This window comes from Arthrobacter sp. C152 (assembly GCF_054890965.1).
In genome coordinates, this window is record NZ_JBTZSU010000001.1 from 171189 (window position 1) to 286531 (window position 115343).

General features: G+C 68.3%; 91 protein-coding genes, 3 tRNA genes, 1 pseudogene and 2 riboswitches (2 of these 97 cut by a window edge). Of the genes and pseudogenes, 62 read left to right on the forward strand and 33 right to left on the reverse strand.

Features of this window, described 5'->3' with window-relative positions; all coding sequences use genetic code 11:
• The 4 genes from ACYSM9_RS00740 to ACYSM9_RS00755 form a co-directional block, all read right to left on the reverse strand.
• A protein-coding gene (locus ACYSM9_RS00740) for an acetyl/propionyl/methylcrotonyl-CoA carboxylase subunit alpha (RefSeq protein WP_461855065.1) crosses the window boundary here: on the reverse strand, positions 1 to 218 show its start. 1591 nt of this gene lie to the left of the window's left edge; only the first 218 of its 1809 coding nucleotides appear in the window; its start codon is at positions 216 to 218; its stop codon lies beyond the left edge, outside the window.
• Positions 219 to 348: 130 nt separating this feature from the next.
• Positions 349 to 996 (reverse strand): Maf family protein, encoded by a 648-nt coding sequence (locus tag ACYSM9_RS00745; protein WP_461855066.1) that lies wholly within the window; start codon positions 994 to 996, stop codon positions 349 to 351.
• 9 nt (positions 997 to 1005) lie between these two features.
• Positions 1006 to 3528, reverse strand: a complete 2523-nt coding sequence (locus ACYSM9_RS00750) for an MMPL family transporter (RefSeq protein WP_461855067.1) — start codon at positions 3526 to 3528, stop codon at positions 1006 to 1008.
• Between the two features lie 17 nt (positions 3529 to 3545).
• Positions 3546 to 4223, reverse strand: a complete 678-nt coding sequence (locus ACYSM9_RS00755; RefSeq protein WP_461855068.1) for a TetR/AcrR family transcriptional regulator — start codon at positions 4221 to 4223, stop codon at positions 3546 to 3548.
• 165 nt (positions 4224 to 4388) lie between these two features.
• Here ACYSM9_RS00755 and ACYSM9_RS00760 point away from each other — a divergent pair, with 165 nt between their 5' ends.
• The gene (locus ACYSM9_RS00760) at positions 4389 to 4952 is read left to right on the forward strand and encodes a hypothetical protein (protein WP_461855069.1); all 564 of its coding nucleotides are present in this window, start codon (positions 4389 to 4391) and stop codon (positions 4950 to 4952) included.
• Between the two features lie 73 nt (positions 4953 to 5025).
• On the opposite strand, the gene ACYSM9_RS00765 is transcribed toward ACYSM9_RS00760, so the two are convergent.
• From ACYSM9_RS00765 to ACYSM9_RS00780, 4 genes are all read right to left on the reverse strand, one after another.
• Positions 5026 to 6459: a dicarboxylate/amino acid:cation symporter gene (locus ACYSM9_RS00765; RefSeq protein WP_461855070.1), complete on the reverse strand. Its 1434-nt coding sequence runs from the start codon at positions 6457 to 6459 to the stop codon at positions 5026 to 5028.
• A gap of 190 nt (positions 6460 to 6649) precedes the next feature.
• The gene (locus ACYSM9_RS00770) at positions 6650 to 8335 is read right to left on the reverse strand and encodes a DUF885 domain-containing protein (RefSeq protein ID WP_461855071.1); all 1686 of its coding nucleotides are present in this window, start codon (positions 8333 to 8335) and stop codon (positions 6650 to 6652) included.
• A 37-nt stretch (positions 8336 to 8372) separates the two neighbouring features.
• Positions 8373 to 8594, reverse strand: coding sequence for an acyl-CoA carboxylase subunit epsilon (locus ACYSM9_RS00775; protein WP_461855072.1), 222 nt, complete (start codon positions 8592 to 8594; stop codon positions 8373 to 8375).
• Positions 8595 to 8611: 17 nt separating this feature from the next.
• Complete coding sequence (locus tag ACYSM9_RS00780) at positions 8612 to 10195, reverse strand: acyl-CoA carboxylase subunit beta (protein ID WP_461855073.1); 1584 nt, start codon at positions 10193 to 10195, stop codon at positions 8612 to 8614.
• A 214-nt stretch (positions 10196 to 10409) separates the two neighbouring features.
• Here ACYSM9_RS00780 and ACYSM9_RS00785 point away from each other — a divergent pair, with 214 nt between their 5' ends.
• The 20 genes from ACYSM9_RS00785 (at position 10410) to ACYSM9_RS00880 (ending at position 48022) form a co-directional block, all read left to right on the forward strand.
• The gene (locus ACYSM9_RS00785; RefSeq protein ID WP_461855074.1) at positions 10410 to 11297 is read left to right on the forward strand and encodes an SDR family oxidoreductase; all 888 of its coding nucleotides are present in this window, start codon (positions 10410 to 10412) and stop codon (positions 11295 to 11297) included.
• 53 nt (positions 11298 to 11350) lie between these two features.
• Positions 11351 to 12259: a biotin--[acetyl-CoA-carboxylase] ligase gene (locus ACYSM9_RS00790; protein ID WP_461855075.1), complete on the forward strand. Its 909-nt coding sequence runs from the start codon at positions 11351 to 11353 to the stop codon at positions 12257 to 12259.
• Positions 12252 to 12851 carry a PH domain-containing protein gene (locus tag ACYSM9_RS00795; protein WP_461855076.1) on the forward strand — a complete coding sequence of 200 codons (600 nt, stop codon included), beginning with the start codon at positions 12252 to 12254 and terminating at the stop codon, positions 12849 to 12851. Before ACYSM9_RS00790 ends, ACYSM9_RS00795 begins: the two co-directional genes overlap by 8 nt.
• Complete coding sequence (locus tag ACYSM9_RS00800) at positions 12841 to 14031, forward strand: adenylate/guanylate cyclase domain-containing protein (protein ID WP_461855077.1); 1191 nt, start codon at positions 12841 to 12843, stop codon at positions 14029 to 14031. The genes ACYSM9_RS00795 and ACYSM9_RS00800 overlap by 11 nt, the downstream gene beginning before the upstream one ends.
• A gap of 196 nt (positions 14032 to 14227) precedes the next feature.
• Positions 14228 to 20356, forward strand: a complete 6129-nt coding sequence (locus tag ACYSM9_RS00805; RefSeq protein ID WP_461855202.1) for an Ig-like domain-containing protein — start codon at positions 14228 to 14230, stop codon at positions 20354 to 20356.
• 156 nt (positions 20357 to 20512) lie between these two features.
• Positions 20513 to 26623, forward strand: a complete 6111-nt coding sequence (locus ACYSM9_RS00810; RefSeq protein WP_461855078.1) for an Ig-like domain-containing protein — start codon at positions 20513 to 20515, stop codon at positions 26621 to 26623.
• 75 nt (positions 26624 to 26698) lie between these two features.
• Entirely contained in the window at positions 26699 to 27670 is a 972-nt protein-coding gene (locus ACYSM9_RS00815) for an AAA family ATPase (RefSeq protein ID WP_461855079.1), read from the forward strand.
• 58 nt (positions 27671 to 27728) lie between these two features.
• A complete protein-coding gene (locus ACYSM9_RS00820) occupies positions 27729 to 29072 on the forward strand; it encodes a DUF58 domain-containing protein (RefSeq protein WP_461855080.1) in 1344 nt (447 codons plus the stop codon).
• Complete coding sequence (locus ACYSM9_RS00825) at positions 29069 to 31675, forward strand: transglutaminase-like domain-containing protein (RefSeq protein ID WP_461855081.1); 2607 nt, start codon at positions 29069 to 29071, stop codon at positions 31673 to 31675. Before ACYSM9_RS00820 ends, ACYSM9_RS00825 begins: the two co-directional genes overlap by 4 nt.
• Complete coding sequence (locus ACYSM9_RS00830; RefSeq protein WP_461855082.1) at positions 31672 to 33282, forward strand: RDD family protein; 1611 nt, start codon at positions 31672 to 31674, stop codon at positions 33280 to 33282. The genes ACYSM9_RS00825 and ACYSM9_RS00830 overlap by 4 nt, the downstream gene beginning before the upstream one ends.
• The gene (locus ACYSM9_RS00835; RefSeq protein ID WP_461855083.1) at positions 33279 to 34211 is read left to right on the forward strand and encodes a PP2C family protein-serine/threonine phosphatase; all 933 of its coding nucleotides are present in this window, start codon (positions 33279 to 33281) and stop codon (positions 34209 to 34211) included. Before ACYSM9_RS00830 ends, ACYSM9_RS00835 begins: the two co-directional genes overlap by 4 nt.
• Positions 34198 to 36150, forward strand: a complete 1953-nt coding sequence (locus tag ACYSM9_RS00840) for an FHA domain-containing protein (RefSeq protein WP_461855084.1) — start codon at positions 34198 to 34200, stop codon at positions 36148 to 36150. The genes ACYSM9_RS00835 and ACYSM9_RS00840 overlap by 14 nt, the downstream gene beginning before the upstream one ends.
• A complete protein-coding gene (locus ACYSM9_RS00845; RefSeq protein WP_461855085.1) occupies positions 36147 to 37850 on the forward strand; it encodes a serine/threonine-protein kinase in 1704 nt (567 codons plus the stop codon). The genes ACYSM9_RS00840 and ACYSM9_RS00845 overlap by 4 nt, the downstream gene beginning before the upstream one ends.
• A gap of 70 nt (positions 37851 to 37920) precedes the next feature.
• The gene (locus ACYSM9_RS00850; protein WP_461855086.1) at positions 37921 to 38625 is read left to right on the forward strand and encodes a hypothetical protein; all 705 of its coding nucleotides are present in this window, start codon (positions 37921 to 37923) and stop codon (positions 38623 to 38625) included.
• Positions 38622 to 43067 (forward strand): FtsK/SpoIIIE domain-containing protein, encoded by a 4446-nt coding sequence (locus ACYSM9_RS00855; protein ID WP_461855087.1) that lies wholly within the window; start codon positions 38622 to 38624, stop codon positions 43065 to 43067. The genes ACYSM9_RS00850 and ACYSM9_RS00855 overlap by 4 nt, the downstream gene beginning before the upstream one ends.
• A 119-nt stretch (positions 43068 to 43186) precedes the next feature.
• On the forward strand, positions 43187 to 43789 hold the full coding sequence (locus ACYSM9_RS00860) for a hypothetical protein (RefSeq protein ID WP_461855088.1): 603 nt from the start codon (positions 43187 to 43189) through the stop codon (positions 43787 to 43789).
• 104 nt (positions 43790 to 43893) lie between these two features.
• A complete protein-coding gene (ligA, locus tag ACYSM9_RS00865; RefSeq protein ID WP_461855203.1) occupies positions 43894 to 46152 on the forward strand; it encodes an NAD-dependent DNA ligase LigA in 2259 nt (752 codons plus the stop codon).
• On the forward strand, positions 46149 to 46958 hold the full coding sequence (locus ACYSM9_RS00870; protein ID WP_461855089.1) for an inositol monophosphatase family protein: 810 nt from the start codon (positions 46149 to 46151) through the stop codon (positions 46956 to 46958). The genes ligA and ACYSM9_RS00870 overlap by 4 nt, the downstream gene beginning before the upstream one ends.
• A 132-nt stretch (positions 46959 to 47090) precedes the next feature.
• Positions 47091 to 47594, forward strand: coding sequence for a GNAT family N-acetyltransferase (locus tag ACYSM9_RS00875; protein ID WP_461855090.1), 504 nt, complete (start codon positions 47091 to 47093; stop codon positions 47592 to 47594).
• Positions 47595 to 47641: 47 nt separating this feature from the next.
• The gene (locus ACYSM9_RS00880) at positions 47642 to 48022 is read left to right on the forward strand and encodes a RidA family protein (protein WP_461855091.1); all 381 of its coding nucleotides are present in this window, start codon (positions 47642 to 47644) and stop codon (positions 48020 to 48022) included.
• A 13-nt stretch (positions 48023 to 48035) separates the two neighbouring features.
• On the opposite strand, the gene ACYSM9_RS00885 is transcribed toward ACYSM9_RS00880, so the two are convergent.
• Both ACYSM9_RS00885 and ACYSM9_RS00890 read right to left on the reverse strand, forming a co-directional pair.
• On the reverse strand, positions 48036 to 48698 hold the full coding sequence (locus tag ACYSM9_RS00885) for a response regulator (RefSeq protein ID WP_461855092.1): 663 nt from the start codon (positions 48696 to 48698) through the stop codon (positions 48036 to 48038).
• Positions 48691 to 50427 carry a sensor histidine kinase gene (locus ACYSM9_RS00890; protein ID WP_461855093.1) on the reverse strand — a complete coding sequence of 579 codons (1737 nt, stop codon included), beginning with the start codon at positions 50425 to 50427 and terminating at the stop codon, positions 48691 to 48693. Before ACYSM9_RS00890 ends, ACYSM9_RS00885 begins: the two co-directional genes overlap by 8 nt.
• 226 nt (positions 50428 to 50653) lie before the next feature.
• Between ACYSM9_RS00890 and ACYSM9_RS00895 the strand changes: the two genes are divergently transcribed.
• The 5 genes from ACYSM9_RS00895 (at position 50654) to ACYSM9_RS00915 (ending at position 56416) form a co-directional block, all read left to right on the forward strand.
• Positions 50654 to 52123 carry a CitMHS family transporter gene (locus ACYSM9_RS00895; RefSeq protein WP_461855094.1) on the forward strand — a complete coding sequence of 490 codons (1470 nt, stop codon included), beginning with the start codon at positions 50654 to 50656 and terminating at the stop codon, positions 52121 to 52123.
• Between the two features lie 146 nt (positions 52124 to 52269).
• On the forward strand, positions 52270 to 52566 hold the full coding sequence (gene gatC, locus ACYSM9_RS00900; RefSeq protein WP_108598482.1) for an Asp-tRNA(Asn)/Glu-tRNA(Gln) amidotransferase subunit GatC: 297 nt from the start codon (positions 52270 to 52272) through the stop codon (positions 52564 to 52566).
• A 2-nt stretch (positions 52567 to 52568) separates the two neighbouring features.
• Positions 52569 to 54164, forward strand: coding sequence for an Asp-tRNA(Asn)/Glu-tRNA(Gln) amidotransferase subunit GatA (gene gatA, locus ACYSM9_RS00905; protein ID WP_461855095.1), 1596 nt, complete (start codon positions 52569 to 52571; stop codon positions 54162 to 54164).
• Positions 54164 to 55672, forward strand: coding sequence for an Asp-tRNA(Asn)/Glu-tRNA(Gln) amidotransferase subunit GatB (gene gatB / locus ACYSM9_RS00910; protein WP_461855096.1), 1509 nt, complete (start codon positions 54164 to 54166; stop codon positions 55670 to 55672). Before gatA ends, gatB begins: the two co-directional genes overlap by 1 nt.
• Before the next feature lie 162 nt (positions 55673 to 55834).
• Positions 55835 to 56416, forward strand: a complete 582-nt coding sequence (locus ACYSM9_RS00915; RefSeq protein ID WP_461855097.1) for a hypothetical protein — start codon at positions 55835 to 55837, stop codon at positions 56414 to 56416.
• Between the two features lie 26 nt (positions 56417 to 56442).
• Here the strand turns inward: ACYSM9_RS00915 and ACYSM9_RS00920 are convergent, their stop codons facing one another.
• Positions 56443 to 57354: a LysR family transcriptional regulator gene (locus ACYSM9_RS00920; RefSeq protein ID WP_461855098.1), complete on the reverse strand. Its 912-nt coding sequence runs from the start codon at positions 57352 to 57354 to the stop codon at positions 56443 to 56445.
• 154 nt (positions 57355 to 57508) lie between these two features.
• Between ACYSM9_RS00920 and tdh the strand changes: the two genes are divergently transcribed.
• The 6 genes from tdh (at position 57509) to ACYSM9_RS00950 (ending at position 63883) form a co-directional block, all read left to right on the forward strand.
• Positions 57509 to 58555: an L-threonine 3-dehydrogenase gene (gene tdh / locus ACYSM9_RS00925; RefSeq protein ID WP_461855099.1), complete on the forward strand. Its 1047-nt coding sequence runs from the start codon at positions 57509 to 57511 to the stop codon at positions 58553 to 58555.
• 8 nt (positions 58556 to 58563) lie between these two features.
• The gene (locus tag ACYSM9_RS00930) at positions 58564 to 59760 is read left to right on the forward strand and encodes a glycine C-acetyltransferase (RefSeq protein WP_461855100.1); all 1197 of its coding nucleotides are present in this window, start codon (positions 58564 to 58566) and stop codon (positions 59758 to 59760) included.
• Between the two features lie 84 nt (positions 59761 to 59844).
• The gene (locus tag ACYSM9_RS00935) at positions 59845 to 60948 is read left to right on the forward strand and encodes an NAD(P)/FAD-dependent oxidoreductase (protein WP_461855101.1); all 1104 of its coding nucleotides are present in this window, start codon (positions 59845 to 59847) and stop codon (positions 60946 to 60948) included.
• Between the two features lie 11 nt (positions 60949 to 60959).
• Positions 60960 to 62171 (forward strand): imidazolonepropionase, encoded by a 1212-nt coding sequence (gene hutI, locus ACYSM9_RS00940; RefSeq protein ID WP_461855102.1) that lies wholly within the window; start codon positions 60960 to 60962, stop codon positions 62169 to 62171.
• A 100-nt stretch (positions 62172 to 62271) separates the two neighbouring features.
• Positions 62272 to 63060: a DeoR/GlpR family DNA-binding transcription regulator gene (locus ACYSM9_RS00945; RefSeq protein WP_461855103.1), complete on the forward strand. Its 789-nt coding sequence runs from the start codon at positions 62272 to 62274 to the stop codon at positions 63058 to 63060.
• A 43-nt stretch (positions 63061 to 63103) separates the two neighbouring features.
• Positions 63104 to 63883 carry a CPBP family intramembrane glutamic endopeptidase gene (locus ACYSM9_RS00950; protein WP_461855104.1) on the forward strand — a complete coding sequence of 260 codons (780 nt, stop codon included), beginning with the start codon at positions 63104 to 63106 and terminating at the stop codon, positions 63881 to 63883.
• 31 nt (positions 63884 to 63914) lie between these two features.
• Here ACYSM9_RS00950 and ACYSM9_RS00955 read toward each other — a convergent pair whose 3' ends face one another.
• The 3 genes from ACYSM9_RS00955 to ACYSM9_RS00965 all read right to left on the reverse strand — a co-directional run bounded on the left by ACYSM9_RS00955 (position 63915) and on the right by ACYSM9_RS00965 (position 68632).
• On the reverse strand, positions 63915 to 65588 hold the full coding sequence (locus ACYSM9_RS00955; RefSeq protein ID WP_461855105.1) for an HNH endonuclease signature motif containing protein: 1674 nt from the start codon (positions 65586 to 65588) through the stop codon (positions 63915 to 63917).
• Positions 65589 to 65874: 286 nt separating this feature from the next.
• Positions 65875 to 66513, reverse strand: a complete 639-nt coding sequence (locus ACYSM9_RS00960) for a VOC family protein (protein ID WP_461855106.1) — start codon at positions 66511 to 66513, stop codon at positions 65875 to 65877.
• Positions 66514 to 66625: 112 nt separating this feature from the next.
• Positions 66626 to 68632, reverse strand: coding sequence for a S8 family serine peptidase (locus ACYSM9_RS00965; protein WP_461855107.1), 2007 nt, complete (start codon positions 68630 to 68632; stop codon positions 66626 to 66628).
• A gap of 232 nt (positions 68633 to 68864) precedes the next feature.
• Positions 68865 to 68980, forward strand: a riboswitch (SAM riboswitch).
• A gap of 43 nt (positions 68981 to 69023) precedes the next feature.
• Here ACYSM9_RS00965 and ACYSM9_RS00970 point away from each other — a divergent pair.
• The 4 genes from ACYSM9_RS00970 (at position 69024) to ACYSM9_RS00985 (ending at position 74388) form a co-directional block, all read left to right on the forward strand.
• Positions 69024 to 70349, forward strand: coding sequence for a bifunctional o-acetylhomoserine/o-acetylserine sulfhydrylase (locus tag ACYSM9_RS00970; RefSeq protein WP_461855108.1), 1326 nt, complete (start codon positions 69024 to 69026; stop codon positions 70347 to 70349).
• 84 nt (positions 70350 to 70433) lie between these two features.
• Positions 70434 to 70549, forward strand: a riboswitch (SAM riboswitch).
• A 12-nt stretch (positions 70550 to 70561) separates the two neighbouring features.
• Positions 70562 to 71677: a homoserine O-acetyltransferase MetX gene (gene metX, locus ACYSM9_RS00975; RefSeq protein ID WP_461855109.1), complete on the forward strand. Its 1116-nt coding sequence runs from the start codon at positions 70562 to 70564 to the stop codon at positions 71675 to 71677.
• A 178-nt stretch (positions 71678 to 71855) separates the two neighbouring features.
• Positions 71856 to 73238: an MFS transporter gene (locus tag ACYSM9_RS00980; protein ID WP_461855110.1), complete on the forward strand. Its 1383-nt coding sequence runs from the start codon at positions 71856 to 71858 to the stop codon at positions 73236 to 73238.
• 10 nt (positions 73239 to 73248) lie between these two features.
• A complete protein-coding gene (locus tag ACYSM9_RS00985) occupies positions 73249 to 74388 on the forward strand; it encodes a zinc-binding dehydrogenase (RefSeq protein WP_461855111.1) in 1140 nt (379 codons plus the stop codon).
• Positions 74389 to 74408: 20 nt separating this feature from the next.
• Here ACYSM9_RS00985 and ACYSM9_RS00990 read toward each other — a convergent pair whose 3' ends face one another.
• Complete coding sequence (locus tag ACYSM9_RS00990) at positions 74409 to 75341, reverse strand: LysR family transcriptional regulator (protein WP_461855112.1); 933 nt, start codon at positions 75339 to 75341, stop codon at positions 74409 to 74411.
• A gap of 111 nt (positions 75342 to 75452) precedes the next feature.
• Here ACYSM9_RS00990 and mmsB point away from each other — a divergent pair, with 111 nt between their 5' ends.
• Entirely contained in the window at positions 75453 to 76373 is a 921-nt protein-coding gene (gene mmsB, locus ACYSM9_RS00995) for a 3-hydroxyisobutyrate dehydrogenase (RefSeq protein WP_461855113.1), read from the forward strand.
• Between the two features lie 45 nt (positions 76374 to 76418).
• Positions 76419 to 77903: a CoA-acylating methylmalonate-semialdehyde dehydrogenase gene (locus ACYSM9_RS01000; RefSeq protein WP_461855114.1), complete on the forward strand. Its 1485-nt coding sequence runs from the start codon at positions 76419 to 76421 to the stop codon at positions 77901 to 77903.
• A gap of 82 nt (positions 77904 to 77985) precedes the next feature.
• Here ACYSM9_RS01000 and ACYSM9_RS01005 read toward each other — a convergent pair whose 3' ends face one another.
• On the reverse strand, positions 77986 to 78576 hold the full coding sequence (locus ACYSM9_RS01005) for a hypothetical protein (protein WP_461855115.1): 591 nt from the start codon (positions 78574 to 78576) through the stop codon (positions 77986 to 77988).
• Between the two features lie 48 nt (positions 78577 to 78624).
• Positions 78625 to 79488 (reverse strand): SGNH/GDSL hydrolase family protein, encoded by an 864-nt coding sequence (locus ACYSM9_RS01010; protein ID WP_461855116.1) that lies wholly within the window; start codon positions 79486 to 79488, stop codon positions 78625 to 78627.
• Between the two features lie 77 nt (positions 79489 to 79565).
• Here ACYSM9_RS01010 and ACYSM9_RS01015 point away from each other — a divergent pair, with 77 nt between their 5' ends.
• The gene (locus ACYSM9_RS01015; RefSeq protein ID WP_461855117.1) at positions 79566 to 80216 is read left to right on the forward strand and encodes an alpha/beta hydrolase; all 651 of its coding nucleotides are present in this window, start codon (positions 79566 to 79568) and stop codon (positions 80214 to 80216) included.
• Between the two features lie 31 nt (positions 80217 to 80247).
• Here the strand turns inward: ACYSM9_RS01015 and ACYSM9_RS01020 are convergent, their stop codons facing one another.
• The gene (locus ACYSM9_RS01020) at positions 80248 to 80481 is read right to left on the reverse strand and encodes an RNA-binding S4 domain-containing protein (RefSeq protein WP_461855118.1); all 234 of its coding nucleotides are present in this window, start codon (positions 80479 to 80481) and stop codon (positions 80248 to 80250) included.
• 32 nt (positions 80482 to 80513) lie between these two features.
• On the opposite strand from ACYSM9_RS01020, the gene ACYSM9_RS01025 reads away from it, so the two are divergent.
• From ACYSM9_RS01025 to ACYSM9_RS01035, 3 genes are all read left to right on the forward strand, one after another.
• Complete coding sequence (locus ACYSM9_RS01025; RefSeq protein ID WP_461855119.1) at positions 80514 to 81518, forward strand: DMT family transporter; 1005 nt, start codon at positions 80514 to 80516, stop codon at positions 81516 to 81518.
• A 128-nt stretch (positions 81519 to 81646) separates the two neighbouring features.
• Positions 81647 to 83032, forward strand: coding sequence for a glycine--tRNA ligase (locus ACYSM9_RS01030; protein WP_461855120.1), 1386 nt, complete (start codon positions 81647 to 81649; stop codon positions 83030 to 83032).
• 2 nt (positions 83033 to 83034) lie between these two features.
• Entirely contained in the window at positions 83035 to 84081 is a 1047-nt protein-coding gene (locus ACYSM9_RS01035; RefSeq protein WP_461855121.1) for a GNAT family N-acetyltransferase, read from the forward strand.
• Positions 84082 to 84209: 128 nt separating this feature from the next.
• Here the strand turns inward: ACYSM9_RS01035 and ACYSM9_RS01040 are convergent, their stop codons facing one another.
• Together ACYSM9_RS01040 and ACYSM9_RS01045 are read right to left on the reverse strand one after the other, a co-directional pair.
• A complete protein-coding gene (locus ACYSM9_RS01040; protein ID WP_461855122.1) occupies positions 84210 to 85034 on the reverse strand; it encodes a lysophospholipid acyltransferase family protein in 825 nt (274 codons plus the stop codon).
• 4 nt (positions 85035 to 85038) lie between these two features.
• Entirely contained in the window at positions 85039 to 85791 is a 753-nt protein-coding gene (locus ACYSM9_RS01045) for an alpha/beta hydrolase (protein ID WP_461855123.1), read from the reverse strand.
• A 106-nt stretch (positions 85792 to 85897) separates the two neighbouring features.
• Here ACYSM9_RS01045 and ACYSM9_RS01050 point away from each other — a divergent pair, with 106 nt between their 5' ends.
• Positions 85898 to 87325: a YibE/F family protein gene (locus ACYSM9_RS01050; RefSeq protein WP_461855124.1), complete on the forward strand. Its 1428-nt coding sequence runs from the start codon at positions 85898 to 85900 to the stop codon at positions 87323 to 87325.
• A gap of 330 nt (positions 87326 to 87655) precedes the next feature.
• On the opposite strand, the pseudogene ACYSM9_RS01055 reads toward ACYSM9_RS01050, so the two are convergent.
• Positions 87656 to 88612, reverse strand: a pseudogene (locus tag ACYSM9_RS01055) (globin domain-containing protein); the annotation flags it as partial.
• On the opposite strand from ACYSM9_RS01055, the gene dusB reads away from it, so the two are divergent.
• The 5 genes from dusB (at position 88506) to ACYSM9_RS01080 (ending at position 93360) form a co-directional block, all read left to right on the forward strand.
• Positions 88506 to 89684: a tRNA dihydrouridine synthase DusB gene (dusB, locus tag ACYSM9_RS01060; RefSeq protein WP_461855125.1), complete on the forward strand. Its 1179-nt coding sequence runs from the start codon at positions 88506 to 88508 to the stop codon at positions 89682 to 89684. The pseudogene ACYSM9_RS01055 and the gene dusB sit on opposite strands and share 107 nt — an antisense overlap.
• A complete protein-coding gene (locus ACYSM9_RS01065; RefSeq protein WP_461855126.1) occupies positions 89677 to 90966 on the forward strand; it encodes a deoxyguanosinetriphosphate triphosphohydrolase in 1290 nt (429 codons plus the stop codon). The genes dusB and ACYSM9_RS01065 overlap by 8 nt, the downstream gene beginning before the upstream one ends.
• 52 nt (positions 90967 to 91018) lie before the next feature.
• On the forward strand, positions 91019 to 92989 hold the full coding sequence (gene dnaG / locus ACYSM9_RS01070) for a DNA primase (protein ID WP_461855127.1): 1971 nt from the start codon (positions 91019 to 91021) through the stop codon (positions 92987 to 92989).
• 89 nt (positions 92990 to 93078) lie between these two features.
• Positions 93079 to 93151 (forward strand) — tRNA-Asn (locus ACYSM9_RS01075).
• Between the two features lie 136 nt (positions 93152 to 93287).
• A tRNA-Asn gene (locus ACYSM9_RS01080) sits at positions 93288 to 93360 on the forward strand.
• 72 nt (positions 93361 to 93432) lie between these two features.
• On the opposite strand, the gene ACYSM9_RS01085 is transcribed toward ACYSM9_RS01080, so the two are convergent.
• The 3 genes from ACYSM9_RS01085 to ACYSM9_RS01095 form a co-directional block, all read right to left on the reverse strand.
• On the reverse strand, positions 93433 to 93840 hold the full coding sequence (locus ACYSM9_RS01085) for a hypothetical protein (RefSeq protein WP_461855128.1): 408 nt from the start codon (positions 93838 to 93840) through the stop codon (positions 93433 to 93435).
• 63 nt (positions 93841 to 93903) lie between these two features.
• Positions 93904 to 94083, reverse strand: a complete 180-nt coding sequence (locus tag ACYSM9_RS01090) for a hypothetical protein (protein WP_461855129.1) — start codon at positions 94081 to 94083, stop codon at positions 93904 to 93906.
• A gap of 59 nt (positions 94084 to 94142) precedes the next feature.
• Positions 94143 to 95366 carry a multidrug effflux MFS transporter gene (locus ACYSM9_RS01095; protein WP_461855130.1) on the reverse strand — a complete coding sequence of 408 codons (1224 nt, stop codon included), beginning with the start codon at positions 95364 to 95366 and terminating at the stop codon, positions 94143 to 94145.
• 181 nt (positions 95367 to 95547) lie between these two features.
• Here ACYSM9_RS01095 and ACYSM9_RS01100 point away from each other — a divergent pair, with 181 nt between their 5' ends.
• The 6 genes from ACYSM9_RS01100 to ACYSM9_RS01125 all read left to right on the forward strand — a co-directional run bounded on the left by ACYSM9_RS01100 (position 95548) and on the right by ACYSM9_RS01125 (position 100902).
• Positions 95548 to 96399 (forward strand): phage holin family protein, encoded by an 852-nt coding sequence (locus tag ACYSM9_RS01100; protein ID WP_461855131.1) that lies wholly within the window; start codon positions 95548 to 95550, stop codon positions 96397 to 96399.
• A gap of 137 nt (positions 96400 to 96536) precedes the next feature.
• Positions 96537 to 97160, forward strand: coding sequence for a CDP-alcohol phosphatidyltransferase family protein (locus ACYSM9_RS01105; RefSeq protein WP_461855132.1), 624 nt, complete (start codon positions 96537 to 96539; stop codon positions 97158 to 97160).
• A complete protein-coding gene (locus ACYSM9_RS01110; RefSeq protein ID WP_461855133.1) occupies positions 97160 to 98068 on the forward strand; it encodes a DMT family transporter in 909 nt (302 codons plus the stop codon). The genes ACYSM9_RS01105 and ACYSM9_RS01110 overlap by 1 nt, the downstream gene beginning before the upstream one ends.
• 129 nt (positions 98069 to 98197) lie before the next feature.
• Positions 98198 to 99394, forward strand: coding sequence for a glycosyltransferase (locus tag ACYSM9_RS01115; RefSeq protein WP_461855134.1), 1197 nt, complete (start codon positions 98198 to 98200; stop codon positions 99392 to 99394).
• Positions 99395 to 99468: 74 nt separating this feature from the next.
• Positions 99469 to 99542: transfer RNA gene (locus ACYSM9_RS01120), tRNA-Ile, on the forward strand.
• Between the two features lie 169 nt (positions 99543 to 99711).
• The gene (locus ACYSM9_RS01125; protein ID WP_461855135.1) at positions 99712 to 100902 is read left to right on the forward strand and encodes an acyl-CoA dehydrogenase family protein; all 1191 of its coding nucleotides are present in this window, start codon (positions 99712 to 99714) and stop codon (positions 100900 to 100902) included.
• On the opposite strand, the gene ACYSM9_RS01130 is transcribed toward ACYSM9_RS01125, so the two are convergent.
• Positions 100899 to 101501: a M23 family metallopeptidase gene (locus ACYSM9_RS01130; RefSeq protein ID WP_461855136.1), complete on the reverse strand. Its 603-nt coding sequence runs from the start codon at positions 101499 to 101501 to the stop codon at positions 100899 to 100901. The genes ACYSM9_RS01125 and ACYSM9_RS01130 overlap by 4 nt on opposite strands.
• 452 nt (positions 101502 to 101953) lie before the next feature.
• Between ACYSM9_RS01130 and rpsB the strand changes: the two genes are divergently transcribed.
• The 6 genes from rpsB to ACYSM9_RS01160 all read left to right on the forward strand — a co-directional run bounded on the left by rpsB (position 101954) and on the right by ACYSM9_RS01160 (position 106919).
• Positions 101954 to 102799 (forward strand): 30S ribosomal protein S2, encoded by an 846-nt coding sequence (gene rpsB, locus ACYSM9_RS01135; protein WP_461855137.1) that lies wholly within the window; start codon positions 101954 to 101956, stop codon positions 102797 to 102799.
• Positions 102800 to 102926: 127 nt separating this feature from the next.
• Entirely contained in the window at positions 102927 to 103763 is an 837-nt protein-coding gene (gene tsf, locus ACYSM9_RS01140) for a translation elongation factor Ts (RefSeq protein ID WP_461855138.1), read from the forward strand.
• Between the two features lie 119 nt (positions 103764 to 103882).
• Positions 103883 to 104620, forward strand: coding sequence for a UMP kinase (pyrH, locus tag ACYSM9_RS01145; RefSeq protein ID WP_461855139.1), 738 nt, complete (start codon positions 103883 to 103885; stop codon positions 104618 to 104620).
• A gap of 127 nt (positions 104621 to 104747) precedes the next feature.
• Positions 104748 to 105305: a ribosome recycling factor gene (frr, locus tag ACYSM9_RS01150; RefSeq protein ID WP_461855140.1), complete on the forward strand. Its 558-nt coding sequence runs from the start codon at positions 104748 to 104750 to the stop codon at positions 105303 to 105305.
• On the forward strand, positions 105305 to 106225 hold the full coding sequence (locus ACYSM9_RS01155) for a phosphatidate cytidylyltransferase (protein WP_461855141.1): 921 nt from the start codon (positions 105305 to 105307) through the stop codon (positions 106223 to 106225). Before frr ends, ACYSM9_RS01155 begins: the two co-directional genes overlap by 1 nt.
• 109 nt (positions 106226 to 106334) lie before the next feature.
• Entirely contained in the window at positions 106335 to 106919 is a 585-nt protein-coding gene (locus ACYSM9_RS01160; RefSeq protein ID WP_461855142.1) for a DivIVA domain-containing protein, read from the forward strand.
• A 27-nt stretch (positions 106920 to 106946) separates the two neighbouring features.
• Here the strand turns inward: ACYSM9_RS01160 and ACYSM9_RS01165 are convergent, their stop codons facing one another.
• The 5 genes from ACYSM9_RS01165 to ACYSM9_RS01185 are packed head-to-tail and all read right to left on the reverse strand — an operon-like array spanning position 106947 to position 111474.
• Positions 106947 to 107636, reverse strand: coding sequence for a hypothetical protein (locus ACYSM9_RS01165; RefSeq protein WP_461855143.1), 690 nt, complete (start codon positions 107634 to 107636; stop codon positions 106947 to 106949).
• A 19-nt stretch (positions 107637 to 107655) separates the two neighbouring features.
• Positions 107656 to 109122, reverse strand: a complete 1467-nt coding sequence (locus ACYSM9_RS01170; protein ID WP_461855144.1) for a sodium/solute symporter — start codon at positions 109120 to 109122, stop codon at positions 107656 to 107658.
• A gap of 52 nt (positions 109123 to 109174) precedes the next feature.
• Positions 109175 to 109546 carry a DUF485 domain-containing protein gene (locus ACYSM9_RS01175; RefSeq protein WP_461855145.1) on the reverse strand — a complete coding sequence of 124 codons (372 nt, stop codon included), beginning with the start codon at positions 109544 to 109546 and terminating at the stop codon, positions 109175 to 109177.
• Entirely contained in the window at positions 109543 to 110259 is a 717-nt protein-coding gene (locus tag ACYSM9_RS01180; protein WP_461855146.1) for a LytR/AlgR family response regulator transcription factor, read from the reverse strand. Before ACYSM9_RS01180 ends, ACYSM9_RS01175 begins: the two co-directional genes overlap by 4 nt.
• Positions 110260 to 110292: 33 nt before the next feature.
• Positions 110293 to 111474, reverse strand: coding sequence for a sensor histidine kinase (locus tag ACYSM9_RS01185; protein ID WP_461855147.1), 1182 nt, complete (start codon positions 111472 to 111474; stop codon positions 110293 to 110295).
• A gap of 182 nt (positions 111475 to 111656) precedes the next feature.
• Here ACYSM9_RS01185 and ACYSM9_RS01190 point away from each other — a divergent pair, with 182 nt between their 5' ends.
• Entirely contained in the window at positions 111657 to 112037 is a 381-nt protein-coding gene (locus ACYSM9_RS01190; RefSeq protein WP_461855148.1) for a DUF485 domain-containing protein, read from the forward strand.
• On the forward strand, positions 112034 to 113650 hold the full coding sequence (locus ACYSM9_RS01195) for a solute symporter family protein (protein WP_461855149.1): 1617 nt from the start codon (positions 112034 to 112036) through the stop codon (positions 113648 to 113650). The genes ACYSM9_RS01190 and ACYSM9_RS01195 overlap by 4 nt, the downstream gene beginning before the upstream one ends.
• Positions 113651 to 113772: 122 nt before the next feature.
• Here the strand turns inward: ACYSM9_RS01195 and ACYSM9_RS01200 are convergent, their stop codons facing one another.
• The 3 genes from ACYSM9_RS01200 to ACYSM9_RS01210 form a co-directional block, all read right to left on the reverse strand.
• Positions 113773 to 114405 carry a hypothetical protein gene (locus ACYSM9_RS01200; RefSeq protein WP_461855150.1) on the reverse strand — a complete coding sequence of 211 codons (633 nt, stop codon included), beginning with the start codon at positions 114403 to 114405 and terminating at the stop codon, positions 113773 to 113775.
• 1 nt (position 114406) lies between these two features.
• Positions 114407 to 114811, reverse strand: a complete 405-nt coding sequence (locus ACYSM9_RS01205) for a DUF4383 domain-containing protein (RefSeq protein ID WP_461855151.1) — start codon at positions 114809 to 114811, stop codon at positions 114407 to 114409.
• A gap of 136 nt (positions 114812 to 114947) precedes the next feature.
• Positions 114948 to 115343, reverse strand: partial view of a hypothetical protein gene (locus tag ACYSM9_RS01210; protein ID WP_461855152.1) — the 3' portion only. 186 nt of this gene lie beyond the right edge of the window; 396 of the gene's 582 nt are visible here — the last part of the coding sequence; the start codon falls outside the window, past its right edge — the gene reads right to left on this strand; its stop codon occupies positions 114948 to 114950.

Here is a 115343-nt window from a genome sequence, read left to right on the forward strand (position 1 = left end):
GACTCGGCGGCGGTGGTGCCGCCCAGGGCGTAGGCCTCGTCAGCCAGGCGGACGTGCAGGGCATCGCGGTCCGGGTCTGCATAGACCGCCACGGAGGCTATGCCCTCGTCACGTGCGGCGCGGATGATGCGGACGGCGATTTCGCCGCGGTTCGCGATCAGCACCTTGGTGAGGGTCGAATGCGTGGGACCTGCGGGCTGCTCCAAATTTGCTGACAAGGCGTCTCCTTCTTTCCTTCAGGGAGCCTAGCGCGGTTTTGAGGGTTCCGCCGATATTACTTGCGGAATCCGCGTGTAAACCGGCCCTCCTTTGTAGGGATGCTACAAGCCGTTCCGAAAAAGGACGCCATTAGTGCGGCGGCCAGAGGTCCGTGATGCGCACGTTGGCGGCGGCCAGCAGGCCACGGAGCGTGGAAACGGACAGGCCGACGACGGCGTGCGGGTCGCCGTCCACCTTCCGGATGAAGGCCCCGCCCAGGCCGTCGATGGTGAAGGAGCCGGCGCAGTGCAGCGGCTCCCCGGTGGCGATGTAGGCGTCGATCTCGCGGGCGTCCATGTCCTGGAAGAAGACCCCGGCGGAGGCGACCGCCCCCAGCGTGGCGCCCGATCCCTCGGCGTCCCTGCCGCCGTCGGCCGCCGTGTCCCGGCAGTCCACCAGCCAGTGCCCCGTGTGGAGCACCCCTGCACTGCCGCTCATCCGCAGCATGCGTTCGCGGGCGACCTCGGCCGTGTAGGGCTTGCCGTGCGCCTCGCCGTCGAACTCGAAGACGGAATCGCAGCCCAGCACCAGCGCCCCCTCGGCCTCCGGCAGCGCCGCCACGGCCTCTGCCTTGGCCCGGGCCAGCAGCAGCGCGGTGTCATGGGGATCCGTGACGCCGTAGTGGGCCTGGACGGCGGCCTCGTCGACGTCGGAGACCAGCACGGTGTGCCGGATGCCGGCCTCGGCCAGGAGCTTGGTGCGGGCGGGGGACTGGGAAGCGAGAATCAGGCGGACCACGGATCCAGCCTAGTGGACCAGCTCCCCGGACGCCGGGGCGGCCTGGCCGCGGGTGAGCTGGGCGCCCTCCACGTCAACGTCCGGCAGGATCCGGTCCAGCCAGCGGGGCAGCCACCAGGTTTTGCTGCCCAGCAGGTACATGACCGCCGGGACGATGGTCATGCGGACCACGAAGGCGTCGAAGAGGACACCGAAGGCCATGGCGAAGCCCAGTGGCCGGACCATGGTGAGGTGGCTGAAGATGAAGCCGGAAAAGACGCTGACCATGATGATGGCCGCCGCGGTCACCACGGCCGCGGCGTGCCGGAAGCCCACCCGGACCGCTTCCTTGGCCGACGAGCCGTGCATGTAGGCCTCGCGCATGCCGGAGGCGATGAACACCTGGTAGTCCATGGCCAGGCCGAACAGCACGCCGATCAGGATGATGGGCAGGAAGCTGAGCACGGCGCCGGGGTTGGCAACGTCGAAGATGTTCCCCAGCCAGCCCCACTGGTACACGGCCACCACCGCGCCGAACGCGGCGGACAGGGACAACAGGAACCCGCCGGTGGCCAGCAGCGGGACCACGATGGAGCGGAAGACCAGCAGCAGCAGGATCAGGGAAAGCCCGACGACGATCGCCAGGTAGGGCGGCAGGGCGGCGCCGAGCTTGGTGGAGACGTCCACGTTTCCGGCCGTCTGCCCGGTGAGGCCCATGGCCACACCGTAGTCTGACTGGATTTCGCCGTTGAGCCCGCGGAGTTCGGAAACCACCTGGACGGTGCTTGCACTGGCGGGGCCCTCCTTCGGAATGACCTGGAACACGGCGGTCCGCCGGTCATCGCTGAGGGCCACCGGCACGGCGGCCACTACGTTGTCCACGGCGCGGAGCTTGTCGGCGATGTCGTACTGCAGTTTCTGCGCCTGGGCTGCGTCCAGATCGGCGGGGAACCCGCCCACGGCCACGATGGGACCGGTGACGCCTTCGCCGAAGCTGCGGGCGGTCAGGTCGTAGGCCTGGTAGGCCTCGGACTCGACGGGTTCGGAGCCGCCGTCGGGCAGCGCCAGCTGCAGCTGGGTGGCGGGCAGGGCCAGGGTGCCCATTAGGAGGATGCCGGCGATCAGTGCCAGCCACGGGTGCCGGGTGACCAGCCCGCCCCAGCCGCGGGTGCTGCGCTGGCGGTCCTTGGCGTCATCCGCTGCCTCGTGGCCGGGTTCGGCATTGTGCGCCTCGGCCTTCGCCCACGCGCGGCGGGAAATGATCCGCCGCCCGATCAGCGACAGCATGGCCGGGGTCAGGGTGATGGCAACGAGCACGGCCACGGCCACGGTTCCGGCCGCGGCAAGGCCCATGACGGTGAGGAATGGCAGGCCCGGGACCACCAGGGCGGCCAGGGCGATGATCACGGTCAGTCCTGCGAAGACCACGGCGTTGCCGGAGGTGCCGTTCGCCCGCGCCACGGATTCTTGCGGGTCCATCCCGGCCAGGAGCTGCGTGCGGTGCCGGTTGACGATGAAGAGGGAGTAGTCGATGCCGACGGCGAGGCCGAGCATGAGCGCCAGCATGGGGGAGATGGAGCTCATGTCGAAGACCCCGGAGAGGGCGAAGGTGATGCCGACGCCGACGCCCACGCCGATGATGGCCATCAGCAGCGGCAGCCCCGCGGCAATGAGCGTGCCCAGCATCAGGATCAGGACCAGGGCGGCCACGGCGATGCCGACGACCTCCGCCGTGCCGAACAGGGCGGAGATGTCCTCGGTGATTTCCTTGCTGGCCAGCGCGGTAACTCCCGCGGCGGACGTCTCGTGGGCGATGTCCTGTACCTGCTTACGGACCGCCGCGCCCAGCCCGTTGATGGAGGTCTTGAACTGCACCTGGGCGACGGCGGCCTGGCCATCCTCGGAGACGAACCGGATGGCGGAGGCAGCCTGGGCCTGGCGCTTGCCGAGTTCCAGCGTGGCCTTGTTGGCCTCCAGTTCCTGCGTGCCGGCGTCGAGCTTTGCCTGGCCCGCCGCCAGCGCCGCCTTCTGCTGGCCGAGCTGCGCCTCGATCAGTGCTGCCGGCGCCCCTGCAGCGGTGAGCTGCTGCTCGGCCGCGGCCAGCTGCGCCTTCCCCGCTTCCAGCTGGGCCTTTGCGGCGTCCAGCTGTGCCTGGCCGGCAGCCAGCTGCTGCTCACCGTCGGTGACGGCCTTGCCGGCCTGGTCCACCTGGGCTTGGGTGGCGAACGGATCCACCGTGCCGCGGACCTCGGGGAGCGTCTGCAGCTTCTTCAGCGCATCGGAGACCGCCGCGCGGCTCTGGTCCGTGAAGCCGCCGCTCGGGGCTTCGAAGACGATCGTGGCGCTGCCGCCGGACGCGGACGGCAGCTCCTGCTTGAGTTTGTCCGCGATCCGCTGGGTTTCGGTTCCGGGGATCTGGAAATTGTTGGACAGGGTGCCGTGGAAAGCCGCGGCCGATCCGCCCACGGCCACCAGCACGGCAAGCCAGAGGGAGATGACCAGCCAGCGGTGGCGGTAGGAGAACTTGCCGAGGCGGTACAGGAGGAGTGCCATGCGCAGAGCCGATCTGGTCAGGAGGAACGGGAAGCGGAAAGGTATGCAGGATTGGTGAAGCCGGTGCCCAGCAGGGCCATGGAATCGATGAGCAGCTGGCGGAGCTCGGCCAGGGAGGCGGCCGACAGGTCCGGCCCGCGCCGGTTGAACCAGACCTCCATGGCGGCTTTGCCGCAGGAAATGATGGCGCCGGAGAGGGCATGGACGTACAGGTCCTGCCGGCCGCCGTGGCCCGCGCCCAGCCGCTCGCGGGCCACGTCGAAGACCTGGGCCCTGCAGTGGTCCCAGGCCTCGAGCTCGCTGTGCTGCATGAGCGGGCTCTGCTGGGTGAGGGTGAACAGCTCCGCCAGGGGAGCCACCGCGTTCGGGTCGGCGAGGGCGGTCAGGGCCGCCTGGGCCGACTCGAGCAGTGGCTCGTCCGCGGGCCGAAGCCGCAGCTGCTGGATGGCGTTGTCCAGGAAGCCGTGGACGATCGAGGCGAGGGCGGCGTCGGTGCTGGCGAAGTAGTTGAAGAAAGTACGGCGGGAGATTCCCGCGGCGTCGGCGATGTCCTCCACGGTGAAGTTTCCCGGGCCCTTGGTGCGCAGCAGCGCCAGGGCGGCATCCGTAATGGCCTGCCGGGTGGCGGCCTTGTTCAGCTCGCGGCGTGAAGGTGCAGGGGATTCGCCGTCCTGGGGCAACGTCGGAGCGCTCACGTGATTACACTACGTGCAACTTTGCACTCTGGGCAACTTAAATTCACAGCTGAATGAAAGGTTCCCGACAGCCCCTCCAGAAGGTGGCCGCGGATGCTGGAGATGTCTCGGCACGAGGCACACCACCAGCAGCCGTCTGGCGACGGCTCGATCAGGAGACAAGATATGACACGCACGAAGAAGATGACCCTGGGGCTGTCGGGGGCAGCGCTGGCGCTTGCAGCCGGAATCGGTGTCGCCGGCATCGCCTCCGCCACCACGACCACGCCCACCCCCACGCCAAGCGCAAGCTCAAGCGCTTCGGCCGATGGCAGCACCGGCACGGCCCCTGACGGGATGGGCAGGCGCGGTGGCCACGGCGGCCACGGGATGGTGAACGCTCCAGAGCTGGCGGCGAAACTTGGCGTGGACGAAACCAAGGTCAGCGACGCGCTGAAGGCCTTCCGTGACGCCAACAAGCCCACCACCCCGCCGGCGGACGGCCAGAAGCCGGATCCGGCGGCCCGCGAGGCAGCCTTGGCCAAGTCGCTGGCGGAATCCCTCGGCATCGACGAGTCGAAGGTGACCGCGGCCCTGCAGGAACTGCGCACGGAAGAGCAGGCCGAGCATGCCGCCGAGCTCAAGAGCAGGCTGGACAAGGCCGTGACGGACGGGAAGCTGACGCAGGCTGAAGCCGACGCCGTGACCAAGGCTGTCCAGAACGGAGTGATCGGGGGCGGTGGCCGCTGACAGAAGAAGTCCCCGGGAATCTGAGGAGTTCAGGTTCCCGGGGACTTTGGCACCCCGCGCTTAAGCCTTGCGGTCAGGCCTTGGAGTCCTGCAGCTCGCGCGGTGCCGTGTCGGCGCTGGTTCCGTCGGTGGCGGCGTTCTCCGGGCCCTCCTCAACGAAGGGGGTGCCGTTGCGCGGTGCGTTGTAGAGCGTCTCGTCCAGGATTCCCTGGCGCTTGGCCACGATGGTGGGGACCAGGGCCTGGCCTGCGACGTTGACCGCTGTGCGGCCCATGTCCAGGATGGGGTCGATGGCCAGCAGGAGTCCGACGCCGGCCAGGGGCAGCCCCAGCGTGGAGAGCGTCAGCGTGAGCATCACGACGGCGCCGGTTGTTCCGGCCGTGGCGGCGGAGCCCAGGACGGAGACCAGTGCGATCAGCAGGTACTGGCTGAAGTCGAGCTGGATGCCGAAGAACTGTGCCACGAAGATGGCGGACACGGCCGGATAGATAGCCGCGCAGCCGTCCATCTTTGTGGTGGCGCCCAGCGGCACGGCGAAGGAGGCGTAGGCGCGGGGGACACCCAGGCTGCGTTCGGTGACGCGCTGGGTCAGCGGCAGGGTCCCCACGGAAGAGCGGGAGACGAAGGCCAGCTGGACGGCCGGCCACACGCCGGAAAAGTACTGTTTGACGGACAGGCCGTGGCTGCGGACCAGGACGGGGTAGACCGCGAAGATCACCAGGGCAAGGCCGATGTAGATGGCCACCGTGAACTTGCCGAGCGAACCGATGGTGTCCCAGCCGTAGACTGCCACGGCGTTGCCGATCAGGCCGACCGTGCCCAGCGGCGCGATCCGGATGATCCACCAGAGGACCTTCTGGATCACGGCCAGGGCGGAGGCGTTGAGCTTGAGGAACGGTTCTGCAGCCTGGCCCACCTTGAGCGCGGCAACGCCCACCGCGATGGCGATCACCAGGATCTGGAGTACGTTGAAGCTGACGGAGGTGGTGACGGCGCCGGATTCGGCGACCGTGGACGTGGCCCCCAGGCCCAGGAAGTTCTTGGGGAACAGGCCGACCAGGAAGGACCACCAGTCACCGGACTTGCCGGAATACTTGGCCTCGCCGGTGATGCCCGTGTTGGCTCCGGGCTGCAGCAGGACGCCCAGGCCGATGCCGATCAGCACGGCGATCAGGGACGTGATGGCGAACCACAGGAGGGTGTTCCATGCCAGCCTGGCGGCGTTGGATACCTGGCGCAGGTTGGAGATGGAGCTGACCACGGCGGTGAAGATCAGGGGAACGACGGCGGTCTGCAGCAGGGAGACGTAGCTGGAGCCGATGGTCTGCAGGGTGGCGCCGAGGCCGTTGGGGTTGGCCTTGGTGCTGCCCGTGTACTTGGCCAGGAGGCCGAGGCCGAGGCCCACGATGAGGGCGGCGATGATCTGGAAGCCGAAGGAGCCGGCCCACTTGGGCAGCCGGGATCCGGTCGTCCCGGCGGATGCGGGGGTGCTGGTTGAAGTGCTCACCGAAACAAGCTAGACGCCTCTCGAATACCACGTCGAAAGAACATTGAGAAATATTACGCGCACACAATTGCCGCTGGCCGCAGAAAACCCCGGAAATACAAGGCAGGCAGCGGCTTGTGTTACTTATTCCCGGCCCCGGTGTGCTTAATGTCTCGCCGCGGCGGGCCAGGCGCGCCCCGACGTGGCTGGCTCAGGACAGCAGCGCCCGGCGGAGGGTGTCGAGCCCGACCGAGCCGATGTTCAGCGCCTTCGTGTGGAATTCCTTGAGGTCGAACCCGGGCCGCGTTTCCAGTTCCGCCCGGATCTGTTCCCAGAGACGCTGGCCCACCTTGTACGAGGGCGCCTGGCCTGGCCAGCCGAGGTAGCGGATGAACTCGAAGTTGAGCTGGCCTTCGCTGATGGGGAGGTGCTGCTGGAGGAAACCGTAGCCCTTCTCAGCCGTCCACGTTCCGGAACCCCAGCGCCCGGGCATCTCAAGTTCAAGGTGCACCCCGATGTCGAACACCACGCGCGCGGCCCGCATCCGCTGCATGTCCAGCATGCCCATGTGGTCGCCGGGGTCGTCGAGGTAGCCCAGTTCCTGCATCAGTTTTTCGGCATAGAGGGCCCAGCCCTCGCCATGGCCGGAGGTCCAGCAGACGTTCCGGCGCCACTTGTTCAGCAGCTCCCGGCGGAAGGTGGCGGTGGCTACCTGGAGGTGGTGGCCCGGCACGCCTTCGTGGTAGACGGTGGTGGTCTCGGCCCAGGTGGTGAACGTGTCCTCACCGGCAGGGACGGACCACCACATGCGGCCGGGGCGGCTGAAGTCCTCGGAGGGCCCCGTGTAGTAGATGCCGCCCTCATCTGTGGGGGCGATCCGGCACTCGAGTTTCTTCATCACGTCGGGGATGTCGAAGTGCACGCCTGCCAGTTCGGCGACGGCCTTGTCGGAGAGTTCCTGCATCCAGGCGCGGAGTGCCTCGGTGCCCTTCAGCTGCCTCGCGGGGTCGTTGTTGAGGATGTCTTTGGCCTCGGCGATGCCCGCGCCGGGTTTGATGCTGGCAGCCACCTGCTCCTGTTCGGCGATGAGCCGGTCAAGTTCCTGCACGCCCCAGGCGTACGTTTCGTCCAGGTCCACTACGGCCCCCAGGAACGAACGGGAGGCCAGGGCGTAGCGGGCCCTGCCGACGGCGTCCTTCTCCGGGGCGGCAGGCAGCAGCTCGGTGCGCAGGAACTCGGCGAGCCCGCTGTAGGCGGCGCGGGCGGCGTCAGCGCCGGCGTCGAGCCTCTCCTGCAGCGCAGCGGGCAACGGCCCGTCCGCGGTGGCGGCGCCGGCGGCGAGCTTGGCGAAAAAGCCGTCCGGCGCGGCGTACTTGCCCACCTGTTCCATGACGGTCCGTACCTGCCGCGCAGCGGCCACCTTGCCGGCGTCGCGGGCCAAGCGCAGGGATTCCGTGTAGCCGCGCAATGCCGCGGGGACGTTTTGCGCGCGGCCGGCGATGTGCTCCCAGTCCTGCGCGGTGGCGGTTGGCATGAGGTCGAAGATGGCCCGGATGTCCTGGGCGGGCGAGGCGATGTTGTTCAGCTCCGCGTACTCCCACCCCGAGGCGTGGATCAGCAGCTGCAGGCCCAGCCGCTCCCGCATCGCGTCGAGCGTGACGGCGTCGATGTCATCCTGTGGTTCCAGGCCCTCCAGTGCGGCGAGGGCGTTTCTGGCGGCCTCGGCAAACCCGGCGATGCCGGCAGGGGAGAAGTCCTGGTACTCCGTCTCGTGCCCGGGCAGGCCGAGGGTGGTGGCCAGCGTCGGGTTGAGCGTGATCAGCGTGTCCGTGTAGGCGTCCGCGACGGCGTCGATCCGGGTCTGCGGACGGGAAGCGGGTGCAGTGTCTGTAGTCACCCCCCGAGCCTAACGCCGGGAGTGCCTGGAACGCTGGTCAGTTGCCGCTGCGTTTCCAGGCGCCGGGGCCCGGGGTGGGGGCGAGCCGTAGCTGCTGCCGCCGCACCCAGTGCCGCACGCTGGTGGTCCTGGCAGGCGCCGGAGGTTCGCCGCCCAGGGACAGCACGACGGCAGTCAGCGCCGCCAGTTCCTCGGCGTTCGGCTGGCCTTTGACAACAGAGAGCAGGGGAGCTGCCGGGGTTTCGACAGGCTCAACCACCGGTTCCTGGGCCGCCGTCACAGCGGGATGTTCCCATGCTTCTTGGCGGGGAGGCTGGCGCGCTTGTCCCGCAGGGCCCGGAGGCCCTTGATGATCTGGATCCGGGTGTCCGACGGGGCGATGACGGCGTCCACGTAGCCGAGTTCGGCCGCCTGATAGGGGTTCAGGAGCTCTTCCTCGTACTGCCGGATGACTTCGGCGCGCCGCGCCTCGACGTCGCCGCCCTCCTGGGCAACGGCAGCGAGGTCGCGGCGATAAAGGATGTTGACGGCACCCTGGGCGCCCATCACGCCGATCTGGGCCGTGGGCCAGGCCAGGTTCAGGTCCGCGCCGAGCTTCTTGGAACCCATCACGATGTACGCTCCGCCATACGCCTTGCGGGTGATCACGGTGAGCTTGGGCACGGTGGCCTCGGCGTAGGCGTACAGGAGCTTGGCGCCGCGGCGGATGATGCCCTGGAATTCCTGGTCCTTGCCGGGCAGGAAGCCGGGAACGTCCACGAGGGTGATGATGGGGATGTTGAAGGCATCGCAGTGCCGCACGAAGCGGGCGGCCTTCTCCGAGGCGGCGATGTCCAGGGTGCCGGCGAACTGCAGCGGCTGGTTGGCGACAATGCCCACGGTGTGGCCTTCCACCCGCCCGTAGCCGATCATCACGTTGGGCGCGTACAGGGCCTGCATTTCCAGGAAGTGCCCGTCGTCCACGATCTGTTCGACGACGGCGCGCATGTCGTAGGGCTGGTTGGCGGAGTCGGGGACCAGCGTGTCAAGGGCGAGGTCGTCGTCGTCGATCTCCAGCTCCTGCTGGTGGCCCAGCACGGGCGCCTCGGACAGGTTGTTGGACGGCAGGAAGTCCAGCAGTTCCCGCACGAACTCGATGGCGTCGGTTTCATCGGAGGCCAGGTACGTGGAGGTGCCGGTGGTGGCGTTGTGCTGCCGTGCACCGCCCAGGGTTTCCATGTCCACGTCCTCGCCGGTGACGGTCTTGATGACGTCGGGGCCGGTGATGAACATGTGCGAGGTCTTGTCCACCATCACCACGTAGTCAGTAAGCGCGGGGGAGTAGGCGGCGCCGCCGGCCGAGGGGCCCATGATGAGCGAGATCTGGGGGACCACGCCGGAGGCATGGACGTTGTTGCGGAAGATGTCCGCGAACATGGCCAGGGAGGCAACGCCTTCCTGGATGCGCGCACCGCCGCCGTCCAGGATCCCGACGACGGGGCATCCGTTGCGCAGGGCGAATTCCTGCACCTTGACGATCTTTTCGCCGTTGACCTGGCTCAGCGATCCGCCGTAAACGGTGAAGTCCTGCGAGTAGACGGCGACGAGGCGGCCGTCCACGGTGCCGTAGCCGGAGACCAGGCCATCGCCCAGGGGCTTCTTCTTCTCCATGCCGAAGGCCGTGGAGCGGTGCACGGCCAGGGCATCGAATTCGACGAACGAGTCTTCGTCGAGCAGGAGGTCGATGCGCTCGCGGGCGGTGTTCTTGCCGCGCGCATGCTGCTTTTCGATGGCCTCGGGGCCGGAGGGCTGCTCGGCACGTGCCTGGCGGTCGCGGAAATCGGCGATCTTTCCCGCTGTCGTTGTCAGATCGTGGCTCATCAAGTGTCTCCGGCTCTGTTGCAGATCAGTTCTGTTGGCTCGCGGGTCCGGCGCGGCGGAGCTTAAGTAGCAACCACACAAAGGACGAACCCTGCTGGCAAGTCTAATGACGGTTTGGGCGCCCACGGCTGTAGGGAACCTACAATTTTCTGCCGATCCGGCAACCAGTGCGCCAAGTTACTCGCCAGTAACTTAAGTGGGTTACAGTGTTTCCATGACTTTGAGCGATGACGCTTTGCCCGCTTCTGCCAGCCCCTACCAGGCCGCCGGCACGCTCGCCGGACGGACCCTCCTGATCTCCGGCGGAAGCCGTGGGATAGGCCTCGCGATCGCCAGGCGGGCGGCCCGCGACGGGGCCAACATCGTGCTCCTGGCCAAGACCGGGCAGCCGCACCCCAAGCTGCCGGGCACTGTCTACAGTGCCGCGGAGGAACTGGTGCAGGCCGGCGGCCAGGCATTGCCGCTGGTGGGCGATGTCCGCCGGGACGAGGACGTGGCAGGGGCCGTGGCCGCGGCCGTGGAGCGTTTCGGCGGCATCGACATCGTCATCAACAACGCCTCCGCGATCGACCTGTCCACCACGGACGCCGTGGACATGAAGAAGTACGACCTCATGCAGGACATCAATGTCCGCGGCACCTTCCTGCTGTCCAAGCTGGCGCTGCCCGCCTTGCGCGAGTCGGAGCAGCCGCACATCCTGACGCTCTCGCCGCCGCTGAACCTCGACCCCCACTGGGCGGGAAAGCATCTTGCGTACACCATGGCGAAGTACGGGATGAGCCTGACCACGCTGGGGCTGGCCGAAGAACTCAAGGGTGCCGGCATCAGGGTCAACTCGCTGTGGCCCTGCACGCTGATCGACACCGCAGCAATCCGGAACATGCCGCACGGCGGGACCATGGTGCTGGCTGCCCGCGGGCCGCAGATCATGGCCGACGCCGCACATGCCGTCCTGACGGGCAGCAACCTCCGGCCCGGCGCGCCGGCCACCGGCAACTTCTACACGGACGAGCAGGTGCTGGCAGCGGCTGGAGTGGCAGACTTCCGCCCCTACAGCCTCGGTGCGCCCGAAGACCAACTGGTTCCGGACATCTTCCTGTAGCCCCGCCCCGGCACTGCTCCGCCCCGCAGGACTTAGCTCGGTAGGATTTAGCCATGGACGACGCACATGCACCGGGCACCCCCCTGAACAGAAGCGACCTGGCCGACGAGCGCTTCCTCTCAGCGGCGGGGATCCCCCGGATCGACGTCGTCGACTCCACCGGTTCCACCAACGCGGACCTCCTGCGCGCCGTCACCGTCGAGCCCGCGGCGTGGCCGGACCTTTCGGTCCTTACCGCCGAATACCAGACCGCGGCGCGGGGACGCCTGGACCGGCACTGGGACGCGCCGCCGCTGAGCTCGGTGTCCGTCTCCGTCGTACTGCGTCCCGTCAATGCCGACCGCACGCCCCTTCCCACCCAGAGCTACTCCTGGCTGTCCCTGATCGCAGCCATGGCGCTGCGCGAAACCCTCCAGGAAACAGCAGGCCTCCCGGCTGACCTCAAGTGGCCCAACGATGTCCTGGTACGGGGGCGGAAAATAGCCGGCATCCTGGCCCAGCTCGGTCCCATGGTGGACGGCGCCGCCCCGCCGGTCATCCTCGGCACGGGCCTGAACGTCACACTGGGGGAGCCGGACCTCCCGGTCCCCACCGCTACCTCCGTGCTCCTCGAAGGTGCGCGCACCACTGACCGCACCGCCCTCCTGAAAAGCTACCTGTCCCACTTCGCGGTCCTGTACCGGAGTTTCTGCAACGCCGACGGCGACCCCACGGCGGGCCTGGCAGGCGGCCATTCGCTCCACAAGCGGGTGGAAGCGGCGATGGTCACGCTGGGCAAGCAGGTGCGGGCCCAGCTGCCCGGCGACCACGAAATCATCGGCCACGCCACCCGGCTGGACGACTACGGTTCCCTGCTGGTGGTGGACAAAGACTCCCATGAGCACGTGGTGACAGCCGGGGACGTGGTGCACCTGCGGCCATGGACCGCGCCGGAGGAACCCGGCCAAGGCGGTTATGCGTAGAGGCCTCGCCCCGGGCGAGCAAGTCATTGTCACCACCCGCCCGCAGCCGAGGAAACTCTCCGGGGCAGCCGTGGCCTTCGTGCTGGCGCCGGCGCTGGCAGCCTTCGCCGCGGCCTGGATCATCCGCGGCGGCGCAGCACGCCTGGTGCCCTCCGCCGGGGCCAAGGCCACGCCCTGGCTTGTTGCCGCCTGCGTCCTGGCGGCGGCCGCGGTGTGGTTGGGCTACTGCCTGCCCAGGCTGCTTCGCTGGCAGGGGACCCGGTACACCCTGACCAGCCAGCGGATGGTTGCCCGCTTTGGGCTCCTGAACCGCCGTGACCAGCAGGTGGACCTGGCCTCTGTGCGCAACCTGACAGTCCACGAGACCCTGCTGCAACGCCTGGTGCACTCCGGGAATATATCCTTGGAGACCGGGTACCGGGGCGTGGTGGTGTTCCACGATGTGCCCGAGGTCGCCAGGTTCCGCGACTTTATCCTCGACGCCATCGGGGAATTGCCGGGCGGGCACGACGACGGGCCGGGGGCGGCGGGGTATTACCCGGCCGGGGCCGTGGCGGAAAAGATGAGAGAAGGTGGACGGGATGAACGGTGAGGACCAGCAGGAACGCATGAACAGCATCGCCCCCGACGCCGGCTCCGTGGAGACGTCCTCCTTTGAATACTCCGCGACGTCGCCGGAACCGGCCGAACCGCCGCCCGCCGTCGACCGCCATCCTGCCACCGGTGCCATGTCAGCGGAGCGGCTGGCCATGAAAGCACTCGAAGCCCGGCTCCTTGGCGGCGAACGCAAGCTCCGCCGTCGTGAAGTCGCCGCCGGTGCCGGCCTCTCCCTGCTCTCCGCCCGAAAACTTTGGCGCGCCCTGGGCTTTCCGAACTTCGGGGACGAGGACGTGGCGTTCACGGAACGGGACCAGGCAGCCCTGTCCACCGTGGTGGACCTGGTCCGCGCCGGCAAGCTGACCGAGGAAGCGGCAATTTCCGTCACACGCGCCATCGGCCAGATGACCGACCGCATGGTGGTCTGGCAGATCGAAGCGCTGGTGGAAGACATGGTCCACGAGCAGGGCGTCACGGACGCCATCGCCCGCAAGCGCCTGGTCAACGAACTGCCCGCCCTGGTGGACGCGCTCGAGGAAGTGCTGGTCTACTCCTGGCGCCGCCAGCTCAACGCCGGAGTCCAGCGGCTCGCGGTGCGGGCCGAGGCCGGCCTGCAGGCCAGCGAAGAGGGCCGGGAAGGCGACGAGGACGATGCGCCGCTGCCCCTGGCCCGTGCCGTCGGTTTCGCGGACCTGGTCTCCTACACCAGCCTGTCCCGCCGGATGAACGAGAAAACTCTCGCCCGGCTGGTCCAGCGCTTCGAGAACAAATGCGCGGAAATCATCTCCGTAGGTGGCGGCCGGCTCGTCAAGACCGTCGGCGACGAAGTCCTCTACATCGCAGAGACTCCCGCGGCCGGCGCCGAAATCTCCCTCGCGCTCGCCGAGGCCTTCACCGAAGACGAAATCCTGCCTGAAGCCAGGGTGGCGATGGTCTGGGGCCGCATCCTGTCCCGGCTCGGTGACATCTACGGTCCCACCGTGAACCTCGCCGCCCGCCTGACCAGTCTCGCCGACCCGGGAACCGTCCTGGTGGACTCCATGACCGCGTCCGCCCTGGAACATGACGAACGGTTCATCATGGTTCCGCAACCGCCGGAGAACGTCCGCGGTTTCGGTGAGATCCGTCCCGTCCGCCTCACCCGGGGCCGCGGAAAGGGCCTTGTCCTGGACTAGGGACTCCGGACTGGAAGCCAGCATGCTGCGGCCGCCGCGGCCGCAATGAATTTATCCACTTGTTGGTGGATTGGCGGTATTGTTGTGGTGCCCGGCTTCTGTGGAAGCCGCCGCCCGGCCACCGGCCACATATTTTCGGGGGATTCAAGGAATGATTCGTCGCGGACACACGCGCGCCCAAAGCCCTGCCACCGGCATGCCCGCATGGCGCCGCGTGCTGGCATCCCGCCGGCTTGCCGGGACGGCGTTTGGTGTTGTTGTGGGTGTGGTGGTGACGGGTGCTGTGTTGTATCCGGGGTTTAAGACCACTGAGGTGGAGTTGAACGATGGCGGCGTGTGGGTGGTGTCGAAGTCGAAGAATGCTGTGGGGCGGTTGAATTATCCGTCGCGGGTGTTGGATGGGGCGGTGACGCCGGCGTCGACGACCTTTGATGTGCTGCAGCATGCGGGGGAGGTGTTTGTTGATGATGAGACTGGTTCGACGTTGAACCAGGTGTCGCCGGCGAATATGCGCCTGGGTGGGGATAAGCAGTTGCCGGGGGCTGCTGATGTGAGTTTTGGGGCGCGGACGATTTCGGTGACGGATGCTGCGTCGGGGAAGGTGTGGGCTGTTTCGCCGTCGACGGTGAATGGTTTTGATCAGGAGGCGTCCGAGCCGGTTTTGGTGGGTTCGGAGGGGACTGTTTCTGCTGTGGGGTCTGATGACCGGATTTATTCGGCGGATCCGAAGACGGGGACGGTGACGGTCACGGCGGTCGATGCCAATGGGGAGGTGGCGTCGTCGGAGTCGGATACCTGGGCTGACCTCAAGGGGGCCGGGGATCTGCAGATGACGGTGGTGGGGGACCGGCCGGTGGTGTTGGATGCTGCGGCGGGGAACCTGTTTTTGCCTGGCGGCAAACGGCTGCGCCTGGAGGACGCGCGGGATGCGCGGTTGCAGCAGGCGGGGCCGGGCAGTGATGTTGTGGCGGTGGCGACGCGGAAGGCGTTGTTGAAGCAGCCCCTGGATGGGGGTGCGGCGAAGACCGTGGCGTTCGACGGCGAGGGTGTCCCGGCTGCTCCGGTGCAGTTGGGCGGGTGTGTGCATGCGGCGTGGTCGGGTGCGAACAAGTATGTCCGGGATTGCGTCAATGATGGTGATGATAAGAAGGTGGACGTGCCGAAGGCGAGTGCGTCGCCGTCGTATGTTTTCCGTGTGAACCGGGACCTGGTGGTCCTGAATGATGTGAATTCGGGCAATGTGTGGCTGGTGAACCAGAACATGCAGCTGGTCAACAACTGGGACGACGTCATCCCGCCCAAGGAAACCTCGGACGACGCCGACAAGGACTCCGCCGACGAAGTCCAGCAGACAGTCCTTCCGGACCGCACCAAGCCCAACAGCCCGCCGGTGGCCCAGCCCGACACCTTCGGGGTGCGCGCCGGAAAGACCACCATCCTGCCCGTCCTGGACAACGACTCCGACCCCGACGGCGACATCCTCACCGTCCGGACACCCGACCCGCTCAAGTCCGGCCCGCTCACACCGGTCTACGGCGGCACCGGCTTCCAGGTCAGCGTCGGGGCGGACAAGACCGGCGCCGATACCTTCAAATACACGGTCGACGACGGCCGCGGACTCTCGGCCTCCGCCGACGTCACGCTGAACATCGTCCCGCCGGGCGAAAACTCCGCTCCGCGGCAAAAACCCAACCGGAACACCATCCTGGTGGTGCAGGCCGGCAAGAGCGTCAGCCAGAACATCCTGACCGACTGGATCGACCCCGACGGCGACGACCTCTTCGTCGTCGGAGCCGCCGGCAGCGATCCCCGCGACCAGGTCAAGATCCGGCCCGACGGGCTGCTCAGCTTCCAGGACTCCGGCGCGGAACCCGGGCGTAAAACCGTCACGGTCACCGTTTCGGACGGCCGCTCCACCACGGAAGGCAAGATCACCGTCGAAGTGCGCCCGCCCGGCGCCCTGCCGCCCATCGCCAACGCCGACCATCTGGTCGCCGTCGCCGGGGCGGACACCGTGATCACGCCGCTGAAAAACGATTCGGACCCGCAGGGAGGTGCCCTGCGGCTCGCCCAGGTCACCCCGGACGGCAACTCAACCGCCACCATGGGCGCCGACCAGCAATCGTTCACCTTCAACTCCACCGCCGTGGGCGCCCACTACGTCACCTACCTCGTCACCAACGGACCGGCCAGCGCGCAGCAACTGGTGCGTGTCGACGTCGTCCCGGGCGGCGGCGACGGCGCCCCGGTAGCCGTCCGCGACACCGCCCTGCTGCCCAGCGGCGGCAGCGTGCTGGTGGACGTCCTTGGCAATGACTCCGACCCCTCCGGCGGGGTCCTGGTAGTCCAGTCCGTGACGGCCGCGGACGGGCTGCCGTTGAGCGCCGCCATCCTGGACCACTCGGTGGTCCGGATCACCGACATCCGCGCGCAGGGCCAGCTGACCGTCACATACACCGTCTCCAACGGCAAGTCCTCCGCCACCGGCGAAATCGCCGTCCTGGTGGTCCCCGCACCGGCCAAACTGCAGGCGCCGCAGGCGAAGCCCGACGAAGCCACCGTGCGTGCCGGGGACGTCGTCACCATTCCCGTCCTGGCCAACGACACCGACCCCAACGGCGGAAAGCTCACCCTCGAACCTGTCCTGGCGCAGCAGCCGGACCCCGCCGACGGCCGCATCTTCACCTCCGGCCAGGCAATCCGCTTCATCGCCGGCGACGAACCCAAGACCGTGTACGCCATCTACAAAGTCACCAACGAATCCGGGCAATCCGACTCCCAGCAGGTGGCCATCCGGATCCGTGCCCGGGACGACCAACTCAACACCCGCCCCGAGCCGAAGAACCTGACCGCCCGTGTGGTGGCAGGCATGACCGTGCGCATCCCGGTGCCTTTGGACGGCATCGACACCGACGGTGACTCCGTCCAGCTGACCGGGGTGGACAAGGCCCCCGCGATGGGCACGGCAGTGGTCAAGGACGGTTACCTCGAATTTACGGCCGCCGGCAACGCCGCCGGAACGGACACCTTCACCTACCGGGTCCAGGACCGCATCGGCGCCGAAAACACCGGCACCGTGATCGTCGGTATCGCCCCGCAGGAAGCCAACAACCAAAAGCCCATCGCCGTGGACGACGCCGTGGAGGTCCGCCCCGGCCGGAAGATCGCAGTCGACGCGCTCACCAACGACTCAGACCCCGACGGCGACCCGGTCAGCCTGGTATCCAACGGCTTCGAGGCGCGCCCGGACCTCGCGGTGGAGGCAGCCGACGGCGGCAAGGTGCTGCTCACCGCCCCGGCGGAGGCCGGCAGCGAAAGCGTCAGCTACACGATCCAGGACGACAAGAAATCGCAGGCAGGAGCCGTGATCCGCGTCAAGGTCAGCCCCGACGCAGCGCTCAAGATCCCGGTCGCCAAGGACGACGTGGTCACCCCGGCGGAGACGCTGGGCAAATCCGCCGTGGACGTCCCGGTGCTGAAGAACGACGCCGACCCCGACGGCGTCGCCTCGGAGCTGAAGATCAGCCTGCCCGGCGGCAACCCCAACGCACGGGCCACCGGCGACGGCACCGTCCGGGTCACCTTGGCACCGAAGGACCAGCTGGTGCCCTACACCGTCACCGACATCGACGGCCAAAGCGCGACGGCGGTCATCTGGGTCCCCGGGCAGGGTGAACAGCACCCTACCCTGGCCCGGACCGACGTCGTTGAAGTGATGTCCGGCAAGGAAACCACCCTCGACCTGGCGGACTACGTCAGGGTCCGGGACGGCCGCACCCCCCGCCTCACCCAGATGGACAAGGTCCGGGTGCAGGGCGCCGAAGCGGACAATGTGGTGGCCGGAAACGGCACCGCCCTTCGCTACGCCGCGCTGAAGGACTATGTAGGGCCCGGCTCGGTCACCTTCGAGGTCACCGACGGGACCGGGCCGGACGATCCCGCCGGCCTGAAGTCCACGCTCAGCATCATCACCAAGGTCATCCCCGACCCCAACGCCAACCACCAGCCCACCTTCAGCGGCGCCACCCTCGATGTGCCCAAGGGCGAATCCGCCACCCTGGACCTGGGCAACCTCGCCAAGGATGTGGACGCCGGGGACCAGGACAAGCTTCGATTCGAACTCGACGGCGCCCTGCCCGACGGCTTCACCGCGAGCGTGGACAAGGCGGCCCTGAAGGTGGCGCCCGACTCCGCCAAGGCCGCCGGCTGGAAGGGCAGCATCCCGCTCAAAGTCACCGACGGGCGCTCCGACCCCGTCCGGGCCACGGTCACCGCCACCGTAGTCGCCTCCAACCGGCCGCTGCCGGTAGCCAACGAGGACGTGGTGGACAAGGCCAACGCCGGCAAGTCCGAGACCGTCAACGTCCTGGCCAACGACTTCAACCCGTTCCCCGGGACAGCCCTGCGGATCACCGCCGCGACCGTGGAAACCGGCTCCGCGGCAGGCCAGCCGGCAGTTTCGGGCGACTCCATCACCGTCACTCCCGCCGGCGGTTTCAAGGGCGTGATGGTGGTGCGCTACACCGTGATGGACAAGACCGAGGACATCTCCCGGCAGACCGACGGCCGGATCCGGATCACCGTCCGTGACCGCCCGGACGCACCGTCCGCGCCCACGGCAACGGACGTCCGGAGCCGGACGGCAGTACTGAAGTGGACACCGCCGTCGGACAACGGTGCCCCCATCACCAAGTACACCGTGCGCTCCGCCAACGGCTTCAGCCAGGACTGCGCCACCACCACCTGCACGCTGAGCGGGCTGACCAACGACGTCAAGTACGTCTTCACCGTCACCGCCACCAACGAAGTCCACGAATCCGACCCCTCGCCGGCCTCCAACGAGATCCGGCCGGACGAAAAGCCGTCGCCGCCGGACGCACCCACGGTCAAGGCCGGTGACAAGACCATGGAGATCGCCTGGGCCGCCGCCCGGACCGAGGGCTCGGCGGTCAAGAACTACAACCTGGAAATCTCGCCGCCGCCAGCCAACGGGGTGGCGGTCCGGAACGGCGTGTCCGGCCTGAACTACACCTGGACCGGACTGACCAACGGGGTGCGCTACAAGGTCCGTGCCCAGGCCGTCAACGAACTCGGACCCTCCGACTGGGGCCAGTACTCCGCCGAGGACAACCCGGCCGGCGTTCCCGCCGCTCCCGGGGCTCCGACGTCGACCGTGGCGTCCGCCGTGGGCACGTCCAACCAGCTCAAGGTGGACTGGAAGGAACCCAACACCAACGGCGACGCGATCAGGAACTACTACGTCACCATGAGCGGCGGCGGCGGGGCCGACCAGACCCAGGTGGTGGCCGGGACCGTCCGGACAGCCAACTTCACCGCCAACAACTCCGAAGCGTCGTACATTTTCACCGTGCAGGCGGAGAACAAGGCCGGCAAGGGCGCCGTCAGCGCACCGTCCGCGCCCCGCCGGGCCACCGGCAAACTCGGACAGGTCTCCGGCGTCACCGCGACCGAAGCCAACACCGGGGGTGCAGGGCGCTCCGTCACCATCGACTTCCGTGAACTCACCGCCGCCGAACGCAACGGCTCCTCCTACGCCGAAGTCAGCTACACCTACCGGGCCAGCACGGGGCAGTCCGGCCCGATCAGGCCCGGGCAGACCGTGGGCGGATTCGCCAACGGCACGGCCACCGCGATTACCGTCGTGGCCAACTCATCGGTCGCGCCGGGCTCGGACGCCAGCGCCCCGGACACCGCGAACCCGTACGGTTCACCCGGCACGCCCTCGGCGTCCGGTACCGACGGTGCGGAGAACCAGAAGAGCCTCACCCTGGGCTGGGCATCGCCGGCCGCCGGAAGCTACGACATCGCCTACACCCAGATCAGGATCGACGGCGGCGGCTGGGAACGCGTGGCGGCTTCCGGCAGCCGGACCATCAACACGGCCGGCTTCAACGAACGGCACTCGATCGACGTCCAGACCGTCAACTCACGCGGAACCGGCGGCCCCGTTGCTTCCGCATCGGCACAATCGGGGGCGGCCAAGACGCGCTGGACCACACGCCTGAACAGCGGGATGGACCGCAGCTGCACCGACCTGCCAGGGCCGACCTCCTACGATCCAGCGGCGTTCACCTGCGACGGCCAGAGCGGCTACAACCGGCCCTGGATGTCCAAGTACGACACCTTCGACGTGATGTGCTGGAAGCCGCACGGCACCACGTACAGCGGCGACGGCCAGTGGTACTACATCATGCGCGGCTCGCCCAACGAGACCCGCTGGATCCAGTCGCTGCACACCACCATCGGTCCGCCGGCGCAAAGCGGCGTGCCGCTGTGCACCTTCCCGACGGGAGCCACGCCATAGGCGCCCGCAGGCGGCCGGTGGGCCGGATCAGGATAGAGCTCCCCATCGCGGGGGCTTGCGGGACTTCGGTAGGCTTGCCCGGGGGAAAGAAAGCCTACTGCCTGTCCTGCGAACAGGCCGCCATTTGGCTACACAATCTGAGGGAAAAGTAACGCTGTGACAACTCTGCTGGGGAAGCTTGGGCTGAAGAAGCGACAAAAGAAGGCCGTCGCCGGGACGGCGTTTGGTGTTGTTGTGGGTGTGGTGGTGACGGGTGCTGTGTTGTATCCGGGGTTTAAGACCACTGAGGTGGAGTTGAACGATGGCGGCGTGTGGGTGGTGTCGAAGTCGAAGAATGCTGTGGGGCGGTTGAATTATCCGTCGCGGGTGTTGGATGGGGCGGTGACGCCGGCGTCGACGACCTTTGATGTGCTGCAGCATGCGGGGGAGGTGTTTGTTGATGATGAGACTGGTTCGACGTTGAACCAGGTGTCGCCGGCGAATATGCGCCTGGGTGGGGATAAGCAGTTGCCGGGGGCTGCTGATGTGAGTTTTGGGGCGCGGACGATTTCGGTGACGGATGCTGCGTCGGGGAAGGTGTGGGCTGTTTCGCCGTCGACGGTGAATGGTTTTGATCAGGAGGCGTCCGAGCCGGTTTTGGTGGGTTCGGAGGGGACTGTTTCTGCTGTGGGGTCTGATGACCGGATTTATTCGGCGGATCCGAAGACGGGGACGGTGACGGTCACGGCGGTCGATGCCAATGGGGAGGTGGCGTCGTCGGAGTCGGATACCTGGGCTGACCTCAAGGGGGCCGGGGATCTGCAGATGACGGTGGTGGGGGACCGGCCGGTGGTGTTGGATGCTGCGGCGGGGAACCTGTTTTTGCCTGGCGGCAAACGGCTGCGCCTGGAGGACGCGCGGGATGCGCGGTTGCAGCAGGCGGGGCCGGGCAGTGATGTTGTGGCGGTGGCGACGCGGAAGGCGTTGTTGAAGCAGCCCCTGGATGGGGGTGCGGCGAAGACCGTGGCGTTCGACGGCGAGGGTGTCCCGGCTGCTCCGGTGCAGTTGGGCGGGTGTGTGCATGCGGCGTGGTCGGGTGCGAACAAGTATGTCCGGGATTGCGTCAATGATGGTGATGATAAGAAGGTGGACGTGCCGAAGGCGAGTGCGTCGCCGTCGTATGTTTTCCGTGTGAACCGGGACCTGGTGGTCCTGAATGATGTGAATTCGGGCAATGTGTGGCTGGTGAACCAGAACATGCAGCTGGTCAACAACTGGGACGACGTCGTCCCGCCCAAGAACGAATCCGACGAGCAGGACCAGGAATCGGCGGACAACAACACCATCAACGTCCTGCCGGACCGGACCAAACCCAACCGGCCGCCGGAAACCAAGCCCGACGCCGTCGGCGTCCGCCCGGGCCGGACCACCATCCTGTCCGTCCTGGACAACGACTCCGACCCTGACGGCGACGTCCTGACGGCATCAGTCGGGGACTCCGGACCCAAGTCCGGCACCCTGGAAAACATCTACGGCGGCACCGCTTTCCAGATCACCGTCCCCGCGGACGCCAAACCAGGCACGGAAACCTTCAACTACAGCGCCTCCGACGGCCGCGGGCTGTCCGCCACCGGGCAGGTCACGCTGAGCGTGGTCGGACCGGACGAAAACAAGCCGCCCAAATTCAAGCGCGGCGAAGACACCACCATGCTGGTGGAGCAGGGCAAGACGGTCAGCCAGAACATCCTGACCGACTGGATCGACCCCGACGGCGACGACCTCGTGCTGCTGGACGCCAAGGCCGACAACGACCAGGACCAGGTGAAGGTGCGCCGCGACGGGCTGCTCACCTTCCAGGACTCCGGGGCGACAGCCGGGAAGAAGAACGTCCAGGTGACCATCTGGGACGGCCGCGCCACCGTCACCGGCAAGGTGGTGGTCAACGTCCAGCCGCCGGGTGCGCTGGCACCGGTGGTCAACGCCGACCACGTCACCGCCGTGGCGGGCCAGGACCTGGTCATCTCCCCGCTGAAGAACGACGTCGACCCCAACGGCGGCGCGCTCCGGCTGGCGCAGGTGGAAGCCAACGGCCCGGCCGACCTCGGCCCGGTCACCGACGGCGGCACCTTCACCTTCCGCAGCAGCACCCCCGGCCCGGTGTACCTGACCTACATCGCAAGCAACGGCCCGCAAAGCAGCCAGGGCCTCATCCGGGTCGACGTCGAATCCGGCAACGACACCGGCGATCCCGTGGCAGTCCACGACGTCGCCCTGATGCCCGCCGGCGGCAGCGTGCTGCTGGACCCGCTGGCCAACGACTCCGACCCCTCCGGCGGAGTCCTGGTGCTGCAGTCCGTCAAGCTCCCCGAGGGCGCCCCGGTCTCCGTCAGCGTGATCAACCACAGTGTCCTGCGCATCACCGACATCCTGGGCACCAAGGACCCCATCCTTTTCGAATACACCATGTCCAACGGAAAGAAATCGGCAACCGGAAGTGTTTCCGTGGTGCCGGTCCCGGCGCCGGCCGTCGTGGAGGCACCCCAGCCGAAGCCGGACGAGGTCAACGTGCGCGTCAACGACGTCGTCACCATCCCGGTCCTGGACAACGACACCCACCCGCAGGGCCAGGAACTGACGGTCGATCCCGTCCTGCCGCAGGCGGTGGACCCGGCCGACGGCAAGAGCTTCGTCTCGGAGAACACGCTCCGGTTCATCGCCGGCAGCCAGCCCAAGACGGTGCGGGCCATCTACAACGCCGTCGACCCGCAGGGCCAGAAGAGCGCCGCCGCCGTCACCATCCACATCCTTCCCCTGGAAGGAGCCGAAAACTCCCGGCCCCAGCCCCGGAACCTCACCGCGCGGGTGGTGGCCGCCGGCACCGTCCGGATCCCGGTGCCCCTTGACGGCATCGACCCCGACGGCGACTCCGTCCAGCTCACCGGCATCGACAGCACCCCCGCCATGGGAACGGCAACCGTGGGCAGCAACTTCATCGACTTCACCGCCGCGGGCGACGGCGCCGGTACCGACACCTTCCGCTACAAGGTGGTGGACCGCCAGGGCGCCGTGAACACCGGCACGGTGACGGTTGGCATCGCCCCCCGCGGTGAAAGCAACCAGAAGCCTACCCCGGTGGATGACGAGGTCCGGGTCCGCCCCGGCCGCCAGATCGCGGTCGACGCCACCGCGAACGACACCGATCCCGACGGCGACCGGATCCGCATCCTCACCGACGGCATCGAAGCCGATCCCGCGCTGCAGGCCACCGTGAGCAGGAACAGCGGCAGGATCATCCTGCTGGCGCCTAACGGGGCCGGGACCATCAACGTCCGCTACACCATCGCCGACGACCGGGACGCCACCGCCCAGGCAACCATCCGCATGGTGGTGGACAACGACGTACCGCTCAAGGCACCGATTGCCCGGGATGACAGGGTGACCTCCGCCCAGACCATGGGCAAGACCGCCGTCGATGTTCCCGTCCTCAAGAACGACGAGGACCCCGACGGCGTGGGGGAGAACCTTAAAATCAGCACCGAGGCCGCCACGGCAAGGCCCGGCGGCAGCGGCAACATGCTGGTGGACCTCACCGAGCAGCCCCAGCTCATCCCCTACACCGTGGAGGACGTGGACGGGCTCAAGTCCACTGCCGTCATCTGGGTTCCCGGCCTTGGCCAGCAGGTCCCCACATTGGCAAAGGACGAGGTCCTTGAGGTGGTTTCCGGACAGTCCGTGGACGTCGACCTCAACGAGTGGGTCAAGGTCCGCGGAGGCAAGTCGCCGCGGCTGACCCAGGCCGACAGGATCAAGCTCATCGGTGCCGACGGCAGCAACCCGGTCACCCGCGACGGTACGGGCCTGAAGTACACCGCCGGCGCCGACTACGTGGGCCCCGGCTCGCTGACCTTCGAAGTGACCGACGGAACCGGCCCGGACGACCCGGCCGGCCTGAAGGCCACGCTCAGCATCCGCACCAAGGTCCTTCCGGATCCGAACAAGAACAACCCGCCCGAACTCCTTGGCGCCAGCATCGACGTACCCAAGGGTGACAGTGCCACCACCGACCTGTCGAAACTGACCTCCGACCCCGATCGGGACGACGTCGGGAAGATGAAGTACGAACTGGTGGGCGGCGCTCCCGCCGGGTTCAACGCCAGCGTAGAGGGCAAGTCCCTGAAGGTTTCGGCAGCGGACTCCACCGGCACCGGCTCCAAGGCCGCCGTCCAGGTGAAGGCGACGGATCCCCGCGGGCTCGAAGCGACGGCCACGTACCAGCTTGCCGTGACCGCCTCCAACCGGCCCAAGCCGGTGGCGAACGACGACGTCGAGGCCAACGCCGCGGCGGGCAAACCGGTGACCATCAACGTCCTGGCGAACGACGCGAACCCGTTCCCCGAAACACCGCTGAAGATCATCGCCGCCAACACCGAAACGGGCAGCGGCAACGTCGGAGTCGACGGTGACTCGGTCACCGTCACACCCGCTCCCGGGTTCACCGGAACGATGGTGGTGGCCTACACCGTGGAGGACAAGACCGGCGACGCGTCGCGGCATGCCACGGCGCGGGTCCGGCTGACCGTCAAGGACAAGCCGGCCGCGCCCACCACGCCGCAGGCGCAAAGCGTGGGGGACCAGACCGCGCTGCTGAACTGGTCCGCTCCGGCGGACCGGGGCTCGCCCATCACCAAGTACACGGTGTACGGCGAGGGCGGGTTCCGGCAGGACTGCCCGGCCAACACCTGCACGCTCAACGGCCTGACCAACAACACCACGTACCACTTCCAGGTGACTGCCACCAACGAGTTCGGCGAGTCGGACCGGTCCCCGGCCTCGGCCGACGTCCGGCCCGACGTCAAACCCGACACCCCGCTGGCGCCGTCCCTGAAGTTCGGCGACAAGGAACTGGCCATCAACTGGACAGCCCCCGCCAGCAAGGGCTCGCCGGTGAAGTCCTATGACCTGGAAATCTCTCCGGCGCCTGCCGGCCAGAACGCCCAGATCCAGGGCCTGACCTCGGTCAGCTACGTGTGGAAGGGCCTGCAAAACGGCGTGTCCTACAAGGTGCGGGTCCTGGCCCGGAACGATGCCAAGGAACCGTCCGAGTGGAGTCCGTACTCGGCCGCCGAAGTGCCGGCCGGTGTACCTGCCACGCCGACGGCGCCCACGGCGTCGCAGGCTTCCTCCGTGGGCTCGCAAAGCCAGCTGAAGGTCACCTGGGCCGCGCCCAACAACAACGGTGACGCCATCTCCGCCTACACCCTGACCACTCTTCGAGGCGGCGCGGTGGTGGCCAGCCAGCAGGTGGCCGGGACCTCGCAGAACGTCACTGTGGACAACTCGGAGACGAACTACACGTTCACGGTTTCGGCCACGAACAAGGCCGGCACCAGCGCCACCAGTGCACAGTCGGCGGCGATCCGTGCCGTGGGCAAGCCCGGCATGGTGAGCAGCGGAAGCGTGGCGCCCACCGGCACCAGCGGGCAGCTCAAGGTCACGTTCACGCCCCTCACGGAGGCCCAGCGCAACGGCTCCACCGCCAGCGAAATCGTCTACTCCTACAACGCCGACGGCAGGAGCGGGCCTATCGCGGCCGGCGGCGGAACCATTGGCGGCATGACCAACGGCCGGGACATCACCGTGACGATCATCGCCACCTCCACCAAGAACAACGTCTCCGGCGACGCCAGCGCGATCGGCAGCGGCAACCCGTACGGGCCGGCCAACGCACCGAACGTGAACGGCACCACCTCGGCTAAGGGCGACGGCCAGGTGCACTGGACCTGGAACGACCCCAACACCAACGGCCGGCCGCTCGATCACTACGAAGTCAGCTACGACGGCGGTGGTTGGATCAATGTGAACAAAGCCAATCGCTATGACCGTGACGCCGGTGGCTGGGACCAGAGCCACAGGCTGCGCGTACGTGCCGTGACCGTGGTGGATGGTGCCATTGGTGGACCCGCCACGTCCACGTCGGGTGCCGACCCGACCCCGCCGCCGCCCACGTCCTGGAACGTCACCGCCAGCCCCGTCCGCAGCTGCACCGAGCCCCGCAAGGGCACGGACAGCTACGTCGCCGGCAACCCGTCCCAGTGCACCGGTGAAGGCATCTGGCTCGACGCCGGCGCCTACTCCCGGGCCGACCGCTACCAGGTCTGGTACAAGACCTCCAACAACCCCAGCGGCATCTGGTACCACCTGAGCGAGGGGATGGCAGCAGGCAACTGGCTCCGCTGCGACACCTCCAACGTCGGGTGCAACCCGCCGGCCGGCATGCCCAACCGCTAACCGAAAAAGCAAACGCAGCCGCAGGGCCCGCCGGGCCCCGCTGAGAACCTGACTACAGCAGAAGGAAGCAACTCCATGACCATGACCATCGAGCAGGCCGAGTGGTTTGCCGACACGTTCGAAAAGCTCGTTGCCAACGTCGGGCAGGCGGTGCTGGGCAAGGAGCACGTCATCCGGCTGACCTTCACGGCCATGCTGGCCGAGGGCCACGTCCTGTTCGAGGACGCCCCGGGCACGGGAAAGACTTCCCTGGCCCGTGCACTGGCCGCCACCGTGCAGGGGTCCAACAACCGCATCCAGTTCACCCCTGACCTGCTGCCCTCCGACGTGACCGGTGTGACCATCTACGACCAGAAGACGCAGAAGTTCGAGTTCCACAAGGGCCCGATCTTCAACAACATCGTCCTCGCCGACGAAATCAACCGCGCTTCGCCCAAGACCCAGTCCGCGCTGCTGGAGGTCATGGAAGAGTCCCGCGTCACCGTGGACGGTGTCACGTACTCCGCCGGCCGGCCGTTCATGGTCATGGCCACCCAGAACCCCATCGAGCAGGCCGGCACCTACCGCCTCCCCGAAGCCCAGCTGGACCGCTTCCTGATCAAGACCTCCATTGGGTACCCGGACCACGCCTCCACCGTCCGGCTGCTGGGCGGGTCCAACCTGAAGGACCGCTCCAAGGAACTGTCCGCCGTCATCACCACACAGGCGGTTGCCGACATGGCCGACCTCGCCGCAACGGCGCACGTGGACACTGCCGTGCTGGAGTACATTTCCCGGCTGTGCGAGGAGACCCGGAACGCGCCGGAGACCCGGCTCGGCGTCTCCGTCCGCGGCGCGCTGGCCATGGTGCGCGCCGCCAAGGTCTGGGCAGCGTCGCAGGGACGGAACTTCGTCCTGCCGGACGACATCAAGGAACTGGCCCCGGTGGTATGGACGCACCGGTTCGTCATGGACCCCGAGGCCGAATTCTCCGGCGCCACCGCCGAAGCGGTCCTGACCAGGATCCTGGCCGACGTCGCCGCCCCGACGCAGCGCACCAACGCCTGAGCGACGCACGGCCCGCACCTGCACCCTCCATTCCAGCGCAACAACGAAGGCACACCCTATGTCCGACGGCACGTCCAGCGGCGCCCCGCTGACCCGGCTCGCGGAGCGACTCCAGCAACCCTTCCACCGGAACGGCCGCCCCACCCGCCTGCACCCTGCGGCGGTGTGGGCCGAGGCCAGCAACACCGCCGCCCTTGCCCTGACGCCTGCATGGCGCGCCGTCCGGCACGCCTGGCTCAGGTACGCCTGGCCGGTGGTGTCCGTGGTCAGCATCCTGGGTTGGTCGGTCCTGGCCGCCGCCATCCTGCTGTGGGCAACCGGGCAGGCCTTCGGGTGGCAGGAAGCCAAGGCCGCAGCCATCGCCGCCTTCGCCATGTTCATCATCGCGGTGGCCTTCATCCTCGGACGTTCGTCCTATGGGGTAGTGCTGGACCTCGCCCGGACCCGCGTGGCGGTGGGGGACAGCGCCGTCGGCAGCATCGCCGTCTCCAATACCTCGGCCCGGCCGCTGCTGCCCGCAGCCCTGGAACTGCCGGTGGGCAGCACCACCGCCGTCTTCCACCTGCCGCGGATGAAGCCCGCCCAGGTCCACGAGGACCTGTTCACCATCCCCACCGCCCGGCGCGCCGTCATCGTCGTGGGGCCGGTCCGCTCCGTCCGCGCCGACCCCCTGCACCTGCTGCGCCGCCAGGTCCTCTGGACGGAACCGGAAGACCTCTTCGTGCACCCCCGCACCGTTGCCCTGGCAGGATCGGCGGCAGGCTTCATCCGCGACCTCGAAGGCATGCCCACCACGGAGCTTTCCAGCGCCGACGTCTCGTTCCACGCCCTGCGCGACTACGTGCCGGGCGATGACCGCAGGCACATCCACTGGAAGACGACGGCCCGCACCAACAAGCTGATGGTGCGCCAGTTCGAGGAAACCCGCCGCGCCCACCTGGCCATCTCGCTGTCCATCAACACCGAGGAGTACGCCTCCGAGGCCGAGTTCGAGATGGCTATCTCGGTGGCCGCCTCCATCGGCCGGCAGGCCATCCGGGAACAGCGTGAACTGGACGTCCTGACCCAAAAGGGGCCGCTGCACTGCGAAACCGGGCGCAACATGCTCGACGACATGACCAGGATCGTCGGGGCACCCATGCGCCGCACCGCCGTCGACCTTGCCCGGACCCTGGCCGACACCGTCCCCAACGCCTCCGTGGTGTTCTTCGTGGTGGGCAGCAACGTCACTGCCACCCAGCTCCGCTCCGCGGCAGCCTCCGTCCTGCCCGGCGTGCGCAGCCTGGCGGTCCGGGTGGAAGCCGGTGCAGCACCCACCCGCGCCAACATCGCCGACCTGACAGTCCTCACGCTCGGTGACTTGAGCGACCTCGCCATCGTGCTGAGAAAGGCGGCCGCATGAGCACCGCACCGGGCACTTCCCCGCATCTGCAGCCCGTGCGGACCCGAACACGCCGCAAGGCAACCACCAGGGACTCCGCGTTCGCCGACGGGCAGCCATTGTGGCATTTCCTGCTCGACGCCGGGGCCCTGGTCATCCTCCTCGGGCTCGGCCTGCTCGGCTTCGGCCTGAGCTTCGGCGGGGACCCGTACTACCTGCTCTCCGGCTTCGGCGGCATCATCCTCGGCCTGGCGATCGGCGCTGCCAACGCCCACCTGCGCCTGGGACTGCTGATCACCACGGCCCTGGCCCTTGGCGCCTACCTGGTCCTGGGCACCTGGCTGGCTGTCCCGGACGCGGCCATCGCCGGCTTCGTGCCCAGCCTGGAATCCCTGCGGACCCTGCTCCTGGGCATCGTGTTCGCCTGGAAGGACATGCTCACCGTGGGAGTCCCGGTGGGAACCGCGGGCGGCGTGCTCATCGTTCCGTTCCTGAGCTGCCTGGTGACCGCGCTGGTCGCTGCGGTCCTCACATGGCGTGCCAGGAGCCCCTACCTGCCGCTGCTGCCGGTCCTGGTGTTGTTCGTCACCGGGATCGCCTTCAGCACGAACGCAGCCTTCCTGACCCTTGAACGGGGGGTCGGCCTGACCGTCCTGGGCATCGCCTGGGCCACGTTCCGGCGCGACGTGCTGCGCCGGAACAACACCCGGCGGGTGTCGGTGAACACCCCGCAGACCGATTCCGCCGCCGCCCGGCGCGCCCGGATCCGGCGGTTGGGCATGGCCGCTGGAGTGATCGCCGTGAGCGTCGGCGTCACCGCGGTGGCGGCCCCGCTGGTCAGCGCCGGCGACGAACGGAGAGTCCTCCGCAACGTGGTGGTCCCGCCGTTCGACCCGAAGGACTACATCACGCCGCTGGCCAGCTTCCGGACCTACGTCAAGGACAAGAAGGACGACACCTTGTTCGTCGTCAAGGGCCTGCCCAGGGACGGCAGGGTGCGGCTCGGCGCCCTGGACGCCTTTAACGGCACCAACTACAACATGGACCCCAACGGTTCCGGCAACTTCAGCAAGGTGGGGGACGCCAAGTCCATCAACACCCTCGCGGATGCCTCCGGCGTGGTCCCGACCAACGACTACTCCATCAGCATCAGCATCGAGGACTACCAGGGCTACTTCGTGCCGGGCGGCCGCAAGACCACCGGCATCAGCTTCGACCAGGGCGGCTCCGCCGCGGCCGCCGGCCTCTACTTCAACCCGGGCACTGACACCGCCGTGACCACCAACGGGCTCGCCCGCGGCGATGCCTACAGCGTCCAGGTGTCCGATCCCGTCAAACTCGAACACGGCCAGCTGACGCAGTACGACTTCGCGAAGGTTTCCCTGCCGGATCCCCAGGAAGTGCCGCCGGTGGTCGGCTCGCAGGCCAATGACCTGTCCGCTGATGCGCCGACGGCGATCGACCGGGTCCGCCAGATCGAGGCGCACTTCCAGAAGACCGGCGCTTTCAGCAACGGGCTGGTGAGCGAGGGGCAGCTGCCCAGCGTCTCCGGCCACGGAGCCGCCCGGATCAGGAACCTGCTGACCGCCAAGCAGATGCTCGGCGACGACGAGCAGTACGCCGTCGCCATGTCCCTGATGCTCCGGCACCTGGGCATCCCGTCCCGTGTGGTGATGGGTTTCTACCCGGAACCGACCAGCCCCGAAAACGGCGCCGGCGAAGTGAAGATCACCGGAAAGGATGTCCACGCGTGGGTGGAGGTCGCCTTCGAGCGGGTGGGCTGGGTCAGTTTCGATCCGACGCCGCCGAAGGACAACATCCCCATCCCGCCGGATCCCGAGAACAAATCCAAGCCCAAACCGCAGGTGCTGCAGCCGCCGCCCCCGCCGCAGGAGCCGGCCGACCTGCCGCCGGACTCCTCGCCGGACGCGCTGGACGCGGACCAGAAGAAGAACAACCCCTGGCTGTTCTGGGGCGCCCTCCTGGGTGCGCTGGGCGTCGTCGCGATTCCGCTTGCGATCCTGGCCCTGCCGCTGCTGCTGATCGCCCTGTTGAAGACACGACGCCGGAAATCGCGTTTCAGCGACGGCAACCCGGCCCAGCGCGTGGGCGGGGGATGGAGCGAGGTGGTGAGCCTGGCAACGGACCTGGGTGCCGCCGTCGACACCCGTTCGACGCGGCGCGAAAGCGCGGCGGTCCTCGCCGAGGCTTTCCCGGCCAGCCAGGGCACCACCACCCTGCTGGCCCGGCGGGCCGATGCCTCGATCTTCGGTGCCGGCCAGCCCAGCGAAGAGGAGGTCCGCGAGTACTGGACCATCGTGGACGGGTCCCTGAAGGAAATGACCGCCACCATGGGCTTCTGGCGCCGCCAGCAGGCGAGGTTCTCGCCGCGGTCGCTGCTGGCCGATGCCCGCACGGCCATGGCCTCCGGCGACGGCCTCAAGCTGCGCGGCGGCCGTGTGGCGATCCCGACGCTGCCTGGCTTCCTTGCCGCCCGCCGTCGTCGTGCCGCCGGCAGTTCGGTCCCCCCGGGGACGGGCCCGCAGGAACCAGGCACGCCCGGAGTGAACCAGCAGGGACCTGACCAGCAGGGACCGTTGGAGCAAGGACCCGGCCAGCAGTGACGTCCGACGCCGAACGCTGCCCGCGCTGCCACCAGCAGGTCCGCGCGGGTGCCACCTTCTGCACTGCCTGCGGCGCGCCGCTGCCCAACCGGGCGGCGCGCCGGCCGCGCACTCCCGGCCCGGGCGCCAATGGCAGCCTTGACGCCGCCCAGGGCGGGGGCGCCGCGCACGCGCCGGGGATTCCCGGTACTATCCCGGTAGTGGAAAGGCCCCCGGCGGTTCAGCCGGCGGGCATCGCATATACGGGCACCGCGCCTGCAGGCACCGGGCCGGGCAGGCCCGGCGGATCCACCACGGTGGAAGCCGCTCCAGGGGGAGGAACGGGAATGGCAGTGAACCTTCAGCTTGTTCCGGCTACGGCGGGCAAGCGCCTTGGAGCTGCCGTCATTGACTGGCTGCCCGCCGTGGCCGTCCTGGTGGTGACGTTCGCCATCGGCTTCGCCGGGATCACCCGCACGCGCAGCGGCGGTTTCATCGTGTACGACACCTCCTCCCTGGTGCTCTTCGGGGGAATCGGGCTCGGCCTGACCCTTGTGTACCTTTTCGTGCTGCTGGGACTGGAAGCACGCACCGGCAAGACGCCGGGCAACCTGCTGATGGGGATCCGCAGCGCCGACCGGGACGGATACGCGCCCGGGGCGGGCGGCGTGTTCCTTCGTGGGCTGGTCACCGGCGCCGGCATCCTGCTGGCTTTGCTTGCCGCGGTGCTGGTCGTGCTCTTCAAGTGGTTCGACGCCGCCTTGTTCATCCTTGGCCCGCTCCTCCTCGTGGGTGCCGCCTGGGCTGTCGTCGTGGTCGTCTCCAACCGGTGGGACAGGAACGGCGGCCTGCGCGGCTGGCATGATGCCGCTGCCAAGACGCTGGTGTTCGACGTCAAAGCCGGCCGCGACCCCATCACCAGCGGCGGCATCCAGGGACCCTACAGCTTCGCGCCCATGGACCTGCCGCCTGTCCAGCAGGTGGTGTCCCCGGTGGCGGCTGCACCCCAGTCGCCCCAACCCCAGGCGGCCCGGCCCCAGGCGGCCCAGCCCCAGTCGCCGGCGCCGCAGGCGGTTTCCCGCCACATCCCCGCTCCGTCCACCACCATGCCTTCGCAGACCATGCCCTACACCAGCCCGGCGTCCTTCGCGCCTGCAGGTCCGGCTGAACAGACTCCCGCTGCACCGGCGCCTGCCGCGCAGTACCCCATCCAGGGCCACCGGGCGCCGCAGCAGCACGTTGACGACGACGTCGAGCGTACCCAGGTGCGCCCCGGCTCGGGCGGACCCGCCGCCGTCGCGGTCCTGCGGATCCGCCTGGACGACGGCCGCGACTTCCAGCTGGACCGCAGCGTCCTGGTGGGCCGCAACCCCGTGGGGCAGGCCGGCGAACAGCACGCGCAGCTGCTGGCCGTGGACGATCCCGGACGCTCAATCTCAAAGACCCACCTGCACCTGCTCACCGACGGCGCAGGAGTCTGGGTGACCGACCGGCAATCCACCAACGGCAGCGCCGTCACCACTCCCGATGGCCTGCGCACCCCCCTGGTGCCCGGCGTCCCCACGTTTGTTACCCCGGGATCCAGCGTTCACTTTGGAGACCGAACCTTTTACCTAGGACAGGCATGAACCAGCACCCCGTCAGTGTTCCCCTCACCACCGAGCCGGGCCCTGGCCTGATCCTCACCTGCGGCTACGGGACGGACCGGGGACTCCGCCGGGACTTGAACGAGGATTCCTACATCGCGTCCGATCCTGTTTTCGCGGTGGCTGACGGCATGGGCGGCCACGAGGCCGGCGAGATCGCGAGCGGCCTGTGCGTGCGTGCGCTGGCTGCCATGCCCCAACTGGCAACGGGGGAGCGGAGTATCACCGCCGCCGTCCTCCAGCAGTACCTGGTCCGCGCTGACAATTCGATCCGCGAAGCTACCGGCGCCCGCGCCGGCACCACCCTCACCGGGGCGGTCGTCGTGGAGCAGATGGGCATGCCCTACTGGCTGGTCATGAACATCGGCGACTCCCGCACCTACCGGCTCAGCCAGGGACGGTTCGAGCAGATCAGCGTGGACCATTCCGAAGTCCAGGAACTCGTGGACGCCGGTGAGATCACCGCGCAGGAGGCCACCGTCCACCCCCGCCGGCATGTGGTCACCAGGGCGCTGGGGACCGGGGATGAGACGGAAGCAGACTACTGGCTTCTTCCCGTGGAGGAAGGCGACCGGCTCCTGGTCTGTTCCGACGGGCTCACCGGGGAACTCAGCGACGACGAAATCCTCCTGATCCTTGGCACGGTGGCACAGCCCCAGGACGCAGTGGATACGCTCATCCAGGCCGCCCTGCGCAGCGGCGGCCGCGACAACGTCACCGCCATCGTGGTGGACGCCCGCAACGTGGCGAACGACGACGGTTCGGGCACCACCGCGCCCCGCTTCGGATCCGCGGACAAGGACGAGGTGACACTGCCGCGCCCGCAGGCCACGGCCGTGACGCAGCCGCTGCCTGAGCAGGACGTGGCCGGCGCCGGCGGGAACGGGGAGGCCGGCGATGACCGGCGCTAGCTACATTCCCGGCACCTGGCTGGGCGTGGTCCGTTCCCGCACTGCCGTGCTCCTGGGCCCGGGCGCGCCCGCGGAGCTGGCCGGCGCCGTCTGGGACCTGCTGGCCGGCCGCCCTGCGGTCCACGAGGTCCTCGCCGCCGTCACCAGCAGCTCGGGCGGCTCGCTCGCGCAGATCCCCCCGTTTGGCATCCTCGAATTCGACGGTCAACTCCGCGTCTTCCTGCGCGGCGACCTTGAACTGACGGTGGATTCGCCCGACGGACCGGTTGAGCTGGACGGGCGCGACGTGACCACCTGGAACGAGCGCCGCTTTCCAGCCCCGGCTGCCTGCCGTGTGGCCATGTCCGGGGCCGGGGCGCCGGGCCAACCCGAGCTGCCGCTGGGCGAAGGCGTGGTGCTGCTGCAGGCCCTGGCCCTGGCCGACCATGCAGGGCCCGCCGCCGTGGGGGCTGGCACTGCCGCAGCATCCGCCCCCACAGCTTCACCAGCGCCCGCCGCTCCACCCGCGCCGGCGGCCGGATGGGCTTTCAGTGTGCAGGACGCGGGGGAGGATTCCGACGGCGGTGCGTCCTCCGCAGCCGCAACGGCGGAGGACGCCGGCCCGCCGGGAGCTGCCGTGGATGAACCCGAACAGGATCTGCCGGGGATCACCCTCCTTCCCGAACATGGAGTGTCTGCCGAGACTGTCGTGGGCGTGCTCGACGACGACGCGGACTTCGCCGAACCACACTTTGCGGAAGCGGATCCGGGCGAAGGCGTGACCGCCGGCGCCTCGGAAACCGAAGCGGAACCCGGCGCCGATCCCGCCGGCACGCCAACGGCCGACCCTGGGACAGCAGGCGCACACCAGGAACCCGGCGGGTACATCGGTGGCACGTCCGCTCCTGTCAATGAGCAGACCACGTCGTACGACCATCTCTGGGACCGGACGGTGATGCGGAACATCGAGGATGCCGCCGTCCGCGAGGACCCCGACGCCGGCGCCGACAGCGGGGCAGGGCAACCCGTTGCCCTGCCCGCCGGCGGTCCGCTGCCTGCCCTGGAGCAGGCTGATGGCGGACAGCCTGGCGCGGAACAGGGCGCTGCGGAACAGGTGGACGGTGAGGCATCGGGGGAGCAGCCGCACGACGGGGCCGCCCCGGGACCCGTCGTCGAAGCAGGAATTCCCTCCGGTCCCGGCCCGGAAACCGGCCAGCCGTCTCCCCGTCCCGGAGCTGGGGCGCTGATCGACTCCGTACCGTGGCGTACCGGGGGAAACGCCGGCCCGGCGCCGGCTTCCTCTTCCGCCCCGTCGCCGCAGCCATCCCCGGCGGCACAGGCAACCCCGCCAGTACCGGCAACCCCGCCAGCACCGGGCCCCGGTTCCAACGCGCTGGATTTCGATCCCGACCACGACGGCCAGACCGTCATGAAGGGCAGCCTCCCGGGCATGCGGGGACAGCAGCAGACGCCCACAGCGCCGGCACCGGACGGCGCCGCAAACGGCCCCCTCGTGCTGGCCCGGGTCTGCGCACAGGGGCACCCCAACCCGCCCACCGCCGCCTCCTGCGCCTGCGGGGGCGTCCTGCTGCCCGATGCCGTCCAGGTGCCCCGGCCCCGGCTGGGACGGATGCGGCTGTCCACCGGCGAACTGCTGGATCTTGACCAGTCGATGGTCATCGGCAGGCAGCCGTCCGTGTCCCGGGTGCAGGGCGGCGTGATGCCCCGGCTGGTGCAGGTGCCCAGCCCCGGCGGCGACATCTCCAGGTCCCACGTGGAGGTGCGGCTCGAAGGCTGGCATGTGATGCTCTGCGACCTGAAGGCCACCAACGGCACCGTCCTGGTCCGCGAAGGGCAGCCGCCCCGGCGCCTGGCCCAGAACGAGATGGCCATCCTGCTCGACGGCGACATCGCCGAGCTGGGCGAGAACATCTCACTGCGTTTTGAGGAGATTCCTTGAGTTCCAAACGGCCCGTAGCGCCGCCGCCCCGCATCCCGGGGTTCACCTACATCAGCCTGCTGGGTTCCGGCGGGTTCTCCGACGTCTACCTGTACGACCAGGACAGGCCGCGCCGCAAAGTGGCCGTCAAGGTGCTCCTGTCGGACCTGAAGACCGAAGGCGCGCGCCGCCGGTTCGAGTCCGAGGCCAACCTGATGGCCCAGCTCTCCTCGCACCCGTACATCGTGACCATCTTCGAGGCCGAAGTCACCGACGACGGCCATTCCTACCTGGCCATGGAGTACTGTTCCCGGCCCAGCCTCGACGTGCGGTACCGCCGGCAGCGCTTCAGCGTCGATGAGGTCCTGGCCGTCGGGATCCAGGTGGCGTCCGCCGTCGAGACCGCCCACCGTGCCGGCATCGCCCACCGCGACATCAAGCCCGCCAACATCCTGGTGACGGACTACAACCGTCCCGCCCTCACCGACTTCGGCATCTCCGGCACCCTGGCCGGTGACGGCGAGGATGACAGCGGCATGTCCATTCCCTGGTCCCCGCCGGAACAGTTCCGCGACGGCAGCGTGGACGGGGTCATGGTGGACGTCTGGGCCCTGGGCGCCACCCTCTACACACTGCTGGCCGGCCGGTCGCCGTTCGTGATGCCCGGCGCCGACAACTCCCAGCGCGAACTGATCAACCGCATCAGCAACATGGCGCTGCCCCGGCTGGGCCGCGCGGACGTGCCGGAGTCCCTCGAACTGGCGCTGGCCACCGCCATGGCCAAATCACCGCAGTCCCGGTACTCCTCGGCGCACGCCTTCGCGCTGGCCCTGCAGCGGATCCAGGCCGAACTCAACCTTTCCGTCACCCCGTTCGAAGTCCTGGAGGAACCCCAGCAGGAGGAAAGCCACCCGGACGGTGGCACCGAGGAAACCCGGGTCCGCAGCATCGCCGCGATCGACCCCGAACGCACCGGCAGCGCCCCCACCTTCCCCGCGCGCACCCGCCCCAACGGGCCCGCCCGGGAGGTCCCGCCGTCGTACGCTGTTCGGCCTTCGAATGGCGCCCAGCCGTCGAGTGGTGCCCCGCCGGCACCCCACGCCGTCGGTGCCGAGGCAACGCACGACGGCGGCCCGCAGGAATGGGCGCATTCGACCGTCCTGCGCGGCGGCGCCGGCAGCGTCCCGGCAGCCACCCAGGCACCGGACGACGGCTATGCCGCCGACACCACCATCCACCGGCCCGCCCGGGTGGAGGAAGCTGCCGCAGAAAGCCGCCCGGACACAGACCACGGTAGGCGCAACCTCTGGCTCGCCATCGCCGGCGGCACGCTGCTGGCGCTCGCCGCCGTCGTGGGCCTGGTGGTGGCCAACGCATCCCCCGGCACGCCCAGGACCGTGGCCACCCAGCAGGCCAGCAAGCCGCCGGCCGACGCCCTGGACAACGGCACCGTGCCCGATGTGGAGGGCCTGGCAGGCGCCATCGGCAGCGACGGCAACGCATCCTTCACTTGGAAGAACCCCCAGCCCAAGGACGGCGACAGCTACAAATGGCGGGTGTACACCATCGGCGGCGGGGGAGAGTACCAGTCCATCGCGCAGCCGCCGGTGCGGGTGAAACCCAACCCCTCCGGGCAGACCTGCGTGCAGGTGATGATCGTCCGCTCGGACGGCGCGTTCTCACCCATGGAGGCCCCATCCATCGCCTGCACCGGCCCATGAGCCGGCCGCCGGCACAGCACCACCAGTACTCCGGTTTCCGGAACAGTTCTGCCCTGAGGAGGCACAGATCATGGGGGATCTAGCAATAGATTTCTGTGGCGAATGGTACGAGCCATCGGACGAGGACGTTTTCAACATCGGCCGCGAGGGCGACCTCGAAGTCGACGACAACCCCTACCTGCACCGGCAGTTCCTGCAGGTGGCCCGGTACGACGGCATCTGGTGGCTCAGCAACGTCGGCAGCATGCTCTCTGCCACCGTGGCTGACGCCTCCGGCGGCATGCAGGCCTGGCTGTCGCCCGGGGCCCGCATTCCCCTGGTGTTCAGCCACACGAACATCATCTTCACCGCCGGCCCTACCACCTATGAGTTCGCCGTGCACTTGAAGACCCCGTCCTTCCGCCAGGAGGCACGGGAGGGCGCCAGCAGCGGCGACACCACCATCGGGCCGGTGGTCTTCACGGACGCGCAGAAAGCGCTGATCGTGGCGCTCGCCGAACCCGTCCTGCGGCGCGAAGGCACCGGCTTCAGCACCATCCCGTCCTCCGCCGCGGCCGCCAGGACCCTGGGCTGGGCGCTGACCCGCTTCAACCGGAAGCTGGACAACGTCTGCGACAAGCTGGACCGGGTTGGCGTCGTGGGATTGCGCGGGGGAGGCGGCAAGCTGGCCACCAACCGGCGTGCCCGGCTGGTTGAGCATGCGGTCACCACCCACCTGGTGACCGCCGATGACCTGTACCTGCTGGAGAAGATGAGGGGCGTGGACGAGGGATGAGGATCCGGCTGACACTCCGCCGGGAACCCGCCGACGCCAAGGACCTGGCCGTCACGGTGGACGGACTGGCAACCGTGGCCGATATCGCCACCGTCCTGTGGGCCGCGGACCCCGACCGCAAGGGCACGCCCGCCCCGGACAACCTTTCACTGCGCATCGACGAAGCCTTCGTGGGAGCCGGCATCAGCGGGAATGTCCTGGCACGCGGTGACAACCTCCTCGAATCGGGCCTGCGTCCCGGCTCCGTGGTGTCGCTGGCACAGGTCAGCGAGCAGTTCCATGAGCCCGGCGCCGGGCGCGGGCCGGCCGCCGCCACGCTGCGGGTGCTGTCCGGGCCCGACGTCGGCCGCGAATTTTCGCTGCCCACCGGAACCAGCTACATCGGCCGGGACAGGGACGTTGACATCCGCCTGACGGACCCCCTGACCTCCAAGCGGCATGCCCGCATTACGGTGGCCGAGGGCATTGAGATCGTGGACACCAACTCGGCCAACGGGCTGCTGATGGACGGGCTTCCCGTCACCCGGGCCACGCTGAACTCCTCCGACACGGTGACCCTGGGCGACACCACCGTGACAGTGGTTCCACTGGGGCACAACCAGGCGGCAGCACCGACGTCTCCCCTGGTCAATTTCAACCGGTCCCCGCGCGTGGTTCCCCGGTTCGAACCGGCCAAGCGGGTCCTGCCCGCCGGACCCAAGCGCCCCGAAGACCACCCCTTCCCCTACATCATGCTGATCGCGCCGCTGATGATGGGGGCCATCATCTTTGCCGTCACGCAGAACGCGCTCTCGGTGGTGTTCATGATGATGATGCCGCTGTTCATCGTGGGCCACTACGTGGACCAGAAGATGCGGTCCCGCAGCCAGCAGAAGGAGCAGCTCAAGCAGTTCCGCGCCTCCATGGCCGCCTTCCGCCAGGACATGACCGAGCTGCAGCAGGTGGAACGGGCGGTGCGGCTCCAGGAGGCGCCCTCCGTCAGCGACACCGTGGACGCCATCTATAAGCTCGGCCCGCTGCTGTGGACGCACCGGCCCGAGCACGGCTCCTTCATGGGGCTGCGGTTCGGGCTCGGAACCGCGCCGTCCAGGATCCCGCTGGAGGAACCGTCCAGCAACGACACCGAAGTCCGGTACAGCCGTGAAATCCAGGACTGCCTTAAGCAGTTCAGCGAGATCGAAGGCGTCCCGGTGGTATCCCAGCTGCGCACCTCCGGCGCCTTCGGCATCGCCGGGGCCCGCGGCCTGGTGGATGACGTGGCCCGCGGCGTGGTGCTGCAACTCGTGGGTCTGCATTCCCCGGCCGAGGTGGTCCTGACGGCCATCACCTCCGCCCAGTCCCGCGAACGCTGGAACTGGCTGCAGTGGCTGCCGCACGTCGGCTCCGGCCACAGCCCCCTCGGCGGCGACCACCTCGCGGCCGGATCCGCCGGCGGCTCCTCCCTGCTGGCGCGCCTCGAGGACCTCGTCGAAGCCCGGGAGGCCGCAGCGAAGCGCTCCGGCCCGGAGCTGAGGCCAGGCCTCGACCCGGCAAAGCACGAGGTGGAGGAGCCGGTCCTGCCGGCCGTGCTGGTCATCGTCGAGGACGACGCCCCCGCCGACCGTGGCCGCCTCACCCGGCTCGCCGAACGCGGACCGGATTCCGGCGTCCACGTCCTGTGGGTTGCCACCGACATCCAGGCCCTTCCCGCCGCCTGCCGCGACTTCATGGTGGTGGACGGCGACCACGGCACCACCACCGGCCAGGTCCGGCTGGGCCGCCACACCTACCCCGTCAGCTGCGAAAGCGTTGACGCCGACCTCGCCGGGCAGCTCGCCCGGATGCTGGCACCGGTGGTTGACGTGGGCAAGCCCGTCAACGACGACTCCGACCTGCCGCGCGCGGTGTCCTACGCCACCCTGATCGGCAAGGACTTCCTGGACAACCCGCAGGCGGTTGCCGAACGGTGGACCGAAAACAACTCCGTGCACGCCAGCGCCGTGCCAAACCGCAAGGACAACGGCACGCTCCGCGCCCTGGTGGGCTCCAAGGGCATCGAGCCGCTGTACCTGGACCTCAAGAACGAAGGACCGCACGCCCTGGTGGGCGGCACCACCGGCGCCGGCAAGTCCGAGTTCCTCCAGTCCTGGGTGATGGGCATGGCCGCCGCCTACAGTCCGGACCGGGTGAGTTTCCTGTTCGTCGACTACAAGGGCGGCGCCGCGTTCGCGGACTGCATCAACCTGCCGCATACGGTGGGCCTCGTAACCGACCTTTCCCCGCACCTGGTGCGGCGGGCCCTGACGTCGCTGCGCGCCGAACTGCACTACCGCGAGCAGCTGCTGAACCGGAAGAAGGCCAAGGACCTGCTCGCGCTGCAGCGCGAGGCAGACCCGGAGGCTCCGCCGTACCTGATCATCATCGTCGACGAATTCGCGGCACTGGCCAACGAGGTGCCGGAATTCGTCGACGGCGTGGTGGACGTCGCGGCCCGCGGCCGCTCCCTGGGCCTGCACCTGATCCTGGCCACCCAGCGGCCCGCCGGCGTCATCAAGGACAGCCTCCGGGCCAACACCAACCTGCGGGTGGCCCTCCGGATGGCCGACGAGGACGACGCCACGGACATCCTCGGCGTCCCGGACGCCGCCTACTTCGACCCCGCCATCCCGGGCCGCGGGGCCGCCAAGACCGGGCCGGGCCGGATCCAGGGTTTCCAGACCGGCTATGCCGGCGGCTGGACCACCGACAAGCCGCAGCGGCCCCAGATCGACATCGTGGAAATGGCGTTCGGCTCCGGACCCAGCTGGGAGGCCCCCGCGCCGGAAAAGCCCGTGGCCGCCGAACCCGCCGGCCCCAACGACATTGCCAGGATGACCGCCAACATCGTCCGCGCCGCCGACACCCTGGCCATCTCCCCGCCGCGGAAGCCGTGGCTGGACGAGCTGGCCAAGACCTACGACTTCTCCAAGCTGCCCAACCCCCGCACCGACGAACAGCTGCTGCTCGGTGTTGCCGACGATCCGGTGCACCAGGACCAGCCCACCGTGTTCTACGAGCCGGACCGGGACGGCAACATGGCCATCTACGGCACCGGCGGTTCCGGCAAGTCCGCGGCCCTGCGGGGCATCGCGATTGCCGCCGCCGTCACCCCCCGCGGCGGCCCGGTCCACGTGTACGGCATCGACTGCGGCTCGGCCGGTTTGCGGATGCTGGATGAGCTGCCCCACGTGGGCGAGATCATCGACGGCGACGACGTCGAGCGGGTGGGGCGGCTGCTGCGCCTCCTGCGCGACGTGGCCGAACAGCGCGCGGCCCGTTTCGCCGAGGTCCGCGCCTCCACCATCGTGGAGTACCGCAGGCTGGCCAACCGGCCGGACGAAAAGCGGATCTTCGTGTTGGTGGACGGCATGTCGGCGTTCCGGGATGCGTACGAGCACAGCAAGCTGTCCGGCCTCTGGGACATCTTCCTGCAGCTCGCCACCGACGGCCGGACCCTCGGAATCCACCTGGTGGTGACCGGCGACCGGCCCAACGCCGTCCCCGCCTCGCTGCTGGCCTCGATCCAGCGCCGCCTGGTCCTGCGCCTTTCCTCCGAGGACGATTACATTTCCCTGGACGTGCCGCGGGATGTCCTCTCCGCCACGTCGCCTCCGGGCCGCGGCCTGCTCGACGGGCTTGAGGTCCAGCTGGCCGTCCTGGGCGGCAACTCGAACCTTGCCCTGCAGGCCCGCGAAGTGCACAAGCTCAGCGAAGCGATGCTGCGCCAGGGCCTGGACACTGCGCCCGGCATCGAACGGCTCCCGGACCAGGTGGACCTCGATGTCCTGCCCGCCGGCACCGCGGACCTGCCCGTCATCGGCGTGGACGATGAATCCCTGCAACCGGCCGAAATCATGGCGCGGGGCCCGCTGCTGCTCGCCGGCCCCCCGGGTGCAGGACGTACCGTGGCCCTGGTAACCCTCGCGTACGCGCTGCGCCGCTCCAACCCCGGAACCGAGCTGATCTACCTCGGCTCCCGGCGCTCCGCCGTCGCCTCCCTGCCCATCTGGAGCCGCTCCGTGGTGGGCGCGGACGACCTCGCCGAGGTGGTCGAGGACCTGGTGGAACACTCCACCGGAAACCCGGGATCGCTGGCCTTCTTCATCGAAGGGCTCACCGAGTTCACCGACACCATCGCCGAGTCCGGCGTGGCGCAGCTGGTCACGGCCTCCCTCAAGGCGGACCAGTGGGTCATCGGCGAATCGGAATCCTCCACCTGGTCCTCCGCCTGGCAGCTTGCCCAGCCGTTCAAATCCGGCCGCCGCGGCCTGCTCCTCAACCCCGGGGACATCGAAGGGGACAGCCTGCTCAACACCTCCCTGGGCCGGGTCAGCCCCGACTTCATCCCCGGCCGGGGCTACGTGGTGGGGCGCGGCAAAGCCCGGAAGATCCAGGTGGCGCTGCCGCCCGAAAACAGGGGCTAAAGGCATCGGACGGGCGGCCGCCACGTCACGCGATTTGCGGCCGCCCGCAAGGTATAGAAGACTCGTGCGGATCCCAGAAGGCCGCGGACGGGGGGATTCGTGGGCGTCGAAAGGTAACAATGCCCCCCTCCTCCCCACTAATCAGGGCTGTCCCCGCTGCCCTTTCCGCCGCCGTCCTCGCGCTCTCGCTCGGCCTGCCCCTGGGCGTGCCGGCCGTGGCCGACTCGCCTGACCCGACCCCCGCCGCCACCTCGGTCGCCCCAACCCCCACCGCTGACGCGGCGCCGGACAGGACGGCGGATGCGCGGCCGGACAAACCAAAGTTCACCGACCCGCCCGGCCAGGCCCCGCCGGTCCAGCCGTCCCCAACCGACGAGCCCGCGGACCCCGGCACATCGGCACCGGCCAGCAAGCCGCGCACAACGCAACCAGCCCCGGTGCAGCCCGACCCCGCAGCATCCACCGGGCCGGCGGAAGATGCCACCCCGACGGACCCCGCCACGTCCGCAACGGAACAGCCGCCCACGTCCGCCGCGCCGTCGTCGGAATCCAACTGGAACAAACCGGTGACCAGGACCCCGAGCCAGGCCGGCGCCCTGGAAAACTTCAGCAGTCCGGGCGGCGACGTCCCCAGCCTGGCCATCCCGGCCGGCGTCGTTCTGCTCACGCTTTCCGCCGGTGCATTCGCCTGGTGGGGCAGGAACCGGCTCCGGTCGCACTGACGGTTGCGGTCACACTGGCAGGACCCTCCCGACTGATTGTCGGAGCCGTAAGGCAAGATAGGTCTGTGAGTACAGGACAAGGCCCCGCACAGACCAGCACCCGCATCGAGACGCCGCACGAGCCGGAAGCCGTCCCTGCAGAGTCTGTCCGCGAGGAATATGAAAACCTTGCGGACCTCGTACGGAAGTACCGCTTCGCCTACTACCAGGAGGATGCGCCCCTGGTATCCGATGCGGAGTTCGACACCCTCTTCCGCCGGCTGGAGGAGATCGAGGCCCTGCATCCGGAACTGGTGGCCAACGATTCCCCCACCCAGGAAGTGGGCGGCGAAGTCTCCGCCGCGTTCGCCCCGGTGGAACACCTGCAGCGGATGTACAGCCTGGAGGACGTCTTCTCCCTCGACGAGCTCGAAGCGTGGCTCAACAGGGCAGAGGCAAGCATCGACAAGCTGGGAAACGGGAGCGCGAAGGCGGCGTGGCTGACCGAACTCAAGATCGACGGACTGGCCGTCAACCTGCTCTACCGCGACGGCAAGCTGGTGCGCGCCGCCACCCGCGGGGACGGCACCACCGGCGAGGACATCACCCACAACCTGCTCACCATCAAGGACATCCCGCGGGAACTGCGCGGCAGCCGTTTTCCCGCGGAGATGGAAGTCCGCGGTGAAGTCTTCATCCCTTCCAAGGCTTTCGCGGAATTCAACGAGGCCCTGATCGAGGCCGGCAAAGCACCCCTTGCCAACCCGCGGAACGCCGCCGCCGGCTCGCTGCGGCAGAAGGACCCCGCCGAGACAGCCAAGCGGCCGCTGCAGATGTTCGTGCACGGCATCGGCGCCCGCGAAGGGCTGGACCCGCGCAGCCAGTCCGAAACGTACGGACTCCTCAAGGAGTGGGGCCTGCCCGTCAGCCCGTACTTCGAGGTGCTGCAGGGCCGCGATGACGTCCTGGGCTTCATCAAACGCTACGGCGACCAGCGCCACAAGCTCCTCCACGAAATCGACGGCATCGTGATCAAGGTGGACGACTTCGCCACCCAGCGCGCCCTGGGCTACACCACCCGCGTCCCGCGCTGGGCCGTGGCCTACAAATACCCGCCGGAGGAGGTCCACACCAAGCTGCTGGACATCCAGGTGAACGTGGGCCGCACCGGGCGGGTAACCCCCTTTGGCGTGATGGAACCGGTCAAGGTGGCCGGCTCCACCGTGGAGATGGCCACCCTGCACAACCAGGACGTGGTCAAGGCCAAGGGCGTGAAGATCGGCGACATCGTCATCCTGCGGAAGGCAGGGGACGTCATCCCCGAAATCGTGGGGCCCGTGCTGGCCCTGCGCGACCAGCAGGACCCGCCGGTCCGCGACTTTGTGATGCCCACCAAATGCCCTTCCTGCGGCACGCCGCTGGCGCCGGCCAAGGAGGGGGACGTGGATGTCCGCTGCCCCAATTCCAGGTCCTGCCCCTCACAGCTCCGCGAGCGGGTATTCCATGTGGCAGGCCGCGGCGCCTTTGACATCGAGGCCTTGGGCTGGGAGGCGGCCATCGCCCTGACCCAGCCGGCAGAGCCCGAGGTGCCGCCGCTGACGTCCGAAGCACGGTTGTTCGACCTCACCCCGGAGGACCTGGCGGACGTGAAGATCCGGCGGGAGAAGAAATCCAAGGGCGTCCCCACCGGCGAGTACGAGCTGGTGCCGTACTTCTACAGCAAGGGAACCGCAAAGTCGCCGTCCAAGCCCACCGCCAATACCCAGAAACTCTTCAAGGAACTGGAAAAGGCCAAGACCCAGCCGCTCTGGCGCGTGCTGGTGGCCCTGTCCATCCGGCACGTCGGGCCCCGGGCCTCCCGTGCCCTGGCCCAGGCCTTTGGCACAATGGACCGGATCAGGGCTGCGTCCGAGGAGGAACTCGCCCACGTGGACGGTGTGGGCCCCACCATCGCCGCCGCGCTCAAGGAATGGTTCGCCGAGGACTGGCACGTGGAGATCATCGACCGCTGGGCCGCCGCCGGAGTGCGCATGGAGGACGAACGCGACGAATCCATGCCCCGCACCCTCGAAGGCCTCACCGTGGTGGTCACCGGCTCCCTGCCCAACTTCAGCCGGGACGAGGCCAAGGAAGCCATCCTGCTCCGGGGCGGCAAAGCCGCCGGGTCGGTCTCGAAGAACACCAGCTACGTGGTCGCGGGCGAAAGCGCTGGCAGCAAGCTGGATAAAGCGGAGCAGCTGGGCATCCCCGTGCTGGACGAGGACGGCTTCCGGCAGTTGCTCGACGGCGGACCGGCAGCGCTGGGGGACGAGGCAGGAGAAGACGCCGGCGCGGACGGCAACGAGGAAGCGTCCGTGCCTTCTGCTGTGGAGGAAACCGCATGAGCACCCCCACGGAACTCCTGGAAGTGGCCCGGCAGGCCGCCGCCGCGGGCGCCGCCGTGCTGGCGCGCCGGACAGTCGACGGCCTGGGCGCCAGCAACAAGGGCGCGGCGGGGGACTGGGTCACCGCGTTCGACCTTGCTGCGGAAGACGCCGTGCGCGAGGTCATCACCGCGGCGCGCCCGGGGGACAGCATCACCGGGGAAGAACACGGGACCACCCGCCCGGCCGACCCCACCGGCTACCGCTGGTCCATCGACCCCCTGGACGGCACCACCAACTTCATCCGCAATATCGTCTACTACGCCACGTCGGTGGCCGTGGCGGATGCTGACGGCGTCTGGCTCGCCGGCGTCGTCAACGCCCCCGCCCTGCGCCGCGTGTACTACGCCGCCCGTGGCCACGGCGCGTGGCTGGAGGAAGACGGCACGGTGACGCGCCTGGAAGGACCCGTCTCCGGCCGGAAGGGCCAGATCCTCGCAACCGGATTCAGCTACGATCCGGCCGTCCGGTCCGAGCAGGCCTCGGCCCTGGCCGGGCTGATGGACGGGTTCGCCGACGTCCGGCGGCTCGGTTCGGCGGCACTGGACCTGTGCATGGTGGCCGACGGCACCCACGACGCCTACGGCGAGCGGGGCCTCAACGAGCATGACTTCTCCGCCGGCGCGCTGATCGCCGAGGAAGCCGGGTGCTGGGTTCGCAGGCCCCGCCTGGCCAGTCCCCTCGACGGCGGGCCCACCGACGACGAGCGCCTGGACGCCTGGACGTGCGCGGCGGGCCTGGAACTGTCCGGCAAGTTCCCGCTGTAACCGGACGCGGGCGGCCGGACGCCGCTGGCAGAGGCACCGGGCCGGACGGCTGCGGGCCCGTCATGTGATAGCTCGGTCACGGAAAACGCGTTTCCGCGGCGTCCCGAACGCACGTGCCACTAGCATTGACGGGTGCAGCCGCAGATCACCATCCGTCCCGCCGTCGAGGCCGACTTCGGAGCCGTCGCCCGCATCACCCGCGACTCCTACCTTTCCGCCGGCTACTTCGACGACGCCGGGCACCCCTACATGGTCAAGATCGCGGACGTGGCGGCCCGGGCGGAGCAGGCCACCATCTGGGTGGCCGAACGGGACGGGACCGTTATCGGCTCGGTAACATTGGCACTGGCGGGCGAGCCCTACGCTGACATCGCCCTGCCGGACGAGCTCGAATTCCGCATGCTGGTGGTTGACCCGGCGGTACAGCGCAGCGGCGCCGGCCGCGCGATGGTGGACGCCATCGTGGCACACGCCAGGACGCTGCCCGGCATCCACGGCGTGGCGCTGACCACGGGAGAGGACTGGGACAGTGCCCACGGTCTGTACCGCAGGACCGGCTTCCGGCGGGTCCCCGAACGCGACTGGTTTGTTCCCGGAACCGACACAAAACTGCTGGTTTACCGGCGCGACCTGTAGCGGCCCTACAGTGGTGGCGACCCATTCCAGCTTTGAAAGGCCCACCCATGCGCAAAACCTTCGGCACCGGCTCCGTCTGGGAACAGACCCTCGGCTACTCCCGCGCCGTCCAGGTGGACAACACGCTCTACATCTCCGCCACCGCCGCCAGCGGTGACGAAGGCATCGTCGGCGATGACTTCTACACCCAGACCCAGTACATCCTGCAGAAGCTCGGCAAGGTCCTGGCAGACGCCGGGTTCGGTTATGAGGACGTGGTGCAGTCCAAGCTGTACCTGACGGACATCAGCAAATGGGAGGAAGCCGGCAAGGCCCACGGCGAGGTGTTCGGCGAGATCCGGCCCACGCTTTCCCTGGTGCACGTGCTGCCCTTCCTGGACCCGAAGATGCTCGTCGAGATCGAACTCGTGGCCCAGAAGAGCGCGTAACTCCAGCCGTTTCCTACTTCCCGGGCAGGCCGTAGCGGTGCTCCGGCCGCCCCGTGGTCCCGTAGCGCAGCTGGATGTCCACCGCGCCGTCGTCCGCCAGCGAGGATAGGTAGCGCTGGGCGGTGGCGCGCGAGACGCCCACGCGGGCGGCCACCTCGGCGGCCGAGTACTGCTCGCCCGGGACCAGGGACTCCAGCACCGCCGCTTCGGTCGCCGAGCGGGGTTTCGACGACGGCGTGACGTCGCCCGGAATCAGCGAGCGTTTGGCCCGTTCCACGGCCTCCTGGTCCAGCGCCCCGGGGTGGCCCAGGAGGCGCCGGTACCGGGCATAGGAGCGCAGCTGCTGCGACAGTGACTCCGCGGTGAACGGCTTCAGCAGGTAGCCCAGGGCGCCCCGCCGGAACGCGACACGGATGGACGAAGCATCGGAGGCCGCGCTGAGGATGATGGTGTCCACGTCCAGCTGCTGCAGCAGGTCCAGCCCGGACGCGTCCGGCAGGTACACGTCCAGCAGCACCAGGTCCGGGCGCAGGCTGTGGATCGCCTGCAAAGCCAGGGAGGCTGTCCCCACCGGGGCCAGGGCCAGGAATCCGGCCACGGAATCAACGTAGGCGGCGTGCAGCTTTGCCACGTGGAAGTCGTCGTCCACGATCAGGACCCGAAAATCGTCAGCCATTCCCATCCTCCCGGTTATCCCCCCAAGCCTTGGCTTTTCCCGCCGTCGTATGCGGCAGGGTCGCCATGAACACAGCGCCCGGCCCGCCTTTCCTGCCGCGTTCCAGCACCTTGACGTCGCCGCCGCGGCGGTGGGCAATCTGGCGTGCCAGAGCCAGCCCGAACCCCTGGCCGCCGCCGGCGCGGACGGGTCCGGCAGCGGTGGTAAACCCCTCCGCGAAGACCCCCTCCGGGTCGGCGCCTTCCGCCAGCCCGTCACCCGAGTCGGCGACCACGACGTGCAGCGTCCCGCCGTCGTCGCCCGGCTCGTCCAGCACCTCAAGCTCAACCCAGCGGTCCGTCGAAGCCCCGGCGACGGCGGCGTTGACGGCATTGTCGATCAGGTTGCCGAGTACCGTCGTAACGTCCTGGGCCTCGGTGACATGGCCGCGGACCAGGGTTTCCGGCCCGATTCTCAGGGCCACGCCGCGCTCGTCCGCCTCAACGCCCTTGGCGCCCACGAAGGCCTGCAGGTACGGGTCCTGCAGCAGCTCGGCCTGGTCCACCGGGAATTTCAGCGGCCCCGTGGCGGCGAGCCGGGCGAGGTAGTCGCGCGCCTCCTGGTGCTGCCCGATGCCCAGGAATCCCGCCAGGGTGTGCAGCTGGTTGGCGAACTCGTGCCGCTGCGCGCGCAGGGCGGTGGACATGGTCCCCACCGCATCGAGCTGGCGGGTGAGCTGCTGCAACTCGGTGCGGTCCCGCAGCATGATGACCCAGCCCAGGTCCTCGCGGCGGTGCAGCGCCTTGCGGGCGTTCACCACCAGCACCCGGCCGGCGGCCACGAGCTCCAGGGCGTCCGGGGTGGGCCCCGCCAAGCCGGGAACGCCCGGGCCGGGACGGGTCAGCGACTTCAGCTGCTCCGGAACGGGGGCCTCGTCCCATGCAGTGCCGGACAGGTCCGGGAGCTCCAGCAGCCGCTGCGCCGCTGCGTTGAAGACGCTGACGCGGCCGTCGGCACTGACGCCGATGACGCCGTCGTCCACGCCCTGCAGCACGGCCACCTGGTCGTGGACCAGCGTGCTGATCTCCTCCGGTTCCAGGCCCAGCGTGAGCCGCTGCAGCCGGCGGCGCAGCAGGAAGGAGCCCAGCACCCCCGCCAGGCCGGCGCCGGCCGCGGTCAGGGCCACCGGGCCGATGTCCCGGGCCACGCTCTGGCCCACCGTCTCCATGGAGTAGCCAACGCTCACCTCGCCCACCACGGTGGAGGTGCCGGGTGCGTACACCGGGACCTTCGCGCCCGCGGACGGGCCCAGCGTTCCGGTGTTCCGGGTGGTGACCTCCTGCCCGGACAACGCCTCGGAGGGATCGGTGCTGACCTTTTCGCCCAGCCGCTGCGGGTCGGGATGGGCCAGCCGGATCCCGGTTTCGTCCGTGATCACCACGAACAGGGCGCCCGTCCTGGTCCGTGCAGCCTCCGCGGACGCCTGCAGGGGACCGGCCAGCAGTTCGGCGGCCGGGGGAGTGCCGGGCTGGCCACTGATGGCCAGCACGTCTGCCCGGACCTCCGGGTCGGAAGCGACGGCCCGGGCCAGCGTCAGCGCCTGGTTCTCCGCCTCGTTGCCCACCCGGTCGTAGGTGAGCCAGGCGTGGACGGCGGCGCTGAGCAGCACCACCAGCAGCACCACGGCAAGCTGCAGCAGGAGTGTCTGGGTGGAGAACCGCAGCGGCGGCCGGGGCGCGGAACGCTGCATTCATCCTCCTTGACGGGTACTGGTTGAAGGGCACTTGGCCTAACGGTGTTGGTGCACTGGGGACGGCATCTTCAGCGCCCAAGCTACGTGAGCATAATGAGCAAAATGCTCCCAATAAGCAGTATGCCAATCAATTGAGCCAAAGGCACTGCCGTGACGGCCGCCACCCTACAGTCTGTAGCACGCATCACAACGCTGTGGTGCCGTTCACAAGAAGGAGCCGGCTGTGCTGGTAATACTTGGATTCGCCATGATCGCAGTTTTCATGGTGCTGATCATGACGAAGAAGTTGACGCCAGTGCTGGCGTTGATCATCGTCCCTACTGTTTTTGGCCTGTTCGCCGGGGCCGGCCTGGGCATCGGCGACATGGTCATGGACTCCATGAAGTCCATGACCTCCACCGCGGCCCTGCTGATGTTCGCCATCATCTACTTCGGCCTGATGATCGACGTCGGACTGTTCGACCCGCTGGTGAAGTTCATCCTCCGCAAGCTGGGCAACGACCCCGCCAAGGTTGTCCTGGGCACCGCCATCCTCGCGGCCGCCGTGTCCCTGGACGGTGACGGATCCACCACCTTCATCCTCACCACCGCCGCGATGCTGCCGGTCTACCTGCGGCTGAAAATGAGCCCGGTGGTCCTCACCTGTGTGGCCGGCCTGGCCAACGGCACCATGAACATCCTGCCCTGGGGCGGCCCCACGGCCCGCGCCGCCACCGCCCTGAAGATCGACGTCAACGACGTCTTCGTCCCCATGGTCCCGTCTCTGGTGGCCGGCCTGGTGGTCGTGTTCGCGTTCGCCTGGCTGCTGGGCCTGCAGGAGCGCAACCGCCTGCGTGCCACCGCCGCCGAAATCTGGGGAACGCCGTCATCGGCAGAGCCCTTCACTGCAGGAGAGTTCGACGGCGGCGCCTCCGCCGGCGGGTCCGGCACCGGCCGCGGACGCAAGGGCGGCAACCCGGGCGGGGCAACCCCGGCCGGCGGTTCCGTGGCAGTCCTGGAACGCACCGAAGCCCTGGTGGACGGGAACGACTCGGCCATGGCCGACACCGCCCTGGACCCGAACCGCAGCACCCTGCGGCCCAAGCTGTTCTGGTTCAACCTGGCCCTGACCGTCGCCGTCATGGTGGTGCTCGTGGCCAACGTCATCCCGCTGCCGTTCGTCTTCATGGTGGGCGCCGCCGTCGCACTCCTGGTCAACTTCCCCAAGGTCAAGGACCAGGGCACGCAGCTGCTGGCGCACGCACCGTCCATCGTGGCCGTGGTCAGCATGGTCATGGCCGCCGCCGTCCTCACCGGCGTGCTCAAGGGCACCGGCATGGTCGAAGCGATGTCCGCGTGGCTGGTCCAGATCATCCCGTCCTCCATGGGCCCGTTCATGGCCGTCATCACCGGCGTCCTCAGCATTCCCATGACGTTCTTCATGAGCAACGATGCGTTCTACTTCGGCGTCCTGCCCGTCCTGAGCGAGACTGCCGCCCACTACGGTGTCAGCGCCGCGGACATGGCCCGTGCCTCCATCACCGGCCAGCCGTTCCACCTGCAGAGCCCGCTGGTTCCGGCCATCCTGCTGCTGGTCTCGCTGGCCAAGGTGGACCTCGGTGACCACCACAAGAAGGTTCTCTGGCGCACCGCCGTCATCTCCCTCGTAATGCTGGGCGTCGGCATGCTGACTGGAGCCATCGGTATCGGTTAGTCTGTAGCTGCCTGCGCTCCTGTCCCCGTGGCAGGACCAGGCATCGAAGGTGCCCGTCTGACGCCCGCTGGGGGATGTCAGACGGGCATCTGCGTTTCCCCACTAGACTGGATCGGAAAACAATTCGAACTTTGCAGGGGAGATCCATGGCTGCGATCAACCGGGACGACGTGGCGCATCTCGCGCGGCTCGCCCACATCGAGATGAGTGCCGAAGAGCTGGACAGGATGGCCGGCGAGCTCGCCGTCATCGTCGATTCGGTCAAGTCCGTCAGCGAGGCCGCCGGGGACGACGTTCCGGCCACCTCCCACCCCATTCCGCTCAGCAACGTCTTCCGCGAGGACGTGGTGGGCCACACGTTCACCGCGGAGCAGGCACTGTCCGGCGCGCCGGATTCCGACGACAACCGTTTCAAGGTCCCGGCCATCCTGGATGAGGCATAACCATGACTGAACAGAACCCCTCCGGCATCAGCGCCGACACCCTGATCCGCCTGTCCGCCGCGCAGCTCGCCGAAAAACTTGCCGCCGGCGAGGTCACTTCCGTCCAGGCCACCCAGGCCTACCTGGACCGGATCGCCCAGGTGGACGGCGGTGAGCGCGGCGTCAACGCGTTCCTGCATGTCAACGCGGAGGAAGCGCTCGCCGTCGCCGCCGAGGTGGACGCCATCCGCGCCGCCGGCGGTGCCGAGGCCGAAGCACTGCACGTCCTGGCAGGCGTTCCCATCGCCGTCAAGGACCTGATCGTCACCATCGGCCAGCCCACCACGGCGGGCTCGAAGATCCTTGAGGGCTGGCACAGCCCCTACGACGCCACGGTCGTCGAGCGCCTCCGCGCCGCGAAGATGCCCATCCTGGGCAAAACGAACCTGGACGAGTTCGCCATGGGCTCGTCCACGGAGCACTCGGCCTACGGCCCCACCCGCAACCCTTGGGACCTGGACCGGATCCCCGGCGGCTCCGGCGGCGGTTCGGCCGCAGCGGTCGCCGCGTTCGAGGCGCCCCTTGCCCTGGGCACGGACACCGGCGGCTCCATCCGCCAGCCCGGCGCCGTCACCGGCACCGTGGGCGTCAAGCCCACCTACGGCAGCATCTCCCGCTACGGCGCGATCGCCATGGCGTCCTCGCTGGACCAGATCGGGCCCGTCACCCGCACCGTCCTGGACTCCGCGCTCCTGCACCAGGTCATCGGCGGCCACGACCCCCGCGACTCCACCTCCCTGCCCGAGCCCCTGGCCGACCTCGTCGCCGCCGCGAAGACCGGCAACGTCGAGGGCCTGCGGATCGGCATCATCAAGGAACTGCACGGCGAGGGCTACCAGGCCGGCGTCGAAAACCGCTTCAACGAATCCCTGGACCTGCTCAAGGAAGCCGGCGCGGAAATCGTCGAGGTCTCCTGCCCCAACTTCCAGTACGCCCTGGGTGCCTACTACCTGATCATGCCGTCCGAGGCCTCCTCGAACCTGGCCAAGTTCGACGGCGTCCGGTACGGCCTGCGGGTCCTGCCCGAAGAGGGCCCGATGACCATCGAACGCGTCATGGGTGCCACCCGCGCCGCAGGCTTCGGCGACGAGGTCAAGCGCCGCATCATCCTGGGCACCTACGCCCTCTCCGCCGGCTACTACGACGCCTACTACGGCTCGGCGCAGAAGGTCCGCACCCTGGTGCAGCGCGACTTCGACGCGGCTTTTGAGAAGGCCGATGTCCTGATTTCGCCCACCGCCCCCACCACCGCGTTCCGGCTCGGCGAGAAGCTGGACGATCCCTTGGCGATGTACCTCAACGACGTTGCCACCATCCCGGCGAACCTGGCCGGCGTCCCCGGCCTGTCGCTGCCCGGCGGCCTGGCGGATGAGGACGGGCTCCCCGTCGGCATCCAGCTCCTCGCCCCTGCCCGCGAGGACGCCCGCCTGTACCGCGTGGGCGCCGTCCTTGAATCGCTGCTGGAGGCCAAGTGGGGCGGGCCGCTGCTGGCCCAGGCTCCTTCGCTGGTTGAGCCTGTCGAAACCGCTGCATCCCTCGAAACCCAGGAGGCAAAATAATGAGCACCGACGACATCCTGAGCTTCGAAGAGGCCATGGAGAAGTACGATCCCGTTCTGGGGTTCGAGGTTCACGTGGAGCTCAACACCAAGACCAAGATGTTCTCCTCGGCCCCGAACGTGTTCGGCGATGAGCCGAACACCAATGTCAACGAGGTGGACCTCGGCATGCCCGGCGTCCTGCCCGTGGTCAACAAGACCGCGATCGAGTCCTCCATCAAGATCGGCCTGGCGCTGAACTGCAAGATCGCCGAATCCTGCCGCTTCGCCCGGAAGCAGTACTTCTACCCGGACACCCCGAAAAACTTCCAGACGTCCCAGTACGACGAGCCCATCGCCTACGACGGGTACCTGGACGTTGAACTCGAGGACGGCACCGTGTTCCGCGTGGAGATCGAGCGCGCGCACATGGAGGAGGACGCCGGCAAGCTGACCCACATGGGCGGCGCCACCGGCCGCATCCAGGGCGCCGACTTCTCCCTGGTGGACTACAACCGCGCCGGCGTGCCGCTGGTGGAAATCGTCACCAAGCCGATCGAGGGTGCCGGTTCCCGCGCCCCGGAACTGGCCAAGGCGTACGTGGCGGCCGTCCGCGAGATCGTGAAGAACCTGGGTGTCTCCGATGCCCGAATGGAACGCGGCAATGTCCGCTGCGACGCCAACGTCTCGCTCCGCCCGCACGGCCGCGAACGGTTCGGCATCCGCTCCGAGACGAAGAACGTGAACTCGCTGCGCGCCGTCGAACACGCCGTGCGCTACGAGATCCAGCGGCACGCCGCCGTCCTGGATGCCGGCGAGCCCGTCGTCCAGGAAACCCGCCACTGGCACGAGGACACCCGCACCACCACCTCGGGCCGTGCGAAGTCCGACGCCGACGACTACCGCTACTTTCCGGAACCGGACCTGGTTCCCGTGGTCGCCTCCCGGGAATGGGTCGAGGAGCTGCGCGCCACGCTGCCCGAGCCGCCGGCCGAGCGCCGCAAGCGCCTGAAGGCCGACTGGGGCTACTCCGATCTCGAATTCCGTGACGTGGTGAACGCCGGCGTCCTGGACGAGATCGAGGAAACCATCGCCGCCGGCGCTTCGGCCTCCGTGGCCCGCAAGTGGTGGATGGGCGAGATCGTGGGCCGCGCCAAGGCCGCCGACGTCGACCCCGGCCAGCTCGGCGTGCAGCCCGCCACCATCGTCGAACTCGCCCGCATGGTCGAAGCCGGCAAGATCAACAACAAGATGGCGTCCCAGGTGCTGGACGGCGTGCTCGCCGGGGAAGGCACCCCGGAGGAGATCGTCGAAAAGCGCGGCCTCGCCGTCGTGTCCGACGACGGGCCCCTCCTGGCAGCCATCGACGCGGCACTCGCTGCCCAGCCCGACGTCGCGGACAAGATCCGCGGCGGCAAGGTCCAGGCCATCGGCGCGATCGTGGGCGGGGTCATGAAGGCCACCCGCGGCCAGGCGGATGCTGCACGCGTGCGTGAACTGATCCTGGAGAAGCTGGGCGTCACAGTCTAGCGATTCCCACCCCAACTGGGTCGCAGTTAATGTCGTTTTGAGCCCTCAAAACGACAACAACTGCGACCCAGTTGGGTTTAAAAGTACTGTGGCTGCGCGTCCCGGCCGGACTTACACTGGAGCCCACAGGGCGCCGAAGCCCACGGCACGGGAGGAACAGCGATGGCGGTCCGGGATCCACTGAGGATGCGCAAGACCATGCTTGCCGGGGCCGTGGCCCTGGCCCTGACCGGGACTGGGGCGGCAATCGCCTGGTCGGCCACCGGAACACCGGCGCCGTCGCCCTCGCCGTCGCAGTCCGCGCCCGGACGGGACACTGCGCCGGGCCAGCACATGAAGGCCCAGCGTCCGCAGCCACTGCACGGTGAGGGCGTGGTCAAGAACCCCGACGGAACCTTCCAGACCGTCCTCGAGCAGCGGGGAACCGTGGAGTCCGTCAGCGACTCGGCCATCACCGTCAAGAGCGAGGACGGCTTTTCCCAGGCCTACGCTGTCAACGGCGACACCAGGATCACCGTTATTCCAAAGGCCGACGACGGGACGCGGGCCAAGCCTGCGGACGGAACCATCGCGGACATCGCCGCCGGGGATACCGTGCGCATCGCCGGCGTCAAGGATGGAGACAAGGCTACGGCGAAGAGGATCGTCAAGGGCGCCGGCGATGGCCCGGGCCTTGGGCTGGGCCGCGGCCATGGACACGGCCACGGCAAGGGGATGGGCCGGGGCAATAACCAGGGGGCGTGACGCCGGCTGTAGCCAAGAGGTATCCCTCAGCCCTGCTGCACCAGCCCCGCCATGATGTCCTCCAACGCCTCACAGACCATGACGACTGACCTCCGCTTAAGGTTCTCCGGCCTGGCCAGCAGGTCGATCCGCCGCCGGGTGCTGATGCCCTCCAGCGGCCGCAGCACGATGTCGGGGTTGAGGACCGGCCCCGCGGTGTAGCGGGGCAGCAGGCCCACCACGCCGCCGGCCGCCACGAGCGCCGCGACGGTCGAGTAGTCATTGATGCGGTGGATGATGTTCGGCTCCCGGCTGGAGACGGCGGCGACGGCGGACAGGACGTCGGCGGGGGAGTATCCGGGGTGGCTGGTCACCCAGGCCTCGCCGCCGACGTCGTCCGCGGTCACGGTGTCCTGCCTCGCGAGGTGATGGCCGGCGGGCAGCGCCACATCCAGCGGCTCGTGGGCCAGCGGAATCACGGCCACGCGCTCGGCGGGCCAGCGCGGGCTGTGGTCCATGCGGTGGGCCAGCACCAGGTCATACCGGGCGGTGAGCGCCGGGAAGTCCTGCTGGGCAACGTCCTCGTCGGACAGCTCGATCCTGGGGTGCCCGGGCAGGTCCAGCATGCGGGCCAGCGGCGCGAACAACGCCTGGCCCGCACTGTGGAAGCCGCTGACCGTCACCCTGCCTGCCGGCGAGCCGTGGTAGTTGCCGAGGGCGCCGCGGGCGTCAGCCATGGCGCTGACGACGGCGGCACCTGCGTCGGCGAGCACCTGGCCGGCCTCGGTCAGCACCAGGTTCCTGCCCTCCTTGCGGGTCAGCGGCACCTCCACCGTCCGCTGCAGGTGGGCCAGTTGCTGCGAGACCGCCGACGGCGTGACCATGAGGGTATCTGCCACCGCTTTCACGCTGCCCAGAGCGCCCAGTTCCCGCAGAATCTCCAGCTGATGAATCTCCACCCTTCCAGTGTAGGCGTAAGCAATTCCTACATCGTCGATTGAGAAAATCACGGTTGTGCTAACGCGTTGCGGGGGCTGTAATGAGGAGGACAGCACCCCTGCCCGCGCAGGGAAACGTGCGGCTACAAGCGCAGAACAACAAGTAAGGACGCCAATGAAGGCCCTGTACAAGTCCGGCCCACATGCCGGCTTCGAGCTGGTGGACCGGCCGGAACCCGAAGCCGGCCCGGCGGACGTCAAGATCCGGGTCGTGACCACCGGCATCTGCGGCACCGACCTGCACATCCAGTCCTGGGATTCCTGGGCGCAGGGCATGATCGAGGCTCCCCTCATCGCCGGGCACGAGTTCTACGGCGAAGTGGTGGAAGTGGGCGCGGAGGTGCGCGACGTCAAGGTGGGCGACCGGGTCTCCGGCGAGGGCCACATCGTCTGCGGCATCTGCCGGAACTGCCGGGCCGGGCGCCGGCAGATGTGCATCCACACGGTCAGCGTGGGTGTGCAGCGTGACGGCGCCTTCGCCGAGTACGTGGTGATCCCCGAGACCAACGTCTGGGTCCACCACGACCCCTCCGTCACGCCGGAGCTCGGCGCGGTCTTCGATCCCTTCGGCAACGCCACGCACACCGCCCTGAGCTTCCCGCTGGTGGGCGAGGACGTCCTCATCACCGGCGCCGGGCCGATCGGCCTGATGGCCATCGCCGTGGCCCGACACGCAGGCGCACGCAAGATCGCCATCACGGACGTTTCCCGCCCGCGGCTGGACCTCGCCCGCCGCCTCGGCGCCGACCTTGCCATCGACGTCTCCACCACCCGGGTGCGCGACGCCCAGCGTGAGCTGGGCATGCGGGAGGGCTTCGACGTCGGAATGGAAATGTCCGGCCACCCCTCCGCCCTGCCTGAGATGATCGACAACATGAACCACGGCGGCCGGATCGCCATGCTGGGGCTGCCCAGCCAGGAGATCACCATCGACTGGGGCAAGGTGGTCACCCACATGCTCACGCTGAAGGGCATCTACGGCCGCGAGATGTACGAAACCTGGTACGCCATGAGCGCCATGCTCTCCTCCAACCCCGTGCTGCACGCAGGCATCTCCGCCGTGGTCACCGACACCCTGCCGGCCACGGAATGGGAGAAGGGCTTCGACCTTGCCCGCAGCGGCGGAAGCGGCAAAGTTGTCCTCGACTGGACCCGACTGTAAGGAACCCCATGTACACCTCCATCAAGGACCAGCTGCGCGAAGAGCTGGACGAGATCCGCACCGCAGGGCTCTACAAGACCGAACGCAGCATCACCTCGCCGCAGTCAAGCCACATCACCGCAGGTCGGATCGGGTCCCCGGGCGCTGACGTGCTGAACTTCTGCGCCAACAACTACCTGGGCCTGGCGGACCACCCGGACATCATCGGCGCGGCCAAGGCCGCCATGGATGAGCGGGGTTTCGGCATGGCCAGCGTCCGCTTCATCTGCGGCACGCAGGACCTCCACCTGGCGCTGGAGGCCAGGGTCTCGAAGTTCCTGGGCACCGAGGACACGATCCTGTTCTCCAGCTGCTTCGATGCCAACGGCGGCGTCTTCGAGTCGCTGTTCGGGGCGGAGGACGCCATCATCTCCGACGCCCTCAACCATGCCTCCATCATCGACGGGATCCGGCTCTGCAAGGCCCGCCGCTACCGGTACGCCAACCAGGACATGGCCGAGCTTGAGGCGCGGCTGCAGGAGGCACAGGACGCGCGCCGGAAGATCATCGTCACCGACGGCGTGTTCTCCATGGACGGCTTCCTGGCACCGCTGGAGGCCATCTGCGACCTCGCCGAGAAGTACGGCGCCCTGGTCATGGTGGACGATTCCCACGCCGTGGGCTTCATGGGAGCCACCGGTGCGGGCACCCCGGAACACGCCGGCGTGTCGGACCGGGTGGACATCTACACCGGCACGTTCGGCAAGGCCCTGGGCGGTGCCTCCGGCGGCTACGTCTCGGGCCGCCGCGAGATTGTGGCCATGCTGCGCCAGAAGGCCCGGCCCTATCTGTTCTCCAACTCCGTGGCCCCCGCCATCGTTGCCGCCACGCTCAAGGCCCTGGACCTGGTGGAAAACTCCGGGGACCTGCGGAGCCGGCTCTTTGAGAATGCAGCACTGTTCCGGCGCCGCATGACCGAGGAAGGCTTCGACCTGCTGCCCGGCGAGCATGCCATCGTTCCGGTGATGTTCGGCGACGCCGTGATGGCCGCGAAGGTGGCCGACCGGATGCTGCAGCACGGCGTCTTTGTCACCGCCTTCAGCTTCCCCGTGGTTCCGCGGGGTGCCGCGCGGATCCGGGTGCAGCTGTCCGCCGCGCATTCAGCGGACGACGTCGAAGCGTGCGTGCGTGCCTTCGTCGCCAGCCGGGGCGAAGCAGCAGGCTGACGCCAGTTCCCGTCTGGCAGATTCGTGCTGGCACGTTCCGGCAGGCAGGGTCCGGGACGTGCCAAACTCTGCAAGGATGGTCCGATGGCAGCTCATTACGATGTCCTGATTGTGGGCGGCGGCATTGCCGGCCTGTCCCTGGCCTCGGCGCTGGCCGGCCGCTGCAGCGTTGCCCTGGTGGAAGCTGAACAGGAGCTGGCGTACCACACGTCCTCCCGGTCGGCCCGCCAGCTGATTCCCAGCTACGGGCCGCCGGTGGTCCAGGAACTGACCCTGCGGACACTTGAGCTGATCGGGGCCCGGGACAAGGAACTGCCCGAACCGGTCCTGGAGCCGCGCAGCTTCATGCTGGTGGGCTCTGTCGATGATGTGGCTGCGGAGTCGAGCGGCCACATGCAGCCCATCACTGTGGAGCGTGCGGTTGAACTGTGCCCGGGGCTGCTGCCGGGCACCTTCGCGGCCGCGGGCCTGGACACCGGTTCGTTCGGCTGCAACGCGCCCCTGCTGCTGGAAGACCACCGGCAGCGGGCGGCTTCCGCCGGAGCGGACATCATCACCGGCGCCCGCGTCCACTCGGCGCAGAGGTTGGGCTCCGGCTGGCAGGTGGGAGCCGGCGCGGAGGGCTTCGACGTGGGGGTCCTGGTCAACGCGGCCGGCGCCTGGGGGGACGAACTCGCGGTGCTCAGCGGCGTGGAAAAGCTGGGCCTGCAGCCGTACCGGCGCACGGCGGCGATTGCCGCCGTCGAACATTCCCTGCCGCTGTCCAGCCCGATGGTGGCGGCAGCGGACAACACGTACTATTTCCGCCGCGAAGGCGATGACGTACTCATCTCGCCGTCAGAGCACGTGGCCAGCGGTCCGGAGGACGCCCGGCCGCGGCCGGGGGATGTGGAGCGCCTGGTGGAGCGGCTGAATGCCGTGACCCGGCTGGGGATCACCGGGATCCGCCGGGCCTGGACCGGCCTGCGGACCGAAGCCGCGGACGGCGTGCCGGTGGCCGGGTTCGACGCCGAAGCTCCGGGCTTCTATTGGCTCGCAGGGCAGGGCGGGTACGGGTTCCAGACGTCCTCGGCCATGGCGGAACTTGCCGCGGACCAGATCCTGGCCGGTCAGGGCGCCGGCGTGGCGGGTCCGGCATCCCGGACAGCGGAGTTCCTGGCGGCGACCCGCTGGTCCATCCGGCGCTGAAGAATGGTCCCATGAGCACCCTGATCACCAACATTTCAGAGCTGATGACGCAGGACCTGGAACACCGGGTCCTGAAGGATGCCGCGGTGGTGATGGAGGGGGAGCGGATCTCGTGGATCGGTCCCGCAGCCGGTGCACCCGCCGCGGATGACGCCGTCGACGCCGGGGGGCGGGCCCTGCTGCCGGGCTGGGTGGACTCCCACACCCACCTGCTGTTCGCCGGGGACCGGACGGCAGAGTTCGAGGCGCGGATGGCCGGCGAGTCGTATTCGGCCGGCGGCATCGCCGTCACCATGAGCGCCACCAGGGGTACCTCGGATTTCGACCTCACGCGGTTGGCGCTGGGCCGGGTGGCCGAGGCCGTCTCGCAGGGTACGACGTACCTGGAAACCAAGACCGGCTACGGCCTGGATGTGGAACATGAGGCACGCAGTGCGCGCATTGCCTCCACCGTCGCCGACCAGGTGACCTTCCTGGGTGCCCACCTGGTTCCCGCCGGGGAGGATGCCGAGGCCTATACGGATCTGGTGTGCGGGCCCATGCTCGCCGCCGTCCGCCCCTACGCCCAGTGGGCGGACGTGTTCTGCGAGGAAGGGGCCTTCACTGCCGAGCAGTCGCGCCGGGTGCTCCTCGCCTGCCGGGAGGCCGGTTTGGGCCTGCGCGTACACGGCAACCAGCTCGGGGAGGGGCCAGGGGTGCAGTTGGCCGTGGAGTTGGGCGCCGCCAGCGTGGACCACGTCAACTACCTTGCGGACCAGGACGTCAAGGCGCTGGCCGGGTCCTGGTCCGGCTGGGACCCGGGCACCGGGACCGGGGAACGGGGGACCGTGGCCACCTGCCTGCCCGCCTGCGACCTCTCCACCCGCCAGGCGCTGGCCCCGGCCCGGGCCCTCCTGGATGCCGGAGTCCAGGTGGCGCTGGCTTCCAACTGCAACCCGGGCACGTCCTACACCAGCTCGATGGCGTTCTGCGTCACCACCGCGGTGCTGCAGATGAACCTGAGCGTGCACGAGGCCGTGCGCGCAGCCACCTACGGAGGCGCCCTCGCGCTGCACCGGGAAACGGGCAGGGATGCCGACGGCGAACGCGCCGTGGGGTCCATCGCCGTCGGGCACCGGGCCGATCTGCACCTGCTGAACGCCCCGTCCGCCACGCATCTCGCTTACCGTCCCGGCATGCCGTTGACGTACGCTGTGTGGCGGGCAGGAGTCCGGGCCCGGTAGAAGCTTTCGCTTCGGTTGACTTAAATTGATTATTTTGAATGGGTTATAATCAAGAAACGTCATCCGGAGGGGTGGCTGCACTACCGAAAGGCCTCCCTGCATGACCCGCACCGACCGGCTGACGGCGATTCTCGACCTGCTGGCGAGGACCGGCCAGGTGGAAGTGGACGAGATCGTCAGCACCCTCAATGTCTCGCCCGCAACGGCGCGGCGGGACCTGGACAGCCTGGCCAAGCGGCGGCTGCTGACGCGCACCCGCGGCGGGGCGACCACCGGGGCGCTGGCGTACGACCTGCCCGGCCGCTACAACCGGGACGACCACGCCGAAGCCAAGGAGCAGATTGCCCAGTGCGCGTCGGCCCTGATCAAACCGGGGGCCGTGATCGGCCTTTGCGGCGGAACGACCAGCACCGCCCTCGCCCAGATCCTGGCCACCCGGGAGGACCTCAACGCCCCCTCCAACCAGCCCACCCTCACCGTGGTCACCAATGCCATCAATATCGCCGGACAACTTGCGGTGCGGCCCAACATCAAAGTCATGGTGACCGGCGGCATCCTCAACCCGCGGTCCTATGAACTGGTCGGACCATATACCGACATCATCATGCAGAAAGTTGTGCTGGACATCGCGTTCATCGGGGTCAACGGGATCGATCCAGAGGTGGGTCCGACCAATACCGGCGAGGGGGAGGCCTCGGTCAACGCCCTGCTGGCAAGCCGGGCCCGGATCTCCTATGTCATCGCCGACTCCTCGAAGGTGGGTGTCCGGGCCTTCGCCACCATGGACGGCTACAACTTCACCCGGCTGATCACCGACTCCGGCATTTCGCCCCGGGACAAGGCGGCCTTCGAGGCCAACGGCACGGAAGTGATCGTCGCCCCGGCCTGAGTCAGATCAGGCCGGATCCAGAAACTGCAGGCAAGATGGGAACATGCTGGTTCCCTCCCGCCGTCGCATGCGGCTCGAAGTCTGGATTGTCCTGGGCCTGTCCCTGGGCCAGTCCGCCGTCTATTCCGTGGTGCAGTTGCTGGACAAGATGACCCGGGCGCCGCTGGCCCAGGGCACATCCACGTTGAACCGGTCGCAGAGCACGCGTGAGTACTTCGACCTGACGTACCAACTGCTGGACATCATTTTCGCGCTGGTTCCCGTCATGCTGGTGCTCTACTTCCTCACGGACCATCGCCAGGTCGCTCCTGGCGATGCCGCCGGACAGGGTTCTGCCTTCCGGAAACTTGGGTTCAACTTCGCACGGCCCGGGAAGGATGCCCTGCAGGGGCTGGGGCTGGCGGCGCTGATCGGCATCTCATCCTTGGGGCTGTACGCCGCCGGCCGCGCACTGGGAATCACTACCGCTATCATCCCCAGCGGCCTGGATGCCTACTGGTGGACCGTTCCGGTCCTGATCCTGTCCGCCATTCGGCACGGCGTCGTGGAGGAAGTCATCGTGGTGGGCTACCTCCTGGACCGCTTCGGGAAGTTCGGCTGGAGCACGCCGCTCGCCATCGCCGCGAGCTCGCTTCTGCGCGGGAGCTACCACCTCTACCAGGGATTCGGGCCCTTTATCGGCAACGCGGTCATGGGGGTCGTCTTCGCCTGGATCTACACCCGCACCAAGCGGGTCATGCCCCTTGTCATCGCCCACGCGCTGCTGGACATCGTGGCGTTCGTCGGGTTCAGCCTCTTCGGCAAGGCAGTGGGGTTGGGGTAGCAGGGTCCGATCCCGGGGCGCATTGCCAGCGTCAGACCAGCGACAGCACCGATTGCCATTCCGGTTGTGGGTCCGGGGGCATAGCGAACGGCTTGGAGAAGAATTCCGCCCAGAGGGGGTCGTCTGGTGACAAGTCGCCGGGATCGATGAGGGTGTCGTCATCCGGCTCCCACTGCGGGACGTCCCCGGGGCTGGCACCTTCACCCGGGCCGGCCGCAAACATCATCCAATAAGGCCAGTGGGGTGGTTCGGGGTCGTGTTGTTCGGCTGGGTAGTGGCGGCCGGAGGGTGAGGTCCAGCCGGGTGGTTCGTTGATGGTGGCCGGGGTAGGCGTCCAGCCGGAGTTATGTTTGAGGCGGTGGTGCTTGGGGCAGAGTTGTCCCAGGTTGGAGGCTCCGGTGGTGCCGTCGTGTTGCCAGGCGGTGAGGTGGTCGGTGTCGTTGTCGGCGGTGAGGTTGTTGCAGCCGGGGAAGGTGCACTTGCTGTCCCGCATCCTGATCCAGCGTTTGATGGTTTCGGGGAGCCGGTAGCTTCTGCGGCCGATTTCCAGGGGTGCCCCGTCGGCCGGGTCGACGAGGACGCGGTAGAACGAATCGGCCCCGTCGGCGAGAAGTTTGCGGGCCATGGAGGCGGGGATCGGTCCGTGGCCGTCGAGGATGGCGGGTTCGTCGGTGACGCCGAAGGCGGAGAACACCGGAACCATCACCAGCACATCAGCCCTTGGGACGGGGACCTGGCCGAGGGCCGTGGTTCCTGGGTGCGGGGAAAGGCCATCCCCGGAGCCGGTGGTTCCGGAGCTCGTGTCGCCCGAGCTGATGGTTCCGGAGCTGGCGGTTCCGGCGCTGGTGGTTCCGGCGCCGAGCAGCAGGCTGGCGGCGATGTCGGGGCGGAGCTGGCTGAGGGTGCGGGGTTCGTCGGGGCCTTGGAGGCCGCGGGCGATGGCGGTGGTGCGGTTCCAGATCGCCGAGGCGGTGACCCCGGGGACATGGAGTGAGATCCAGGCCATGCCGTCTTTGTCCGGGCGGTATTCCATCCGCCGGTCCGCGGCGCTTTTGGTGTGGCGTTCCTCGATCGATTCGGGGTGGTGGCGTTCGCGCCAGGTACGGGCCTTGGCCCGGAACCGGGACGGGACCAGGTCGCCGGGGGCGGCGCCGCGGGCCGGGTTCGGGGCGCCGGGGTCGAAGAAGTGCGCCACCAGGGACGCGGCCCCGGCGGGGCTGAGGCCTTCGGTTTCATCGACGATGACTTTTGCGTGCTGCCACGACACCGCCCCGGCAGCCAAAGCGTCCATGACCGGCGGCAGCGAACAGACCTGCTGCGCCTGGTGCACGAACGCCCCCGCAGCCGCGGAGGTGATGGTGAGGACCCCGGCGATCTCCTCGACCGCGGACATTTCGGTGTAGGTGCGTTCCGGCACGGACGCGTCCGGCGGGGTCATGGCCTGCTGGATGCGGATGGATTCGGCAGCGTCCTGCGCTTTAGCGGCGGCAATCATGGCCTCCAGCTTCGAATACCCGGCCAGCCGCTCCAGCCGGATCCCGTACTGCCGCTGCAGCACATCCACCCCAGCAGCACCTGTACCAGAAGCACCCTCCGAGGAAAGCACAGCCTCCTCCAGGAACAGCGCATCGAGGGCAGCAACAGAGGCACGAACACCCTCCATCGCTGCCGCCGAACCCCTCACTGCGCCCCTGCTGATTCCCATACGAACATCATCCAACGAGGGTGTGACATTCAGACCTGGATCGCGCGCCCGCCGCAGTTCACTGCTGCCAACGGGCCTTGGGGAACCTCACCGGAAAATCAGCTGCGCCACCGTGAAAAGCGCGCGGCACTTTCCCGCATGCCGCCGTCGTACCGATCGCTTAAATGAATTCGGCAGCCATGTGGTGGTGACGCCGTTGTCACCACCACATGGCTGCCGAAGCCGGTCCAGGCACAAGCCCGGTTACCCCACCACCCTGAGAAGCGGAGAGGGGCTGGCTGGAGGGTCAGATGGTGACTGCCCCGTTAGCGGTTTCGAATGTCACGGACATGATCCCGGGAGTGCCGTGCGGAGCAACCCAGTCCACTGCCACGTCTTCGAGCGGCCGCTCGACGGGCTCGCCCAGCCATTCGGTAACGCGTTCCGCGGAACCGGCGATGGTCAGGGAGCTCATCTTGACATTGCTCTGGTAGGCGTTGGACGGGTGCAGGGACGGGTCGCCCTCCCACTTGAGCATGTAGGGAACCTGCGGATCGGCGATCAGGCCCAGGATGCCGATTTGCTTCCACACCAGTTCGCGGCCGTCCGGGAACTTGCGGTTGCCGTTGACCGCGGCCCGGCCCAGGCGCTCCTCGAACGGGGCGAGGTCGTCAACTTCGACGCACCAGCCCATCCAGCCGCCGCCGGCTGCCGAACGGGCACGCACTGCCTGTCCGAACGGGGCCTTGTCCGAGGCGGGGTGGTCCAGGACCTCCACAACTTCAAGGTATTTGTGCCCGGCGAGCGGGATGATCATATTCCGGGTTCCGAACCGGGGGTGGACCCCGCCCTTCACTGCCTCAACGCCGAGGGCAGATGAAATACGTTCGGTAGTGGCCGCGAGGCCATCGTGTTCACAGGCGTAAGAGACGTGATCCATGCGCATGCCAACATCTTGGCACTTTGTGATCGGGCTCTCAGCTAAGGGTACCCTTACTGGATTCACGTCCCTTGGCATCGCCGCATTTTCCGGAGCCGAGGCAACCTTTTGTTCCACGTCAGGCGTACGCGATCGACACGCTTCCCGAACGCCAGGTGATCCGTCCGCCCTGGAAGTCTTGTGCATACCCCCCGCCACCGGCGGCGTATTCCCCCGTGGTCGGATAGCCGAGGCGGCCACCCTCCGAGCCCTGGCCGACCCAGGCGGACCTGATGCCACCGGTGACGATGCGCGCACCCGAAGCGGGGGACCACACCACTTCGCCGCCCTGGAAGTACTGCTTCGCACCGCCTCCCACGAGACCGCCTATTTCGTCGGTAGTGGGGTAGCCGAGGCCGCTGGCCGGGCCGCCTGCGTTGTCCCAGGTGGCGCCGATGCCGCCCTTGGTGATGTGTGAGCCGGTGGCGGCGTTCCAGGAGATCTTGCCGTATTGGAAGCCCTGCATGACGCCGCCGGGTATCGGGGCATATTCATCGGTGGTGGGGTAGCCGAGGCCGCTGAGGGGGCCGCCTGCGTTGTCCCAGGTGGCGCCGATGCCGCCCTTGGTGATGCGGGATCCGGTGGCGGCGTTCCACGAGATCTTGCCGAACTGGAAGTTTTGCATCACGCCGCCGGGCATGGGTGAGTATTCGTCCGAGGTGGGGTAGCCCAGGTCGCCGTCCTGCGCGCCGCTGCCCTTCCAGGTGGTGTTGATGCCGTTGACGACGGCGAACGCACCCGTGCCGGGCAGGTAGGTGATGATTCCGTGCTCGAACTCCTGGTAGGAGCCCCCAAACCGCTGGTTCGTTACCTCGTTGGCGATGGGAAGCCCAACGATGCCGGACACTTCGGCGTACTTATCCCCGATGGGACCCTGCACCGGGTAGGTGCCCTTGTTTGCCGCCGGCGGCACCACGTGCAGCAGACGGTTCGGTGTTCCGGAACTGGCATTGGAGATCGTTCCTGTGACGGACGAGGAATTCAGTGCCGCAGCAACCTGTGACGGGGTCAGCGACGGGTTCTGGGACAGCAGCAGCGCCGCCGCGCCTGCCACGTGCGGGGTGGCCATGGACGTCCCGCTCAGTGACGCAGTAGCCGTTGACGAGGTGTACCAGGTGGAGGTGATGCCCACGCCCGGTGCGTACAGATCCACGCAACTGCCGAAGTTGGAGAAGCTTGCCTGCCGGTCCGAGGAATCGCTCGCAGCGACAGTGACGGCCGCGGGGACGCGGGACGGGGAGGTGGTGCACGCATCGACGGCGCTGTTGCCGGCGGCGATAATCGCGGGGATGCCGTCACCGATCACCGACTGCACCGCAGCGTCGAGCGTATTGCTGGCCGGGCCGCCGATGCTGAGGTTCACCACAGCCGGTGTTCCGTCGCGGTGGTTGGCCGCCACCCAGTCCAGGCCCGCAATCACGTCCGAGTAGAGGCCGGTACCGTCGCAGGCCAGTGCCCGTACGGGAATGAGGGTGGCGGACTTTGCCATGCCGTAGACAGAGCCGCCGATGGTTCCGGCAACATGGGTCCCGTGGCCGTTGCAGTCGCTGGTCCCCAGCCCGTCATTCTTGGCGGTCCACCCCGCTGCCACCCGGCCGCCGAAGTCGGTGTGCGATGCCAGGATGCCGGTGTCCACCACGTAGACGCTGACGCCCTGCCCGGAGGCGGGAGGCGTGTAGGTTCCGGACAGTGGAAGGGACAGCTGGTCGGTCCGGTCCAGGCCCCAGGGCGCGTTCCGCTCCGTGTCGGAAACCGCGACGACGTAGTCAGGTTCCACGGCCACGGCACGTCCGGAGCGGGTCAGGGCGGCGGCCTGTGCCGGGGTCGCCTCGATGGCTGCGCCCTGCAGGGCCGCTTCGAAGGTGCGGGCGACGCCGATTCCCTGGGCGCGAAGGTTCCTCGCCTCGGCTGCAACATCCGCTCCGGGCGCAAACCGGACGAGGTAACGCCCGGATTCGCTTGCGCCGGGGGTGGCGGGTGCGGCCGATGCCGGGGGAGCGGCCACGAACCCGGCCGCCAGGACGGCAAGGCCAACAGTGAAAGATGGCAGGACGGCGCGAAGAGCCTGGCGCAACGACTGGGGCAACGGAATTCCGATCCTTCTGTGTTTTGGAGAACTGTTTTGTGGAGCTTTCCCGGATCGAATGTAGCGGAGAGGGCAGGGCCGAAAGCCGAACCTCGGGCAATCCTGCGGGTTCCCTGTGGAACTTTGGCCAACTGCGCGCCGGGACTACGCAAACCCTGAACGCCCGGCCACAAAAGTCATAACCGGTCACAATGCTGTTCCCGGCCACCACGCTGTTCCTACACTGGGCCCAGGTCATGAGCGCCAGCACCAAGCCCCGGCTCGCTGGCCGGCAACCCTCCATCCGCGGTGGGGTGCCCCGGGTGAGGACCTGGCTGTCCGGCAACGGCCGGACGGCAAGCGCGGCCCGAGGTGCTCCCAGCATGCCGGGCCCATGTTTAAGGAGCCTTGAATGTCCAACGGATGGTCCTTCGAAACCCGCCAGATCCACGCCGGCCAGGAAGCCGACAGCGCCACGGGCGCCCGCGCGCTTCCGATCTACCAGACAACGTCCTTCGTCTTCCCCACGGCAGAAAGCGCCGCCAACCGGTTCGCCCTGGCGGAACTGGCACCCATCTACACGCGGATCGGCAACCCCACCCAGGACGCCGTGGAGCAGCGCATCGCCAGCCTCGAAGGCGGCCTCGCAGCCCTCCTGCTGAGTTCCGGGCAGGCGGCCGAAACCTTCGCCGTCCTGAACATCGCGGAGGCCGGCGACCACATCGTGGCCAGCCCCAGTCTCTACGGCGGCACCTACAACCTGTTTGCCCACACCCTGAAGAAGTTCGGCATCTCCGTGACCTTCGTGGCGGACCCGGACAACCTGGACCAGTGGCGCGAGGCCGTGCAGCCGAACACCAAGCTCTTCTTCGGTGAGGTGGTCTCCAACCCCCGCCAGGATGTCCTGGACATCGAGGGTGTTTCCGGGGTGGCGCACCAGGCGGGGGTCCCCCTGATCGTGGACAACACCCTGTCCACCCCCTACCTGATCCGTCCTTTGGAGTGGGGAGCGGACATCGTGATCCACTCAGCCACGAAATACCTCGGCGGCCACGGTTCTGCGATCGCAGGCGTCATCGTCGACTCCGGCAGGTTCGACTTCGGCAAGGACCCGGAGAGGTTCCCCGGCTTCAACACCCCGGACCCCACCTACAACGGGCTGGTCTACGCCCGCGACCTCGGTGCCGGCGGCGCCCTCGGGGCGAACCTTTCCTACATTCTCAAGGCCCGGGTCCAGCTGCTGCGCGACCTGGGTTCGGCGGTGTCGCCCTTCAACGCCTTCCTGATTTCCCAGGGCCTGGAGACGCTGAGCCTGCGAGTGGAGCGCCACGTTGCCAACGCCACCGAGGTGGCGCGCTGGCTGGAAGGAAGGGACGACGTCGAATCCGTCGCCTACGCGGGGCTTCCCTCCAGCCCCTGGTACGAGCGTGGCCGCGCGTACGGTCCCAAGGGGACCGGCGCCGTCGTTGCCTTCAACCTCGCCGGCGGCGCCGACGCCGGGAAACGCTTCGTGGACGCCCTGGAACTGCACTCCCATGTGGCCAACATCGGTGACGTACGCTCGCTGGTGATTCACCCGGCGTCGACCACCCACAGCCAGCTCTCCCCGGAGCAGCAGGCCGTTGCCGGCGTGACTCCCGGGCTGGTCCGCCTCTCCGTGGGCCTGGAGCACATCGACGACATCATTGCCGACCTGGAGGCTGGCTTCCGGGCGGCCAAGGGTGCGGCCGGCGCCTAGCGAACAACCGGCAGGCAAGCCGGGAAGGTCACAACCAGTCACACTCTTGGCCCGGAGCGGGGGGTATTTCGTACACTCGAACCAGGTCATGAGTGCCAGTGACAGCCCCGGCTTGCTGGCCGGCAACCCTCCTTCCGCGGTGGGGTGCCCCGGGTGAAGACCTGGCCTGCCGGTCAGACGACGGCGGGCAAGCGCGTAGAAGAGGTCTTGCCATGACGGTTACCGTCGCCCGTACCACCATCCCCGAACACGGAATTGTCCGCTACGCCTCCATCGGGGGCCTGGAGCTGGAGGCCGGCGGCTACCTGCCGGACGTCACTCTGGCCTACGAAACCTGGGGCACGCTGAACGCTGACGGCAGCAACGCGGTCCTGATCGAGCACGCCCTGACCGGCAGCACCCACGTGACCCGGGGCGACACCGACGAAGAAGGCTGGTGGGAGCAGCTCGCCGGGCCGGGCGCCCCCGTGGACACCGACAAGTTCTTCGTGGTCTCCATCAACATCGTGGGCGGTTGCTACGGCTCAACCGGTCCCTCCTCAACTGCACCCGACGGGCGTCCCTGGGGCTCACGCTTCCCGCTGGTGACCCTGCGGGACAGCACCGTTGCCGAAACCAGGCTGGCGGACCACCTGGGGATCGGCAGCTGGTATGCCGTCCTCGGTGGCTCCATGGGCGGCGCCCGCGCCCTGGAATGGGCGGTCAGCTACCCCGAACGGGTGCAGCGGTGCGCAGTCATTTCCGTTGGCGCGGCCAGCACGGCCGAGCAGATCGCATTCGCCCAGGCGCAGACCCTCGCCATCCGGCAGGACCCCAACTTCAACGGCGGCGACTACTACGGCGGCCCGGCCCCGGAGGACGGCCTCGCCCTGGCCAGGCGGATCGCCCACATCACCTACCGGTCGGCGGCGGAACTCGAAGGCCGGTTCGGCCGGGAAGCCCAGGCGCCCGAGTCGCCGTTGCAGGGCGAAGTGCTGGCCGCGCGGGGCCGCTACCAGGTGGAAAGCTACCTGGACCACCAGGGCAACAAGCTTGTCCGGCGCTTCGACGCCAACAGCTACATCGCACTCACCGAGGCGCTGATGAGCCACGACGTCTGCCGGGGACGCGGGCCCTTGGCCGAGACGCTCGCCGGCTCCACCGCGCGGTTCTTCATCGCGGCCGTCGATTCGGACCGGCTCTACTTCCCGTCCCAGTCACGGGAACTGGCCCAGGCGCTGCCGGGCGAGGTGGACGTCCATGTCATCCAGGCCCCGATCGGCCATGACGGGTTCCTGACCGAGATCGGGCAACTCGGGCACCAGCTGCGGAGCACTTTCCTGGTCTGACCTGGCCGCGGGATCCCCGCCCCATGTGCATTTATGCAGATGCCTTCTGCACTATTTGGCGTTGAGGTTGCGCCGCGGGCAGACCATACTCGACAAATCCGGCATTCGTGGTGTGCATCACACCCGGCTGCCTTCGACTGGTCCCCGTGGCGTCGACGACGACGCCGAAGGAGTTCGCATGAGTACGGAAAGCTCCGCCGCAAGGCGCACAGAGGAAACCGACGTCAAGGCCTCAGGCCTGAAAAAGGTGGTGACGGCCTCCATGGCCGGAACCGTGGTGGAATGGTACGAATTCTTCCTCTACGCATCGGCCGCCACCCTGGTCTTCGGGAAGGCCTTCTTCCCCAACGCCGGCACGGAACTGGACGGCATCATTGCCGCCTTCCTCACCTACGCCGTAGGCTTCGTGGCCCGCCCCATCGGCGGCATCGTCTTTGGCCATTTCGGCGACAAGTTCGGCCGCAAGCAGTTGCTGCAGCTGAGCATCATCCTGGTGGGTGTTTCCACCTTCCTCATGGGCTGCCTGCCAACCTTCCAGCAGATCGGTTACTGGGCACCCGCGCTCCTGGTCTTCCTCCGGTTTGCCCAGGGATTTGCCGTCGGCGGAGAGTGGGGCGGCGCCGTCCTCCTGGTAGCTGAGCACAGCCCCAGCAAGTCCCGCGGGTTCTGGGCCAGTTGGCCGCAGTCTGCCGTGCCGCTGGGCAACCTGCTGGCCACGGCCGTCCTCTTCATCCTGTCCTCCACGCTGACCCAGGACGCGTTCCTCGGGTGGGGCTGGCGCGTGGCGTTCTGGCTCTCCGCGGTGATCGTCCTGATCGGGTACTACATCCGCACCAAGGTCAACGACGCGCCCATCTTCCTGGAGGCCCGCAAGGAGGTCGAAACCGGACACAAGGGTTACGGCGTGGCCGAGGTTTTCCGGCGCTACCCCCGCGGCGTCTTCACCGCCATGGGCCTGCGCTTTGCCGAGAACATCCTCTACTACCTTGTGGTGACGTTCTCCATCACGTACCTGAAGACCGTCGTCCAGGCCGACACCACCCGCATCCTCCTGCTGCTGCTCCTTGCCCACGCGCTGCATTTCGCCGTGGTGCCGATGGTCGGCAAGCTATCCGACCGCCTGGGCCGCAAACCCGTCTACCTGGCCGGCGCCATCATGGCCGCCACCTGGGGTTTCTTCGCGTTCCCCATGATGGACACCAAGAACGATTTCGTCATTCTGGCCGCCATCATGATCGGCCTGGTGTTCCACGCCTTCATGTACGCCGGCCAGCCCGCCATCATGGCGGAAATGTTCCCCACCCGGATGCGCTACTCCGGCGTCTCCCTGGGCTACCAGGTGACCTCGATCGTGGCCGGTTCCCTGGCGCCGATCATCGCCGCCTCACTCCTGGGCACCTACAAGTCCTCCCTGCCGGTGGCGGTCTACCTGCTCCTCGCCTGCGCCGTCACCGCCGTCGCGGTCTTCTTCCTGAAGGAAACCCGCGGCATCTCGCTCCACGACGTGGACGCCGCCGACGCCAAGGGTACCGCCGACCTGCTGGCCGCGAGCAAGAAGTAAAAGGGACTGCATGAAAGCCGCCGTCCTGTACGCCACCGTTCCCGCAGCACCTGGCGCGGGAACGGCGAAACCCAGTTATGCAGCTGCCGGGCCTTTGGTGGTCCAGGAACTGGAACAGCCCACACCCCGCGCCGGCGAGCTCGGCGTTGCCATCACCTACTCGAGCCTGTGCCATTCGGACCTGTCGGTGGTGGACGGTTCCCGGGTCCGGCCGCTTCCCATGGCGCTCGGCCACGAGGCGGTGGGCCGCGTCGTCGAGGTCGGCGAGGGGGTGGGCGACGTTGCGGTGGGGGACCATGTGGTGCTGGTCTTCGTGCCCAGCTGCGGCGACTGCCGGGCGTGCCGGGCCGGCCGGCCCGCGCTGTGCCACCGCGCCGCGGAGGTCAACGGTTCCGGCGACCTGCTGCACGGCGAGGCGCTGTTGCGCACGCCCGCGGGGGAGCGCATCAACCACCACCTGGGCGTCTCGGCCTTCGCCGATTACGCCGTGGTGGCACGGGAGTCAGTGGTAGTCATTGACGACGACGTCCCCGACACCGTCGCGGCAATGTTCGGGTGCGCCGTGCTCACCGGAATGGGTGCCGTGCTGAACACGGCCGCCGTCGGCGCCGGGCAGTCAGTGGCTGTCTTCGGCCTCGGCGCGGTGGGCCTGTCTGCGGTGATGGCGGCCCGCCTGGCCGGTGCCGCCAGCGTGATCGCCATCGATCCCAACCAGGGCAAGCACCAGCTGGCCCTCGACGCGGGCGCCACCGCCGTGGGAACGCCGGATGACGCAGCCGGGCTGATCGCGGACGCTGCGGGCGACGGCGTGGACGTCGCCATCGAAGCAGTGGGTTCGGCGGCCGTCATCGCCTCCTGCCTGGAGCAGGTGACCCGGGGCGGGGCCGTGGTGTCGGTGGGGCTGCCGCACCCGTCCGCCACGCTGACAGTGCCGGCACTGCAGTTCGCCGGTGCCGGCAAGCGGCTCCTGGGCTCCTACATGGGCGACGCGGTGCCCATGAGCGACATCCCGAAGTACCTCGGCTACTGGCGCGAGGGCAGGCTGCCGGTTGAGCTGCTCCACACCGATACCCGGCCGCTCGCGGAGATCAACGAGGGGCTGGACGCGCTGGCGTCCGGGCACGTGGTGCGGAGGCTCTTCCAGGCCTAAGCCTCACAGGCCGCAAGCATTCAGCCGGCCAGCAGCGTGGCGCGGTCCTTCACTTCCTCCTTCAGGGCGGTGATGACCGCCTGCACGGCGGCGGACCGGAGGGATTCGGGCCGCGCCACGGCCCAGATGGGCAGCTGCCGCTCGAAGTCGCCGGCCAGGACGGGCACGAAGTCCGCCTGGCCGGCGACCAGGAAGTTGGGCAGCAGCCCGATGCCGGCGCCCTGCCGTACCGCCTCCACCTGAGCGAACACGCTGGTGGCCTGGAAGCTGCTCCTGGGCATGGGCAGCTGGGCTGACCAGCGGTGCCCCAGCTCCGCCACCTGGAGCGCAGACTCGACGTAAGAGACAAACGCGTGCTGCCCGACGTCGTCGAGCGTTTCCGGCAGGCCATGCGCCGCCGCGTAGCCGCGGCCGGCGTACAGGCGCAGGTAGTAGTTGCTGAGGAAGATGGTCTGCGCGGTGGTGACGTCGGCCCGGCCCACCACGATCTCCAGGTCCACACCGGACCGGTTCTGGCTCACTTTCCGCGTTGCGCTCAGCATCTCAATGTTCAGCTGCGGGTGCCGCTGCTGAAGCCGGACCAGCGAGGGCGTGACGAACACCGCCCCCACGCCGTCGGTCGTGGCGACCCGGACGAGGCCGGCCAGGGCGCCCTGGTCCTGGCTGAGCAGGCCGGACAGTGTCCCGAGCGTGCTCTCGATGGCCTCCGCGGCCTCCACCGCGGCCGCGCCGAGCTGGGTCAGTTCCCAGCCGTGCGGGCTTCGCTCCAGGGTCCGGCCACCCAGCTGCCGGTCCAGGGCGAGGATCCGGCGGGAAATGGTGGTGTGGGTGGTGCCGAGTGTTTCCGCCACCGCGTTGAACCGGCCCAGGCGCGCCACCGTCAGCAAAATCAGCAGGTCGTCGGGGCTGGGCAGCCGTCTCGAGTCCACTCCGGGCCTTCCTTCGATGTGCATCAATGCACATACCGTCTGTGATTTTTCGCCTTGATTGCACTCTAGCAGGGTGTGATCGTGGACACAGAACCGCCGACGCATGGCGGGAAGGGAAAGCAAAGGAGCTTACGCATGGCAGTGATCGGTTGGATTGGGCTGGGCAACATGGGCGGCCACATGTCCGTGAACCTGGTGAAGGCCGGGCACGAGGTCCGCGGGTTCGACCTGAACCCGGCGGCGCTCGCAGCCGCGGAGGCAGGCGGAGTCAAGCCGGCGGCGAGCATTGCTGAAGCTGTCCGGGGCGCGGACGCCGTCTTCACCATGCTGCCCAAGGGCGAACACGCCCGGGCGGTCTACCTGGGCGCGGACGGCGTGCTGGCGCATGCCGATACCCGCACGCTGCTGATTGACTCGTCCACGATCGACATCGCCTCGGCCCAGGCATTGCACGACGCCGCTGCTGCCGCCGGCTTCCGCTTCGTGGACGCGCCGGTCTCGGGCGGCATGAGCGGTGCAGAGGCCGGAACGCTGACGTTCATGGTGGGTGGTGAAGAGGGAGCCGTGGCGGACGCCGCGGGCTACATCGGCCCCATGGCCGGCAACATCATCCCTACCGGCGGCGCCACCACGGGCCAGGCGGCGAAGATCTGCAACAACCTGATGCTCTTCATCAACCTCGCCTCCACCGCCGAGGGCGCCGTGCTCGCGGACCGGCTGGGCCTGGACAAGCAGGTCTTCTGGAACATCGCCTCGGTCTCCTCGGGCGACTCATGGGCGCTGCGGACCTGGTATCCGGTGCCCGGCGTCGTCCCCACCGCGGCGTCCAACAATGACTTCGCGCCCACCTTCACCACGGAACTGGCCAACAAGGACATCGGGCTGGCCATCAGTGCCGCCGAGGACACCGGCACGCCCCTTGAGATCGGAAAGCACGTCCAGCAGCTGTTCCAGCAGCTGATCGATGCCGGTGAGGCAGGCAAGGACTGCTCGATGATCATCAAACTCGCCGACGGCTCACTCGAGCCCGCCCGCCAGGCACCGTCCGCGCACTGAGCCGCGCCAACCCACAAGACGCTAAAGCAGGAAAAGAGACTCCCTTTGGAAACCATTCCCCACTTCATCAACGGCACCCGCGTCAGCGACGCCGACCGCTTCGGCCCCGTCCACAACCCGGCCACCGGCGAACAGGAGAAGCAGGTGGCCCTCGCCTCCGCCGCCCGGACGGAAGAGGCCATCGCCGCCGCCCGCGCCGCGCTGCCCGCCTGGCGCGCCACAAGCCTGGCCAAACGGACCGGTATCTTCTTCCGGGTCCGCGAAATCCTGACCCAGCGCAAGCCGGAGCTGGCCGCCATCCTCACCAGCGAACACGGCAAGGTCCTGTCCGACGCCGAAGGCGAAATCGCCCGCGGCCTGGAAAACATCGACTTCGCCACTGGCTTGTCCCACATGCTCAAGGGCGAGCGTTCTGAACAGGTTTCCAGCGGCATCGACGTCCACTCTGTCCGCCAGCCGGTGGGCGTCGTCGCCTGCATCACCCCGTTCAACTTCCCGGCCATGGTGCCGCTGTGGATGATCGGCAGCGCGCTGGCCTGCGGCAACACCGTGCTGCTGAAGCCCAGCGAGAAGGACCCGTCCGCCGCTGTCTTCATCGCCGAAGCCTTCGCCGAGGCGGGGCTGCCCGCCGGTGTGCTGAACGTGGTCCAGGGGGACAAGGAAGCCGTCGACGTCCTGCTGGAGCATCCTGACGTGAAAGCGGTGAGCTTCGTCGGGTCGACGCCCATCGCCCAATCGATCTACCGGCGGGCCGCCGACCACGGCAAACGCGTGCAGGCCCTGGGCGGGGCGAAGAACCACATGGTGGTCCTTCCCGACGCCGACCTGGACATGGCAGCCGACGCCGCGGTGTCCGCGGCCTACGGTTCCGCCGGCGAACGCTGCATGGCCGTCAGCGTGCTGGTGGCCGTGGGCAACATCGCCGACGACCTGGTGCAGGCCATCACCAGCCGAATGGCAGGGCTCACCATCGGCCCCGGAACGGACCCGGCCTCCCAGATGGGCCCGCTGATCACCGCAGAGCACCGCGAACGCGTGGCTTCCTACATCGCGGGGGCAGAGGACGAAGGGGCCACCGTCGTCGTTGACGGGCGCTCGCAGCAGTTCGATTCGAACGGCTTCTTCATCGGCGTGAGCCTGGTGGACCACGTCAAGCCCGGCATGAAGGTGTACGACGACGAGATCTTCGGCCCCGTCCTGTCCGTGGTCCGCGTGGACACGTACAGCGACGCCGTCCGCCTGGTCAACGACAACGAATTCGGCAACGGCACGGCCATCTTCACCCGTGACGGCGGGGCGGCCCGGCAATTCGAGTTCGACGTCGAGGCCGGCATGGTGGGCGTCAACGTCCCGATCCCGGTCCCGGTGGGCACCTTCTCGTTCGGCGGCTGGAAGAACTCGCTGTTCGGCGACACCCACATGTACGGCCCGGACAGCATCCGGTTCTACACCCGCGGCAAGGTGGTCACCACGCGCTGGCCGGACCCGTCCACCTCGGTGATCGACCTGGGCTTCCCGCAGGTGGATTAGCTTCCCGCGGCTGTATTGAACCGGCCGGTTTAAAGCCCGGGGACCGGAATCCGGTCCCCGGGCTGTTTGTCCCTCGGCTTGGCTACCCGTTCATGATGTCGCCGCGGCGCTTCATGTACTCCTCCATGGACAACTCGCCGTTGCTGTACTGCTGGTCCAGTTCCGCGAGCTTCCGGGCCCGGAAGCCCTGCGGCGCGGCCGGCGGCGGGGGAGTGGCCGGTCCGGACGGCTGGCCCGGTGCCTGCTGCTGGAACGGTGCCTGCTGCTGGAACGGCGGCTCCTGGGGAACGCCGTACTGCGGGTCCGGCATCGGCGGCTGCCCGTACTGGTACGGCGGCGGTTGCGGGGCCTCGATTGGCCGGGGCTGGCCGGGCCCGCGGAAACCTCCGGAGAAATAGTCCTGCTGGGTGTAGCCGTCGCGGGGCTGCTTGCTCTGCGGGCCCGCCGAACCCGGAAACTGGCCAAAGCCCGGGTACTGGTCCGGCCCCGGGTACTGGTTCGAGCCCGGAAACTGTCCCGGTCCCTGGTATCCGCCCGGCCCGGGGAACTGCCCGGGGAACTGGCCGGGGAAGCCCTGGTCCCGGTCCCGCCGGGCCATGGAGCGCCGGTACATGCGCATGGCCATGGGGACGACGAAGGACAGGATGATGATCCAGAAGAACAAGCTGCTCACGGTGCGGCGCCTCTCGTGTGTGTCCTTCCAGCCTAACCCCGCACGGGCCTACCGGCGGCTGGGCTCCGAGGTTCCCACCGGACCCTCGCCCGAACCCAACGGAACGCCCGGGCCGAAGACCGGACCCGGCGTCGGACGTTTCGCCGTGATGCCGTCGCCGGAGGACTGGCGGCGCAGGCGGCGCAGCACCCACGGCACGAAGTATTCGCGCGCCCACACCATGTCCCCACTCCGGGCCTCGCGCCACGTGCGTGGCGGCAGCGGCTTGGGCTGGAGCGGTTCCAGGGAGTGGACGACGTTCAGGGCATCCAGCACCATGGCCGCGATCGTGTGATGGCCCAACGGGGAGAAATGCAGCCGGTCCTGGTCCCACATCTGCGGGTCGCTGAGCTGCCGCAGGGACCACATGTCCGCGATGACTGCGTCATGCCGGGCGGCCACGGTCCGCAGGTTCTCGTTGTAGATGGCCACCTTGCTGCGGATCCTGCCGAGCACGGAGGAACCCGTGTCCGGGCCGTTGAAGAGGACCACCGTGGCACCGCCCATGGACAGGATCTGCACCACGGAGTCGAGTTTCTCGGCCAGGGCGTCGGGGTCGCCGCCGGGCCGGATCAGGTCGTTTCCGCCGGCGGACAGTGTCACCAGGTCCGGCTTCAGCTCCAGGGCAGGAGCCAGTTGCTGGTCCACGATCTGCTGCAGCAGCCTGCCGCGCACCGCCAGGTTCGCGTACGCGAAGTCCGGCTGGGTCCGGCCCAGCTCCTCCGCCACACGGTCGGCCCAGCCACGGAAACCGCCGGGGCTTGAGGGCTCGGGATCGCCGATGCCTTCGGTGAACGAGTCGCCCATCGCCACATACCGGGTCCAGGGGTGGGAACCGGCAGGAGGGGTGGGAAAGGTGCTTGCGTCAGTCACGGTCCTATCCTGCCTTCCGGTCCGTTGGCTACGCCAACGTAGGTTGTTACTTTCCGGTAACTGTAAGAATGGAAACCATGACTGAAGCCCAAGTATTTCCTGCCCCCGTTGTTTTGTGGTCGCACCCGGAAGACCAGCGCGACGGCAGGCCCCTGCTGGTGCTCCTGCATGGCTACGGCGCCAACGAGCAGGACCTGCTGAGCCTGGCCGACCTGCTGCCGGGGGACTTCGCCGTCGCCTCCGTGCGGGCCCCCATCGCCATGGGCCCGGGCTTCACCTGGTTCCCGCTGACAGCGTCCATCGACTACTCCCTGGAGCAGGTGAAGAAGGCCTCCGCGTACGTCCTGGACTGGATCGACACCATCCGGGCAGGCCACCCGTCGGTCACCCTGCTCGGGTTCTCCATGGGCATGGCCATGGCCACCACGCTCCTGCGCCAGCGGCCCACGGACTTCGCGGCCGTCGTCGGGCTCTCAGGTTTCGTGGTGGACTCCGAGGGCGACCCCACGTTCCGGGATAGCGAACTGGACGGCACCGTCCCCATGTTCTGGGGCCGGGACCAGCAGGACCCCGTCATCACGCCGGACAAGATCGAGTTCACCATGGGCTGGGTCCGCAAGCACGTCAAGCTCACCAAGGTGCTCTACACCGGCATGTGGCACGGCATCAACCAGCAGGAGATCGGCCACGTGGGCGAGTTCCTTACCCACGAGGTGCTCAAGAAGTAGGGAGCACGACGGCGGCAGGCGGCCGCCGCGGCTAGTCCGCCGTGGGTGCCACTACGCGGACGCCCTGGCCGTTCACGGTTACAGTGTCGCCGTTATGCAGCTGGCGGCCGCGCCGGTCCTCGATCTGCCCGTTGACCTTGACCAGGCCGTTCTTGATGAGCTCCGCCGCCTCCACGCCGTCCTCCACCAGGCCGGCGAGCTTCAGCAGCTGCCCCAGGCGGATCATGCTGTCGCGGATGGGGACGTCGTCAATGGGGTTGCTCATAGAGCAATAATGCCTGAACTACAGTGGATCCAATGACTTCCCCTTCCCGCCTGCCGGTCCTGGCAGGCCTACCCCTGGCGGTGGGTTCCGGCCTCGCCATCCCCGTCCAGGGCCGCATCAACGGCGCCCTTGGTGCCCGGCTCGGGGATGGAATCGCCGCCGCCGCCGTGAGCTTCAGCACAGGACTGCTGGTCATGGTCCTCGTATCGCTGCTGCTGCCGCGGGGACGGGCCGGCCTGGCCCGTATCCTGCCGGCCGTCCGCAGCCGGGCGTTCCCCCGGATCTACGTGCTGGCAGGTGCCATCGGCGCGCTGTTCGTCTTCGCCCAGTCCTTCACGGTGGGCATCCTGGGCGTCGCGCTCTTCACCGTGGCCACCGTCACCGGGCAGACCGTGAGCGGGCTGCTGGTGGACCGGCTGGGCATCGGGCCGGCCGGAAGGAAACCGGTGACCGGCATCCGGATCATCGGCTGCCTGCTGACCATCGCCGCCGTCGCCTGGGCCGTGTCACCGCGCTTCAACGGTGCAGCTTCCACCGGCGCGGCGTCCGACGGCGGCCCGGCCGCATTGCTTGTTCCCCTTCTGTTGCCGGTGGCGGCCGGCTTCCTCATGAGTTTCCAGCAGGCCATGAACGGCACCGCCACCGTCCACTACGGCACGCCCATTGCCGCCACCCTGGTCAACTTCGTGGCCGGCTGCACCGTGCTCTGGGTTGCGCTCGCCGTGAAGCTGGCAGTGGCGGGGCCCGGAAATCCGCTGCCTGCCGAGTGGTGGTACTACCTCGGCGGGCCCATGGGCTGCATCTTTATTGGCCTGGGCGCCCTGCTGGTGCGCAGCCTGGGCGTGCTGGTGACCGGGTTGGGCATGATCGCCGGGCAGCTGCTGGGCTCGCTGGGGCTGGACCTGGTGCTGCCCGCGCCCGGCACCGTGGTGGCGCCGGCCACCGTCCTTGGCACGGTGCTGACCTTGGGCGCCATCGTCCTGGCCACCCTGCCCTGGCCCAGGGGAGCGCTGCGCAGGCGCCGGCCGGTAGGCTAGGACACGCAGCTTTCGACGCACCTTCCCTGATCCACCCCGCCCGGCCGGCCTGCCCCCGCGCATGCCGCAGCCGGGGCCTGAAAACCGCGGACCGCACCCAGCGGCCCTGTAGAAATTGGAGTTACCCCATGGCAGCAAAATCCGTCCTCGACCAGGTCATCTCCCTCTCCAAGCGGAGGGGCTTCGTGTTCCAGGCCGGTGAGATCTACGGAGGTTCGCGTTCGGCCTGGGACTACGGCCCCTTGGGCGCGGAGCTGAAGGAAAACATCAAGCGCCAGTGGTGGCAGTCCATGGTCCGCGGCCGCGAGGACGTGGTGGGCCTGGACTCCTCCGTGATCCTGCCCCGACAGGTGTGGGAAGCCTCCGGCCACGTCGAGGTCTTTTCCGACCCCCTGGTGGAGTGCCTTTCGTGCCACAAGCGCTACCGCGCCGACCACCTCGAGGAAGAATACGAGGAAAAGAAGGGCCGTCCCGCCGAGAACGGCCTGAAGGATATCGCCTGCGCCAACTGCGGCACCCGCGGTGAATGGACCGAGCCCCAGGAGTTCTCCGGCCTGCTCAAGACCTACCTGGGCCCCGTGGCCAGCGAAGAAGGCCTGCACTACCTGCGCCCCGAAACGGCGCAGGGCATCTTCGTGAACTTCAACAACGTCCTCACCACCTCGCGGAAGAAGCCCCCGTTCGGCATCGGCCAGATCGGCAAGTCCTTCCGCAACGAGATCACGCCCGGAAACTTCATTTTCCGTACCCGCGAATTCGAGCAGATGGAGATGGAGTTCTTCGTCGAGCCCGGCACGGATGAAGAGTGGCACAAGTACTGGATGAACGAGCGCATGGCCTGGTACACAGGCCTGGGCATCCGCGAGGAAAACCTGCGCTTCTTTGAGCACCCGCAGGAAAAGCTCAGCCATTACTCCAAGGGCACCACGGACATCGAGTACCGCTTCGGCTTCCAGGGCTCCGAGTGGGGCGAGCTGGAAGGCATCGCCAACCGCACCGACTTCGACCTCTCCACCCACGCCAAGGCCTCCGGCACGGACCTGAGCTACTTCAACCAGGCCACCAACGAGCGCTACACGCCGTACGTCATCGAGCCCGCCGCCGGCCTCACCCGTTCCTTCATGGCCTTCCTGGTCGATGCCTACACCGAGGACGAGGCCCCCAACGCGAAGGGCGGCGTGGACGTGCGCACCGTGCTGAAGCTCGACCCGCGCCTCGCCCCCGTCAAGGCCGCCGTGCTGCCGCTGAGCCGCAACGAGGACCTGTCGCCGAAGGCCAAGGACCTCGGCGCCCAGCTGCGGAAGAACTGGAACATCGACTTCGACGACGCCGGCGCGATCGGCCGGCGCTACCGCCGCCAGGACGAAATCGGCACCCCGTTGTGCATCACCGTGGACTTCGACACCCTCGAAGACCAGGCCGTGACCATCCGCGAGCGGGACACCATGAGCCAGGAACGCGTTTCCCTGGACAAGGTGGAAGGCTACCTGGCCGCGCGGCTGATCGGCGCCTGAGCATGGCGATCGAATACCGCGAATGGCGGGACGGCGACGACCTGGCGCTGCTGGAGATCTGGGGCGGCCCGGAAACTGCGCAGGCCCGCCAGTTCCGTGGCGCGCTGGCGCCGTCCTCCAACGGGACGGCCGGCACCCCGTGGCGCCGCTGCATCGTTGCCGAGGACGTCGTTGACGGCGTGGGCATCCCTGTCGCCGCCGGCGTCGCCTATGAAGCGTCCCTGCACCCGGAACGCCTCTGGAGCTACGTCGAGGTGGCCAAGGACCACCGCCGCAGCGGCATCGGCGCCACGCTGCTGGCCATGCTGCGGCGCGAAGCCGCCGACGCGCCGTCGGGCGTCACCAGGCTGCGCGCCAAGGTGGAGCCCGGCACCCCTGGCGCGGCGTTTGCCGAGGCGTCCGGGCTGGCGCCCATCCAGCGCTCCCGCCTGGTTGTCGTGGAGTCCGGCGCCCTTCGGCTTCCGGTGTTCCCGGACAAGGACTACGGCGGCCGGCCCGTCAGCGGCGAAAACGCCGGCTCCGACATCGTCATGGACCTCGCCACGGGTTCCGTTGAACTGACGGACGTGGTGGGGCGGTACTACACCTCCGTCCACGACTGGGATTCGCCCGGCGTGCTGTCCGTGGGCCAGGTGCAGAAGCTGTTCCTCGACGAACTCACCGGCGCCCATGGTGCCATCGTGCTGCGGGCCCAGCCCGGGTCGGCGTTCGGCGCGGGCGTCGCACCGGGCAAGAAGGGCCGGATCCGCGCGTTCGCTGTCAGCTACGCGCCCCCGGCGGATCCGGACGCCGCTCCCAACGCGGACCGCGGCGCGGAGGGCACGGGACGGGAGGCCCCCACCGACGTCTTCGTGGGGCACGAACCGGCCCTGGCCGCCGACGACGCCGCCGAAGCCGTCCGCGACATCCTGGCGCTGATCGCCTACCAGCACCCGGTCATGCTGGAACTGGACGACTCCATGGCGGCCCTGCGCGCCGCCGTCGAACCATTGCTGGAGAGCGGCAAGGCCCGCCTCGCCGCCGCGGAAACCCTCGTGGTCTCGGACTAGGCAAACCGGCACCGGTCCCCGCAACTGGGTAGCGCCACCTGCCGTTATGGACCCCCATAACGACAGTTGGCGCTACTTGTATGGGCGGGAGCGCGGGCTGCCTGGCTTGGGCTGCCTGGCGGGGCCGGTCACTTCTTTCGGGAAGTACGACGGCGGAGGCGGGCTGCGTCTTCGGCGTCCAGCAGTTGCCGCTCGGCCTCGGTGGGTGCACCGCCGCCCAGGTGCGCCGGCATCCACCAGGCACCCGGCGCCGGCTGCAGCGGGAAGTCGGCGATGCAGCGGTCGATTCCCGCCTGCAGCCTGCCGCGCAGCGTTTCGGTGGCTGCCTCCACATCGACATCCGGCCTGAACCGCAGGGGCTCGTCCACCTGGACGCAGACGGGTGCCCGCCAGCCGCGGCGGGCCGAGAATCCGTGGCCACGCGTCAGCAGCCGGTGTGCACCCCAGATGGATACCGGGATCAGCGGGACGCCTGCCTCGGCGGCCATCCGGACGGCCCCGGTCCTGCAGCCGCGGACCGTGAAACTGCGGCTGACGCCGGCCTCGGGAAACACTGCCAGGTATTCGCCATCCCGCAGCCTCGCCACCGCCGCGTCGTAGGCTCCCGACTTGTCGGCGTAGCCCACCACCACATGGCCGCTGGCGCTGATGGCGGGGCCGGCCAGCCAGTGGTCCGCGGCGCCCTGGTGGACCAGGAACCGCAGCTGCCCGCGGCAGTGCTTCCACAGCATCAGCTCGGCCACCGCGAAGTCCAGGTAGCCGAAGTGCGTGATGGCAAAGACAGCGCCCATGCCCGGCACCGGGACCCGGAAGCCACCCTTCGGGGCCGCGGACGCGGGAAGGTTCCCGACGCCGGAGGTGTGCACCCGAACCCGGCAAGCCCCCAGCAGGACGTGGGCAGCGCGGACCATCGACCGGTAAAAGCGGTCATTGGACGGGGGACGCCAGGCCATGCAGTTACAGGGTGACGTGGACCGAGGACTCCGGCAGCAGCAGCTGGAATGCCCGCGGCGGCCGGACCTTCGCCCCGGTGCTCTCGGCGAAGGACTTGATGACGAAGCCGGTGGTGAGCGTCTCCCACACCCGGATCCGGCGCAGCATGAAGTGGCCCACACCCTTGAGCGCAACATACTGCATGCTGGCCGCCCCGGCCGAGGCGCGGCGGGCGAAGGCCAGCGACTGGGCCGGGCTGGTCATATGGTCGGTGGTTCCGTGGACTACGAGGACCTTCCTGCCGGCGACACGGGCGGCGGGCGTTTCAGGGCTCAGCCACGGGGCCAGGGCCACCACTGCATCCACCTGCGGATGGTCCGCCGCACAGACTGCGGTCAGGCCGCCCATGGAATGGCCCACCAGGAAGACGGGCACGCCCGGGTGCTGCTCCTCTATCCGGCGCAGAGCCCAGCGCGCATCCTGCAGGGCGGACATGTCCGGGCCGTTCCAGCCGCGCACGCCGTTCCGCAGTGACCAGACTGCCAGGCCATGCTTCCGGCCGGCCCGGTGCAGCTGCCTGGCGAACGGAACCATCCGGGCCGGACTCAGGTGCCTGGCCTGTACGGGTTCCCGGCTGTGCGCCTTGCCGCCATGGAGCACCAGCACCACGCCCCGGGTACGCCCGGAAGCCTCCAGCACGGTGAGCACCGGCTGATGGCCGGGAACGGCCGGCACCTTCCCGGCCGGCATCCCGCCGCTGCCCTGTACGTCCTGCATGTTTGCTCCATGCTCGCCCATGCCTGGCACCTCCCCGTCCCGATGGTCCATTTATCAAACCCTAAGGCGCCGCACGTAGAGTTCACTACATGAGGTTCAACTGCTGATGGGCGCCGGACACTCCCACGCCTCCAAGGATCATTCGGAGCCGACGCCCCAGGCGATGGCCGCACGCAGGAACGCGAACCGCATCCTTGCGGCGGTGCTCATTCCGCTGGCGCTGCTCACCCTGGCAGGGATGGCGGCGCTGTGGCCCTCGGGCAGCAAGGAAGGGATCACGCTCGCGAATCCCTACGCCGCCGCCGCGGGGGTAACGTTCGATACCGGCACCATCCAGAACGTGGTGACAGAGAGCTGCATGCAGGCCAGCAACCCGCAAAACTCCGGCCAGCAAAACTCCGGCCAGCAGGGTTCGCAGTGCACTTTCGCCTTCACCGAGCCGGACAAAGGCGGAAGCCCGGTCAAGGTGGTCATCAACCCGGACGTCGCATCGTCCCACGGCGTGAAGCCCGGGGACCAGATCCGGTACTTGAACCTCTCCAACGCCCAGGGCGCCTCCGGGTCCACGGGCTCGCCCGCCTACATTTTCGTGGACTTCGTCCGCACCCTGCCCATCGTGCTGCTCGCGGTGCTCTATGCCGTGGTGGTCATCGCGGTCGCCCGGTGGCGCGGCCTGCGTGCCCTGATCGGCCTGGTGGGCGCCTACTTCGTGCTGGCCAGCTTCATGCTCCCCGGCCTGGTGGAGGGCAAGCCGCCCCTCCTGCTGGCCCTGGTGGGCTCGATCGTGATCATGATCGGCGTGCTCTACTTCGCCCACGGGCTCTCCGCCCGCACGTCGACCGCGCTGCTGGGCACCATTTTCGGGCTCGGCATTACGGCGCTGCTGGCCGCATGGGCCACCGACGCCGCCAACCTCGCCGGAGTCGGCAGCCACGACGCCGCCACACTGGTGAACACCTCGGCCAACATTTCCATCTCCGGAGTGATCCTGTGCGGGCTGATCATTTCCGGCCTGGGCGTCCTGAACGACGTCACCATTACCCAGGCCTCCGCTGTGTGGGAGCTCTACGAGCTTGCCCCGGCCAGCAGCGCCCGGAAGCTCTTCACGTCCGCGATGCGGATCGGCCGGGACCACATTGCCTCCACCGTATACACCATCGCCTTCGCCTACGCGGGGGCCGCGCTTCCGATCCTGATCATCGTCATGCTCTACGACCGGCCGCTGATGGATACAATCACAAGCGCCGAGCTCTCCGAGGAGGTCATCCGGACGCTCGTGGGGTCGATCGGGCTGGTGCTCGCCATCCCGGTCACCACCCTGATTGCCGTCCTGGTGGTCAAGGCAACGAGGATCCAGGACACGGCGGCGCCGGCAGCAGAGGCAGGGCACGACGACGGCCACGTCCACCCCAGCGACATCGCGGACACCGGGGCGCTCGCCGCAGCCGCGCTTGAGGAACGCAGCCGGCGCGCCGCCGACGAGCCCCCAACCGACGCGGCTGCCCGGAGGGGCCGGCGGGCCGACCGGGGCTGACGGGGACGGGGATCCGGGCCCGGCCGGATTGGCGGCGGTTTCCCCGTCCGGGTTGAGGAACCAGGCGGCCATCGAAGCGTCCGGCAGGGCGGCGAGGTCCGCACGCACCTGGTCGCGCAGCGCAAAGGACGCCGGGGAATCGTCGGCGTGCAGGAACATGACTTTCCGCTGCGAGTTGGATTTCACCAGGTGGGATAGCATGCCGGCCATGGGCGTGACGCCGATTCCCGCGCTCGCCAGGACCACCGGCCGGTCGGTGTATTCGAGCACCACATCACCGAACGGGGCCGACAGGGTCACCTCGTCGCCCACGTTGACCTGGTCGTGGAGGAGGTTGGACATCTCGCGGTCCGGCGCCCCTTCCGTGCGCACCCGCTTGACGGCGAAGCGCCGGTGCTGGCCGTCGTCGGCCTGGGTGAGGCTGTACTGGCGGGGCTGCAGGACGCCGTCGGGCATCTTCATCCGGATGGTGACGTACTGGCCGGGCAGCGAGGGCTTCACCTCACGCTCATCGGTGCGCTCGACCACGAAGCTCACTACGTCGGCGGTTTCCTGGATCTTCTGCGCCACCCGCCAGCTGCGCCAGATGGTGTCCGGGCTGAGCCGGACGGCGTCGTACAGCCCGCGCTCCTTGTTGATGAGCATGTTGGCCATCAGCCAGTAGACCTCGTCCCAGGCCGCGGCGACCTCGGGGGTCACGGCGTCGCCCAGGACATCCACGATCGCCCATATCAGGTTGTCGTGGACCACCTGGTACTGCTCCGGGGCCAGCCCCAGGGAGACATGTTTATGGGCGACGCGGGACAGCAGGTGGTCGGGAAGGTGCGTGGGATCGTTGACGAGGAAGCCGGCAAAGGCGGCAATGGAGCCGGCCAGTGCCTGCTGCTGCCGGCCGTCGGCCTGGTTGCCGCGGTTGAAAAGGCCGTCAAGCAGTTCGGGATGCTCCTGGAACATGTGCCGGTAGAAGCGCCCGGCGATCTCCTGGATGTTCTCCCCGACGACGGGAAGGGTCGCCTGGATCACGGGGTATGAGGTGTCCGAAAGCATGCCTGTGTCTCCTTCAAACGTCATGCCTGGGTCTGCGTTCCCGCGCCACGCTAGCACCGGGCGGAAACCGGCAACAGGTCTTTTGGCACTCGACGGAATCCGCCGATTTGCCCGGCTTTGCAACAATGGACAGGTGACTGTTGCAGCAACTCCTCCCGCCCCGAAGCTGGAACTCCCGCCCCTGAAGCTGGGGCCCATCACCGTGGACACGCCGGTGATCCTGGCGCCCATGGCCGGCATCACCAACTCCGCCTTCCGCAGGCTCTGCCGTGAATACGGCGGGGGCCTGTACGTGGCGGAGATGGTCACCTCGCGCGCGCTGGTGGAACGGACCCCCGAGTCCCTGCGCATCATCTCCCACGACGACGACGAGAAGGTCCGGTCCGTCCAGCTGTACGGCGTGGACCCCGGCACCGTGGGCGCCGCCGTGCGGATGCTGGTGGAGGAGGACCGGGCCGACCACATCGACCTCAACTTCGGCTGCCCCGTCCCCAAGGTCACCCGGCGCGGCGGCGGCTCGGCCCTGCCCTGGAAGATCGACCTCTTCACCTCGATCGTGCAGACCGCCGTGAAGGAAGCGTCCAAGGGCAACATCCCGCTGACCATCAAGATGCGCAAGGGCATCGACGACGACCACATCACGTACCTCGACGCCGGCCGCATCGCCCGCGACGCCGGTGTCGCCGCCGTCGCCCTCCATGGCCGCACGGCCGCCCAGTTCTACTCCGGCAAGGCCGACTGGTCCGCGATCGCCCGGCTGCGTGAGGCGCTCCCGGACATCCCGGTGCTGGGCAACGGCGACATCTGGTCGGCCGAGGACGCCGTCCGCATGGTCCGCGAAACCGGCGTGGACGGCGTGGTGGTGGGCCGCGGCTGCCAGGGCAGGCCCTGGCTGTTCGGCGACCTGCAGGCCGCCTTCGAAGGCAGCGACGTCCGCCACCGGCCCAACCTGCGCCAGGTGGCCGAGGGCGTCTACCGGCACGCGGAACTCATGGTGGAAACCTTCGGCGACGAAGGCAAGGCGCTGCGCGAGATCCGCAAGCACATCGCCTGGTACTTCAAGGGCTACGTAGTGGGCGGCGAGCTGCGCACCCGGCTGGCCCTGGTGACCAGCCTCGAAGTCCTCCGGGACACCCTGGCCGAGCTGGACCTGGACTCGCCCTACCCGGGTGTTGACGCCGAGGGCCCCCGCGGCCGCGCCGGGACGCCCAAGAAGCCTGCGCTGCCCAAGGACTGGCTGGACTCCCGGGCACTGAACGACGAGCAGTCCAGGGACATCGCCGCCGCCGAACTGGACGTCTCCGGTGGCTGAGGCCCAGACCACGGCGGCCGTGCTGCCCGGCTACGGCACCCACGATTCCGCCCGCTGGGTGGAGGAACCGCCCAAGAGCACCTACCGCTCGGACTTCGAGCGGGACCGTGCCCGGGTGCTGCATTCCTCGGCACTGCGCCGGCTGGGTGCCAAGACCCAGGTGGTGGCGCCGGACACTGACGACTTTGTCCGGACCCGCCTGACGCACAGCCTGGAGGTGGCCCAAGTGGGGCGCGAACTGGGCCGGGCCCTCGGCTGCGACCCCGACGTCGTGGACACGGCCTGCCTCAGCCACGACCTCGGCCACCCGCCCTTCGGGCACAACGGCGAATCGGCGCTGAATGAGGTGGCACACGCCATCGGCGGCTTCGAGGGCAACGCCCAAACCCTGCGCCTGCTCACCCGGCTCGAACCCAAGGTGCTCACGGCCGACGGGCAGCCCGCCGGGCTGAACCTCACCCGCGCGAGCCTCGATGCGGCGTCGAAATACCCCTGGTCGGCGCTGGAGGCGCCGGTGATCCACGGGCAGCGGACCAGCAAGTTCGGCGCCTATGATGACGACCTGCCCATCTTCACCTGGCTCCGCGACGGCGCCCCCGAGCGCCGGTCCTGCCTGGAGGCCCAGGTGATGGACCTCGCGGATGACATCTCCTACTCGGTGCACGACGTGGAGGACGCGATCGTGGCAGGCCACTTCCAGCTGCGCTGGATGGACAACCCGGACCACCGGGCCCGCGTGGTGGGTTACGCCAAGCAGTGGTACCTGCCGCACAACGACCCCGCGGCGATTGACGCCGCCCTGGCCCGGCTGGAGGCCACCGACGTCTGGGTGCGCGAAGCCGACGGCAGCCGCAAGTCCATGGCCGCGCTGAAGAACATGACCAGCCAGCTGATCGGCAGGTTCTGCCAGAGCGCCCTGGAGACCACCCGCGCGGTCTACGGGCCGGAGAAGCTCACCCGCTACAACGCCGAACTCATGGTCCCGGACGAGACGGTGATGGAGATCGCCGTCATGAAGGGCCTGGCAACCACCTTCGTGATGACCACCGAACACCGGCAGCCCATCTACGAGCGGCAGCGCGAGGTGCTGCACGCCCTGGTCACTGCCTTGAGTGCCACCGGCGACCGGCACCTGGAACCGATGTTCGCGGCGGACTGGCGTGCCGCGGAGGATGACGCCGCACGGCTGCGGGTGGTGATCGACCAGGTGGCATCGTTGACCGACGGGTCCGCGCTGGCCATGTACGAGCGTCTGGTGGGCAGCCTGCCGTCGCTGTGGTGACGGGCATGACCGGCCGCGACCGGGCGTCGTACCGCGGGACTAGGATTACTCTGTGGCTGGGCTGATCAAACGCGAAGATATCGACGAAGTACGCCAGCGCACGGACATCAAGGAAGTGGTTGACGGCTACGTCACGCTCAAGGGTGCCGGGCTGGGAACGTTCAAGGGCCTGTGCCCCTTCCACGACGAGCGCTCGCCGTCCTTCACCGTCCGGCCCCAGGTGGGCAGGTACCACTGCTTTGGCTGCGGTGAAGACGGGGACGTCATCGCCTTCGTCCAGAAGCAGGACCACAGTTCCTTCCAGGAAGCCGTGGAGAAGCTGGCCGCCCGCATCGGTTACGAGCTCCGCTACGAGGACGGCGGCACCGGGCCCAACCGCGAGGAAGTCGGGCGCCGGCAGCGGCTGCTGGACGCCCACAAGATCGCCGATGAATTCTTCCGCGCCCAGCTGCTCACACCGGGCGCCGCCGAGGCGCGGAACTTCCTGTTTGGCCGCGGCTTCGACCGGGCAGCGGCGGAACACTTTGGCTGCGGCTACGCGCCGCAGGGGTGGGACGCGCTGCTCAAGCACCTGCGCGGGCGAGGCTTCACGGACGCCGAGCTGAAGCTCACGGGCATGTTCTCGGAGGGCAACCGTGGCATCTACGACCGCTTCCGGGGCCGCCTCATCTGGCCCATCAAGGACATCGCTGGCGACACCATCGGCTTCGGCGCCCGCAAGCTGTACGAGGACGACCAGGGCCCCAAATACCTCAACACCCCCGAAACCACGCTCTACAAGAAGTCCCAGGTCCTCTACGGCATCGACCTCGCCAAGCGCAGCATCGCCAAGGACCGCCAACTGGTTGTGGTGGAGGGCTACACGGACGTCATGGCCTGCCACCTGGCCGGAATTACGACGGCGGTGGCCACCTGCGGCACGGCGTTCGGCACCGAACACATCAAGATCGCCCGCCGGCTGTTGTCCGACGACGGCACCGGGGGAGAGGTGGTGTTCACCTTCGATGGGGACGCCGCCGGGCAGAAGGCGGCGCTGCGCGCCTTCGAGGAGGACCAGCGCTTCACCGCGCAGACGTTCGTGGCCGTGGAACCCACCGGCGCCGATCCCTGTGACCTCCGGCTCAGCAGGGGCGACGAGGCCGTGCACGCCCTGATCCAGTCCCGCCGGCCGCTGTTCGAATTCGCCATCCGCAGCACGCTGAAGCAGTTCAACCTGGACACCGTCGAAGGCCGTGTGCAGGGCCTGAAGGCCTCGGTGCCGGTGGTTGCCGCCATTCGCGACGGTTCCACCCGGACGGGCTACTGCCAGGCCCTGACCGGGTGGCTGGGCATGCCGGACCCCAACGAGGTGCTCCGCCTGGTCAACGCTGAGGTGAAGAACGCTGCCAAGCGCGGGGACCACGGACGGGGAACCGTGTCGGGGCCCCAGGCGGCCGGTGCACCCGGACAGGGCGCCCCAAGCCGCCCCGCTGCCTACCCTGCCGCCGCCTCCGCCGGCGGTCCGGGCGTCGCCGCAGGGCCGGCGTCGGGCGCTGTGCCGTCCTTCCACCGGCCCGACCCCCGGGACCCCGTGGCCTCGATGGAGCGGCAGGCGCTGGAAGTGGCGCTGCAACAGCCGTCGCTGCTGGCCGGCGCGGTCTGGGACCGCTTTGCGGCCGCCCGGTTCGCCACCCCCGCCTTCCAGGCCGTCCACGACGCCATGCGTGCCACCGGCGCAGGCCTGACCGTGGATCCCGTGCGCTGGGTGGAACACGTGATGCACGAGGTCCCCGAACCGCTGCGGCCCCTGGTCTCCGAGCTGGCCGTGGTGCCGCTGCCCGCGCATACGGAGGAAGCGGTGCAGAAGTATTGCCGCGACATCCTGTCACGCCTTTTCGAACTCCAGATCACCCGGGTCAAGGCGGACAAGATGGGGCAACTGCAGCGCCTGGACGCCGCCGCGGACCCGGACACCTACCAGCGGCTCAACCGCGAGCTGATGATGCTCGAAATGGAACGCCGGGCGCTGCGCGCGGACGCCTAGCCAGGCCGCGGGCGGGAAGCCGGGGGCCGGCCGCTGGCCCCCGATTTCGTTTACGCGCCAAGTGTTTGCTAGGCTGATACCCGCTTCATTCCTCCTTAGCTCAATTGGCAGAGCATTCGACTGTTAATCGAAGGGTTGCTGGTTCAAGTCCAGCAGGAGGAGCTCCCAATCCCCGTTCCGGCCTTCCGGAACGGGGATTTTTTCTGCCCATTTCCTGCCCGGCGCAGGCCCGGATGGGCCGTGATTCCGCCGATTTCACTTTTGCCGGAATCCTTTGCTATGGTCGTACCTGCTTCATTCCTCCTTAGCTCAATTGGCAGAGCATTCGACTGTTAATCGAAGGGTTGCTGGTTCAAGTCCAGCAGGAGGAGCGCACACAAAAAATCCCCGTTCCTCCCGTGTGGAGGAGCGGGGATTTTTCGTTCTGCGGGCACTGGATGCAGCTAGACGAAGTCCATTTCCACCTGCAGGAACCGTTCGGCTTCCGCCACTGCCGCCAGGAAGGCCTCCTGCTCGGTGGGCGACTTCCGCGGTTCACGGGGGTTCCACTCATGCGGCGCCGAATGGATCCGGACAAAGCCGGTTCCCGGAGGCGCGTAGAAGATGCCGAACCGCTGCACCGGCCATTCGGGGGACGTCTCCGGCGCTACCAGCAGCGCGGCGTCGAAGGCCGGATTGAACCACTGGGCAATGGGCCGGCGGCGGTCCTCCGTGAACAGCCCTGCGGCGTACAGCGCGGCGGACTGCTGTCCTGCCTGCGCACACAGCCGGTCCCACCACAGTGGCAAAATCCGGGCGTCGCACCGTTGCCATGTGGCCGGAAGTGGCGGTCTGTCCTGCCAGTTGGGCACGGACATATTTTATCTCGCGATGGACCCTGAGGGCAGGAAAAGCCGCCCGCCACGGCAAAACTGTCAGCGCCGTTTCCGGGGCCCCGGGTTGACCCGGTACAGCAGCGCTGCGCCTGCCAGCAGGCCCAGCAGGATGCCGGCAGCAGGGTTGCCGAGGGCGCGGCCCGCGAAATAGCCGACGACGGCGCCCAGCACCGCCCCGAGGAACAGTCCCCGTCCGTTGCGGTGCGGTCTGCGGCTCATGGACGGCCTTTCGGGAGATGGGGCAGTGTCACTGGACAGGCCCGGTGGATGGACGGAACTCAGTGGATGGACGGAACTGTGCGGGGCCGGACCACCAGCCACAGCGCTGCGATGGCCAGCAGGATGCAGCCGGCCTGGACCGCACCCATCGGCATGGCGCTGGTGATCCCGAGCCAGCCCACTACCGGGGAGATCAGGCCGGCCATCAGGAAGGTGGCGGCCCCCAGCAGGGAGGCAGCCGTTCCCGCCTGCGACGCATGGCTCGCCAGGGCCAGCACCTGGACGCAGGGGAACATGAAGCCGGTGCCCAGGATGTAGAACCACAGCGGGACCATGACGCCCCACAGGCCCAGGCCCAGGCGGTCGAACACCACGATCAGCAACGCCATCAGGAACAGCCAGCCCGTGGCGAAGGCCAGGATCCATTGCGGCGGCACAACCCTGATCAGCCGGGAACTGGTCTGCACGCCCGCCACGATGCCCAGGGAGTTGATGCCGAACAGCAGCCCGTACTGCTGGGCGGAAAACCCGAACACGTCCTGGAACAGGAACGGGGAGGCCGAGAGGTACGTGAAGAGGCCGCCGAAGTTGAACCCGGCCACCATCAGCAGCCCCACGAAGATCCGGTCGCTGAAGAGCGCCTTGTAGCGCTGCCGGGCCGTCATGCCGCTGTGCCCGCGTTTCTCCGGCGGCAACGTCTCGCGCACCAGGAGCAGTGCAGCCACGATCACCAGGGTCCCGTAGCTGGCCAGGAACACGAAGATGCCGGGCCACGGCATCACCAAAAGCAGCTGGGAGCCGATGACCGGCGCCAGGATGGGCGCGAGGCCGTTCACCAGGGACATCCGGGAGAACATCCGCACCATCGCATATCCGGAGAACAGGTCCCGCACCATGGCCATGGCCACCACGCCACCACCGGCGGCCCCAACCCCCATCAGCACGCGGAAGATTCCCAGCGTGGTGATGTCCGTGGACAGGGCCGCGCCGAGTGAAGCGGCGATGTGCAGCGCAGTGGCCATGATCAGGGGTGTCCTGCGGCCGAATTTGTCGCTGAACGGGCCCACCACGAGCTGGCCGAAGGCAAACCCCACGGTGGTTCCGGCCAGGGTCAGCTGCACCTGGGCCTCGCTGACACCGAGGCTCGCCTCCAGGGCGGGGAAGGCCGGCAGGTAGAGATCGATGGTGAACGGGCCCAGCGCGGTCAGCGCGCCCAGGAGGAGGATGTACAGGAGCTTCCGGCGGCGGCTGAGCAGGTCGCCCGGATTGGCGGGAGTCGTCACGGACAACCATCCTAGGCCCGGGCCGAGTTGTTTTTCATCGTTGTAGGCCGCGCCGTCCGGCACGCCCGGAAGTCCGCCCTGAACCTGAATGGTAGTTTGGGTGGCGTGGACTGTGCGGCTGCACATTTTCCGCGGCATAACGGAAGCAGTATCGACCCATCAGACCTGGAAGGCGGCACCGATGAGCGGACGTCACAGTGGGCGTACCAGCCCGGGATTGCGCTTCACCGCGCTGCCCGGGACCCTGAAACTCCTGTTCCGGTTGGCACCCCGGCAGCTCAACGACGAAATCGCCTTCGCGAAATTCGAACTCAAGCGCAAGGGCGTCCAGGTCGGAGTTGCTGCCGCTTTCCTCGCCGTGGCCCTGGTCTTCCTCCTCTTCCTGGTGGTGGGCCTCATCGTTGCCGCCATCATGGGCCTGGCCACCATCATGCCCGCCTGGCTGGCCGCCCTCCTGGTCTCCGCCGCCTTCCTGTTGATCGCGCTCATCGGCGCCCTGGTCGGCGTCGGCAGGTTCAGGAAGGCCATGCCCCTGCTGCCGGAGGAAACCATCCGTGGGATCAGGCACGACATCGGCGTGGCCAGGGAGGGCTCCGCCTTCAACCCGGCCGTGCTGGACCCGGAAAGCCCCGAGGGCAAGGCCGCGAAAGCGGCCAAGGCGGAGGCCGCCGCCAAGGCCAAGGCAGAGAAGGAAGCCAAGGCCGCCCAGCACGACCAGGAATTCCCGCACGCGTCCGAGCCCGAACTGGCACGCCGCCTGAACCAGCGCCGCCACCACCTCACCGAAGTCCGCGATGAACTCGGCACGGAGCTGGACCTGAAAACCCAGGGACGGTACCTGCTGGCCGTCGCACAGCAGAAGGCACGCGAAGGCCAGGTACTCGCCGCGCGCGGGAAGGACGCCGCCGCCCAGAAGCTGGCAGGCGTGTCCGGCTCCGCCAGCCTCAGGGAACGCTGGAAGCCCCTCGCGGCCCTTGCTGCTGCCGGGACCGTCCTGGTGGTCCTGCTCCGCCGCCTCCTGCGCACGTACTAGTCCCGGCAGCCATACGGCGCCCCACAGCAGAACCACAGGGCACGCCAGAACTGCGGGCACCACCACACCAGGCACCACAACACCGGGCACCGGCAAAGCAGTGCCAACAGAATGCGGCAGGAAGGAAAGGGGGACGGGTGAAGTTCATCGGTGCAGGCGCACGGCCTGGCCGTCCCCAGGTGGACCACGACGCCGTGTTCACCATCCCCAATCTGCTTACCGTCGTGCGGTTCATGGGCGTGCCGCTCTTCATCTGGCTCGTCCTGGCCCAACGCGAATACGGGGCCGGGGTCATCGTCCTGGCTGTCATGGCCGGAACCGACTGGATCGACGGTTACATTGCGCGGCGCTTCGACCAGGCTTCCAGGCTCGGCCGGGTACTGGATCCCATCGCCGACCGGCTGGCCATGATCGCCGTGGCCGTCACCCTGGTGATCGCCGGCGTCGTGCATTGGCTGTACCTGGCAGCGCTGGTGGTCCCCGACGCCGTGCTGCTCGCCATGACGCTCTTCTTCTTCCACGGCCACCCCGACCTCCCTGTCAGCGTGGTGGGCAAGGTCAGGACCGGCCTGCTCCTCCTCGGGACACCACTGCTTGTCCTCTCCCACCTGGACACCGGGGTGTCCGGCCAACTGTTTGCCACCGCCTGGGTAGTGCTCGGCCTGGGCCTGGTCGGCCACTGGATCGCCGCCTATAACTACTTCTGGGCCATCCTGCGCAAAGGCAGGGAATTCAAACACCACGACGACGGGACCGCCTGATGGTGTGGGTGGCCGTCGGCCTGGCCGTCCTCGGCGCGTTCTGCCTGGCCCTGGGGGCCCAGCGCCAGGGGAGCGCGGTGAAAGCGGACACGGGCGGCCTGGCGCTGAGCTCCAACGGTTTCCTCCGGCTGCTGCGCAACCCCCGCTGGATGTTCGGCCTCCTGCTGCTGTGCACAGGCATGGCCATGAACGCAGTGGCGCTGGTGTCCGCCCCCCTCACGGTGGTACAGCCAATCGGCGCCATCGCCCTGGTGATCACCACCGTGATCAATGCCCGGGACCAGGACCTCACCATCAACCGGGCCACCGCCGTCTCGATTGCCGCGTGCGTGACGGGCTCGGCGCTCTTTGTCCTGCTCGCCGTCAACGTCACCCAGGAAAGCCACCACGTCAGCCCTGAGGACGAACTGACCATCGTGCTCCTGCTGGCCCTGGCCGTTGGATTGTTCGGGACCCTGGCAGTGATGTTCAAGCACCGCATGAACTCGTTCGTCTACATCCTCGGCGCCGGCATCCTCTTCGGCTTCGTGGCCGTGCTGACCCGGATCATCGGCAAGCACCTGCTTGACCCGAACGGTCTGTTCCTGCTGAACGTGCAGTGGTATTCGGTGCTGGCCATCATCGCCGCGGGCGGCCTGGGGTCATGGTTCGTCCAGAGTGCCTACTCCACCGGGCCGCCGGACCTGGTGATTGCCGGGCTCACGGTCATCGACCCCATGGTGGGCATCGCCATCGGCATCATCATCCTCGGCGAACTGCGGCCCGACGTGCACGCCGTCATGGCCATTGCGATGGGAACGGCGGCCTGCCTTGCTATCGTTGGGGTTATCGCCCTTTCCCGGCACCACCCGGAGGTCACCAAGCGCAAGAAGGACGCGCGGAAGGCCGCCGGCAGGCCCTCCCACTAGCCCGTTCCCTGAAACACACCCCGTCCCGCACCATACCCAGCAATTCCACGAGGCCGCATGCCACTGCACCGGCGGCCAACCGTGCTGCCAGTTCCATGCTGTCCGCACCGTGACCATCAGGAGTACTCCATGACCACGCCAGCCGACCAGCGCCCCCTGACCATCCTGATCGCCGCTGACACCTACCCGCCCCACGTCAACGGCGCCGCCCAGTTCGGCTACCGCCTGGCCAAGGGCATGACCGCCAGGGGACACAACGTCCACGTCCTGGCCTGCCGCGACGGCAAGGGAAAGAGCTTCACCGAATTCCGCGACGAGGCAACCGTGCACCGCCTCCGCTCCCACAGCGTGCCCACCCACGAAACCTTCCGCATCTGCTTCCCGTGGGAAATCAAGAAGGAAATCAGCCTGCTGTTCGACCGTGTGAAGCCCGACGTCGTGCACATCCAGAGCCACTACATGATCGGCGAACACGTGCTCTACGAAGCCGTGAAGCGCGGCGTCCGGATCGTTGCCACCAACCACTTCATGCCGGAAAACCTCAACCCGTTCCTGCCCTTCCCCCAATGGTTCAAGGACATCATCGGCCGGATCTCCTGGAAGGACATGGGCAAGGTGATGGGCCAGGCGGACGTGGTCACCACCCCCACCCCGCTGGCGGCCAAGGCCATGCATGAGCATGCCTTCCTCCGCAAGGTCCTCCCGCTGTCCAACGGCATCGACTCGGCCGCCTACGAACTGCTGCCCGGCGAGCACATCGAGCCCCACCCGCACCCCACCGTGCTGTTCGCCGGCCGGCTGGCGGAGGAAAAGCACGTGGATGTCCTGATCCGGGCGATCAGCAAGACCCCGCGGGAACTGAACGTGCACCTGGAAATCGTGGGCGGCGGCGAGGTGCGGGCCGACCTGGAGGAACTCGTTCAGCGGCTCGGCCTGGGCGACAGGGTCCGGTTCCTGGGACTGGCCAGCGACGCGGACCTGCGCCGGGCCTACATCCGGGCCGACCTGTTCTGCATGCCGGGGACCGCCGAGCTGCAGTCCCTGGTGACCCTGGAAGCCATGTCCGCCTCCACTCCGGTGGTCCTGGCCAATGCCATGGCGCTGCCGCACCTGGTGCGTGACGGCCAGAACGGCTACCTCTTCACACCCAACGACAGTGACGACCTGGCCAAGAAGATCACCCAGGTCCTGGAACTGCCCAAGGACGAGCAGCGCGCCATGGGCCGGGCCAGCCGTGAGATGGTGGAGCCGCACAGCATCCAGGGCACGCTGCAGACCTTCGAAGACCTGTACCGCGGCGCCAGCTTCGAGGACAAGGTGGTCTGAACCCTTTCCCGGATTTGCTAGAGTGTTTTTGCCCTGCCGGACCGGTACCAAACGCGAGGCGGGCAAGGGCATCTGGGGCTATAGCTCAGCTGGTTAGAGCGCGGGACTCATAATCCTAAGGTCCTCGGTTCAAGTCCGAGTAGCCCTACGTGCACGCTGTGCCAACGCCGCGAAACCGCGGCCGACGATTCACGTCGGCCGCGGTTTTTGTTTAACGCGTTCTTGGCCCGGGAGCCAGGCTGCGGTATGTTACTGGTGAGTAACATACCCAACGGCCAGCGATGCATGGCCGGCCCTGAGTATCGAAGAAGGTATCCATGCCCACCTCCGCCGCCGATTCCACAGAGCTTCCCTACGCCGACGGCGACTTCTACGCCTTCGAGCAGCTCCTGTCCGGAAAGGAACGGGACCGGCTCGCCGAGGTCCGCGACTTCCTGGCCCGCGAAGTCCGGCCCATCGCGGTGGATTGCTGGAACCGGGCCGAGTTCCCGATGGACCTGGTGCCGAAACTTGCGGACCTGGACCTGGTGAGCCCCGTCCGGCGGCAGGGCTACTCCAACCTCTTCGCCGGAATGCTGCACGCCGAAGTCACCCGGGCGGACGCCTCCATCGCCACCTTCATGGGTGTGCACGACGGCCTGTTCACCGGCTCCATCGAGGCGCTGGCCTCCCCGGAGCAGAAGGACGAGTGGCTGCCGGACATCTACTCCCTGAAGAAGATCGGCGCCTTTGGCCTCACGGAGCCCCTGGGCGGCAGCGACGTCGCCGGGGGTACGCGGACCACCGCCCGGAAGGACGGAGGTGCCTGGATCCTCAACGGGGCCAAGCGGTGGATCGGGAACGCGACGTTCTCCGACTGGGTGGTGGTCTACGCCCGCGACGTGGCGGACAACCAGGTCAAGGGCTTCCTGGTGGACACGGCGCTGCCTGGCGTCGGCACGGCAAAGATCGACAACAAGATTTCCCTTCGAACCGTCCAGAACGCCGACATCGTCCTGGAGGACGTGGTGGTTCCGGACTTCTTCAAGCTGGCACACGCCAACAGCTTCCGCGACGTCAACAAAGTCCTCAAGGTCACGCGGCTGGCCGTCGCCTGGCAGGCTGTCGGCCTGCAGCTGGCAGCCTTTGACGTGGCGCGCCGTTACGCCGTGGAGCGCCAGCAGTTCGGCCGCCCCCTGGCATCCTTCCAGCTCATCCAGGACCAGCTGGTCCGGATCCTGGGCAATGCGGTCAGCTCCATGGGCATGATGGTGCGCCTTTCCCAGCTGGAGGACGAAGGCGCGGCCAAGGATGAGCAGTCGGCGCTGGGCAAGGCCTTCGCCACCGCCCGTATGCGGGACAGCGTGGCCCTTGGCCGGAACATCCTGGGCGGGAACGGCATTGTGACCGACTTTGAGATGGCCAAGATCTTTGCCGACGCAGAGGCGATCTACTCCTACGAGGGCACGGCCGAAATCAACACCCTGGTGACGGGGCGGGCCATCACGGGCATCTCGGCCATCGTCTAGCCGGAACGCTCCTGCCGGGGTGCGCCTTGCAGCGGCAGCAGGACCGACGGGCGAAGGTCCATGACGAACTGCAGCGGGTTGACGTACAGGTCACCGTCCCGGACGCCCCAATGGACGCAGGCGGTGCCCGGGCAGTGCCCTGCCAGGACGGTGCCCACCACCTGGCCCGCCGCCACCGGGCTTCCCACCGCAAGTGTGCCCGCCACCGGTTCAAAGCTGCTCCGGAGCCCATTACCGTGGTCGATGGTGATCACGGGCCGGTCCACGACGACGCCCACGAAACTGACCGTCCCGGCGGCGGGGGCGGTAACTTGGGTGCCTTCACCTGCCGCGCCCAGATCAACGCCCCGGTGACCGCTGAGCCAGGGTTTGGGCGGGGGATCGAAGCCGCGCAGCACCGGCGGCCGCGGAGCCAGCGGCCAGCGCCAGGATGGTGCGGCGCCCTCGCCGCGGGCCGCCGTCGCCATGAGGTGATCCACGGCAGCTGCACTGCCTGGCGCCCCGGCCGGGGCGGGGACCACGACGCCGGAGGGCGGGCCTGCCGATGCCACGGAGGCCGGCAGCAGCAGGAGGGCGGCGAGGAGGACGGGAGGTTTCATCCCGCCAGCCTGCCCCCGGACGGGGACTGCCGGCAGGCCCGTCTGCGGCTATGTGGATAACGGCTCCGGGGTGGGCGACCGGTCCGCCGGGCGGGGGCGCCTGTAGTACACTTGATGGAGCAGTTTGCTGCGCCCTCTACGCTTCCCGAACCAGTGGTCAACGCCAATGGTGTTTTCCGCTGTCCGGATCGCGTCGGCACATCTCATTCAGGAGTGTGGGGGAGCAGTGGCTGACTACGCGCATCCAGCCCTCCGCCGGCCAACGCACCCGCGTCAGTCCGGGGAGGATCGCGCCTCCTGCGGTCCGTGCCACAAAGCATGGATGGGAAGCGCGGTGGATGCCAGGAGCACGGCCCAACCCCGGGCCACGCTAATCAACCGTCAACTAATTGGCAGGGTAAGAAGCCTCCGGGCTCTCTCATGAATGACCTGCCGGGAAAAGGAGCGTCGGCATGCCCGTCGTAACCATGCGCCAGCTGCTTGACAGCGGCGTCCACTTTGGACACCAGACCCGCCGTTGGAACCCGAAGATGAAGCGCTTCATCTTCACCGAGCGCAACGGCATCTACATCATCGACCTTCAGCAGTCGCTGTCCTACATCGACCGCGCCTACGAGTTCGTCAAGGCCACCGTCGCCCACGGCGGCACCGTCCTGTTCGTCGGCACCAAGAAGCAGGCCCAGGAAGCAATTGCCGAGCAGGCAACCCGCGTGGGCCAGCCCTACGTCAACCAGCGCTGGCTCGGCGGTATGCTGACCAACTTCCAGACGGTTGCCAAGCGTATCCAGCGCATGAAGGAACTCGAAGAGATCGACTTCGACGACGTCGCCGGTTCCGCTTACACCAAGAAGGAACTGCTGCTCCTCAAGCGCGAGCTCACCAAGCTGGAGTCCAACCTCGGCGGTATCCGCAACCTGACCAAGGCTCCGTCCCTGCTCTGGGTTGTCGACACCAAGAAGGAACACCTCGCCGTTGACGAGGCCAAGAAGCTGAACATCCCCGTAGTTGCCATCCTGGACACCAACTGCGACCCCGACGAAGTCGACTTCCCGATCCCGGGCAACGACGACGCCATCCGCTCCGTGAACCTCCTGACCCGCGTTGTTGCCGACGCCGTTGCCGAGGGCCTCATCGCCCGCAACAGCCGTGGCACGGGTGCAGCCGAAGCTCCCGAGGAGCCCCTGGCCGAGTGGGAGCGCGAACTCCTCGAAGGCAACAAGGCAGAAGCTGCGGCCGCTCCGGCAGCAGAGGCTGAAGCTCCGGCAGCTGCCGAGGCTCCCGCCGAAGACGCCAAGTAAGACAAGTAAATCCGGATTCTCCGCGCTGTCTGCAGCCGGAGCTGCTGACAGGATGGCAGCCCACCGTCGTGGGCTGCTGTCCTGTCAGTCCGTACACCACCACACATTTCTAGACAGAGGGGTTCACATGGCGAACTACACTGCCGCGGACATCAAGGCCCTGCGCGAGCGCACCGGCGCCGGCATGATGGACGTCAAGAAGGCTCTTGACGAAGCCAACGGTGACGCCGAGAAGGCCATCGAAATCATCCGCATCAAGGGCCTCAAGGGCGCGACCAAGCGTGAAGGCCGCTCCACCGCTGAAGGCCTCGTGGCCGCCAAGGTCAGCAACGGCGTCGGCGTCATGATCGAGGTCAACTGCGAGACCGACTTCGTTGCCAAGGCTGACAAGTTCATCCAGCTGGCCGACAAGGTCCTGGCCATCGCCGTCGAGTCCGGCGCTGCCGACCTCGAGACCCTGCTCGCCACCGACGTTGACGGCAAGCCGCTGTCCGAGGTCGTCGTCGAAGAGGGCGCCATCCTGGGCGAGAAGGTTGTTGTCCGCCGCATCTCCCGCATCGAGGGTGCAACGGTCGACGCCTACCTGCACAAGACCTCCAAGGACCTCCCGGCCCAGGTCGGCGTGCTGTTCGCTGTCGACGGTGAAGGCGAAGCCGCTGCCACCGCCGCCCACGACGTGGCTGTCCACATTGCCGCGATGGCTCCGAACTACCTGACCCGCGACGACGTTCCGTCCGAACTGGTGGAGTCCGAGCGCCGGATCGCCGAAGAGACCGCCAAGGCCGAGGGCAAGCCCGAAGCCGCCCTCACCAAGATTGTCGAAGGCCGCGTGACGGGCTTCTACAAGGGCGAGGTCCTGGTCGACCAGGCATTCGCGAAGGACGCCAAGAAGTCCGTGGCACAGGTCCTCGAAGAGGCCGGTGTCAAGGGAACCGCGTTCACGCGTTTCCGCGTCGGCTCCTAGTCGAAACTGCGAGGGGTGGCCACTTCGGTGGCCGCCCCTTTTGCATGCAACGGGGACGGTACCGACCACCGGCTCCGGCACGATACCCTTTTTTCAGACTCACCCAACGGGAAGGCATCATGGAAGCCGTCAACACTGTCATCCATTCAGAGAAAAGCAGGCGCCGGGTCCTCCTGAAGCTCTCCGGCGAGGTCTTCGGCGGCGGTAAGCTCGGTGTCGACCCCGAGACCGTCCGCGACGTCGCCAAGCAGATAGCCGCCGCAGTTCCCGAAGTGGAAGTGGCCATCGTGGTGGGCGGCGGGAACTTCTTCCGCGGCGCCGAACTCTCCCAGAGCGGAATGGACCGCTCCCGCGCAGACTACATGGGCATGCTCGGAACGGTCATGAACTGCCTGGCGCTCCAGGACTTCCTGGAGCAGGCAGGCGTGGAGACCCGCGTCCAGAGCGCCATCACCATGGGACAGGTGGCCGAGGCCTACATCCCGCGCCGCGCCATCCGGCATATGGAAAAGGGCCGGGTGGTCATCTTCGGCGCCGGCGCAGGCCTGCCGTACTTCTCCACGGACACCGTGGCCGCGCAGCGGGCCCTCGAGGTGCACGCTGACGTGGTCCTCATGGCCAAGAGCGGCGTGGACGCCGTCTACACTGCCGACCCCAAGAAAGACCCCACCGCAGAGCGGCTCGAAACCCTCAGCTATGACGATGCGCTGCGCCGCGACATCCGGGTCATGGACCAGACGGCCATGACCATGTGCAAGGACAACAACCTGTCCATGGTGGTCTTTGGCATGGAGGGTGAAGGAAACGTCACCCGCGCCATCCTGGGCGAGAAGCTGGGCACACTGGTCACCGCCTAGCTGCGGCTAGGATGATTTCAGGACAGTTCGGTCCCCGCCTGACGGGCGGGGACCGATCCAGCAACAGAGAACAGCGTGTGTGCAGGGACCGGCGCCCCGGACCGCACCAGAACCGTCAGGAGAAACCGTGATCGAAGAAACCTTGCTCGAAGCCGAAGAAAAGATGGACAAGGCAGTCGAGGTAGCCAAGGAAGACTTCGCGTCCGTCCGCACCGGCCGCGCCAACCCGGGCCTCTACAACAAGGTCCTGGTGGACTACTACGGTTCGCCCACCCCGCTGCAGCAGCTGGCTTCCTTCGCCATCCCCGACGCCCGCACCATCCTCATCACCCCGTTCGACAAGACCGCCCTGCGGGACATCGAACGCGCACTGAGCGACTCCGAGGTCGGCGCCAACCCCTCCAACGACGGCAACATCATCAGGATCACCATCCCTGAGCTGACCAAGGAGCGCCGCAAGGAGTACGTGAAGATCGTCAAGACCAAGGGTGAGGAGGCCAAGATCTCCATCCGCAACATCCGCCGGAAGGCCAAGGAGACCCTGGACCGCCTGGTCAAGGACGGCGAAGCCGGCGAGGACGAGGGCAGCCGGGCCGAAAAGGAACTGGACAGCCTGACCAAGGCCCACGTGGACGGCATCGACGAGCTGCTCAAGCGCAAGGAAGCAGAGCTGCTCGAAGTCTGATGGGCCAGGCAGAACAGGCCCCGGCAGCACGGGCGCGCACACGGGGGAAGCAGCCCAGGAGCAACCCGACGCCGAAGGCAGGGCGGAACCTGCCCGCCGCCGTCGTGGTGGGGCTGGCCATGCTGCTCGCGGTGCTGGGCGGGCTGTTGTTCCTCCCGCTGGTCTTCGTGGCCATCGTCACCGCCTTCGCCGTGTTTGGCGTATGGGAGATCTACCGCGCCCTTGAGGCCAATGGCACGAGGATGCCGATCATCCCGGTGATGACCGGCACGGTGGCAATGCCCTTCGCCGCCTATTTCGGCGGCATTGAAAGCCTGTTGTTTGCCATGCTGCTCAGCGCGGTGGCCGTGCTGCTTTGGCGGTCGATCGAAAGCGCCGCGGGCTCCGCCAACAGTATCTTCGCCGGGGTTTTCGCCATGGGCTGGGTACCGTTCTTCATCAGCTTCGCCGCGCTCCCGCTGCACGCCGGCGGCACAACCCCGCTGGGACTGTGGCCCGACGGCATCGCGCCCCTCGGGGCGTGGGAAATCGCGGTCATGCTGCTGCTGGTGGTCTCCAACGACACCTTTGGCTACCTGGTGGGCGCTTCCCTGGGCAAGCACCCCATGGCCCCGAAGATCAGTCCCAAAAAATCCTGGGAAGGCTTTGCCGGGTCGGTGGCCGGAGCCACTGTTGTCGGCGTCCTTGCAACCCTCTTCGTGCTGGACAAGCCCTGGTGGGTGGGCGTTGTGCTGGCGGTGGGAACGGTGGCGGCCTCCACGGCGGGCGACCTCTCCGAGTCCATGGTCAAGCGCGAACTTGGCGTCAAGGACATGAGCAGCATCCTGCCCGGCCACGGGGGAGTGATGGACCGGCTGGACTCGATCGTCTTCGCGTCACCGGTAGCCTTCATTCTGTACGGACTCGTTGCCGGAGCCTGAACCGCTCCCGCCGGCACCCGACACACAAAGGGTGCCGGCGGGCACACGAAGCCCGGCACCCTAGACTGGTGCGGAAGCACTACGGCTGAAGAGCATTGAAGGAATCGAAGTGGCATTGGACATTCATCGGCAGATCCCTGCGTCCTTTGAACGCGTGCACCGCGGCGAGTACGGCTACAACGCCAAGCAGGTGGACGATTTCCTGCGCCGTGCGCGCATCTCGCTGGAAACCCCGGCCGCGGCCACCGATCCCGTGAACAGCTCCGATGTCAGGGGCGTGTCCTTCGATCCCGTCAAAGGCGGCTACTCGGCGGCCGTGGTCGACGCCGCCCTTGACCGGCTGGAGGACGCCTTCGCCCGCCGCGAGCGGGACGAACTCATCGCGGCGCGCGGCGAGGACGCGTGGCTGCGCGAAATCGGAAACCTCTCCGGCATCCTCCGGGGCCGGCTGCACCGCCCTGACGGCGAACGCTTCCGCAGGCCCGCCAAAAAGAAGGCCCGCAGCTACAACACCGACGACGTCGACCGGCTGTGCCGCGAACTCGTAGCGTACCTGGAACAGGACAAACCGCTGAGCGTCGACAGCGTGCGCCGCGCCGTTTTCCGGCCGGCCGTGGGCCGCGACGGCTACGAGGAGTCACAGGTTGACGCGTTCCTGGACCGCGTGGTCGAGCTCATGGCGGCCATCGACTAGCAGCCCCGGCCCGTTGGTCCCGGCCTGTCAGTCCTGGCCCGGCGGGGTGGGGGACAGCGGTGTGAACCGCCGCCAGACGTCCCGGTAGCCGCGGTACCCCAGGACGGCAGAGGCTGCCAGGAACACCGCAGCGCACACGGCGCCCACAGCGGCGGCGACTCCCGTTCCCGCCCCTGCAAGGGTCAGCAGCAGGCCCACCAGCATGGCAATCACGGCAGCGTTCGCCGTCGTAATGAAAATCATGCTGCTCCCCGCCACATGGCTGAAGCTGCCCCTGTTGCCGAAGAAATAGTAGGTCCGCCTCGATCCGGCCTCGTCATCGTGGTGGGCGGCCATCAGGTACGGTGCCATACCCGGGTCCAGCTCCACGTAGGCGGCGCGCAGCCTGTTCATCGCTGTGACGTACATCAGGTCCTCGTGAGCCACGTTGTTCACCCGAAGCTGGGTCAGGAGTCCAATCGCGGCGTCGACGAAGAGGACGGCGACAGCCAGCAGGACAAAGTCATCGGAAAACCCGGTGGCCTGGCCCACCAGGGCAACGCTGACCACACTTGCCGAGGTGAAGGTCAGGAACATGCTGATCCGGGTCAGTACCTCGCCCTGCGCGGTGCTCCGCGACGCCAGCAGTCCCCAGTGCTCGGTGGCGAGCAGCTGGGCCCGCACGGAGGCCGGGACCTCGCCCGGATGCTGGGACTTTCCGCCGCCCTCAATGGACATGGCGCCATTGTCCTCCCGGTCACCGCTCGGTTGCCAGGGGGCGTTCGGGAGTGTGCAGGCGCGTCATGGTCCGCGGCATGCTGGCGGGGATCCGGTGGACGGTGGCCCGGGACACGATCACCATGACGGCGAAGGCCGCCGGGACCGTCCAGGCCGCGGGCTGCGCCAGCCACGGCGGCGTCTGGCCCGTGCCGGCGAGCGCGCCCACCACCATGGCCCCGCCACACAGGATGCCGCCGGTCAGCATGCCGGCAATCGCGCCGGCGTCGGTCAGGCCCCGCCACCAGATGCCCAGGAGCAGCACCGGGCAGACCGTGGAGGCGGTGAAGGCGAACACCAGCCCGACGCTTCCGGCGAGGGCAAGCGAATCGGTCATGAAGGCGAAACCCAGGGGCACGACGACGGCCACGACAGCGGCGAGCCGGAACCCGCGCACACTGCCGCCCAGGACGTCCTGGCTGATGACGCCCGCCAGCGACACCACCAGCCCTGACGTGGTGGACAGGAACGCGGCGAACGCCCCGGCCACCACCAGGGCGGAGAGCAGGTCGCCGGCGAGGCCGCCCAGGAGCTGGCCCGGGAGCAGCAGCACCATGGCGTCCGGCTGCCCTGCCCGGGCCAGGCCCGGGGCGAAGACCCGCGCCACCAGCCCGTAGGCGGTGGGGAACAGGTAGAACACGGACAGCAGGCCGAGCACGATCAGGGTGGTCCGGCGCGCGGAGTGCCCGTCCGGATTGGTGTAGAAACGAACCAGCACGTGGGGCAGCCCGAGGGTGCCGAACAGCAGGGCCACCAGCAGGGACACGTTCTGGTACAGGCCCGCCGGGGCGGTGCCGGTGGGGTTGGCGTCTGGCGGGGCCACCGGCACCGCGCCGCTACCGGCCAGCATGAAGACGATGAACAGGATGGGCACGGCCAGCGCCGTGAGCTTGAGCCAGTACTGGAACGCCTGGACGAAGGTGATGGACCGCATCCCCCCGGCCACCACCGTCAGGCACACCACCACCACGACGGACACCGAGCCGACCCAGGAGGGCAGGCCGGTGGCGATGCGGACGGTCAGGGCCGCGCCGTGCAGCTGGGGAACGATGTACAGCCAGCCCACCGTGACCACCGCCAGGCTGGTGACCCTGCGGACGGCCGGCGAGGCCAGCCGGGCCCCTGTGAAATCCGGAATCGTATAGGCACCGGACCGGCGCAGCGGCGCCGCGACGAACAGCAGCAGCATCAGGTAGCCCGCCGTATATCCCACCGGGAACCAGAGGGCGTCAGTGCCGGAGAGGAGGATCAGTCCGGCAACGCCCAGGAAGCTTGCGGCGGACAGGTACTCGCCCCCGATCGCGGACGCGTTCCACCAGGGCCGGACCGTCCGCGAGGCAACATAGAAGTCGCTCGTGGTCCGGGAGATGCGCAGGCCGTAGAAGCCGATGACGGCGGTAGCCACGGTCACCACGGCCACGGCGGCCACTGCGACGCCGGCACTCACCCCGGCACCACGGGCTGCGGGACCATCGCCCGGGCACTGCTGGGACACCGGGTCATTGTTCACCGGCCAGGTCGCGGTAGCGTGCCTCGTTGCGGGCCGCCGAGCGGACGTACAGCCAGGCGCTGAGGCCGATGACCGGATAGATCCCGACGCCCAGCAGCAGCCAGCCGAAGGGAATGCCCGCGATTCCCGTCTCCGCCAGCCCCGGAGCCAGGACCAGCAGCAGCGGGAATGCAGCGAGGATCAGCAGGAAGCCGCCGGCCACCACCAGCGCAAGCCGCAGCTGGGATCGAATCAGGGACCGGACGAAAACCTGGCCAACTTCCGAATCCTGCGCATCTTCCCGGGATTCCAGCTGGCCGGCGGTGCGCTGGCCGGGGACGTGGTGCGCCGTGTGCGGGGCGGTCACCCGGACCCTGGTCATGCGTGCGGCCTGATCCTGGTGGCTTCCAGCTTTTCCCGCACCGTGGGCAGGTGGCGCCGGCTGATCGGCAGGCCCGCGCCCGCCACGGTCACCCGCGGCCCATCGGCGGCCAGCTTCATCGACGAAACATGCTTCAGGGCCACCAGATAGGAGCGGTGCGTCCGGATGAAGCCCGCGTCCGCCCACTGCTGCTCCAGGTCTGCCAGCGGCACCCGGATCAGGTAGCTGGCGTCGGCGGTGTGCAGCCGGGCGTAGTCGCCCTGCGCCTGGACGTACGTGACGTCGTCGCGCCTGATCATCCGGGTGGTGCCGCCCTGGTCAACGGTGATCATCTCCGGCGCGGCGCCGCCGTCGCGCAGTTCGCTGATCCGTGCCACCGAACGGGCCAGGCGCTCGGCGCGGACCGGCTTGAGCAGGTAGTCCACGGCCGCGAGCTCGAAAGCCGCCAGGGCATGCTCCTCATCCGCGGTGACAAAGACCACCACCGGCGGATTGCTGCTGGCGGCGATGGCGGCGGCGATATCCAGCCCGGACACCGCGGGCATGTGGATATCGAGGAAGACGGCGTCAATGCCGCCTGCGGACAGGGCGCGGAGGGCGTCGGTGCCGGACGTCGCCCGCTGGATCCTGCCGATGCGTTCGTCCCTGCCCAGCAGGAAGGCCAGCTCCTCGACGGCCGGCAGCTCATCATCAACGACGAGGACGTTAATCATCCTCCAAGGGTACTTCCAGCCAAGCGCTGCGACTTACGCGTCGTGGCCCGGCTGGGACTTCGGCACCCGCATGGTGATCAGGGTGCCCTCGCCCGGCGCGGTCTCGATGACCAGCCCGTGGCCGTTGCCGTACACCTGCCGGAGCCGGGCATCGACATTGCGCAGCCCCACGTGCTCCCCGTCGGTGTGGCCCGCCAGCATGGACCGCAGGTGATCGGGGTCCATGCCCACGCCGTCGTCCTCGATGGTCACCTCGGCGAAGGCCCCGGCGTCCTCGGCCGTGATGCTGATGTGCCCCGGCCCCTCCTTGGCCTCGAGCCCGTGCCGGACGGCGTTCTCCACCAGCGGCTGCAGGCTCAGGAAGGGGATCACGGTGCCCAGCACCTCCGGCGCCACGCGCAGGCTGACCTGGACGCGCTCGCCGAACCTGGCGCGTTCCAGCAACAGGTAGCGGTCAATGCAGCGCAGCTCCTCGGCCAGGGTGGTGAAGTCCCCGTGCCGCCGGAAGGAGTAGCGGGTGAAGTCCGCGAACTCCACCACCAGTTCCCGGGCCCGGGCGGGATCGGTGTTGATGAACGAGGCGATGGCGTTGAGCGAGTTGTAGATGAAGTGCGGGCTGATCTGGGCGCGAAGGGCCCGGACCTCGGCCTCCATCAGCAGGGTGCGCGAGGCGTCCAGCTCAGCGAGTTCCACCTGCGCCGCCACCCAGTCCGCCACCTCGCCGGTGGCCCGGACCAGGCCCGCCCCCGCCGACGGCGCGAAGGCGGCGACGACGCCCGCCACCCGGCTGCCGGCCCGCACCGGTGCGATCACCGCGGCCAGCGCACCGCCGGTGCCCTGCGGTCCGGCCGGAAGCACGGCCGCCCTGCCGGATGCGAGCACGCTTGCGGCCAGCTCCATCAGGTCCGTCCCGGCGTCCTCCGCGGCCCCGTCCCAGGCCAGGACGCCGGCGGTATCGGTGATGGCCAGGGCATCACAGCCCAGCAGGGCACGCAGTTGCCGGCTGGCTTTCGCGGCGCCGGCCGGGTTAAGGCCGCGCCGGAGGTGCTGGCCGGCCTGCGAGGCGGCGTGGAGCGTGTGGTAGGTGGCCCGCTCGGCGTCGGTGCCCAGCTCCCGGAAGGAGCGCAGCACCTTCAGGCCAACGGCGACGACGACGGCAATCGACATCGCGATCACCGCCACGGCCGCGGCGGTCAGGAGGGGGGAGTCCGGCATGGTGCCAGCGTAGCGGCGGGAACCGCTCGCCGCAGCACAGCGACCGCTGAGCGACCACCGGTTCCGCAGCTATGGAATACCGGGCGGTCCGGCAGCACAGTGATTGGAGTCACACAAGCGGCCTCTCCTGTTCAGGGTCCTGCCGCCCGGTGTGTACCGGCAAGTCTCAATGAGGAGGAACGATGGGTAACGACGCCCACACTCCGGACGCAGCGGCGTCCGTGGACTTCGAGCAGGTCCAGTCGACCGGGCAGTTCCAGGAACTGCGCAAGCGTCATCGCAGCTTTGTCTTCCCCATGGCAGTGGCCTTCCTGCTGTGGTACTTCGCGTATGTCCTGCTCGCCGACTATGCGGTGGGATTCATGTCCACCAAGGTCTGGGGCAACATCAACATCGGCCTGATCCTGGGCCTGCTCCAGTTCGTCTCCACGTTCGCCATCACCGGCTGGTACGTGCACTACTCCAACAAGCGGCTGGACCCCATCGCCTCGGAGATCAGGCATGAAATCGAGGGGCACGAATTCGACAAGCACGGAAACCGAGTGGGCGGGGCCAACAAATGATCGCAATTCCCGCTGCGGTGGATGTCGCCGCCCTCAAGGACACCACGCTCCTCAACATGGGAATCTTCGGCCTGTTCGTTGCCGTGACCATGGTGATCGTGTTCCGCGCCAGCCGGAACAACAAGACCGCCGCCGACTACTACGCCGCCGGCCGCTCGTTCACGGGCTCGCAGAACGGGACGGCCATCGCGGGGGACTACCTGTCCGCCGCATCCTTCCTTGGCATCACCGGTGCCATCGCCATCAACGGCTACGACGGGTTCATGTACTCCATCGGGTTCCTGGTGGCCTGGCTGGTGGCGCTGCTCCTCGTGGCTGAACTGCTGCGCAACACCGGCAAATTCACCATGGCCGACGTCCTGTCCTTCCGGCTGAAGCAGCGTCCGGTCCGGATCGCCGCGGCCATCTCCACCCTCGCCGTCTGCTTCTTCTACCTCCTGGCACAGATGGCCGGTGCCGGCAGCCTGATCTCCCTGCTGCTGGGCATCAGCGACTGGGGCGGACAGGCGCTGGTGATCATCGTCGTCGGCGCCCTCATGATCATGTACGTCCTGATCGGCGGCATGAAGGGCACCACCTGGGTCCAGATCATCAAGGCCATGCTGTTGATCGCTGGCGCCGCCGTCATGACCCTGTGGGTCCTGGCCATCTACGGCTTCAACCTCTCCAGCCTGCTGGGCGGCGCCGTGGAGACGGCCAACAACCCGGCGGTGCTCAACCCTGGCCTGCAGTACGGCAAGTCGGACACCTCCAAGCTGGACTTCATGTCGCTGGGCCTGGCGCTGGTCCTTGGCACCGCAGCCCTGCCGCACGTCCTGATGCGCTTCTACACGGTGCCCACCGCCAAGGAAGCACGCAAGTCGGTCGTCTGGTCCATCTGGCTGATCGGGCTCTTCTACCTTTTCACCCTGGTGCTGGGCTACGGCGCGGCCGCCCTGGTGGGGGCGGACACCATCAAGTCCGCGCCCGGCGGAGTCAACGCTGCTGCCCCGCTGCTCGCCTTCCACCTGGGCGGGCCGCTGCTGCTCGGCTTCATCTCCGCGGTCGCCTTCGCCACCATCCTGGCTGTGGTGGCCGGCCTGACGATCACTGCCGCGGCATCCTTCGCCCACGACATCTACGCCAACGTCATCGCCAAGGGCAAAGCCGACGCCGCCACCGAAGTCCGAGTGGCGCGGCGCACCGTGGTGGTCATCGGTGTCCTGGCCATCCTGGGCGGTATCTTCGCCAACGGCCAGAACGTCGCCTTCCTCGTGGCGCTGGCCTTCGCCGTCGCCGCGTCGGCCAACCTGCCCACCATCATCTACTCGCTGTTCTGGCGGAAGTTCACCACCCAGGGCGCCGTGTGGAGCATGTACGGCGGACTGGCGGCCGCGATCCTGCTGATCGTCTTCTCCCCGGTGGTGTCCGGCGCGAAGACGTCAATGATCCCCGGAGCCAGCTTTGCGCTCTTCCCGCTCAGCAACCCGGGTATCGTGTCCATCCCGCTGGCCTTCTTCCTGGGCTGGCTGGGCACCACGCTGGACAAGCGGCGCGAGGACCCTGCCAAGCAGGCCGAGATGGAAGTCAGGTCGCTGACCGGCATCGGCGCCGAGAAGGCCGTCGACCACTAGCAGGGCACCGGCCCGCCGTGAAGAGCCTCCTGCCGCGGAGCAGTTCAACTGCGGCATGGAGGCTCTTTCGTTGGCGGGGCCAGGTGTGCTTCCCGCAACGCCGGCGGTTCCGTGCGGGTGATTCAGTGCCGGTGGCCGCCCGGGGCAGGGCTTCCGTGGTCGCCGTGCGGGACCGCGTACTGGCCGGCCGCTGAGGCGGCGAGTCCCGGCGTCGTTATTCCTGCCACCAGCACGGCACCAGCGAACGCTGCCAGCAACAGCCTGCCCGGCCTCGTGCCGGACCCCGCCGGCTGCCCTGCCCTGCCCTGCAGCGCACCGTCCCGCTGGAGCCACCCGAGCGAGGCGAGGATCATCAGGGTCAGCAGGAGCGCCGACAGCTGCGTCAGGCTGAGCCCGGACGCGGTGGACGCGGGGAAGGCAATGGCGGCCACGTGGGCCGCGGCGGCACCTGCCAGCGCGTACCGCGCCCACCGGTTCCCGGCCAGCCGGTCCTTTGCCAGGAACGCCACGGCTCCGGCCAGCAGCGCGGCGCCCCACAGACCGGCCGCCACACCCGCGAGGAGTCCTGCCGGTCCTGGGGAGCCTGCCGCGAAGAAGCTCGAGGAGATTGCCAGGTTGACCGAACCTGCACCGAAGCCGGCGAACCCGGCGACCAGGCGGACCGAAGAGTCCGCCTGGGGAGCGGGGCGCTGCGGAGTCGCCGGATGGCCCGATCCACCTGGTGGCCGAAGCGCGGCCCTGCCGTGCCGTGGCATGCTAGGCGCGGGCAGCGGCAGGGGACTTGTCCAGGGACAGGCCGACGCCGAGCAGGAGCACGGCGCTGGCGAGGTGGAGGACGTTGTCGGCGCCGTTGAGCGCGATGATGTTCAGCGGTGAGTTCAGCAGGAACAGGCCCAGGATGCCCACCAGCAGGTAGACGGCGCCCACGGAGGCGTTCACCGTGCGGGCGGTGTCAGTTCCGCGGAGCCCGGCGAAAAGCAGCGCCGCGCCGATGGCGAGGTGGATGACGTTATGCAGCGGGTTCACTTCGAAGATGATGAGGTTTGCACCCTCGGTGGCCACGAATCCGATTCCGGACGTGACGGCGAAACCCAGGAGGCCCACCAGCAGGTAGACAGCTCCAAAAATCGTTGCGACGAGGCGGTTGGGTGAAGTGCGCATGGCCCGAATCCTTCCGTTGGGCGGGTGTTTCCCGCCGGTTTACGGATCCCCCGGCGGGACCCTCGGGAGCAATTCGGACCATGGCAAGGGACGGATGGGTAAAAGATCAGTACCCTTGCTTCTTGTGTCCCGGGCCTCAGGAGGCGGGCCGCAGCTTGATGCTGGTCATCCGCAGCTGGTCCTTGCCCTGGAAGCGGTAGGCGAGGTCCACCTTCTTCCCGTCACAGGTGATCTGCCCCGTCACCTCCGCCGATTTCCTGCCGTTCTCCGTGGCCACCTCGACGTCGTTGTAGGAAGGCTGGCAGGAGCCATCCATGTTCAGGGTCTTGACCCCGGACATGAAGGCCTCCTTGGAGAGCTGGTCCTGAAGGGCAGGGTCCAGGTAGTCGTCGTATGCGGCGGAGGTGTCGCCGGCGATTACCTTCCTGGTGAACGCATCGGCCAGGCCCTTGGCCTGGTTTGCGGCACCGCCCACCACGTTCACCAGGATGACGACGCCGAGGATCACCAGCAGCAGCACCGCGCCGATGCT

Bases quoted from the DNA above. Each gene is read 5' to 3' on its own strand.
- gatA (WP_461855095.1), top strand. From the start codon at position 52,569: ATGACTGAACAGAACCCCTCCGGCATCAGCGCCGACACCCTGATCCGC.
- ACYSM9_RS00820 (WP_461855080.1), top strand. From the start codon at position 27,729: ATGTCCGACGGCACGTCCAGCGGCGCCCCGCTGACCCGGCTCGCGGAG.
- ACYSM9_RS00835 (WP_461855083.1), top strand. From the start codon at position 33,279: ATGAACCAGCACCCCGTCAGTGTTCCCCTCACCACCGAGCCGGGCCCT.
- rpsB (WP_461855137.1), top strand. From the start codon at position 101,954: ATGCCCGTCGTAACCATGCGCCAGCTGCTTGACAGCGGCGTCCACTTT.
- ACYSM9_RS01110 (WP_461855133.1), top strand. From the start codon at position 97,160: ATGGTGTGGGTGGCCGTCGGCCTGGCCGTCCTCGGCGCGTTCTGCCTG.
- ACYSM9_RS00930 (WP_461855100.1), top strand. From the start codon at position 58,564: ATGTACACCTCCATCAAGGACCAGCTGCGCGAAGAGCTGGACGAGATC.
- ACYSM9_RS00815 (WP_461855079.1), top strand. From the start codon at position 26,699: ATGACCATGACCATCGAGCAGGCCGAGTGGTTTGCCGACACGTTCGAA.
- ACYSM9_RS01185 (WP_461855147.1), bottom strand. From the start codon at position 111,474: ATGCCGGACTCCCCCCTCCTGACCGCCGCGGCCGTGGCGGTGATCGCG.
- ACYSM9_RS01205 (WP_461855151.1), bottom strand. From the start codon at position 114,811: ATGCGCACTTCACCCAACCGCCTCGTCGCAACGATTTTTGGAGCTGTC.
- ACYSM9_RS00890 (WP_461855093.1), bottom strand. From the start codon at position 50,427: ATGCAGCGTTCCGCGCCCCGGCCGCCGCTGCGGTTCTCCACCCAGACA.
- ACYSM9_RS01175 (WP_461855145.1), bottom strand. From the start codon at position 109,546: ATGACCAGGGTCCGGGTGACCGCCCCGCACACGGCGCACCACGTCCCC.
- ACYSM9_RS00850 (WP_461855086.1), top strand. From the start codon at position 37,921: ATGGGGGATCTAGCAATAGATTTCTGTGGCGAATGGTACGAGCCATCG.
- ACYSM9_RS01180 (WP_461855146.1), bottom strand. From the start codon at position 110,259: ATGATTAACGTCCTCGTCGTTGATGATGAGCTGCCGGCCGTCGAGGAG.
- ACYSM9_RS01190 (WP_461855148.1), top strand. From the start codon at position 111,657: ATGGGTAACGACGCCCACACTCCGGACGCAGCGGCGTCCGTGGACTTC.
- ACYSM9_RS00805 (WP_461855202.1), top strand. From the start codon at position 14,228: ATGCCCGCATGGCGCCGCGTGCTGGCATCCCGCCGGCTTGCCGGGACG.
- ACYSM9_RS00950 (WP_461855104.1), top strand. From the start codon at position 63,104: ATGCTGGTTCCCTCCCGCCGTCGCATGCGGCTCGAAGTCTGGATTGTC.
- ACYSM9_RS00980 (WP_461855110.1), top strand. From the start codon at position 71,856: ATGAGTACGGAAAGCTCCGCCGCAAGGCGCACAGAGGAAACCGACGTC.
- ACYSM9_RS01035 (WP_461855121.1), top strand. From the start codon at position 83,035: ATGGCGATCGAATACCGCGAATGGCGGGACGGCGACGACCTGGCGCTG.
- ACYSM9_RS01125 (WP_461855135.1), top strand. From the start codon at position 99,712: ATGCCCACCTCCGCCGCCGATTCCACAGAGCTTCCCTACGCCGACGGC.
- ACYSM9_RS00885 (WP_461855092.1), bottom strand. From the start codon at position 48,698: ATGGCTGACGATTTTCGGGTCCTGATCGTGGACGACGACTTCCACGTG.
- ACYSM9_RS01045 (WP_461855123.1), bottom strand. From the start codon at position 85,791: ATGCAGGACGTACAGGGCAGCGGCGGGATGCCGGCCGGGAAGGTGCCG.
- tsf (WP_461855138.1), top strand. From the start codon at position 102,927: ATGGCGAACTACACTGCCGCGGACATCAAGGCCCTGCGCGAGCGCACC.
- ACYSM9_RS00855 (WP_461855087.1), top strand. From the start codon at position 38,622: ATGAGGATCCGGCTGACACTCCGCCGGGAACCCGCCGACGCCAAGGAC.
- ACYSM9_RS01020 (WP_461855118.1), bottom strand. From the start codon at position 80,481: ATGAGCAACCCCATTGACGACGTCCCCATCCGCGACAGCATGATCCGC.
- ACYSM9_RS01100 (WP_461855131.1), top strand. From the start codon at position 95,548: ATGAGCGGACGTCACAGTGGGCGTACCAGCCCGGGATTGCGCTTCACC.
- ACYSM9_RS00970 (WP_461855108.1), top strand. From the start codon at position 69,024: ATGTCCAACGGATGGTCCTTCGAAACCCGCCAGATCCACGCCGGCCAG.
- ACYSM9_RS00825 (WP_461855081.1), top strand. From the start codon at position 29,069: ATGAGCACCGCACCGGGCACTTCCCCGCATCTGCAGCCCGTGCGGACC.
- ACYSM9_RS00785 (WP_461855074.1), top strand. From the start codon at position 10,410: ATGACTTTGAGCGATGACGCTTTGCCCGCTTCTGCCAGCCCCTACCAG.
- ACYSM9_RS01200 (WP_461855150.1), bottom strand. From the start codon at position 114,405: ATGCCACGGCACGGCAGGGCCGCGCTTCGGCCACCAGGTGGATCGGGC.
- ACYSM9_RS00760 (WP_461855069.1), top strand. From the start codon at position 4,389: ATGACACGCACGAAGAAGATGACCCTGGGGCTGTCGGGGGCAGCGCTG.
- ACYSM9_RS01040 (WP_461855122.1), bottom strand. From the start codon at position 85,034: ATGGCCTGGCGTCCCCCGTCCAATGACCGCTTTTACCGGTCGATGGTC.
- mmsB (WP_461855113.1), top strand. From the start codon at position 75,453: ATGGCAGTGATCGGTTGGATTGGGCTGGGCAACATGGGCGGCCACATG.
- hutI (WP_461855102.1), top strand. From the start codon at position 60,960: ATGAGCACCCTGATCACCAACATTTCAGAGCTGATGACGCAGGACCTG.
- ACYSM9_RS00955 (WP_461855105.1), bottom strand. From the start codon at position 65,588: ATGGGAATCAGCAGGGGCGCAGTGAGGGGTTCGGCGGCAGCGATGGAG.
- metX (WP_461855109.1), top strand. From the start codon at position 70,562: ATGACGGTTACCGTCGCCCGTACCACCATCCCCGAACACGGAATTGTC.
- ACYSM9_RS00780 (WP_461855073.1), bottom strand. From the start codon at position 10,195: ATGAGCCACGATCTGACAACGACAGCGGGAAAGATCGCCGATTTCCGC.
- ACYSM9_RS01130 (WP_461855136.1), bottom strand. From the start codon at position 101,501: ATGAAACCTCCCGTCCTCCTCGCCGCCCTCCTGCTGCTGCCGGCCTCC.
- tdh (WP_461855099.1), top strand. From the start codon at position 57,509: ATGAAGGCCCTGTACAAGTCCGGCCCACATGCCGGCTTCGAGCTGGTG.
- ACYSM9_RS00840 (WP_461855084.1), top strand. From the start codon at position 34,198: ATGACCGGCGCTAGCTACATTCCCGGCACCTGGCTGGGCGTGGTCCGT.
- ACYSM9_RS00880 (WP_461855091.1), top strand. From the start codon at position 47,642: ATGCGCAAAACCTTCGGCACCGGCTCCGTCTGGGAACAGACCCTCGGC.
- ACYSM9_RS01115 (WP_461855134.1), top strand. From the start codon at position 98,198: ATGACCACGCCAGCCGACCAGCGCCCCCTGACCATCCTGATCGCCGCT.
- ACYSM9_RS01090 (WP_461855129.1), bottom strand. From the start codon at position 94,083: ATGAGCCGCAGACCGCACCGCAACGGACGGGGACTGTTCCTCGGGGCG.
- ACYSM9_RS01195 (WP_461855149.1), top strand. From the start codon at position 112,034: ATGATCGCAATTCCCGCTGCGGTGGATGTCGCCGCCCTCAAGGACACC.
- ACYSM9_RS01050 (WP_461855124.1), top strand. From the start codon at position 85,898: ATGGGCGCCGGACACTCCCACGCCTCCAAGGATCATTCGGAGCCGACG.
- ACYSM9_RS00795 (WP_461855076.1), top strand. From the start codon at position 12,252: ATGCGTAGAGGCCTCGCCCCGGGCGAGCAAGTCATTGTCACCACCCGC.
- ACYSM9_RS01030 (WP_461855120.1), top strand. From the start codon at position 81,647: ATGGCAGCAAAATCCGTCCTCGACCAGGTCATCTCCCTCTCCAAGCGG.
- ACYSM9_RS00750 (WP_461855067.1), bottom strand. From the start codon at position 3,528: ATGGCACTCCTCCTGTACCGCCTCGGCAAGTTCTCCTACCGCCACCGC.
- ACYSM9_RS00990 (WP_461855112.1), bottom strand. From the start codon at position 75,341: ATGCACATCGAAGGAAGGCCCGGAGTGGACTCGAGACGGCTGCCCAGC.
- ACYSM9_RS00800 (WP_461855077.1), top strand. From the start codon at position 12,841: ATGAACGGTGAGGACCAGCAGGAACGCATGAACAGCATCGCCCCCGAC.
- ACYSM9_RS00945 (WP_461855103.1), top strand. From the start codon at position 62,272: ATGACCCGCACCGACCGGCTGACGGCGATTCTCGACCTGCTGGCGAGG.
- ACYSM9_RS00985 (WP_461855111.1), top strand. From the start codon at position 73,249: ATGAAAGCCGCCGTCCTGTACGCCACCGTTCCCGCAGCACCTGGCGCG.
- pyrH (WP_461855139.1), top strand. From the start codon at position 103,883: ATGGAAGCCGTCAACACTGTCATCCATTCAGAGAAAAGCAGGCGCCGG.
- ACYSM9_RS00915 (WP_461855097.1), top strand. From the start codon at position 55,835: ATGGCGGTCCGGGATCCACTGAGGATGCGCAAGACCATGCTTGCCGGG.
- ACYSM9_RS01015 (WP_461855117.1), top strand. From the start codon at position 79,566: ATGACTGAAGCCCAAGTATTTCCTGCCCCCGTTGTTTTGTGGTCGCAC.
- ACYSM9_RS00860 (WP_461855088.1), top strand. From the start codon at position 43,187: ATGCCCCCCTCCTCCCCACTAATCAGGGCTGTCCCCGCTGCCCTTTCC.
- ACYSM9_RS01025 (WP_461855119.1), top strand. From the start codon at position 80,514: ATGACTTCCCCTTCCCGCCTGCCGGTCCTGGCAGGCCTACCCCTGGCG.
- ACYSM9_RS01155 (WP_461855141.1), top strand. From the start codon at position 105,305: ATGGGCCAGGCAGAACAGGCCCCGGCAGCACGGGCGCGCACACGGGGG.
- ACYSM9_RS00790 (WP_461855075.1), top strand. From the start codon at position 11,351: ATGGACGACGCACATGCACCGGGCACCCCCCTGAACAGAAGCGACCTG.
- ACYSM9_RS00870 (WP_461855089.1), top strand. From the start codon at position 46,149: ATGAGCACCCCCACGGAACTCCTGGAAGTGGCCCGGCAGGCCGCCGCC.
- ACYSM9_RS01165 (WP_461855143.1), bottom strand. From the start codon at position 107,636: ATGTCCATTGAGGGCGGCGGAAAGTCCCAGCATCCGGGCGAGGTCCCG.
- gatC (WP_108598482.1), top strand. From the start codon at position 52,270: ATGGCTGCGATCAACCGGGACGACGTGGCGCATCTCGCGCGGCTCGCC.
- gatB (WP_461855096.1), top strand. From the start codon at position 54,164: ATGAGCACCGACGACATCCTGAGCTTCGAAGAGGCCATGGAGAAGTAC.
- ACYSM9_RS00935 (WP_461855101.1), top strand. From the start codon at position 59,845: ATGGCAGCTCATTACGATGTCCTGATTGTGGGCGGCGGCATTGCCGGC.
- ACYSM9_RS00960 (WP_461855106.1), bottom strand. From the start codon at position 66,513: ATGCGCATGGATCACGTCTCTTACGCCTGTGAACACGATGGCCTCGCG.